The sequence below is a fragment of the Pacificibacter marinus genome, assembly GCF_900109555.1.
GTDB lineage: Bacteria > Pseudomonadota > Alphaproteobacteria > Rhodobacterales > Rhodobacteraceae > Celeribacter > Celeribacter marinus_C.
Genome location: NZ_FNZV01000004.1, coordinates 1 through 113,759, shown reverse-complemented (window position 1 = coordinate 113,759; position 113,759 = coordinate 1). Strand labels below are relative to the sequence as shown.

Annotated in this window: 115 protein-coding genes, 6 tRNA genes and 1 other RNA gene (1 of these 122 running past the window's edge); 54 read left to right on the top strand and 68 right to left on the bottom strand. The window is 52.5% G+C overall.

Annotated features, from left to right (window positions below; translation table 11 throughout):
- Positions 1-1,374, top strand: the 3' portion of a protein-coding gene (locus BM025_RS07080; RefSeq protein ID WP_211753573.1) for a hypothetical protein. Its footprint begins 183 nt before the window's first position; the window shows 1,374 of its 1,557 coding nt (coding positions 184-1,557); its start codon lies beyond the left edge, outside the window; it ends in the stop codon at positions 1,372-1,374.
- Positions 1,375-1,882: 508 nt separating this feature from the next.
- Here the strand turns inward: BM025_RS07080 and BM025_RS07075 are convergent.
- Positions 1,883-1,959 (bottom strand) — tRNA-His (locus BM025_RS07075).
- Between the two features lie 182 nt (positions 1,960-2,141).
- Here BM025_RS07075 and BM025_RS07070 point away from each other — a divergent pair.
- The gene (locus tag BM025_RS07070; RefSeq protein WP_085849097.1) at positions 2,142-2,330 is read left to right on the top strand and encodes a DUF6324 family protein; all 189 of its coding nucleotides are present in this window, start codon (positions 2,142-2,144) and stop codon (positions 2,328-2,330) included.
- Positions 2,331-2,641: 311 nt separating this feature from the next.
- Positions 2,642-3,064, top strand: coding sequence for an SRPBCC family protein (locus tag BM025_RS07065; protein WP_085849213.1), 423 nt, complete (start codon positions 2,642-2,644; stop codon positions 3,062-3,064).
- A gap of 304 nt (positions 3,065-3,368) precedes the next feature.
- Here the strand turns inward: BM025_RS07065 and BM025_RS07060 are convergent, their stop codons facing one another.
- The 4 genes from BM025_RS07060 to BM025_RS07045 all read right to left on the bottom strand — a co-directional run bounded on the left by BM025_RS07060 (position 3,369) and on the right by BM025_RS07045 (position 5,448).
- The gene (locus tag BM025_RS07060) at positions 3,369-3,704 is read right to left on the bottom strand and encodes a hypothetical protein (RefSeq protein ID WP_085849098.1); all 336 of its coding nucleotides are present in this window, start codon (positions 3,702-3,704) and stop codon (positions 3,369-3,371) included.
- Positions 3,705-3,808: 104 nt separating this feature from the next.
- Positions 3,809-4,294 (bottom strand): transcription antitermination factor NusB, encoded by a 486-nt coding sequence (gene nusB / locus BM025_RS07055; protein WP_085849099.1) that lies wholly within the window; start codon positions 4,292-4,294, stop codon positions 3,809-3,811.
- Positions 4,291-4,833, bottom strand: a complete 543-nt coding sequence (locus BM025_RS07050; RefSeq protein ID WP_085849100.1) for a 6,7-dimethyl-8-ribityllumazine synthase — start codon at positions 4,831-4,833, stop codon at positions 4,291-4,293. The genes nusB and BM025_RS07050 overlap by 4 nt, the downstream gene beginning before the upstream one ends.
- Before the next feature lie 3 nt (positions 4,834-4,836).
- Positions 4,837-5,448 carry a riboflavin synthase gene (locus BM025_RS07045; protein ID WP_085849101.1) on the bottom strand — a complete coding sequence of 204 codons (612 nt, stop codon included), beginning with the start codon at positions 5,446-5,448 and terminating at the stop codon, positions 4,837-4,839.
- 223 nt (positions 5,449-5,671) lie between these two features.
- Between BM025_RS07045 and BM025_RS07040 the strand changes: the two genes are divergently transcribed.
- The 3 genes from BM025_RS07040 to BM025_RS07030 all read left to right on the top strand — a co-directional run bounded on the left by BM025_RS07040 (position 5,672) and on the right by BM025_RS07030 (position 10,266).
- Positions 5,672-6,964: a capsule biosynthesis protein gene (locus tag BM025_RS07040; protein ID WP_085849102.1), complete on the top strand. Its 1,293-nt coding sequence runs from the start codon at positions 5,672-5,674 to the stop codon at positions 6,962-6,964.
- 178 nt (positions 6,965-7,142) lie between these two features.
- Positions 7,143-8,273 (top strand): polysaccharide biosynthesis/export family protein, encoded by a 1,131-nt coding sequence (locus BM025_RS07035; RefSeq protein WP_244515525.1) that lies wholly within the window; start codon positions 7,143-7,145, stop codon positions 8,271-8,273.
- Between the two features lie 7 nt (positions 8,274-8,280).
- Positions 8,281-10,266: a capsular polysaccharide biosynthesis protein gene (locus BM025_RS07030; RefSeq protein WP_085849104.1), complete on the top strand. Its 1,986-nt coding sequence runs from the start codon at positions 8,281-8,283 to the stop codon at positions 10,264-10,266.
- Between the two features lies 1 nt (position 10,267).
- Here BM025_RS07030 and ribD read toward each other — a convergent pair whose 3' ends face one another.
- The 5 genes from ribD to BM025_RS07005 form a co-directional block, all read right to left on the bottom strand.
- A complete protein-coding gene (gene ribD, locus BM025_RS07025; RefSeq protein ID WP_085849105.1) occupies positions 10,268-11,356 on the bottom strand; it encodes a bifunctional diaminohydroxyphosphoribosylaminopyrimidine deaminase/5-amino-6-(5-phosphoribosylamino)uracil reductase RibD in 1,089 nt (362 codons plus the stop codon).
- A gap of 5 nt (positions 11,357-11,361) precedes the next feature.
- The gene (gene nrdR / locus BM025_RS07020) at positions 11,362-11,829 is read right to left on the bottom strand and encodes a transcriptional regulator NrdR (protein WP_085849106.1); all 468 of its coding nucleotides are present in this window, start codon (positions 11,827-11,829) and stop codon (positions 11,362-11,364) included.
- Between the two features lie 145 nt (positions 11,830-11,974).
- Positions 11,975-12,394: a secondary thiamine-phosphate synthase enzyme YjbQ gene (locus BM025_RS07015; protein WP_085849107.1), complete on the bottom strand. Its 420-nt coding sequence runs from the start codon at positions 12,392-12,394 to the stop codon at positions 11,975-11,977.
- Between the two features lie 54 nt (positions 12,395-12,448).
- Complete coding sequence (locus BM025_RS07010; protein ID WP_085849108.1) at positions 12,449-12,958, bottom strand: hypothetical protein; 510 nt, start codon at positions 12,956-12,958, stop codon at positions 12,449-12,451.
- A gap of 39 nt (positions 12,959-12,997) precedes the next feature.
- Entirely contained in the window at positions 12,998-13,399 is a 402-nt protein-coding gene (locus tag BM025_RS07005) for a winged helix-turn-helix transcriptional regulator (RefSeq protein WP_085849109.1), read from the bottom strand.
- 106 nt (positions 13,400-13,505) lie between these two features.
- Between BM025_RS07005 and BM025_RS07000 the strand changes: the two genes are divergently transcribed.
- On the top strand, positions 13,506-14,372 hold the full coding sequence (locus BM025_RS07000) for an SDR family oxidoreductase (protein ID WP_085849110.1): 867 nt from the start codon (positions 13,506-13,508) through the stop codon (positions 14,370-14,372).
- 89 nt (positions 14,373-14,461) lie between these two features.
- Here the strand turns inward: BM025_RS07000 and BM025_RS06995 are convergent, their stop codons facing one another.
- A complete protein-coding gene (locus BM025_RS06995; protein ID WP_085849111.1) occupies positions 14,462-14,734 on the bottom strand; it encodes an HlyU family transcriptional regulator in 273 nt (90 codons plus the stop codon).
- A 222-nt stretch (positions 14,735-14,956) separates the two neighbouring features.
- Here BM025_RS06995 and BM025_RS19135 point away from each other — a divergent pair, with 222 nt between their 5' ends.
- On the top strand, positions 14,957-15,133 hold the full coding sequence (locus BM025_RS19135; protein WP_170842140.1) for a hypothetical protein: 177 nt from the start codon (positions 14,957-14,959) through the stop codon (positions 15,131-15,133).
- Positions 15,134-15,169: 36 nt separating this feature from the next.
- Here the strand turns inward: BM025_RS19135 and rpoD are convergent, their stop codons facing one another.
- Both rpoD and dnaG read right to left on the bottom strand, forming a co-directional pair.
- A complete protein-coding gene (gene rpoD / locus BM025_RS06990; RefSeq protein ID WP_085849112.1) occupies positions 15,170-17,182 on the bottom strand; it encodes an RNA polymerase sigma factor RpoD in 2,013 nt (670 codons plus the stop codon).
- 185 nt (positions 17,183-17,367) lie between these two features.
- A complete protein-coding gene (gene dnaG, locus BM025_RS06985) occupies positions 17,368-19,548 on the bottom strand; it encodes a DNA primase (RefSeq protein ID WP_085849113.1) in 2,181 nt (726 codons plus the stop codon).
- Between dnaG and BM025_RS06980 the strand changes: the two genes are divergently transcribed.
- The 4 genes from BM025_RS06980 to BM025_RS06965 all read left to right on the top strand — a co-directional run bounded on the left by BM025_RS06980 (position 19,547) and on the right by BM025_RS06965 (position 22,939).
- Positions 19,547-19,738, top strand: a complete 192-nt coding sequence (locus BM025_RS06980) for a hypothetical protein (RefSeq protein ID WP_085849114.1) — start codon at positions 19,547-19,549, stop codon at positions 19,736-19,738. The genes dnaG and BM025_RS06980 overlap by 2 nt on opposite strands.
- Before the next feature lie 342 nt (positions 19,739-20,080).
- On the top strand, positions 20,081-21,814 hold the full coding sequence (locus tag BM025_RS06975) for a pilus assembly protein TadG-related protein (protein WP_085849115.1): 1,734 nt from the start codon (positions 20,081-20,083) through the stop codon (positions 21,812-21,814).
- Positions 21,811-22,353: a TadE/TadG family type IV pilus assembly protein gene (locus BM025_RS06970; RefSeq protein ID WP_085849116.1), complete on the top strand. Its 543-nt coding sequence runs from the start codon at positions 21,811-21,813 to the stop codon at positions 22,351-22,353. Before BM025_RS06975 ends, BM025_RS06970 begins: the two co-directional genes overlap by 4 nt.
- Before the next feature lie 19 nt (positions 22,354-22,372).
- Entirely contained in the window at positions 22,373-22,939 is a 567-nt protein-coding gene (locus BM025_RS06965; protein WP_170842139.1) for a TadE/TadG family type IV pilus assembly protein, read from the top strand.
- Positions 22,940-23,013: 74 nt separating this feature from the next.
- Here BM025_RS06965 and BM025_RS06960 read toward each other — a convergent pair whose 3' ends face one another.
- Complete coding sequence (locus BM025_RS06960) at positions 23,014-23,544, bottom strand: hypothetical protein (protein ID WP_085849118.1); 531 nt, start codon at positions 23,542-23,544, stop codon at positions 23,014-23,016.
- A gap of 188 nt (positions 23,545-23,732) precedes the next feature.
- Between BM025_RS06960 and BM025_RS06955 the strand changes: the two genes are divergently transcribed.
- From BM025_RS06955 to BM025_RS06925, 7 genes are all read left to right on the top strand, one after another.
- Positions 23,733-24,107 carry a hypothetical protein gene (locus tag BM025_RS06955; RefSeq protein WP_085849119.1) on the top strand — a complete coding sequence of 125 codons (375 nt, stop codon included), beginning with the start codon at positions 23,733-23,735 and terminating at the stop codon, positions 24,105-24,107.
- 158 nt (positions 24,108-24,265) lie between these two features.
- Complete coding sequence (locus BM025_RS06950) at positions 24,266-25,576, top strand: homoserine dehydrogenase (protein ID WP_085849120.1); 1,311 nt, start codon at positions 24,266-24,268, stop codon at positions 25,574-25,576.
- Positions 25,577-25,580: 4 nt separating this feature from the next.
- On the top strand, positions 25,581-26,267 hold the full coding sequence (locus BM025_RS06945) for a DUF6962 family protein (protein WP_085849121.1): 687 nt from the start codon (positions 25,581-25,583) through the stop codon (positions 26,265-26,267).
- Positions 26,268-26,464: 197 nt separating this feature from the next.
- Complete coding sequence (gene glpX, locus BM025_RS06940; protein ID WP_085849122.1) at positions 26,465-27,427, top strand: class II fructose-bisphosphatase; 963 nt, start codon at positions 26,465-26,467, stop codon at positions 27,425-27,427.
- A gap of 128 nt (positions 27,428-27,555) precedes the next feature.
- Entirely contained in the window at positions 27,556-29,298 is a 1,743-nt protein-coding gene (gene recJ, locus BM025_RS06935; protein WP_085849123.1) for a single-stranded-DNA-specific exonuclease RecJ, read from the top strand.
- Between the two features lie 103 nt (positions 29,299-29,401).
- Positions 29,402-29,476, top strand: a tRNA-Glu gene (locus BM025_RS06930).
- A gap of 211 nt (positions 29,477-29,687) precedes the next feature.
- A tRNA-Glu gene (locus BM025_RS06925) sits at positions 29,688-29,762 on the top strand.
- Positions 29,763-29,952: 190 nt separating this feature from the next.
- On the opposite strand, the gene BM025_RS06920 is transcribed toward BM025_RS06925, so the two are convergent.
- The 4 genes from BM025_RS06920 to BM025_RS06905 all read right to left on the bottom strand — a co-directional run bounded on the left by BM025_RS06920 (position 29,953) and on the right by BM025_RS06905 (position 32,683).
- On the bottom strand, positions 29,953-30,963 hold the full coding sequence (locus tag BM025_RS06920; protein WP_244515523.1) for a GGDEF domain-containing protein: 1,011 nt from the start codon (positions 30,961-30,963) through the stop codon (positions 29,953-29,955).
- Between the two features lie 15 nt (positions 30,964-30,978).
- Positions 30,979-31,569, bottom strand: coding sequence for a heme NO-binding domain-containing protein (locus tag BM025_RS06915; RefSeq protein WP_085849125.1), 591 nt, complete (start codon positions 31,567-31,569; stop codon positions 30,979-30,981).
- A gap of 140 nt (positions 31,570-31,709) precedes the next feature.
- Positions 31,710-32,414, bottom strand: coding sequence for an HAD family hydrolase (locus tag BM025_RS06910; protein WP_085849126.1), 705 nt, complete (start codon positions 32,412-32,414; stop codon positions 31,710-31,712).
- Positions 32,405-32,683, bottom strand: coding sequence for a DUF3572 domain-containing protein (locus BM025_RS06905; RefSeq protein WP_085849127.1), 279 nt, complete (start codon positions 32,681-32,683; stop codon positions 32,405-32,407). Before BM025_RS06905 ends, BM025_RS06910 begins: the two co-directional genes overlap by 10 nt.
- 122 nt (positions 32,684-32,805) lie before the next feature.
- Between BM025_RS06905 and BM025_RS06900 the strand changes: the two genes are divergently transcribed.
- Positions 32,806-34,182 carry a diguanylate cyclase gene (locus BM025_RS06900; RefSeq protein WP_085849128.1) on the top strand — a complete coding sequence of 459 codons (1,377 nt, stop codon included), beginning with the start codon at positions 32,806-32,808 and terminating at the stop codon, positions 34,180-34,182.
- A 38-nt stretch (positions 34,183-34,220) separates the two neighbouring features.
- Here the strand turns inward: BM025_RS06900 and BM025_RS06895 are convergent, their stop codons facing one another.
- The 4 genes from BM025_RS06895 to BM025_RS06880 all read right to left on the bottom strand — a co-directional run bounded on the left by BM025_RS06895 (position 34,221) and on the right by BM025_RS06880 (position 36,509).
- Positions 34,221-34,778 carry a periplasmic heavy metal sensor gene (locus BM025_RS06895; RefSeq protein WP_170842138.1) on the bottom strand — a complete coding sequence of 186 codons (558 nt, stop codon included), beginning with the start codon at positions 34,776-34,778 and terminating at the stop codon, positions 34,221-34,223.
- A 4-nt stretch (positions 34,779-34,782) separates the two neighbouring features.
- The gene (locus tag BM025_RS06890) at positions 34,783-35,232 is read right to left on the bottom strand and encodes a hypothetical protein (RefSeq protein ID WP_085849130.1); all 450 of its coding nucleotides are present in this window, start codon (positions 35,230-35,232) and stop codon (positions 34,783-34,785) included.
- On the bottom strand, positions 35,219-35,809 hold the full coding sequence (locus tag BM025_RS06885) for an RNA polymerase sigma factor (protein ID WP_085849131.1): 591 nt from the start codon (positions 35,807-35,809) through the stop codon (positions 35,219-35,221). Before BM025_RS06885 ends, BM025_RS06890 begins: the two co-directional genes overlap by 14 nt.
- 157 nt (positions 35,810-35,966) lie before the next feature.
- The gene (locus tag BM025_RS06880; RefSeq protein WP_244515521.1) at positions 35,967-36,509 is read right to left on the bottom strand and encodes an EF-hand domain-containing protein; all 543 of its coding nucleotides are present in this window, start codon (positions 36,507-36,509) and stop codon (positions 35,967-35,969) included.
- A 308-nt stretch (positions 36,510-36,817) separates the two neighbouring features.
- Here BM025_RS06880 and BM025_RS06875 point away from each other — a divergent pair, with 308 nt between their 5' ends.
- The 3 genes from BM025_RS06875 (at position 36,818) to BM025_RS06865 (ending at position 40,232) form a co-directional block, all read left to right on the top strand.
- The gene (locus BM025_RS06875) at positions 36,818-37,222 is read left to right on the top strand and encodes a DUF983 domain-containing protein (RefSeq protein ID WP_085849215.1); all 405 of its coding nucleotides are present in this window, start codon (positions 36,818-36,820) and stop codon (positions 37,220-37,222) included.
- 204 nt (positions 37,223-37,426) lie between these two features.
- Positions 37,427-39,382, top strand: coding sequence for a DNA topoisomerase IV subunit B (gene parE, locus BM025_RS06870; RefSeq protein ID WP_085849132.1), 1,956 nt, complete (start codon positions 37,427-37,429; stop codon positions 39,380-39,382).
- Between the two features lie 46 nt (positions 39,383-39,428).
- The gene (locus tag BM025_RS06865; protein ID WP_085849133.1) at positions 39,429-40,232 is read left to right on the top strand and encodes a TIR domain-containing protein; all 804 of its coding nucleotides are present in this window, start codon (positions 39,429-39,431) and stop codon (positions 40,230-40,232) included.
- A 221-nt stretch (positions 40,233-40,453) separates the two neighbouring features.
- On the opposite strand, the gene BM025_RS06860 is transcribed toward BM025_RS06865, so the two are convergent.
- From BM025_RS06860 to proS, 4 genes are all read right to left on the bottom strand, one after another.
- Positions 40,454-41,137, bottom strand: a complete 684-nt coding sequence (locus BM025_RS06860) for an ABC transporter ATP-binding protein (RefSeq protein WP_085849134.1) — start codon at positions 41,135-41,137, stop codon at positions 40,454-40,456.
- Positions 41,130-42,377, bottom strand: coding sequence for a lipoprotein-releasing ABC transporter permease subunit (locus BM025_RS06855; RefSeq protein WP_244515545.1), 1,248 nt, complete (start codon positions 42,375-42,377; stop codon positions 41,130-41,132). Before BM025_RS06855 ends, BM025_RS06860 begins: the two co-directional genes overlap by 8 nt.
- Before the next feature lie 213 nt (positions 42,378-42,590).
- A complete protein-coding gene (locus BM025_RS06850) occupies positions 42,591-43,091 on the bottom strand; it encodes a DUF2937 family protein (RefSeq protein WP_085849135.1) in 501 nt (166 codons plus the stop codon).
- A 165-nt stretch (positions 43,092-43,256) separates the two neighbouring features.
- Positions 43,257-44,594 carry a proline--tRNA ligase gene (proS, locus tag BM025_RS06845; protein ID WP_085849136.1) on the bottom strand — a complete coding sequence of 446 codons (1,338 nt, stop codon included), beginning with the start codon at positions 44,592-44,594 and terminating at the stop codon, positions 43,257-43,259.
- Between the two features lie 285 nt (positions 44,595-44,879).
- Between proS and BM025_RS06840 the strand changes: the two genes are divergently transcribed.
- From BM025_RS06840 to BM025_RS06825, 4 genes are all read left to right on the top strand, one after another.
- Positions 44,880-46,019 carry an AI-2E family transporter gene (locus tag BM025_RS06840; protein ID WP_085849217.1) on the top strand — a complete coding sequence of 380 codons (1,140 nt, stop codon included), beginning with the start codon at positions 44,880-44,882 and terminating at the stop codon, positions 46,017-46,019.
- Between the two features lie 3 nt (positions 46,020-46,022).
- Positions 46,023-46,727 (top strand): P-loop NTPase family protein, encoded by a 705-nt coding sequence (locus BM025_RS06835; protein ID WP_085849137.1) that lies wholly within the window; start codon positions 46,023-46,025, stop codon positions 46,725-46,727.
- Between the two features lie 27 nt (positions 46,728-46,754).
- On the top strand, positions 46,755-48,932 hold the full coding sequence (locus BM025_RS06830; protein WP_085849218.1) for an RNA degradosome polyphosphate kinase: 2,178 nt from the start codon (positions 46,755-46,757) through the stop codon (positions 48,930-48,932).
- Positions 48,933-49,045: 113 nt separating this feature from the next.
- The gene (locus BM025_RS06825; RefSeq protein ID WP_085849138.1) at positions 49,046-50,608 is read left to right on the top strand and encodes a Ppx/GppA family phosphatase; all 1,563 of its coding nucleotides are present in this window, start codon (positions 49,046-49,048) and stop codon (positions 50,606-50,608) included.
- Between the two features lie 26 nt (positions 50,609-50,634).
- Here BM025_RS06825 and BM025_RS06820 read toward each other — a convergent pair whose 3' ends face one another.
- The 4 genes from BM025_RS06820 to BM025_RS06805 form a co-directional block, all read right to left on the bottom strand.
- On the bottom strand, positions 50,635-51,672 hold the full coding sequence (locus tag BM025_RS06820; RefSeq protein ID WP_085849139.1) for an endonuclease/exonuclease/phosphatase family protein: 1,038 nt from the start codon (positions 51,670-51,672) through the stop codon (positions 50,635-50,637).
- On the bottom strand, positions 51,672-52,355 hold the full coding sequence (locus tag BM025_RS06815; protein ID WP_085849140.1) for a molecular chaperone DjiA: 684 nt from the start codon (positions 52,353-52,355) through the stop codon (positions 51,672-51,674). Before BM025_RS06815 ends, BM025_RS06820 begins: the two co-directional genes overlap by 1 nt.
- 81 nt (positions 52,356-52,436) lie before the next feature.
- Positions 52,437-52,928 (bottom strand): GNAT family N-acetyltransferase, encoded by a 492-nt coding sequence (locus BM025_RS06810; RefSeq protein WP_085849141.1) that lies wholly within the window; start codon positions 52,926-52,928, stop codon positions 52,437-52,439.
- The gene (locus BM025_RS06805; RefSeq protein WP_085849142.1) at positions 52,925-53,545 is read right to left on the bottom strand and encodes a VOC family protein; all 621 of its coding nucleotides are present in this window, start codon (positions 53,543-53,545) and stop codon (positions 52,925-52,927) included. The genes BM025_RS06810 and BM025_RS06805 overlap by 4 nt, the downstream gene beginning before the upstream one ends.
- Before the next feature lie 155 nt (positions 53,546-53,700).
- Here BM025_RS06805 and BM025_RS06800 point away from each other — a divergent pair, with 155 nt between their 5' ends.
- Complete coding sequence (locus BM025_RS06800) at positions 53,701-54,234, top strand: Na+/H+ antiporter NhaA (protein WP_085849143.1); 534 nt, start codon at positions 53,701-53,703, stop codon at positions 54,232-54,234.
- 94 nt (positions 54,235-54,328) lie between these two features.
- Here BM025_RS06800 and scpA read toward each other — a convergent pair whose 3' ends face one another.
- On the bottom strand, positions 54,329-56,464 hold the full coding sequence (gene scpA, locus BM025_RS06795; RefSeq protein WP_085849144.1) for a methylmalonyl-CoA mutase: 2,136 nt from the start codon (positions 56,462-56,464) through the stop codon (positions 54,329-54,331).
- Between the two features lie 108 nt (positions 56,465-56,572).
- On the opposite strand from scpA, the gene BM025_RS06790 reads away from it, so the two are divergent.
- Complete coding sequence (locus BM025_RS06790; RefSeq protein WP_085849145.1) at positions 56,573-57,031, top strand: DUF4174 domain-containing protein; 459 nt, start codon at positions 56,573-56,575, stop codon at positions 57,029-57,031.
- A gap of 59 nt (positions 57,032-57,090) precedes the next feature.
- Here BM025_RS06790 and BM025_RS06785 read toward each other — a convergent pair whose 3' ends face one another.
- The 7 genes from BM025_RS06785 to BM025_RS06750 all read right to left on the bottom strand — a co-directional run bounded on the left by BM025_RS06785 (position 57,091) and on the right by BM025_RS06750 (position 62,800).
- Positions 57,091-59,088, bottom strand: coding sequence for an acetyl-CoA carboxylase biotin carboxylase subunit (locus tag BM025_RS06785; protein ID WP_085849219.1), 1,998 nt, complete (start codon positions 59,086-59,088; stop codon positions 57,091-57,093).
- 179 nt (positions 59,089-59,267) lie between these two features.
- Positions 59,268-59,468 (bottom strand): hypothetical protein, encoded by a 201-nt coding sequence (locus tag BM025_RS06780; protein WP_085849220.1) that lies wholly within the window; start codon positions 59,466-59,468, stop codon positions 59,268-59,270.
- 351 nt (positions 59,469-59,819) lie between these two features.
- Positions 59,820-60,215 carry a hypothetical protein gene (locus tag BM025_RS06770; protein WP_085849221.1) on the bottom strand — a complete coding sequence of 132 codons (396 nt, stop codon included), beginning with the start codon at positions 60,213-60,215 and terminating at the stop codon, positions 59,820-59,822.
- A 19-nt stretch (positions 60,216-60,234) separates the two neighbouring features.
- Positions 60,235-60,417 (bottom strand): hypothetical protein, encoded by a 183-nt coding sequence (locus tag BM025_RS06765; RefSeq protein WP_139204552.1) that lies wholly within the window; start codon positions 60,415-60,417, stop codon positions 60,235-60,237.
- 44 nt (positions 60,418-60,461) lie between these two features.
- On the bottom strand, positions 60,462-60,884 hold the full coding sequence (locus BM025_RS06760; protein WP_085849148.1) for a DUF6497 family protein: 423 nt from the start codon (positions 60,882-60,884) through the stop codon (positions 60,462-60,464).
- Positions 60,884-61,246: a hypothetical protein gene (locus tag BM025_RS06755; protein WP_085849149.1), complete on the bottom strand. Its 363-nt coding sequence runs from the start codon at positions 61,244-61,246 to the stop codon at positions 60,884-60,886. Before BM025_RS06755 ends, BM025_RS06760 begins: the two co-directional genes overlap by 1 nt.
- Positions 61,247-61,267: 21 nt before the next feature.
- Positions 61,268-62,800 carry an acyl-CoA carboxylase subunit beta gene (locus BM025_RS06750; RefSeq protein WP_085849150.1) on the bottom strand — a complete coding sequence of 511 codons (1,533 nt, stop codon included), beginning with the start codon at positions 62,798-62,800 and terminating at the stop codon, positions 61,268-61,270.
- 228 nt (positions 62,801-63,028) lie between these two features.
- Here BM025_RS06750 and BM025_RS06745 point away from each other — a divergent pair, with 228 nt between their 5' ends.
- Together BM025_RS06745 and BM025_RS06740 are read left to right on the top strand one after the other, a co-directional pair.
- Positions 63,029-64,234: a multidrug effflux MFS transporter gene (locus tag BM025_RS06745; RefSeq protein WP_306455984.1), complete on the top strand. Its 1,206-nt coding sequence runs from the start codon at positions 63,029-63,031 to the stop codon at positions 64,232-64,234.
- A gap of 121 nt (positions 64,235-64,355) precedes the next feature.
- Positions 64,356-65,753 (top strand): helix-turn-helix domain-containing protein, encoded by a 1,398-nt coding sequence (locus BM025_RS06740; RefSeq protein WP_085849152.1) that lies wholly within the window; start codon positions 64,356-64,358, stop codon positions 65,751-65,753.
- 78 nt (positions 65,754-65,831) lie between these two features.
- On the opposite strand, the gene BM025_RS06735 is transcribed toward BM025_RS06740, so the two are convergent.
- The 12 genes from BM025_RS06735 to mgtE all read right to left on the bottom strand — a co-directional run bounded on the left by BM025_RS06735 (position 65,832) and on the right by mgtE (position 75,125).
- Positions 65,832-65,908: transfer RNA gene (locus BM025_RS06735), tRNA-Asp, on the bottom strand.
- Positions 65,909-65,967: 59 nt separating this feature from the next.
- Positions 65,968-66,044: transfer RNA gene (locus BM025_RS06730), tRNA-Asp, on the bottom strand.
- 311 nt (positions 66,045-66,355) lie between these two features.
- A tRNA-Val gene (locus BM025_RS06725) sits at positions 66,356-66,431 on the bottom strand.
- Positions 66,432-66,559: 128 nt separating this feature from the next.
- Positions 66,560-67,261, bottom strand: a complete 702-nt coding sequence (locus BM025_RS06720) for a thermonuclease family protein (RefSeq protein ID WP_244515519.1) — start codon at positions 67,259-67,261, stop codon at positions 66,560-66,562.
- Between the two features lie 158 nt (positions 67,262-67,419).
- A complete protein-coding gene (locus BM025_RS06715; RefSeq protein WP_085849153.1) occupies positions 67,420-67,662 on the bottom strand; it encodes an HP1242/YdcH family protein in 243 nt (80 codons plus the stop codon).
- Between the two features lie 89 nt (positions 67,663-67,751).
- Complete coding sequence (locus BM025_RS06710; protein ID WP_085849154.1) at positions 67,752-68,639, bottom strand: DMT family transporter; 888 nt, start codon at positions 68,637-68,639, stop codon at positions 67,752-67,754.
- Between the two features lie 30 nt (positions 68,640-68,669).
- Positions 68,670-69,290 (bottom strand): LysE/ArgO family amino acid transporter, encoded by a 621-nt coding sequence (locus BM025_RS06705; RefSeq protein ID WP_085849155.1) that lies wholly within the window; start codon positions 69,288-69,290, stop codon positions 68,670-68,672.
- Positions 69,291-69,458: 168 nt separating this feature from the next.
- Entirely contained in the window at positions 69,459-70,208 is a 750-nt protein-coding gene (locus BM025_RS06700) for a YebC/PmpR family DNA-binding transcriptional regulator (protein ID WP_085849156.1), read from the bottom strand.
- 111 nt (positions 70,209-70,319) lie between these two features.
- Complete coding sequence (locus tag BM025_RS06695; RefSeq protein ID WP_085849157.1) at positions 70,320-72,101, bottom strand: SLC13 family permease; 1,782 nt, start codon at positions 72,099-72,101, stop codon at positions 70,320-70,322.
- Positions 72,102-72,233: 132 nt separating this feature from the next.
- Positions 72,234-73,046, bottom strand: coding sequence for a TIGR00282 family metallophosphoesterase (locus tag BM025_RS06690; protein ID WP_085849158.1), 813 nt, complete (start codon positions 73,044-73,046; stop codon positions 72,234-72,236).
- A 70-nt stretch (positions 73,047-73,116) separates the two neighbouring features.
- Positions 73,117-73,686, bottom strand: a complete 570-nt coding sequence (locus tag BM025_RS06685; protein WP_085849159.1) for a 5-formyltetrahydrofolate cyclo-ligase — start codon at positions 73,684-73,686, stop codon at positions 73,117-73,119.
- Positions 73,687-73,733: 47 nt separating this feature from the next.
- Positions 73,734-75,125, bottom strand: coding sequence for a magnesium transporter (gene mgtE / locus BM025_RS06680; protein WP_085849160.1), 1,392 nt, complete (start codon positions 75,123-75,125; stop codon positions 73,734-73,736).
- A 133-nt stretch (positions 75,126-75,258) separates the two neighbouring features.
- Here mgtE and guaD point away from each other — a divergent pair, with 133 nt between their 5' ends.
- A complete protein-coding gene (gene guaD, locus BM025_RS06675; protein ID WP_085849161.1) occupies positions 75,259-76,575 on the top strand; it encodes a guanine deaminase in 1,317 nt (438 codons plus the stop codon).
- Between the two features lie 83 nt (positions 76,576-76,658).
- Here guaD and BM025_RS06670 read toward each other — a convergent pair whose 3' ends face one another.
- From BM025_RS06670 to BM025_RS06660, 3 genes are all read right to left on the bottom strand, one after another.
- Positions 76,659-78,002 carry an 8-oxoguanine deaminase gene (locus tag BM025_RS06670; protein WP_085849162.1) on the bottom strand — a complete coding sequence of 448 codons (1,344 nt, stop codon included), beginning with the start codon at positions 78,000-78,002 and terminating at the stop codon, positions 76,659-76,661.
- A gap of 101 nt (positions 78,003-78,103) precedes the next feature.
- Complete coding sequence (locus BM025_RS06665) at positions 78,104-78,913, bottom strand: inositol monophosphatase family protein (RefSeq protein ID WP_085849163.1); 810 nt, start codon at positions 78,911-78,913, stop codon at positions 78,104-78,106.
- A gap of 270 nt (positions 78,914-79,183) precedes the next feature.
- Positions 79,184-79,558, bottom strand: coding sequence for a helix-turn-helix domain-containing protein (locus BM025_RS06660; RefSeq protein ID WP_085849164.1), 375 nt, complete (start codon positions 79,556-79,558; stop codon positions 79,184-79,186).
- Positions 79,559-79,935: 377 nt separating this feature from the next.
- Between BM025_RS06660 and BM025_RS06655 the strand changes: the two genes are divergently transcribed.
- Positions 79,936-80,910: an NADPH:quinone oxidoreductase family protein gene (locus tag BM025_RS06655; protein WP_085849165.1), complete on the top strand. Its 975-nt coding sequence runs from the start codon at positions 79,936-79,938 to the stop codon at positions 80,908-80,910.
- Between the two features lie 9 nt (positions 80,911-80,919).
- On the opposite strand, the gene BM025_RS06650 is transcribed toward BM025_RS06655, so the two are convergent.
- Positions 80,920-81,801: a LysR family transcriptional regulator gene (locus BM025_RS06650; protein WP_085849223.1), complete on the bottom strand. Its 882-nt coding sequence runs from the start codon at positions 81,799-81,801 to the stop codon at positions 80,920-80,922.
- Between the two features lie 119 nt (positions 81,802-81,920).
- Here BM025_RS06650 and BM025_RS06645 point away from each other — a divergent pair, with 119 nt between their 5' ends.
- On the top strand, positions 81,921-82,142 hold the full coding sequence (locus BM025_RS06645; RefSeq protein WP_085849166.1) for a DUF1127 domain-containing protein: 222 nt from the start codon (positions 81,921-81,923) through the stop codon (positions 82,140-82,142).
- 204 nt (positions 82,143-82,346) lie between these two features.
- Positions 82,347-83,087, top strand: a complete 741-nt coding sequence (locus tag BM025_RS06640; RefSeq protein WP_085849167.1) for a Bax inhibitor-1/YccA family protein — start codon at positions 82,347-82,349, stop codon at positions 83,085-83,087.
- A gap of 81 nt (positions 83,088-83,168) precedes the next feature.
- On the opposite strand, the gene BM025_RS06635 is transcribed toward BM025_RS06640, so the two are convergent.
- The 9 genes from BM025_RS06635 to gatC all read right to left on the bottom strand — a co-directional run bounded on the left by BM025_RS06635 (position 83,169) and on the right by gatC (position 91,180).
- Entirely contained in the window at positions 83,169-83,750 is a 582-nt protein-coding gene (locus BM025_RS06635) for a GNAT family N-acetyltransferase (RefSeq protein ID WP_085849168.1), read from the bottom strand.
- Positions 83,751-83,880: 130 nt separating this feature from the next.
- A complete protein-coding gene (gene rpmG, locus BM025_RS06630; RefSeq protein WP_085849169.1) occupies positions 83,881-84,048 on the bottom strand; it encodes a 50S ribosomal protein L33 in 168 nt (55 codons plus the stop codon).
- A gap of 315 nt (positions 84,049-84,363) precedes the next feature.
- The gene (locus BM025_RS06625) at positions 84,364-85,074 is read right to left on the bottom strand and encodes a DUF533 domain-containing protein (protein WP_085849170.1); all 711 of its coding nucleotides are present in this window, start codon (positions 85,072-85,074) and stop codon (positions 84,364-84,366) included.
- A 248-nt stretch (positions 85,075-85,322) separates the two neighbouring features.
- Positions 85,323-87,182 (bottom strand): heavy metal translocating P-type ATPase, encoded by a 1,860-nt coding sequence (locus tag BM025_RS06615; RefSeq protein ID WP_085849172.1) that lies wholly within the window; start codon positions 87,180-87,182, stop codon positions 85,323-85,325.
- Positions 87,183-87,510: 328 nt separating this feature from the next.
- Positions 87,511-87,928: RNase P RNA component class A (gene rnpB / locus BM025_RS06610), an RNA gene on the bottom strand.
- Positions 87,929-87,940: 12 nt separating this feature from the next.
- On the bottom strand, positions 87,941-88,642 hold the full coding sequence (locus BM025_RS06605; RefSeq protein WP_085849173.1) for an N-acetylmuramoyl-L-alanine amidase: 702 nt from the start codon (positions 88,640-88,642) through the stop codon (positions 87,941-87,943).
- A gap of 6 nt (positions 88,643-88,648) precedes the next feature.
- A complete protein-coding gene (locus tag BM025_RS06600; protein ID WP_085849174.1) occupies positions 88,649-89,371 on the bottom strand; it encodes a hypothetical protein in 723 nt (240 codons plus the stop codon).
- Positions 89,372-89,405: 34 nt separating this feature from the next.
- Positions 89,406-90,887, bottom strand: a complete 1,482-nt coding sequence (gene gatA / locus BM025_RS06595; RefSeq protein WP_085849175.1) for an Asp-tRNA(Asn)/Glu-tRNA(Gln) amidotransferase subunit GatA — start codon at positions 90,885-90,887, stop codon at positions 89,406-89,408.
- Between the two features lie 5 nt (positions 90,888-90,892).
- Positions 90,893-91,180, bottom strand: coding sequence for an Asp-tRNA(Asn)/Glu-tRNA(Gln) amidotransferase subunit GatC (gatC, locus tag BM025_RS06590; RefSeq protein WP_085849176.1), 288 nt, complete (start codon positions 91,178-91,180; stop codon positions 90,893-90,895).
- 300 nt (positions 91,181-91,480) lie between these two features.
- Between gatC and BM025_RS06585 the strand changes: the two genes are divergently transcribed.
- Together BM025_RS06585 and BM025_RS06580 are read left to right on the top strand one after the other, a co-directional pair.
- On the top strand, positions 91,481-91,849 hold the full coding sequence (locus tag BM025_RS06585) for a hypothetical protein (RefSeq protein WP_085849177.1): 369 nt from the start codon (positions 91,481-91,483) through the stop codon (positions 91,847-91,849).
- Entirely contained in the window at positions 91,846-92,040 is a 195-nt protein-coding gene (locus tag BM025_RS06580) for a helix-turn-helix transcriptional regulator (protein WP_085849178.1), read from the top strand. The genes BM025_RS06585 and BM025_RS06580 overlap by 4 nt, the downstream gene beginning before the upstream one ends.
- A gap of 92 nt (positions 92,041-92,132) precedes the next feature.
- On the opposite strand, the gene BM025_RS06575 is transcribed toward BM025_RS06580, so the two are convergent.
- Positions 92,133-92,588 carry a nucleoside deaminase gene (locus tag BM025_RS06575; RefSeq protein ID WP_085849179.1) on the bottom strand — a complete coding sequence of 152 codons (456 nt, stop codon included), beginning with the start codon at positions 92,586-92,588 and terminating at the stop codon, positions 92,133-92,135.
- A gap of 102 nt (positions 92,589-92,690) precedes the next feature.
- On the opposite strand from BM025_RS06575, the gene BM025_RS06570 reads away from it, so the two are divergent.
- The 9 genes from BM025_RS06570 to dtd all read left to right on the top strand — a co-directional run bounded on the left by BM025_RS06570 (position 92,691) and on the right by dtd (position 101,476).
- On the top strand, positions 92,691-94,079 hold the full coding sequence (locus tag BM025_RS06570) for a pseudouridine synthase (RefSeq protein WP_085849180.1): 1,389 nt from the start codon (positions 92,691-92,693) through the stop codon (positions 94,077-94,079).
- A gap of 242 nt (positions 94,080-94,321) precedes the next feature.
- Positions 94,322-95,209 (top strand): 5-bromo-4-chloroindolyl phosphate hydrolysis family protein, encoded by an 888-nt coding sequence (locus BM025_RS06565; protein ID WP_085849181.1) that lies wholly within the window; start codon positions 94,322-94,324, stop codon positions 95,207-95,209.
- Between the two features lie 27 nt (positions 95,210-95,236).
- Positions 95,237-96,427 (top strand): toxic anion resistance protein, encoded by a 1,191-nt coding sequence (locus BM025_RS06560; protein WP_085849182.1) that lies wholly within the window; start codon positions 95,237-95,239, stop codon positions 96,425-96,427.
- A gap of 1 nt (position 96,428) precedes the next feature.
- Positions 96,429-97,400 (top strand): DUF2927 domain-containing protein, encoded by a 972-nt coding sequence (locus BM025_RS06555; RefSeq protein WP_085849183.1) that lies wholly within the window; start codon positions 96,429-96,431, stop codon positions 97,398-97,400.
- 18 nt (positions 97,401-97,418) lie between these two features.
- Positions 97,419-98,519 (top strand): SPFH domain-containing protein, encoded by a 1,101-nt coding sequence (locus tag BM025_RS06550; RefSeq protein WP_085849184.1) that lies wholly within the window; start codon positions 97,419-97,421, stop codon positions 98,517-98,519.
- Positions 98,520-98,543: 24 nt separating this feature from the next.
- Complete coding sequence (locus tag BM025_RS06545; protein WP_085849185.1) at positions 98,544-98,924, top strand: hypothetical protein; 381 nt, start codon at positions 98,544-98,546, stop codon at positions 98,922-98,924.
- Complete coding sequence (locus tag BM025_RS06540; protein ID WP_085849186.1) at positions 98,914-100,026, top strand: TFIIB-type zinc ribbon-containing protein; 1,113 nt, start codon at positions 98,914-98,916, stop codon at positions 100,024-100,026. Before BM025_RS06545 ends, BM025_RS06540 begins: the two co-directional genes overlap by 11 nt.
- An 86-nt stretch (positions 100,027-100,112) precedes the next feature.
- On the top strand, positions 100,113-101,033 hold the full coding sequence (locus BM025_RS06535) for a carbohydrate kinase family protein (protein WP_085849187.1): 921 nt from the start codon (positions 100,113-100,115) through the stop codon (positions 101,031-101,033).
- Positions 101,034-101,035: 2 nt separating this feature from the next.
- Positions 101,036-101,476 (top strand): D-aminoacyl-tRNA deacylase, encoded by a 441-nt coding sequence (dtd, locus tag BM025_RS06530; protein ID WP_085849188.1) that lies wholly within the window; start codon positions 101,036-101,038, stop codon positions 101,474-101,476.
- Between the two features lie 80 nt (positions 101,477-101,556).
- Here dtd and BM025_RS06525 read toward each other — a convergent pair whose 3' ends face one another.
- Both BM025_RS06525 and BM025_RS06520 read right to left on the bottom strand, forming a co-directional pair.
- Complete coding sequence (locus tag BM025_RS06525; RefSeq protein ID WP_085849189.1) at positions 101,557-102,195, bottom strand: ChrR family anti-sigma-E factor; 639 nt, start codon at positions 102,193-102,195, stop codon at positions 101,557-101,559.
- Between the two features lie 2 nt (positions 102,196-102,197).
- Positions 102,198-102,764 (bottom strand): sigma-70 family RNA polymerase sigma factor, encoded by a 567-nt coding sequence (locus BM025_RS06520; protein ID WP_244515543.1) that lies wholly within the window; start codon positions 102,762-102,764, stop codon positions 102,198-102,200.
- 205 nt (positions 102,765-102,969) lie between these two features.
- Here BM025_RS06520 and BM025_RS06515 point away from each other — a divergent pair, with 205 nt between their 5' ends.
- From BM025_RS06515 to BM025_RS06480, 8 genes are all read left to right on the top strand, one after another.
- The gene (locus BM025_RS06515; protein WP_085849190.1) at positions 102,970-104,250 is read left to right on the top strand and encodes an NAD(P)/FAD-dependent oxidoreductase; all 1,281 of its coding nucleotides are present in this window, start codon (positions 102,970-102,972) and stop codon (positions 104,248-104,250) included.
- Positions 104,247-105,026, top strand: coding sequence for a DUF1365 domain-containing protein (locus BM025_RS06510; protein WP_085849191.1), 780 nt, complete (start codon positions 104,247-104,249; stop codon positions 105,024-105,026). The genes BM025_RS06515 and BM025_RS06510 overlap by 4 nt, the downstream gene beginning before the upstream one ends.
- Complete coding sequence (locus tag BM025_RS06505) at positions 105,023-105,751, top strand: SDR family NAD(P)-dependent oxidoreductase (protein WP_085849192.1); 729 nt, start codon at positions 105,023-105,025, stop codon at positions 105,749-105,751. The genes BM025_RS06510 and BM025_RS06505 overlap by 4 nt, the downstream gene beginning before the upstream one ends.
- 91 nt (positions 105,752-105,842) lie before the next feature.
- Positions 105,843-106,331, top strand: coding sequence for a tRNA (adenosine(37)-N6)-threonylcarbamoyltransferase complex ATPase subunit type 1 TsaE (gene tsaE / locus BM025_RS06500; protein ID WP_170842137.1), 489 nt, complete (start codon positions 105,843-105,845; stop codon positions 106,329-106,331).
- Positions 106,324-106,935: a hypothetical protein gene (locus BM025_RS06495; protein ID WP_085849194.1), complete on the top strand. Its 612-nt coding sequence runs from the start codon at positions 106,324-106,326 to the stop codon at positions 106,933-106,935. The genes tsaE and BM025_RS06495 overlap by 8 nt, the downstream gene beginning before the upstream one ends.
- A complete protein-coding gene (locus tag BM025_RS06490; RefSeq protein ID WP_085849195.1) occupies positions 106,932-107,546 on the top strand; it encodes an L-threonylcarbamoyladenylate synthase in 615 nt (204 codons plus the stop codon). Before BM025_RS06495 ends, BM025_RS06490 begins: the two co-directional genes overlap by 4 nt.
- Positions 107,539-108,531, top strand: a complete 993-nt coding sequence (gene tsaD, locus BM025_RS06485) for a tRNA (adenosine(37)-N6)-threonylcarbamoyltransferase complex transferase subunit TsaD (protein ID WP_085849196.1) — start codon at positions 107,539-107,541, stop codon at positions 108,529-108,531. The genes BM025_RS06490 and tsaD overlap by 8 nt, the downstream gene beginning before the upstream one ends.
- Positions 108,532-108,740: 209 nt before the next feature.
- On the top strand, positions 108,741-110,939 hold the full coding sequence (locus tag BM025_RS06480) for an NADP-dependent isocitrate dehydrogenase (protein ID WP_085849197.1): 2,199 nt from the start codon (positions 108,741-108,743) through the stop codon (positions 110,937-110,939).
- Between the two features lie 219 nt (positions 110,940-111,158).
- On the opposite strand, the gene BM025_RS06475 is transcribed toward BM025_RS06480, so the two are convergent.
- Together BM025_RS06475 and BM025_RS19365 are read right to left on the bottom strand one after the other, a co-directional pair.
- Complete coding sequence (locus BM025_RS06475; protein WP_085849198.1) at positions 111,159-113,216, bottom strand: DEAD/DEAH box helicase; 2,058 nt, start codon at positions 113,214-113,216, stop codon at positions 111,159-111,161.
- 358 nt (positions 113,217-113,574) lie between these two features.
- On the bottom strand, positions 113,575-113,759 hold a 185-nt coding region (locus BM025_RS19365; RefSeq protein WP_139204551.1), incomplete at its 5' end, for a response regulator.

The following is a 113,759-nucleotide window of genomic DNA, read 5'->3' as shown; positions in this document are numbered from 1 at the left end:
GAATATACATTCGGTTTGGTCCCTAATTCGGCCGTAGATATTTTATGGATGCTACTAGGTACAGGCTTAGATCCAGTCGATTTCTCGCGATATACGATGGTTTTTTACTGTGTTTTTTTGATTGCATCGACGATGTTCTTATCTCGCGTTTTACACGGAAGATGGAGTGTCTGGCCAGCGACGTCTGCGCTGATCTGTTTCAATGCGTGCTTTTTTTGGGGATTTCAAAACTTTATCGTTTCAGTTCCATTTGCAATCCTGAGTCTCGCCATTTGGTTATGGTCAGAAAAGCTTTCTACGACGCAACGTGTACTTCTTTTTGCGCCCATCGCATTCACACTTTACCTGCTACATTTCTTCGCATTCGCGATCTTGGCCATAGCTATTTTTGGGCGTGAGATTCAAAGAATTGTTGAAGCAGGAAAAGCTTGGAAGGGTATGTTCTTGCGTGCCCTATTACTTTCCGCTCCTTTTGCTGTCCCTATCGCATGGTTAGCTTTCGATATACTGTTCGGTCCAGAAAGCCCCGCAGGATCATACACAGCATTCGGCAGTCTCTCTGAGCGCCTTGATGTGTTGCAATCAGCCGTAATTGGAACAGACCTGAGCCTTCCCATGGCTCTGACTGTCACAGCAAGCGTCACACTTGGATTGTTTGTCATCCTTGCCTTTGCCATGTGCTCAGATTCAATATTCGGCGGGCTGGCTATTGCACCTCAGATGCGTGGATCATTGCTAATATTATGCATCTTCGCGCTGATAATGCCAACTTGGCTCAACGGAGTGGCCTTTGTACACATCAGGTTTCCTTTTGTTATCGTTGCATTGTTTTTTTCAGCAACACAATGGCGAGATATATCACGAAGAAACGCAACTTTTATTTTCATCACCGTCGCCGCACTTTTGGTCGGGCGCAGCGTTGCTCTTGATGATTATGCCGATAAACACTCCAAGCAGGTAGAAGATTTCATCACCTTGATTCAAGACGTACCATCAGGTGAAAGGTTGGTATCAGTAACACTCGGACAGGATGCAAGCGACAGGCAGCTTTGGCATATCGGGGCCTATGCCGTGACATATCGCGATGTCTTTATTCCAACGCTATTTCAAGGAGTACACGCTCTGAAAGTAAAGCCAGAATGGGCGAAATATGCATCTCCAGCAATCGCGGCATTACCCATGTCTACCTTCTTCAAAGATTGGAAAGAAGGCTCCGTTCCTATGGCCTTAGAATACACTCAAAATTGGAACGAAAAATACACATATTTAATGTTAATGGGTTCCCCTGATAGCACATTCGAAGACATGCCAGAGCTTGATGAAATTGCGACACGTGGTCTGTTCACCTTGTTCAAGATTACAACCCAACAATAAATCTAATACGTTTTGCTTCGATCAAGCTATGAAGTGCGCCGCATGCATTGGGGCTGGATATCTCAGCTTAGGATGCGCATTTCGGTTTTGATTGATTGTGGCTGCAATAGTGGCGGGGCAACGCCTGCCCTTGCTCACGCAACCTGAGAAAATTGCGACCAAGCGCTTGGGTGAGTTCACGGGCACATAAATTGACGCAAATAAAGCTTTGATGGGCTGATCATGAATCGCAGCATGCGTTGCAAAAGTGGGAAGAACGAACCCTCATTGCTGAGTTTCTTGCGGTGAAAGGCTGCACTGAGCATCAAATCATGGCTGTGATGTCACACAGCGAACCGAGTACATCTGCAATTTATACGAAAGGCCCAGAGCGCCGAGCTTTGGCCGCAGCAGCAATAAACTCGATCAAGGAATTCGAGTGGTGAATACCATTGTGGACCACGGGGCAGACCAATAATATCCACAATCCGAATGTTACAGATATAATACAATATGTTGAGGGTATGGATGGTACCACCTCCTGGTCTCGAACCAGGGACCTCCTGATCCACAATCAGGCGCTCTAACCAACTGAGCTAAGGCGGCACACTGCGGGTGATTTACGGAAGGCGCGGGGTGAATGCAAGAGCAAGATTGCGCAATTTGGTGATTTTTTTTATCCAACCCCAAAGCCATGTTTGGCGCCCTGCCCCATGCCGCCCAAAGCGTCCCCTTGCACAGTGATTGAATTGGGCTTATTTCAACGAGCAATCCAAAGGGGAAAAATCATGAGCATCAATAAAGAGAGCGACGTCGAGGCAAACATCCAGATTGGCCCAACCACTCTTGGCATGGTTCGTATCTATATCGAAGGTGAAGGTCTTGAGATTCCTATGGATTTCGAACCAGAAGAAGCCGAAGAAATTGCCGAAGAAATTCGCGCCGCGGCGGCACAAGCCCGCGCTTTGGCCAAATAAACAGGCCTTTACGGTGTAAAATTTTGCACCAAGGTTCTGACGTGATCAATGTTCAGTTTACCCGCGCTATCTTGGGCCATAAACTGAACAAACGCCCCAGAAATCTATAAAAACCGACAGGGCGATGTTGCTGGGGACTGTGGACAGGCGCACAAAGTACATAGAGTGCTTGACCCCATACGCAGTTCGCCCCATGCCTTTTGGGGCACATCACATCGACACACACAGCTCTGCCACACGATATGTCTGGCCTGCGCTGTGGCGGTCTGATCCCTGTTCAGACCACAAACACACCGCCCAAAGGACACATCATGACCGACAACACGCTTCGTAAATCCATTTATGTCAAAGCTTCGCGCGCACAGGTTTGGGATTTTCTCACCCAGCCCGCACAGATGAAAACATGGTTTCACGCCCCCAAAGCACCGCTTGCACTGGGCGAGCATTTTGAATTGTTTAGCACAGACTCAGATGAAAAATTGATCTGGGGCCGTGTGCGTGATTTTTCCGAAGCTGAGCGTCTGGAACATACCTTTAGTGTTCCTGACATGGATGGCGAAAAATCCAAGGTGATTTGGACCCTGAAAGACGCAGAACCAGGAACACGCGTATCCTTGGTGCATTCAGGCTTGCCACGCGGCGCGCAAAAATTCGATTTGCTGTTGGCGTTGGATAAAGGCTGGGACGCGCATATCGCTGATCTGCGCACGCAATTGATCGCGTTGACAGACTGAGCTTTACACAAAGCATCCCCTTGCAAGACCCGCCCTGACGCACTACCTGTGTCAGTGGCGGGATCTGCTCGGTCCGTACACATGGGCGCAAGACTCCGGTGGCCTTACGCAACCGTACGGGAGCTGGCTCTGTTAGGACCCTGGTTCTATTACCTGGCACCCACCTGATATAATCAGGCTTCGGGAGCATACGCGCTGCTACGGCTGCTGCGGTCCCCCGCCACTTTCCCTAACTTGCTAGATTTTAAGAAAAACGCCGCCTGAGGCCACGTCATGCAGCGCAGGGACGCTCGTTCGTATTCGATTAAAGCTGGCGTTTGCTTTGCACTGGCACTGACACGGGCGCAGGGACCAACGCTGGCACAGCTTTGTGCTCTGTAACCGCGCTACGTTTGCCGCCCTGTCCGTCATCGTCATCGCGTTCAGCCATGCCCATGATGCGGATCGCAAATTGCACACCAGAAAATACGATCCCATTGGCAAACCACAAAACGACAACCGCAAGAATCCCAATGTCGGAATGAGTCACCAGATGCCACAGATTGGCAACGTTAAGCGCCAAAAGTACACCGACGAAAGCGGCTGAGATCGCAAAACCGATCAAGACTTGAGTGATATAAAGACGCACTAGTTTGGGCATGAGACATTCCTTTAAAAAGGCTATTACATGCAAAAAGGGTAGGCTTTTGGCCCACCCCATTCAATTTCGCATAATGTCGCGGTGCGCGCTTGGCGCAACGCTGATTAAAAAGCGTCAGGGCGTGCTTCGCGGGCCATGTGATCCAAAACAGCGTTGACGAACTTTGACTCTTTACCTTCAGGGTAAAACGCTTTGGCCACGTCAACAAATTCGTTGATCACAACTTTGGGCGGGGTGCGTGTGGAAATCAACTCACCGCCAGCCGCGCGAAACAAAGCCCGCAAGGTGCTGTCGATGCGCCCAATCGGCCATTTCGCCACCAAAGCACGGTCTGTCATTTGGTCAATCTTGACCTGATCATTCACGGCAATCTCGGTGATCTCGTGAAACAGGTCAGCGTTGCCATCGATGAACAGCCCCTCTTCTTCGGTCTCAAGGCCAAAGAAATGGTCATAAAACTGACGGCGCACTTTATCCACGGTCATGTCCGAGGCTTCCATCTGAAACAGCGCTTGCACTGCATAGAGGCGCGCGGCAGATTTCATGTCGCGCTTTGAAGGTGGCTTTAGATGTGCGTGGTCGTCGGTCATGCGATATTCGGTCCCGTGTTTTTGCCAGCAAGGCGGATCGCGCCGGTATGAAAGCCAACGCCCTTGTTCGGACGAGCCCATTTGCGGGAAAGTGCGACAAGATGCAAGGCCGCAGCGGCCGCTTGGCTGCCTTTATTGTCGCCTTTTGCCTCTGAGCGCGCAATCGCCTGCGATTTTGTGTCTACAGCCAGTATTCCATTGCCGATGCACAGTCCAGACAAGCCCATCATTTGTAACGCATGGGACGAATCATGTGAGGCCGTATCGAACAACGTTGTTTCCCCCCGCACAAGACAGCCCAGCGCCACATAGCCATCGAAATTTGACATGCGTTCTGCGATCGCAATGGCAGTTGGCACTTCGCCAACGCTCGGCATTTCGACCAGATCATAGGTCACACCCGCCACATCAAGCGTTTCTTGCGCCCCCCTGAGCAGCCCGTCAGAAATATCTTTGAAATAGGGCGCGACAACGATCAACAGTTTCACTGGTTCATCAAAGCTTGGCAGATCTAAAATATGTGGTGAGGTGTCAATCATGGTCTATTTACCCCAATCTTGCAGCCGCGCCACATAGCGGGCCAGCGTGTCGATTTCGAGATTGATTTTATCCCCAACCTGCGCGCGCCCCCAGATTGTGACCTCTTGCGTGTGCGGAATGACGTTGATGCCAAACTCACAGCCATTCACTTCGTTCACCGTCAAAGAGGTGCCATTCAAAGACACTGAGCCTTTAGGCGCAATAAATTTGGCCAAAGCTTCGGGGGCCCGAAATGTCAGGCGCGTGCTGTCGCCTTCATCGCGTTGGCCAATCAACTCTGCAACACCATCCACGTGACCAGACACGATGTGCCCGCCCAACTCATCGCCCAGCTTTAAAGCGCGCTCTAAATTCAGTGGCGCGCCGACAGTCCAATCGCCAATGTTGGTCAGATCAACGCTTTCCGCAGAGATTTGCACATCAAACCAGTTTTGCGGCACGTCTTTCCACGAACGCCCCAAAGCGATCACCGTCAAACACACACCATTGCAAGCGATAGAGGCACCAATATCAATGCCATCCACATCATAGGCGCAACCGATCCGCACCCGCAGATCGCCCTCTTGTTTCACATCAAGCACGGTGCCGATGTCAGTGATGATGCCTGTAAACATGATGTCTCTCCGAATTGGGTCTGCGCAACTCAGCCCGATGATTTATTTGTCCTAGATCTATCCCTGCCCCAATGCGCTTTCAAGCCCACAGCACAGCTAACTCACAAGGCTCTGTTGTATTTACTTGTTTACGTTGTTTCCGTTAAGTCACAAATACGCCTAATTTATTCTGCATTAGACATCACCTAACAAAGACAGCATTTCGAAATCATTTCACAGGCCTATGACACACCCCGATTCAAACACCCGCGTTTTTCTTTTGCTCCAGGGGCCCCATGGGCCTTTTTTCTGGTCGCTTGGGAAAATGCTGAATGCCGCGGGGGCAAAAACATGGCGTGTGGGGTTTAATGCAGGGGATCGCGCTTTTTGGTTCGCCTCAAGCAGTTTCATTCCGTTTACAGACAAACCCGAAGACTGGCCGACAGTTTTCGACGATTTGATCACACAAAAAGGGGTCACGGACATCGTGCTTTACGGCGACACACGCCCGATGCATGCCTCTGCAATTGCTCGTGCCAAAGAATTAAACCTGACTATACATGTGTTCGAAGAAGGCTACCTGCGCCCCTTTTGGTGCACCTATGAGCGCGATGGATCAAACGGAAATTCTGATTTGATGTCCCTCACAGTCAACGACATGCGTGTGGCCTTAGCCAACACAGACCACGACAATATCGAAGCACCCGCCCATTGGGGCGATATGAGACAACACATCTTTTACGGCGCCGTGTATCATTGGTTTGTGATGTTTCGGAACGGCGCATTCAAACATTTTCGCCGCCACCGTGAGCTGACCGTGTTTCAAGAGTTTTGGTTGTACTTCAAGCGATTGGCAATGATGCCAAGCCATTATTTACACCGCGCTTGGTCCACACGGCGTGTCAAAAATGGTGGCTATCCCTATCATATCGCCCTGCTTCAACTGGAACACGACACCAGTTTCCAAGTACATTCGCCCTATGAAACCATGCCCGAATTCATAGCCGATGTGATCAAAGGCTTTACCAGCGGCGCGCCGCAGCACCACCATTTGGTGTTTAAGGCGCACCCGTTGGAAACAGGTCGTCGCAATCTGAAATCCGAGGTCCGCCGCATTGCTAAAGAACACGGCGTGCAAGCCCGTGTGCATTATGTCCGCGGCGGGAAATTGGCACAATTGCTCAACTTTGCCCGCTCGGCAGTGACCGTCAATTCCACCGCAGGACAACAGGTTTTACGGCGCGGCTTGCCGGTCAAAGTCATTGGAACTGCAGTGTATGACAAGTCAGAATTTGTCTCGCACCAGCCGCTTGATGAATTCTTCAAACAGGCCACGCGCCCTGACAAACAAGCCTATGGAATCTACCGCCAGTTCTTGTTGGAAACCAGCCAAGTGCCCGGCGGCTACTATTCTGCTGCAGGGCGGCATCAACTTTTGCGCCTTGTTGTGGATATGATGCTGGCCCCCGAAACGCCCTATGAGGCGCTCATCACAGGCAAAGCCCCGCCGCGTCAACCGCTGCAAACGGGAAAATGACCACAACATCTGGATACACTTTTAAGATGTGCCACACTCCCTGCGCCCAAGCTGCGCCCCTGCAACACATTATGATGTCTATGCGCTGTAAAAACGCTGGCGCTAGATTTTTCTCACTACCTTCAGTATGATGATTGAAAAAAGACAGGCAGCCCAACGGCTCAGAGGAGACCGAGCAGTGAAATTTTTAACATCGCGCACCCTGCGTGCCACAGCGGTATTTTGCGTCGTTGCAAGCCTTGCCGCTTGCGGACTGCCCCGTTCAGGCCCGAACAAAAAAGAAATCTACTCAGGATCCGTTCTTGAAGATGGCGATTCTTTCGTCGTCTCTGTGACTGATCGTGTGAACGCTGCAATTGGGGTGACACCCTCCCTTGGGTTCTCATCCGACTTCACCAATGCGGGCTCCATCGGGTCTGACACGATCCAAGCCGGCGATGTATTGTCTTTGACCATTTGGGAAAACGTCGATGATGGCCTTTTGGCCGGCCAAGGCGCCAACGCAACAATCCTAAGCGAAGTCCAAGTTGACGGTGCTGGCTTTATTTTCGTGCCTTATGCAGGTCGGGTCAAAGCCTCAGGCAACAGCCCAGAGGCCATCCGCCGCATCATCACAGAAAAGCTCGACACACAAACCCCTGATCCACAAGTCATGGTCACCCGCGCCGCAGGCGACGGGGCCACCGTTTCCATTACAGGTAAAATCAACGGCCAAGGTGTTTACGCGATTGAGCGCCCAACTCGGACCCTAACAGCCATGCTTGCGCGTGCAGGCGGCGTTGCTGTCGAGCCCTCATTGGCGCAAGTTAAAGTGATCCGTGCTGGCAAAACAGGGTCTGTTTGGTTCGAAGACTTGTTTGAAAACGCCCGCTATGACATCGCGCTGCGCAATGGCGATCGTATTTTGGTCGAAGCGGATCAGCGTTCCTTTACAGCTCTCGGGGCCACAGGCGCGCAAAACCGCGTTGCCTTTGAAACCCGCACCCTGTCCGCACTCGAAGCCATTGCACAAGTCGGCGGGCTGCAAACCCATACAGCCGACCCAACCGGTGTGTTTGTCTTGCGCAACGAAAGCGAAGAAATTGCCGAGCAAGTTATGGGGCGAGATGATCTCATCGGCACTCAGCGCCTTATCTATGTGCTCAACCTGACAGAACCCAACGGCCTGTTTTTGGCCCGCGATTTCTTGATCCGAGATGGCGACACCGTTTACGTCACCGAAGCGCCGTTTGTTCAGTGGACCAAAACCCTGCAGGCCATCACTGGTACTGCTGGCACCGCAGACAGCCTGCGCGATCTCAGCAACTGAGTGCAGCATGCACAACAATATGCCTAAAAAATCCGCCCGCGCCCATGCGCCTGGGCGGATTTTACTATCCGACCCCGCCATTGCGCGCATTCCTAAAATCAAACAGGTTTTAACCGCCGCAGGCTGGACGCCTCACCGCAAAACACCCCAGCACGATGATGCCGTAGCAAGGCCCGCAACAGCCTCCGCACAAGATGCCAAAGCAGCATGGATCGGCGCAGGCTTTATCCCGGATCAACCCTGCCCCCAACTCAAACGCCCTGCCCCTTTGGGTCTTGCCATTGATACCCGTGGGCCCATTCATGACGCGGCACAGCCAAGCGATCTGGAAATGATCCTCGCCACAATGCCTTTGGATGATGCCGCAATTTTAACGCGCGCACATAAGGTGGCGGATCGACTGCCTTTGTTGAAATTGTGCAAGTTACCAGCCCTGAGTGCAGGCATAGAGACAGCAAATGTTCCTTTTGTGCTGGTTTTGGATCAACCTCAATCAGATCCAACACTCCCCCCCGCGCCTTTAGCAACCGACCAAATGCGCGAAATGTTAGTGCTGGCCCATGAGGCCCACCCCCATGCACAGATCGTTGTATTTTCCCCAAACCGTGATGAAAGCGGGCCATTGACAGGCCACTTCGATGGCGCAGATAGCTCGCCAAACGTACGTCTATTCACAGAGCCAGCAAACCCTTGGGCACTGCTCGAATATGCAACCGCCGTTTATACATTGTCCTCACCACTTGGGTTTGAAGCCATTCTCGCGGGGCACAAACCCCATGTGTTTGGAACGCCGTGGTATGCGGGCTGGGGCCTAACGCAAGACCAAAACCCGATTGCGCGACGCGGTCGCCACCTGACCCGTGCGCAATTGGTGGCAGGTGCTTTGTTCCATTATTGCCAATGGTTTGACCCGCAACACAAAACGCTATGGTCCGTCGAAGATGCCCTGTCATTAGCACAGGCGCGCCAACGCGCTGTGGTCGAAGATAAAAACGGCTATGTCGCATCCCATATTTTGCGGTGGAAACGCTCACATATTCGGCGATATTTTGGCCAAACGGCAATGACATTCAACGATGATCCCGATGTGATCGCACGCGAAACACAATTGGGTCGCGCCCATATGACTTGGGGTGCAAAATCAAAAGCACCTCTACACATTGAAGATGGATTTTTGCGGTCCCGTGGTCTTGGCGCGGCCTTGGTGCGCCCGATATCGTTGATCATCGATGATTGCGGCTTGTATTTTGATCCCACACATCCCTCGCGACTTGAGACCCAAATCGCAGAGCGCGCACAGATGCCCGACCATGCAACAGCGCGTATTGAGGCTTTGATTGCGCGTCTCATCGCGGCGAAATTAAGCAAATACAATGTTGGGGATGGTTGCCCTCCTTTGCCCAATGGTTATAAAATTCTGGTCGCAGGACAGGTCGAAGATGATGCCTCAATCCAACTTGGGGCAGGTAAAGTTCGCACGAACCTTGCACTGCTGAAAGCGGCACGCGCGGCCAATCCCGATGCCATTTTGGTGTTTAAACCTCATCCAGATGTAGAGGCAGGGCTACGGCGCGGCAAGGTGACGAATGCCCATGAAATTGCCGATATCGTGGCCCAGGATGCTGATCCTATTGCCCTGATTGACGCTTGCGATTCCGTTTGGACCATGACGTCTTTGATCGGGTTCGAAGCACTTCTGCGCGACAAACCCGTCACCTGTACAGGCGCGCCGTTTTATGCCGGTTGGGGGCTAACGACGGATTTGGGCGATACGCCAGAGCGGCGCGTAGCACGGCCCAGTATGCTCGGCCTCGCCCATGCTGTGCTTATCGATTATCCACGCTATTTCGACCCTGATACAGGCGCCGCAATATCGGTGGAAATGGCAGTGGATTTACTTGCAACAACGCCAAATGGCCGAAGCCAATTGGCACAAAGCGCGTTGGCAAAGCTGCGTCAGTTTCGGGCGCGATTTTTAGGGCTTGATCGTTAACCTACAAACGATCCCAAGCGGTTAGCACATCAGGACCTAAAATTTCGGTCGCTACCGCTTTGTAGCGCTGCGCCTGTGCAAGACGTATCAAACCAAGCGTTCCAAGCCCTGGAATACCATCTGATCCGATCCCAAGACCTGCTGAAAACACCGAAACTTTATCGGCCAAATTTGCCCGTAACAGTGAGGCAGCTAAAGCGCCTCCGCCTTCGCAGAACACGCGAGTAAGACCCTGCTCACCAAGCAATTCAAGCACCCCCACCGGGTCCAACTGCCCAGCGACGACAGGTGCCTCGATCAGTTTTGCACCGAGATCAATCCACACTTTACGCAGGTAAGGATCCGCTGTCGGCCCGTGCACCAACCAAACAGGTACATCCTGCGCAGTGCGCGCCAGATTGCCCGTCAACGGCACATCTAGCCCGCGTGACAACACCACACGCACCGGCTGGCGTTCAATGCCCAATCCCCGCACCGTAAGGCTTGGATCATCAGCGCGCGCTGTGCCGCCCCCCACCATAACTGCGTCATGCGCGGCCCGCATCGCATGGACACGACGGCGTGCTTGGGGGCCTGTAATCCACTGACTTTCGCCTGTTGCCGTGGCAATACGCCCGTCCCAAGATGTCGCCAATTTCAAGGTCACCATAGGGCGGCCTGCCGTGATACGTGTCAAAAAACCGATTTGTGCCGCGCGCGCCTCATCCGCGCACACTCCGGTCGTGACCTCAATTCCAGCGGCACGTAGCATATCAAAACCGCGCCCGCTCACGCGCATATCAGGATCTTCTAAAGCGACAACAACACGCGCTATGCCAGCCTCAATCAAAGCCTGTGCACAGGGCGGTGTTTTACCCGTATGTGCGCAAGGTTCCAACGTCACATAAGCCACTGCGCCTTTGGCCAGATCACCGGCCTGCGCGAGAGCCATTGTTTCTGCGTGGGGGCGTCCGCCATCTTGGGTCCAGCCCCGCCCGATGACGCGATCATTTTTAACAATCACACAGCCCACCGCGGGATTGGGCCAAGTACGCCCAAGACCACGCGCCCCTAATGAGAGCGCGTGGTGCATGTAGTCGATGTCGGACATGAAATTTACTCGTCTGTCTTGAGTTCTGGCCGCAACTCACTGACAAACTTGTCAAAATCATCAGCAGCTTGGAAGTTTTTGTACACGGACGCAAAGCGCACATATGCCACGGTATCAATCCGCGCGAGGCTTTCCATAACAATCTCGCCGATGCTTTTCGACGGAATATCTGTTTCGCCCATGCTTTCCAAACGCCGCACAATCCCAGAGATCATTTGGTCCAAACGCTCTGGTTCGATCGGGCGTTTTTGAGTGGCAATGCGCAAAGAGCGCTCAAGCTTATCGCGGTCAAAATCTTCGCGACGGCCATTGGTTTTCACAACAACCAGATCACGCAATTGCACGCGCTCATAAGTGGTGAAGCGCCCCCCGCATGCCGAACAAAAACGGCGGCGGCGAATGGCGGCATGATCCTCGGCTGGACGGCTATCTTTGACTTGTGTATCTACGTTTCCGCAAAACGGACAGCGCATGGGCGTCCCCTTTTCTATGTTTACTGCCTCATCGTGTAGGATCTTTGCCCCACTTATCCACAGGCACTATAGGCAGCATAGCACAGGTTGGGTAGGTGGAAAATCATACACTAGATGTAGACCCGCAATGCGTTGCTAAAGAGACTCAGCGTAGCAACCCCAAGACCTGCCGCACATGTGACCGGGTCCGATGTTCGAAAAGGTAAAGCCCTTGCCATGTTCCCAAACACATTCGACCTGAAATGACAGGAATTGTGAGTGTTGTTGGCAGCATTGCTGACTTTATATGAGCGGGCATATCGTCTGGACCCTCATAGGTGTGGGTCAGATATGCCATACTTGGGTTTGTGGTAGGCGGCACCAAACGGTTAAAATACGCTTGCAAATCATCTTGCACTTCGGGGTCTGCATTTTCTTGGATCAACAAACTGGCAGAGGTATGTTGCACAATCAATGTCAGCGCAGCTTCCAATGGTCCCTCGCGTGCCACCCATGCTCCAACTTGATTTGTAAACTCGTACAGGCCTGCCCCATGCGTTGTGATCTCAAACATTTGATGGCTCATGTGCTGCACTCCGTTAGCCTTAGTTTAGCGTATCTGCATGCGCCCTTTTTCGGATCACTCACAGGGGCCAGCCCGCAGCACGTCACTGGTATCAGTGCGACAATAGCCCGCCTCAAGCATGGTCATCGTTAAAGTGTCCAACTCAAAAAGCCCCCCACCTGCATCGGTATCATTACAGGTCAGCCTTGCCAGAGTTTGCTCTTTACGCTTCACCTCAAGCTCTGCAGTGAGCGTCTGATCAAACTTATCAAATGACGTGTAAAACGCATAAGAAAATTGTCCATTGGGGACTGAAACGGTTTCCCAAATTGAGCGCCCAATGCCATTCCATGGCTGCATTGTAATCTCATCAAAGCTGCGCGCGATCTCAAGTTCAGGCGCAGCTTTGGGACCAAACCGATAAGTGACACTTTGATCATCAGGGGTCATGCACAACTCGACTTGTTTGGCCCCAAAAGAGCACGAAAACACATCAATCTGGTTGCCTGCGCATATCGCAAAAGCGGGTGTGACGCTTCCAATTATCACGGCGCACACGGCAGCAAATTTGATCACAGTCATCATTTTGTTGTCCTATCATTGGCAAAATATATGGCGCGCTGCCTACAAACGCGCGGCCTGTTCATCATAGGCTTTGCGGGCGGTTTGGACAGCTGGCATTTGCGCCTCAGCCCACCCAACAAGCCCAAGCAAAGGTGTCATTAAAGATTGCCCCATGTCAGTGAGACTATAGGCAACGCTTGGCGGCTTGGTGTCGAAAACTTGACGTTTGACCATGCCATCACGTTCCAAATCGCGCAGGGTTTGCGTCAACATCCGTTTGGAAATATCCGGTAAAGCGCGCCCCAAAGCATTGAAACGCTGGGCCCCATTTTGCAATTCAAACAAAATCAACACCGTCCATTTTGCACCCACATGATCCAGCACAGAGCGCACGGGGCAATTGTTCAAATCAAAGCCCATGGCCTCCCATTCGTCACGTTTACTCAGTTTCAGATCTTGCATGTGGTTCCCTTAATGTTCCCTGGGTACAAAAAGATACCTCCTTACGTGCGTCAAATTCGGTCTCTATATGAGACCTATACCCGATTTCAGACCATAGGAAAAGACCATGACCAAATATCTCGTGACTGGCGCTGCAGGCCAACTCGGTCAACTCGTTGTCGACCAGCTGACCACACGCGTTGACAAAGACGACATCATCGCATTGGTGCGCAAACCTGAACAAGCCGATGCCTTTGCCGCCAAAGGCATCGCGACACGCATGGGCGATTACACAGACAGCGCAAGTTTAGAAACAGCGCTCACTGGCGTGGATCGTGTTTTGCTGATTTCGTCCAATGACATGACCCCAGGCGCACGTGAAGTACACCACGGCAATGTCATCAACGCTGCGAAAAAAGCGGGTGTTGGCTTTATCGCTTACACGTCGTTGTTGAACGCGAAAGACAACCCCATGCACTTGGGCAATGACCATCGCGCGACCGAGGATATATTGGCCAACAGTGGCGTGGCGCACACGATTTTGCGCAATGGCTGGTACACTGAAAACTTTGGAATGGGGCTTGCTCAAGCTCTTGAAACAGGACAGCATTTTGGCGCATCCGGTGACGGAAAATATTCAACAGCCGCCCGTGCAGATTACGCCGAAGCCGCAGCCGTTGTTTTGGCCGGCGGTCACGATGGTCAGATTTTAGAACTGGCAGGTGACGATGCTTTTACACTCACAGATTTAGCGAAAACCATTTCTGATGCATCAGGCAAAAACGTCGCTTATGTCGACATGCCAGTTGAGGCCTTTGGCGAAGCGTTGAAAAGCGCAGGCGTACCAGAAGGTTTTGTGATGTTCATGAAAGACATCGACGGTAACGCCGCCAAAGGTGCGCTGTTCAACGATGACAAAGTGTTGTCCGCCCTCATAGGCCGACCAACAACACCATATGCCGAGACACTTCAGGCTATGGTCGCGCAAAGCTAATTTGTGTTTTTTAACATACGAAAAGGCGCTCTTTGGGGCGCCTTTTTTGTCAGAACTTGCCAGATGCAAGAACTAGCACCGATGATATTTTAACCAAAAACGCCGTCACCCATTTGATCTATGAACACCTTGGCCTTGTTGACGCTGGCTTGGCTGGCCTCTTCTTCAGTCGTCAAGGTATCCACACGCATCAGGTTATGGACCTTTACCTCGCCCGCGATCTCTTTCTCAATCCGCGCAGCAATACGGTAAACCCCATTGGCATGCACGGGTTCAGGAAAAATCAGAAAGCCTTTGTAGAGCTCTGGTTCAATATCTTTGACTTTAGATTTGCCGCCGAAGAGTTTTGAGAGAAGGGACATGTGGGGTGCCTCGTGTCGTTTTGGTTTAAGGGAGTGTGGCGTGACTGGGGGCTGAGGGCAAGGTTGAGGTGAAGCAAACGTTTTCGCATCTACCAATTTGATGAGTATTAGGATCTCAGCATCAAGAGCGGCGTTGAGAGCGTACCTTCGCCGCAACACGCACAGTTTGTATGCTTGTATGACCCAAGCCGGCAATCCTGCCGACCATATAAGGAGATAAATATGTTTTGTTTAGAAATCAACGTAAGTGGCTTGCGCACCAATCAACTGCCAAAGGCTGGTGATGAATTCGGCACCCCTCTTGGCATGGGCTTAGTCCATGAATGCCAAATCAAGTACAAGGGACGTCCTAATGACACCTGTAAACCTGAAAGCATGATAATTTGGTGGACGATCTGAAACAAAAATGCCGCCTAATAGGGCGGCATTTTCTAATTACTGATCCAAGAAGCTCCGCAACTTGCGAGACCGACTTGGGTGCTTCAGCTTCCGCAAAGCCTTCGCCTCGATCTGACGAATACGTTCGCGGGTCACGCTGAACTGTTGGCCCACTTCTTCCAAAGTGTGGTCAGTGTTCATGCCGATGCCAAACCGCATCCGCAGCACGCGTTCTTCGCGGGGGGTAAGAGACGCCAGAACCCGTGTGGTGGTTTCTTTGAGGTTTTCCTGAATGGCGGAATCCAAAGGCAGGATCGCATTCTTGTCCTCGATGAAATCGCCGAGTTGTGAATCTTCTTCGTCGCCAATTGGTGTTTCGAGCGAGATAGGCTCTTTGGCGATCTTCATCACTTTGCGCACTTTTTCCAAAGGCATTTGCAGTTTGGCTGCCAATTCCTCAGGTGTCGGTTCGCGGCCAATTTCGTGCAACATCTGACGACCCGTGCGCACAAGTTTGTTGATCGTCTCGATCATGTGCACAGGAATACGGATGGTGCGCGCTTGGTCAGCGATAGAGCGCGTGATAGCTTGGCGAATCCACCATGTAGCGTAAGTCGAGAATTTGTACCCACGACGGTATTCAAATTTATCGACTGCCTTCATCAGGCCAATGTTACCCTCTTGGATAAGATCAAGGAACTGAAGACCACGGTTTGTGTATTTTTTGGCGATGGAAATCACGAGACGCAAGTTGGCCTCGACCATTTCTTTTTTCGCCTGACGCGCTTCTTTTTCGCCTTTTTGAACCTGAGACACGATGCGGCGGAATTCGGGAATATCAACACCAACGTACTGACCAACAGTGGCCATTTCGCCGCGCAACTCTTCGATTTTCGGCGTAAAGCGTTCAACCAGCATCTGCCAACCGCGTCCAGCTTTTTCACCCATACGGTCCAACCAAGACGGGTCAAGTTCACGACCGCGGTAGGCATCGACGAATTCTTTACGGTTGATCCGCGCTTGGTCAGCGAGTTTCACCATATTGGAATCGATCGACATAATACGACGGTTGATGCCGTAAAGTTGGTCAATCAGCGCTTCGATACGGTTGTTGTGCAGGTGAAGCGAGTTCACCAAAACAACGATTTCAGAACGCAACGTTTGGTATTCGGCCTCATTGGCCTTCGAAAAAGACCCGTCTTCGTTCAAGGTCGCGGACATACGCAAATCTTGCATTTCGGACAGACGCGCAAAGTCGTTAGAGATGTTGGACAGAACTTCCAAAACCATCGGCTTGAGCGCGGCTTCCATCGCGGCCAAGGACATGTTTGCCTGTTCGTCTTCGTCATCATCGTCATCATCGTCATTGGCAATAGGATTGCCATCGGCATCCAACTCAGGCATCGCCGCTTTGGCAGCCGCAGCTTTGGCAGCCGCAGCAGCGGTCGCAGTTGATGCAGGCACAGAGCCCAAACCAGAAACAACAGTGTCTTCTTCGTCGCCATCAAGACCCGTGCCAAACGTGGCCTCAAGATCAATAACGTCGCGCAAAAGAATGTCTTCGGTCAAAAGCTCGTCATGCCAGATCGTGATCGCTTGGAACGTCAAAGGGCTTTCGCACAAACCAGCAATCATCGTGTTGCGGCCTGCTTCGATCCGTTTGGCAATCGCAATTTCGCCCTCACGTGACAGCAACTCAACAGAGCCCATCTCGCGCAGGTACATGCGCACCGGATCATCGGTACGATCAAGCTTTTCGGTTTCAGAGCTGGCCAGCGTTAAATCGCGATTGGAATCAGCTTTGACAAGATCACCGCTGGCGGCGACCTCTTCTTCTTCTTCATCCTCGATGATGTTGATGCCCATTTCGGACAGCATAGACATCACGTCTTCGATTTGCTCTGAGCTGACCTGATCAGGCGGCAGCACTTTGTTGAGCTGATCGTAGGTGATGTAGCCTTTTTCACGGGCCTCCGCGATCATCTTCTTGACCGCCGCTTGGCTCATATCGAGACCAACGTCCTGTTCAGAGACATCAGTTTTTTGATCGTCGTTGTCCTTAGCGGCCATCCGGCACTCCTCATCCGAAATCGTTTCCTGCGAATCACCCACAATATATAGGGCGAATCATTGGCTTTACGAATCATGTCATGCGAATCGTTGATTCGCCACCCGTTTACCCATATTTCCTTAATCCGACATGCACCAGTGGGCGACGCACGCAGATGTCACTGTTACGCAACACACATATAGCCCTATTTGGCCCCGCCCTGCGTCCCCTTTGAGATCGACAGGCTGGCAATAAGATCATCAAAGGCACGGCGCTCGTCGCGTTTCATTTCAGCCCCATTGGCACCGATATCGTATTCTGCGCGATCCTCGGCCTCAGCCTTGGTCGCTTTGTTGCGCGCCTCGGCAGCCTGCGCCAATCGCCATGTGACGTTCTCATCATCTGCCGCCACCATATCCAAAATGCCATCATTCAATTCTGCGGAATATCCGCGGCGCGCTTTGATTTTAGCCAATTCTTCGGCCAAACACATTTGCGCCATTTCAATATCTGGCCGTTTAACCGGCGGCGTAATTTGAACATGGGGATGGGCCATCAGCCGATCAAGGGCGGGGGCTCCACAATTGTCCAAGACCTTGTCCCACAAAGCTTGCGGCGCCTTTTCATCCGCATGGGTGAGCAACGCATGCAACAGGTTGGCGTGGTCTTGATCGGCTGGATGCAGCGCCTCTAATTGGGATTCAAATTCAAGCGTGATGCCTGGATTGCGTAGAGCTGTGGCCAAAATCACGGCTTCGCGCAAAAAATCCACATAAGCGTCATCTGTGGAATTGATGACCGAAGATTTCGTTGTCGGCGCAGGCACGGCAGGCAGTTTGAACGACTTGGTTCTGGGGTCCCACTCGCGTTTGGGACGTGCTTCATAGTCGCCTTTACGCTTAAAGCTGGACTGACCGCCACCGGATGAATCGCGCCCAGCGCCGCTGTCATATCGATCATCATACCCACCACTATAACCGCCAGCATAACCATCACCGGCATCTGCATAGCTGTCCCCAGCATTTGACGAGGGCGCGAAATCCAGAGGCATTGCGAAAGGATCACTCATCCCGGCCCCCGTCGAGGATTCGCTTTGCGTGCGGTTGGATTTGAACAATTCAAAGCGCATGTCTTTGAGAATTTCACCATAATGGCGCTTCAAAGAGCGGTCTTTGATTGGGGTGATGGCATCGCGCAGCGCCTTATCAAGCATCGCGCGGCGTTCAGGACTGTCGAATATTTTGCCTTCCGTTTCTCGCTGCCACAGCAATGCGACCATCGGCACTGCCGCTTCAAGCACACTGCGCATACCAGCGCGGCCCTCGGCTTTGATCAAATCATCGGGATCTTTGCCCTCGGGCATGATTGCAAAGCGCAGTGATTTTCCGGCCTCAAGCAAAGGCATCGCCAAATCGATCACCCGCATGGCGGCCCGCAAACCGGCTTTGTCACCATCCAACGCGATCACAGGTTCAGGGTGCATCCGCCACATCAACTGCAATTGGCGTTCTGTCACCGCCGTGCCAAGCGGCGCGACGGTTGCTTCAAAACCAGCCTCGGACAAAGCAATCACATCCATATAGCCTTCGGCCACCACAAGGGTTTGCCCTTTGCCACAGGCTGTGCGCGCGCTGCCATGGTTGTAAAGGGCAGCACCTTTGTCGAACAAAAGCCGCTCAGGACCGTTCAAATATTTTGCCCGCGCATTCGGGTCCATCGACCGACCGCCAAAAGAAATAGCGCGGCCACGCGCATCACGAATGGGGAAAATAATGCGGTCACGGTAAAAATCATACGCGCCGCGCCCATCATCAGGCTTGGCAGCAACGCCAGCCTCAATGGCCATTTCTTCAGAAACGCCGTTGTCTTTGAGATGCGCCAGCAAAGCATTTCCGTTTGGCGCATAACCAATTTCAAAACGGTCCCGCGTCTCTTGCGCCATTCCGCGCGCATCCAGATAATCACGCGCAGAACTGCCGCTGGTTTGCGATAAGCTCATACGAAAAAACCGCACGGCAGCTTCGGTCACTTCAGCCAGTTCACTACGTCTGTCTGACTTTTGCTGCGCAACAGGATCGCGGGCTGGCATCGGCATACCAACTTCACCCGCAAGAATTTCGACAGCCTCCATGAAACTGGCGTTTTCCGTTTCGCGAATGAATGAAATCGCATCGCCTTTCGCATGACACCCAAAGCAATAGTAAAAGCCTTGCTTGTCGTCGACATGAAAGGACGCTGATTTTTCTTGGTGAAAGGGGCATGGCGCCCACATGTCGCCTTTGCCCTGATTGGATTTGCGCGCATCCCACATAACTTTTCGCCCGACCACTTGGGTCAGGGAACTTCGCGCGCGCAGCTCATCAAGGAATCCGGGAGGTAATGACATGGCGCAATTATCTGCATGTGCGCGCGCAGAGTCCAGCGCCTGTCAGCAAGGATTTTACTTTGATGTCACGTTCGGCGCACGTCAAACCAAAGTCGCCTTGGGTATGCCCCTAAAATACCGACTGTATCGTGCATTTCAGGTGCATGTAGCGCGCGCCAAAGAAAACAAGCGCCACATACATGTTGGTTAACACCCGCCTATTTGCCCCTGTAGCCCCACCTAAGATTCGATACCCGATTCGCAATTATTCCAGACCCGTTTCAACGGCGCGGCACTCAAACGGCAGCACTGTGGCACGACCATGGCTGCCACATCAGTTTGTGGTGGCAATATGTCGAAATACCTGCAAAAAATCACACAACAGCACCCAAATCACCGCTTACGTTCGCAAAGCCGCAACTGGAATGTGTTTCATTTTACTTTGTTAACCCTTTGAGCAATATTGACGTGTCGGTGTTGGCCTTAAGCAAGCCGTTATAAACAACGACAAAGATTGGGGGCGCCACTGTGAACAATACGTGTTGGTGCAATAATGTTTGGTACGATCCTAAACGCTCGAAATTTAGCGCCCAAAGCGCGCGCCACCAAAGCACTTGAACAGTGCAAGGCTGGACTGACAAAAACCAAATCAATCGCACGTCTTTACACACGTGACGATGACGGATCTTTGTTGATTTTTGGCCTGTTCACATTTGTGATTGTGATGCTCCTTGCCGGTATCGGCCTAGACGTAGTGCGTCACGAAACGCTTCGAACACAGTTACAAAGCACAACCGACCGCGCAGTCTTGGCCGCAGCCAACGTAGAAGGCGGCTCAACCGAAGAAGACGCCAAAGTCATCGTAAGAGACTATTTTGCCAAAGCGGGTCTGTCTGAATATCTCGACGACGTTCAGGTCACCGGTGGCGGATTTAACGGCGGGCGCAAAGTCAGAGCCGTGGTCAAAGCTACAATCCCAACCTATTTTATGAAATTTTCTGGCATCAACACCCTTGAGTTGACGGGCGTAGGCGCGGCCCAACAAAGCATAGCGGACCTGGAAATCGCTCTGGTGCTCGACGTTTCGGGATCTATGAGCTCAAACAGTAGGCTAAGAAACCTAGCCACAGCAGGCAAACAATTCGCCGAAACAGTCTTTGGCAATTCACAACCTGGCAGAATTGCGGTTTCGGTTGTGCCCTATTCCACTCAGGTGAACGTTGGTCCGACAATTTTGTCCCAAGTGAACCTGAATGACGCCCACCCGAACACTGCAGACGATTCACATTGCTTAAACTTCTCAGACGCCGATTTCTATGAGGCAGATATGGAACTGCCCAACAAAAGCGCCTCAGGCATTCCCGCAAATCCCAGTGCCAAATATTACGCACAAACGGCGGACACAGACCCATGGTATAATTACAGCAGCACGCCCTACATAAAGACGTGCTTGACGAAAAGTTACGCACGCGTCTTGCCCTATTCAACAAGTCTGGAATCTGTCAAATCCAAGATTGAAAGCTTAGAAGCCGAAGGCAGTACTTCTATTGAAATCGGTGTGAAATGGGGCGCGGCTTTGCTTGCGCCAGCATCAACAAGCTTTACTCAAGCCTTGATCGCAACTGGCGAAATCGATGCTGAAAACGCCATTCGTCCCAAAGAATTTTCTGCTAAAACACTTAAAGTGATGGTGGTGATGAGTGACGGTGAAAACACCGATCAAGACGTCATCCGTGCGCCCTATCGGTCTGGAGAATCAGATATCTACATCAACGATTCGAATGGCGATATATGGTTTCCTCAAACGCAAACAACCTGTTGGTATACGAATTCGAATTCCGGATGGGGATGGGGATGGGGAAAGAAAAAAGAAGTATGCGAAACAACGAACCAATACTACAAAACGCGCACAGGCCAGACTTCATCATCCCCATATGGTCGCCCTATGCTATGGCAGGAAGTCTGGGCCAACTTCACCGTCAGCAGACATGCCGACTTGCGCGAAGATTTGGGGGGGGACAGCTCTTACACATGGGAAAATCGCACGCTTGATACCATTAACAGCAACACCAAAGACACGCGCCTCGAAAACATTTGCAATGCTGCGAAAAAAGACGACGATATTTTGATTTTTACCATCGCATTTGAAGCGTCCTACAATGGTAAAGCGGCCTTGAAATCCTGTGCTTCATCTGACGCGCATTACTACAATGCCAACGGCATCGATATCACTGACACCTTCGCTGCGGTGGCCTCTAAAATCACCGAATTGAGACTGGTGGAATGATCTTTTTCAAACGCCTCATGCGCCTTACTAAGCGGTATAGAAAGACAGATGATGGCAGCGCGAATCTTGAGTTCACGTTGCTGTTTCCATTCTTTATTTACATCATTTTGGGTGGGGCTGAAATTGGCTATTACACCGTCTCATCGACCATGCTGAGCCGAGGTTTAGACATTGCGATGCGGGACGTTCGACTGGGGCATATGGATAACGTGACCGTGGGCACACTCAAAACAGCGGTGTGTGGCTACGCCACTTATGTCGACAATTGCGAAAGCAATATCCACATCGCGTTGGAACCCGTTACAGCCAAAAACTTTACGCCCCCTTCGAACTACGCTGAGTGCCTTGATCGCAGCAATAATGGTGCGCAACCCGCTACAGAATTTAAAACTGGGGCGGGCAATGAACTGATGTTGGTACGGGCCTGTGTTATTGTGGATCCGATGTTCCCAACCACATGGTTGGGCGCACAGATGCAAAAAACACCGGGGTCTGGTTACGCGATTGTGGCAACCAGTGGTTTTGTCAATGAACCGTAATATTGAAAGGACGCGCATAATGAAAATGCATCGCACCCATCCACGCCGCGCGATCTGCGCATTGCGCCGCTTCAATGCCTCTCAATCCGGTTCAATGTCTGTCGAAGCCGTGCTTGTCGCGCCTTTGCTTTTGTTTGGCATCATGTTCGTGCTCACGTTCTTCTCGGCCTTTCAACAAAAAGGCACAGCGAATAAAGCAGCTTACACCGTGGCCGATTATATTTCGCGCCAAACAGATGCAGTGGATGCTGATTTTATTGATGGCATGGCGGATATCTACGGATTTTTGAACAACCAAGGAAACAAAAAGATGCGCGTGTCATCTGTGATGTGGTCAGAGTCCCGTGGCGGAAAATACGTTTTACAATGGTCCCACGCTGCCGATGACGCCGATGCTTTGACCTCATCCACCCTGTCAGAAATCGAGTCGCTCTTACCCATTATGAGCGCTGGCACGACTGTTCTTGTGGTTGAGGCCACCACCAGGTGGACCCCTATTTTCAGCGTTGGATTGGATGTCTTGAATTTCAAAGATATCGTCATCACCAAACCACGCTTTGCCACACAGGTGATATTTGACGATTAAACTGCGCGCCCCTTTAGCTATGTAAACTAAGGTACTTGACCTGTGCCGCGCAGTCCTAAGTCATCTGTCGCGCCTCAATCAAGACGGCCATTGTGCGTCACGCGCGCAGACAACACATCAGCCATCGCCTTGCCAGCACCTGCAGATGTCACACCGCCAACCCCGATACGGCGCCCAATGCGCCACCACAGTCCGGGGGCCCATGCGCGTGGTGCTTTGTTCTTGAGAACAATCACAAATCCATTTGACGGCTTAAACGCAAAAGGTCCACGCTGCACGTGATCGATATCTTCAATACGGCACAAAACTCGGCCGGTTTCTTCGCGAATATCCTCTGGCGTCAGCAAAATATCACACTCTGTTGACGTCCAAACCCGGTACGCCGCATAGCTTGCAGCAAGCCCGACGGTGATCAAAAACACTTTGCCGATCAACACAGCCGGCGGACTTGTAAACATGATCCAAAAGTGGATCAGCCCCAAAGCCCCCAAAACGCCAACAGCAGACAGACGCCGCCCCAACGTTGCGGGCAAATTGAACACCCGTGTATCAACCTGCTCTTGCGCGGGGCCAGCCCCAGGATCAGTGTCAAATTGGTCAGTCATTCAGGCTCTCCTCGCCAAGTGTGCCGCGCAAATGCGTTTCACGTGCCTACCCCGCGCACGCCTTACAAGAAAGCGAAAACCTGCTGTCAGACCATTTCAAAGGGCTGCAATCGCGTTTGACACATTGCCCCGCCCTGCCCCGCAAGATAGGATTGCGCTGATTTTATCCGCCACGGACCCTGCCCCACATGCGTCTTGCTGCCTTTTCATCTGCCGCGCCCCGCGCGCACAGCCCCCAAACATCCACAGCTTTGCGGTGGATGCGCGCAAGCGTGGTGGTTGCGCTGTGTTTGCACCTTGGCGCATGCAGCACTCCGCCGGATTTCCAAGCGCGCTCTGTACCAATCGACAACACAGCCCCTTGGCCCACCTTACTCAACTCAAAACAGTTGACCCAAATAACCACATCCGCGACATCCGCAACGTCGACTGTTGCGGACAGCACTGGCACATTGCCTGCCCGCGTTGCCGCACTGCGTGCCCGCGCCGCACGCCTAAGTCCCCCAGTGCTAGATGAAGCCGCACGTGAACGCTTGCGCGCCGCCAGCGCACGCCAAAACTAAACGTCAAAACCAAACACTTTGGCATCGCCCAGCGCCGGCGTATCAATCCGCCCCTAAATCTAGCGCACACCAATCACCACACCCCGCGCATTCAGTTGCACCGCGCCAAAGAAGGCGCTAACAGATATGCAGATAATTTTTAGATTTTGGAGCCCCCCATGCCCGCAAACACACACGCCAAAGCCCCCCTTCGTCTTGGAATTGCAGGGCTCGGCACCGTTGGTATGGGCGTGATCAAAATCGTTCAGGAAAAAGCCGATCTTTTAGCCTTGCGCGCAGGCCGCCCTGTGGAAATCGTCGCAGTTTCAGCCCGCTCCAAAGGCAAAGATCGCGGCTATGATATATCAGGCTACGCATGGGAAGACGATCCAGTCAAACTCGCGCAGCGCGATGACGTTGATGTGTTTGTCGAACTCATGGGCGGCTCTGATGGCCCCGCGAAAGCTGCAACACAAGCAGCCCTTGAACTCGGCAAAGATGTGGTCACCGCCAACAAAGCTCTTTTGGCCCATCATGGTCAAGCTTTGGCCGAAACCGCCGAAAGCCACGGCGCTGTGCTGCGCTTTGAGGCCGCCGTCGCAGGTGGTATTCCCGTGATGAAAGCTCTAACCGAAGGGTTGGCTGGCAACGGCATCACCCGCGTGATTGGCGTGATGAACGGCACTTGCAACTACATTTTGACCCGCATGGAAGCAACAGGCCAAGGTTACAACGCGCTGTTCGATGAATGTGCGCGTTTGGGCTATCTTGAAGCCGATCCGCAGCTTGATGTCGGTGGCATTGATGCGGGGCACAAACTATCCCTTTTGGCCTCTGTCGCCTTTGGCACAAAAGTCAATTTCGACGCAGTTGAATTGGAAGGCATCGAGCGCATTACCAATCAAGATATCGCTCATGCTGCCGATATGGGGTATAAAATCAAACTCTTAGGCGTCACACAAATGACAGATCGCGGTCTAGAGCAGCGCATGACGCCTTGCCTTGTCCCAGACACATCGCCACTGGGTCAGTTGGATGGTGGCACCAATATGGTGGTGCTTGAAGGCGACGAAGTTGGGCAAATTGTTTTGCGCGGTGCGGGCGCAGGCATGGGGCCAACCGCCTCTGCTGTGATGTCCGATATCATGGACATCGCCCGCGATATTCGCCTGACCACCTTTGGCCAGCCTGCAAACACATTGATCGCGGCCACACCCGTAATGGACGCAACTCCAGCGCCATATTATTTGCGTTTGGAATTGATCGACAAACCCGGCGTCTTGGCAAAAGTCACCAGCGCGCTTGGCGATGCAGGCGTATCGATCGACCGGATGCGCCAATATGGCCAAGACGATGACGCCGATGTTGCGCCCGTTTTGATCGTCACAGACCCCGCTCCGCGCGCTGCCTTGGATGAAGCTATTGAAGCTATGGTAGGCACAGATGTTTTGATCTCGCCCCCCGTCGCCATCCGCATCGAAAAAGTGTAACTCTATGGATTGGGGCGCGCCGGTCGACATCTACTGCGAACGCATTTCAACCGCGTTTTGGAGTGAGCCGTTCAACGCCCTGTCCAACATCAGCTTTGTCTTGGCAGCACTTGTAACGCTGTACACCCTGCGTCAATTGCAACGCCAAACTGGACGCAAACCGACCTCTATGGACATAGCGCTCACCCTGCTGTGTGCTGGCATTGGGGTTGGATCATTTTTGTTTCACACCTTTGCCAACCGCTGGTCTGAATGGGCTGACACACTGCCGATTTGGAGCTTTGTTGGGCTATACCTATTCGCCACACTTACCCAAGATCCTGCAAAATCCAAACGGTTCAAAGCCATCACAGGCACGCTGATTGCGGCAAGTGTTGCGGGCATCTTACTGCTCTCGGCCAATGGCGAAGCGAGCGACACCAATGCGATTGACCCGCTCAATGGCTCTGGTCAGTACGCGCCCGCCTTGCTGGCTTTGATCGTCGTGGCGGGGCTGACATGGCGCAAAAAACACCCGCAGCGCGGCTACTTTATCGCTGCCACGATCACCTTTGCCCTGTCCCTAACCTTGCGCACCGTTGACATCAGCCTGTGTCCAAGCTGGCCAATTGGCACGCATTTTCTTTGGCATCTCAGCAACGGCGTGATGCTGGGCCTCTTGCTACAAGCCTATGTGCGCCGCCCGCACTAAGCGCCGCAGCACCGTTTTCGACCATCACAAAAATGAAGTCCGCGGAGCCAAATCGCTTTGAAAAGCGCGGCTCTAGATTCGTTAGCGCAAACACATTAATTGTTAGCGCACACATGCATCTGACTGTCTTGTTCGTGTGATTAAGATGTGGTTCTCAAGGCGCAAACGCTCACTTTGGGCCGCAAAAGGATCACACCATGTCAAAAAACACACCCGAATTTCACGACCGCATGCTGTCTTTGGGTCTCGCCCGCGTGACAGAAGCCGCAGCCATTGCCTCGGCCGATTGGGTTGGGCACGGCGATGAAAAAGCAGCCGACCAAGCCGCCGTCAACGCCATGCGCGAACAGTTGAACAAACTCGATATCGCAGGCGTTGTTGTCATCGGCGAGGGCGAGCGCGACGAGGCCCCAATGCTCTACATCGGCGAAAAGGTCGGATCGGGCACAGGCCCCGCCGTGGACATCGCGCTTGACCCACTTGAGGGCACAACCTTGACCGCCAAAGACATGCCAAATGCGCTGACCGTGGTCGCTATGGCCCCGCGCGGTACATTGTTGCACGCGCCAGATGTCTACATGGACAAACTCGCAATCGGTCCAGGGTACGCCAAAGATGTCGTGTCTCTCGATATGGCCCCAACCGAGCGCGTCAATGCTCTGGCCAAAGCCAAAGGTGTGTCGCCCAAAGACATCACCCTATGCGTGTTGGAACGCCCCCGTCACGAGGCCATGGTCGATGAACTGCGCGCGACAGGCGCTGCGATCCGCCTGATCACCGATGGCGATGTCGCTGGCGTGATCCATTGCGCCGAAGCGTCCACTGGCATCGATATGTACATGGGCTCTGGTGGCGCGCCCGAAGGCGTCTTGGCGGCCTCGGCGTTGAAATGTATGGGCGGGCAAATGTGGGGCAAGCTGTTGTTTCGCAACGATGACGAACGCGGCCGCGCCACCAAAGCGGGCATCACCGACTTTGACCGCATCTATGCACGCGATGAATTGGTCACCGGCGATGTGATTTTTGCAGCCTCGGGTGTCACCGATGGTTCTATCGTCAAAGGAATCGTGCGTGCGCCGACATCCTTGACCATTGAGACCATTTTGATGCGTTCAAAAACTGGCTCTGTGCGCCGCATGAGCTACACAAACCCCGTCTAATCCCCTGCCGATGCAGACATAGAAAAGCCTATAAACGGGCCGCCCTCATCACAACAGGTGGCCCGTTTGCGCATCTGGCACGCGCCCAATGGCATTGCAACCGCGCGCCCATGCGGGCATTAAAGGGCATGAGTGATTTTTTAGATGTTTCCGCCTCTTTGACCCAGCGCCGCTGGGTTGGCCCCTCGCCCGAAAATGACCGCTTGGCCGAAGCCATGGCGCAGCAAACAGCACTGCCATTGCCCCTGTGCCAAACGCTGGTGCGCCGTGGCGTCACCGTGGAAGACGCCGAAGCATTTTTGACCCCAGCCCTCAAAGATTTGTTGCCAGATCCGATGGTACTCAAAGATATGCAGCCCGCTGCAGAACGGTTCATCAAGGCCGTCAAAGCCCGTGAAAAAATCGCGGTGTTTGCCGATTATGATGTGGATGGGGCAACGTCCGCCGCGTTGTTGATCACATGGTTGCGCGACATGGGCCACGTCGCCACGCTTTATATCCCAGACCGCATTGATGAAGGCTACGGCCCCAATGAACCCGCGATGGAAGCCCTCGCGCGCGATCACGATCTTATCGTCTGCGTCGATTGTGGCACGCTGTCTCACGGACCGATTGCGGCTGCGAAAGGTGCTGATGTGATCGTACTTGATCACCACCTTGGCGGCGAAACCTTGCCCGATTGTGTCGCTGTGGTGAACCCGAACCGCCAAGATGAAACGGGCGATCTGGCACATCTATGTGCGGCGGGCGTCGTGTTTTTGATGTTGGTTGATGTGAACCGCCGTTTGCGCGCCGATGATATACGTGGGCCAAATTTGATGCGCTACCTCGATTTGGTCGCACTTGGCACCGTCGCAGATGTCGCGCCGCTGATTGGCGTGAACCGCGCGCTTGTGCGACAGGGCTTGCGGGTTATGGCCGATCGCGAGCGCGTTGGTTTGCGTAAACTGGCAGATATTTCGCGCATGGACACCGCCCCCACGTCTTACAGTCTGGGATTTCTGCTCGGCCCGCGCATCAACGCAGGCGGACGCATCGGCGCTGCGGATTTAGGCGCACGCCTGTTGTCTACAACGGATGAAACCGAGGCACAGATGCTGGCCGAACGATTGGATTATCTCAACACCGAACGCCGCGAAATCGAAGCCACCGTGCGCGCAGGCGCTTTGGATCAAGCCGCTGAACGCGGCCTTGACGGGCCACTTGTTTGGGCCGCAGCCGATGGATGGCATCCGGGCGTGGTTGGCATCGTGGCCTCGCGCCTGAAAGAATCCACCAATCGCCCCGCCGTTGTCATCGGTTTTGATGGAGATGAGGGCAAAGGCTCTGGTCGCTCGATATCGGGTGTCGATTTGGGCGCAAGCATTCAACGCTTGGCCGCAGAGGGGCTTTTGGTCAAAGGCGGCGGACACAAGATGGCAGCAGGCCTGACTGTGATGCGTGACAAACTAGAGCCTGCGATGGCGCGCTTGTCTGAGCTTTTGGAAAAACAAGGCGCTGGTGATGCTGGCCCAGCCGATCTGAAACTTGATTCCCTGTTGATGCCCGGTGCGGCCACTGTCGAATTGATCGCCAAGATTGAGGCCGCTGGTCCTTATGGGGCCTCCGCCGCAGCGCCGCGCTTTGCATTTCCATCATGCATGATTCATTTCGCCAAACGTGTGGGCGAAAGCCACCTCAAGGTGACGTTTTCTGACGGGCAAGGCCCGCGCTTGGATGCGATTTGTTTTGGGGCGTTTGACACAAAACTTGGCCCTGCGCTTGAAAGTCATGGCGGCAAACGGTTTCACATGGCGGGACGTTTGGAAATCAACACTTGGGGCGGGCGTCAATCGGTGCAATTGCGCCTTGAAGACGCGGCAGAGGCCTAATTCGGACAGGCACGCGTCGCATTCAAAAAAAATCACCTATCAGCGCGATTTATCTCTTGCGCCATGGGCGAGGCTCGCATAAATACCCGCTCACGCCAAGTGTGGTCCCTTCGTCTATCGGTTAGGACGCCAGGTTTTCAACCTGGAAAGAGGGGTTCAATTCCCCTAGGGACTGCCATGGCGGACTTTCCTTCATATATCGTTTGTGGACCAATTTAACGCAAATTCAGTATCTTCTGTTTGCGTTAAAATTATTGACGTCTGTCATTTACAAATCAGCATTCAATTGCAGATCAATGAGAGAAAATAAAACATTTACGACAATTTTAGGCCATAGCCCCCTTGCGCTTTCGGCTCAGCTGCCCTAAATACCGCCACACACCAATTGCGGTCCCTTCGTCTATCGGTTAGGACGCCAGGTTTTCAACCTGGAAAGAGGGGTTCAATTCCCCTAGGGACTGCCATTGGTGTAAATTCTCCCTCTCATAAAATATATCTTGCACGTTAAACCAGATTACTTTGCGGTATCTCGCATGGTCTACGCTCATTTGCGCCAGCCACACGTTGCACAGTCCGTCACCTAATAGTCAGGACTTGCCTGATGTCTGTGATCTAAAGCGGAACATGCACATGTTTTACATCAAACACTTGGGCCTAACGTCGCTCGGCCACACGGGGCAGATCAGACATATCGTCCAAGGCCATTCCAGATGTAAACATGTTCGCGCGAGCACGCCCTTCGTGTTTAGAGGCATACAGCGCTGTATCTGCGTCTTGCACCATCTGATCGACATCAATCGTCTCATATAAGTCGGTGATTGTGACCCCGATAGATCCCGAAATACGGCACACGGCCCCATTAAAGGGAATGGGGATTTCCAGCTGGGAAATGATGCGCTGTGCAACCTTCATCAACTGATCTTGGTTGGTCATCTTGTGAAAAACCAAGATGAATTCATCCCCCCCTACACGCGCCACCAAGTCTTCACTCCGCGTTTCTTCCACCAAAAGATTGGCAACACGTTGCAACACAGTGTCCCCCGCAGCATGACCGTGCGTGTCGTTCACGTCTTTGAAATAATCCAAATCGAGGTGCATCAATGCGAACGGACTGTGACTGCGGATCATGCGCTCAAGGACGTGATCCATAGCGCGGCGGTTTTTAAGCCCCGTCAGCGTGTCGGTAAAGGCCTGTTCTTCGGCGGCCACCTTGGCCCCCTGAAGACGCGCGTTGAGCTGTTTGGTTTCTTCCATAACGGCAGTTTTCGCTTCAACCAGATACAGCATTTCGATGGTTAAATCCGTCGGAGCAAAATCCCCCGCTGTCAGCCGATAGTCACGCACAGCCTCGACCACGGAAATGCCGAACGACAGGTTCACCAACAAACCAGCGCCTTTGTGCATTGGGGTTGCGACCCCCTTTAGCCGCGTCTGTATGCCCGCCTTAAAGGTCAAATATAACTTTTTATCGATGGGCAAAATCATATCGCCTTTGTCACGCCCATCATCGCGCAAATCGAACACATCTAAAAACCGTGCCCCCAGCAGCTGCGCCTCAGGGCGTAATTTCCGCAAGGTTGGTCCTATACCGCAAATACGACCAGCCTCATCCACCACCACATGCATCGGCATCAACAAATCAAGTGAGGTTTTGTTTAATTGCATACTCTGATCCATACTTTAGCCAACACGTGCAGACAGATCAAAACTGCGCCCCTCGGCAAAAGATTCTTCTAACAGCTGAATATTGATGATCTCTTCACCGGAATCGCGCCATCCTTGGTGCTCCAAAAACACAAGCGCCCCGTAGTCATCCGCCATAGCGCGCATCACGCCGACCATCACATACCCAAACCCCGGCATCGAATGCAGACATATCAGCGTGTGCGTACCATCAAGGTTCTCAAAAAATTCAAGTTCCGGCACCTCAAGGTCGGGCAAAGCCAACCGAGAACGTCCTTCAATTTCATTCAGCGAAAACATGAAATCTTTGTAGTCATCCCCCCCAAATCGCAGCAATCGACGAATCGCTTCAACATTGGGGTGAGACACCAAATATGTGCCCAAATCTTCTAGCAAAGCATCAACAGGTTTCGACAAATTACGCGCAGCAGTGCTCAACAGATTGCTTGTCAACGCATCCTGATAACTCAGCATTGCCTCAAAATTATCGAACCCAAAGTCAGCTTGTTCCGCAATGTCAGCCCAAATTTTTGGACCATACGTATCACGAAGAAAACATTGGATTGCGCGATTTATCATCCCGTGCATAAGCAAAGGGCCCTCATACTTGTACAAGTAAGAGAATAGCCCCGTGACCTTAATAAAATACCAATATGCCCAGTTCACGCTCGATTTACGTCGAACTTCAACACTGACATTACCCTAAACTCACAGAGCAATTTCGGTGGTCAGGATAGCTTGGCAAACAACCCAGCAAGTTCTGTGATGTCTTGCACAACCCAATCCGCGAAAGGCGTCAAATCCGCCCGATCAGCCGTGCCAGTCAACACGCCAACCACCTGCATGCCTGCCTCACGCCCCGCCGTCAGATCATGCAAACTGTCGCCCACCATAAGCGTATGTTCCGGTGCCACCCCAAGCGCCAATGCAGCCGCCACACAACCATCCGGCGCAGGTTTGCCACCAAAGCCGCTGTCATAGCCAATCACCACATCAAATGCAGCGCGCACACTGGCTTGGTCCAAATGCTCGATAGCAACCGCTTCAAAATCATTGGTCACAAGGCCCAGTTTGCGCCCCGGCCCTGCAATCGTGGTTAAGGTTTGTTGCAAATCACCGATATGAGCCAAAGGCACGCTGCCCTTGTTTGGCATCAACCCGTCAACAATGTCTTGGACACTCATGTGCCGCAAAATTGGTACCAGCGCTTCGGCCATATCATGCGGCGTGCCCGCAACAGCCAAGCTTTCCGTCTTAAATATCTGTTGCACCATATCGATGCCAAGCACGCGCCCCGCCTCGGCCGTCAGTGCCGCGTCGCCCTGAGCGAGGCGTTCAATCGCCGTCACAGCCCATGGGCCCCATGTCTTTTGAAAATCAAAAAGCGTTCCATCTTTGTCGAACAAAACCGCCTGTATCAAACTTAAGTCCAATGTACTTGCTCCCCACCTGGCATCGCTTGGCGCGCGCGCGACAGATCATATGGGTCCAGCCCAAGTGTGGTCGCGCAATCGTTAACCCACTCATCATTCATGGTTACGAAATCTAAAACAGCTGTCAGCAACTCAGGTTCGCCAGCTCGGGCACGCAAATCTTGTTCTCCAAGACCAGTGGAGCCAAGAAAAACAGGCAAAAGCTCTTCGTTTCCCACAAGCCAAACCAGCACTTTAAGCGCGAGTGTTTCGGCGGTTTCTTGCTGCATCTGTGGACAACTCCCCTTGGGTCGAAACCCTTTATTAACCAATAAAGCCCATTTTAGGACCAAGTTTTTAACGAACATTCAGTCGCAATGCATACCGCATACCATAGAAATTCGAGGGCACAATGGCAGGACGGATCCTCATCGTGGACAATGTCCCGACAAACCGAATTATTTTGAAAGTGAAACTTTCATCTGCCTATTATGATGTGATCCAAGCCACCTGTGGCAAAGACGCATTGGACCGCGCCCGCGACAGTGATCCCGAAATCATTATCCTTGATACGGATCTTGGCGACATGACCGCGCATGACGCTTGTGCGCACCTCAAAGCGGACCCTGCCACGCGTCATATCCCTGTGCTCATCGCCACGCCCCCCGGCGACACCGAGGCCAAAATAGCGGCACTCAAAGCGGGGGCTGATGAATTTTTGGCCAAGCCGATTGACGAATTGGCACTAACGGCTCGTGTGCGCGCCTTGATGCGGGCACGTGCCACAACGGACGAACTGCGCCGACGCGATGAAACCGCGCGGTCTTTGGGCTTTGCAGAAGCACCGTCGAGCTTTGCTGCCTTGGGCAAGATCGTTCTGATCGGGCGCAGCGCCGAAGATGCTATGACATGGCGCGCAGGTCTGCGGGGTTTGGTGATGGACGAAATAGAAATCATTCAAGCCGATAAAGTGCTTGAAGCGATTGCCAAAAATAACGTGGCCGATCTGTATGTGATTTCCAGTGACATTTTGGGCAAGACCAATGGGCTGCGTTTGCTTTCAGACATTCGGGCGCGGCCGCACACGCGCTCTGCTGGCATTGTGGTTGTTCATGGTCCGCAAGACCGTAAAGAAGCGGTGATGGCGCTTGATCTGGGGGCCAACGACATCATCACACGCGGCGCGGATCCCGAAGAATTGGCTTTGCGCCTGCGATCACAAATGCGCCGCAAAAAAGAAGCCGATGTACTGCGAAATTCCGTCGATGAAGGGCTTCGTTTGGCGATGATTGACCCTTTAACAGGGCTCTATAATCGCCGCTACGCCTTGCCATATATTGCGCAAGTGTCGCAAAAATCCATTCTACTGGAGCAGAATTTCGCACTGATGTTGATCGACTTAGATCGCTTCAAACTGGTCAATGACACCTACGGCCACGCTGTGGGCGACCAAGTGCTCACCGAAGTGGCAAAGCGCATGCGGGATAATTTGCGTGGCATTGATCTTGTCGCGCGTTTTGGTGGCGAAGAGTTTTTGATCTGTATGCCGATGACCACTTTGGTTGAGGCACGCACAGCCGCCGAACGCCTGCGGTCGGTGATTTTCAACACGCCAGTGGCCGTTGCTTCAGATGGCACATCTGTGTCCATTTCCGCGTCGATCGGCCTGTCCATGGGCGGGCAAACCGGTGAAACGATCGAGATGCTTTTACAAATTTCAGACCGCGCCCTTTATGATGCGAAAGCCGAAGGACGCAATCAAGTGACCCTCGGCTCTCACGCGGCCTAAACGCCACGTTTTCTATAAGTAATGCTTACCAAAACGGACTAAGGCTTCGGCGGGCGTCCATCGTCACGCGACTTGTCGCGCCGTGGCGGACGCTGCAACGCCTGATCCAAACGCACCGCATAGGCAGCGCGCGCCTCTGGTGTCATCGCGGCGATATGATCTGTAATCACGTCAGCCCCAATTTTTTGCAGTTCGGCCAAATCATCGAGCTGCATCAACATCTGCGATTTCAGCGTCTGAACATCAAAAGGATCCGCCTTTATCGTGTCAAGAATGGCCTCGAATTTGGCCTGCGCGGCATTGTGCGCCTTATCAGGACGCCCCGCTTTGCCAATGAAAGCACGCCCAATCATACGACGTTCAGGCGCTTCCAAGGCAGCCACATAAGGGCCAAAACCAAAATCACGCGACTGCATCGCCCGCGCCCGCACATCGCTGTCATGATAACCGCCACGCAACGTAGCGCCCGCGACCAACCCGACGATGGCCAAGTTCACCCCCAAAGACGCGATCAAAATCCAACGCATGCGCCGCGATTTTGACGATGATTTTGGGTCGGGCTTGGACTGTGGTGTTTGCGTTTTTATATCGCTCATAATCTTACCCTTCCGCCGCAAGGTCGTAAAAACTTGGAACCAAGTCATCCAGAGCGTAGCTGGCTGATTGTGTGGTTGTTTGTGTCGTATCGCTGACTTCGGCACTCGACCATGACCCCGACGCAAGCTGCGTCACCGTCGTGGGTGCGCCCAGACCAACGGCCAATCCCATGACCGTGGCCGTCGCCAGCCCCGCGCCACCGCGCCAACCGCCGACCAAATCCAACACAGACGTGATCCACGATCCGCGCTGTGGTGCGACCTCGGGTGGGGCAGACTGTGCCCACGCCGGCAATCCTGCGCCCATCGCGTCTTGTTGTGCATCTGCATCGGCCAAAACCCGCGCCATAAAGGCGTCTGAAAGCGGCACAGTGTCAGCCTGCACCACATCTCGCGCCTGTGCGAACAGAGCGTCTAGGTCAGCATCTTTGATAAAATTATCACGCTGTGTCATCTTCAAACCCCAAAATTTCGCGCTGATCAGCCAATGCTTTGGCCAGCGCCCGTTTGCCCCGTGCAGTCAAACTTTCGACCGCCTCGACGCCTATATCTAAAACCTGTGCAATCTCAGGGTTTGAAAACCCTTCAATATGACGCAGAATGACCGCTTCTTTTTGCCGCTCGGGCAAGGTGTTCAGCGCGCGGTCCAGCGCATCCACCCTTTGTTTGTGCATCAAAACAGCCTCTTGCGAGGGCTTGCCGTCCTCAGGCTCTGCGATGTCATCCAAAGCCGCCCCGCGTTTTTTACGCAAACGATCCGTGCACAAATTGGTCACAACACGGTAAAGCCAAGTTGTGACTTTTGCCTCGCCTGTGCGCCACTCAGGGGCGATTTTCCACAAACGCATCATCGCATCTTGGGCGACATCTTCGGCCTCGGCGCGATCTTTAAGCAACCTTGCGGCATAGCCAATCACCCGTGGGGCATGGCGCTGCATCAAAACGCGCGCAGCGGTACGATCACCATTGCCATAAGCAATCAGCAACGCGTCGTCTGAGGCATCATCTTGTACATCTAAAGGCATATTCATCACCCGTTAGACGTAACTTGCGTTGGTGTCGGCGTCCATGCTCTCAAGTCCTGTTTGTGCATATTTTAGGGCCTTTGCGCGCAGCGCGCCTGTATTTTAAATGTGGCGGGGCGCGCAAAACGCCCCAGCCTTTGATATTATGTGGTCACAAACCGACTTATTTGTCGTGTTTGTCGCGACCACCTTTGCCGTGCTCACCTTTGCCATGACCACGTGGGCCAGCAGCGTTCATTTCGTCTTCAGACAATGCACCATCGCCATCAGTATCCATGCGCTCAAAAGGTGTTTTGCGCATTTCGCCGCTCATTTCGTCAAGTGACAATTCGCCATCGCCATCCGCATCCATTTTGGCAATCATACGTTCGGTGCCTTTGGTCATGCGTTCTTGTTGTTTCGCGGCGTGGTGAGCTGCCATTTCTGCGGCAGACACTGTGCCACTGCCGTCTGCATCAAGCTCGGCAAAACGTGCAGCTTTAAAAGCATCCATTTCAGCTTGGGTCACTTTGCCGTCGCCGTCCGTATCAAGCGTCGCGAAATCAGGGCGCGCTTCATCGCGGCCCATATCGCCACCCATGCGCTCATGTTGGCCGGATTTACCCATGCCTTTGCCTTCGCCCTTGCTGTCATGAGCAAAGCCCGCAACAGTTGAACCAAGAACAGCGATCAGAGCGACAGCAGAGATTACAGAAGTCCGTTTCATAGTATTAAGTCCTTTGTTTGGTCTCATGCGCGGTGCGAATGTCGTTGGTGCAGCGCGCTTATGATAGTAAAACGGGCCCCACGCCGTATTCCGTCGCGCAGGCACAAAAAAAATCAAACGGGTGAAAATATGCAGACTGTATAAAGGCAAAACTTGCGCGACATCCGGACGCAAGGACAATGCATCCTCTATTTCGTAACACTGTGGTTCTTATAATGATGCCACGTGCACAGCGTACACAGACTTAAAAGGCGAGACGCATGACAGATACTGCTCTTGATGACGTGACAGATATGCCTGCGGTGGCGATGTCCCCCGCAAATCAGCCGGCAGAGCGCGAGATGAAACCAGCGTTGTTGCGCGGGTGGAAAAGGCGCTGCCCGTCTTGTGGCAATGGTCCGATGCTTAAGGGCTATTTGAAAGTGCGCAATGAATGCCCTGTGTGCGGCGAAGCGTTTCATCATCACCGCGCGGATGACGGCCCCCCCTATTTGACCATTTTGATTGTGGGTCACTTGATGGCCCCATTGATGGGCTGGGTCTATATGGAATATCGACCTGATCCATTGGTGATGCTTGCGATCTTTGCCACAGGCACAGTGGCGCTGTCTTTGTATCTTTTGCCGCGTTTCAAAGGCATGATCGTGGCCTTTCAATGGGCCAAGCGCATGGGCGGGTTTGGCGCGTCTCAAAGTGCCAAACCCAAACTTTAGCAGCTAGGCGTAGCGCTGTTTCAAGCGCCGCACGTCATAAAGCCAACTCAGGACAGCAAAGGGTCGCACGTGATGTGACCCTTTTGTTTGTGCGTATTTATGCACGGTCTTTCATGTGTCACCCGCAGCATCTTGCGGTTTGTGCGCTTGAATGGTCTACTCCTATCCCAAAGCGAGCACAGATAAGAATCGAGCGAAAAGCCAATGTCAGACGATCTTCTCACAGGGTCTTCCCCCACTTACGACGCCTCCTCCATTGAAGTGCTTGAGGGCCTTGAGCCTGTGCGCAAACGCCCCGGTATGTATATCGGCGGTACGGATGAACGCGCCTTACACCACCTTGTGGCCGAGATTTTGGACAACTCGATGGACGAAGCCGTCGCGGGTCACGCCAATCGCATCGAGATGACATTACACGCTGATCATTCCGTCACCATCACCGACAACGGGCGTGGCATTCCTATCGATCCGCACCCCAAGTTTCCGGGCAAATCCGCTCTGGAAGTCATCTTGTGTACGCTGCACGCTGGCGGCAAATTTTCGGGCGATGCCTATGCCACCTCTGGCGGTCTGCACGGGGTTGGCTCTTCGGTTGTGAACGCTCTGTCTGACAGTCTGATCGTACAAGTCGCTAAAAACAAAGAACTTTACGAACAACGATTCTCGCGCGGCATCCCTCTTGGCCCCGTTGAAAAGATCGGCTCCGCCCCCAACAAACGCGGCACATTCGTCACATTCCACGCGGACGAACAAATCTTTGGCAAACACCGCTTTAAACCCAAACGCCTGTTCACTCTTGCCCGCTCAAAAGCCTTCCTCTTTTCAGGCGTCGAAATCCGCTGGAAATCCGAAATCGATGACGGCGAAACACCCGTCCAAGCCACCTTTCACTTCCCCGGTGGCCTCGCGGACTACCTCAAAGAAACCCTCGGCAAATCCATGACCTACGCCGAAGCGCCTTTCGCGGGCACCGTCGAATTCCAACCGCGCTTTGGCGTTCCGGGCAAAGTCGAATGGGCCGTCAATTGGACCCCCTCACGCGATGGCTTCATCCAATCCTACTGTAACACCGTGCCAACCCCCGAAGGCGGCACTCATGAGGGCGGCTTTTGGTCCGCCATTCTCAAAGGTATCCGTGCCTATGGCGACCTTGTGGGCAATAAAAAATCCAAAGACATCACCCGTGACGATCTGATCACGGGCGGCTGTGCTTTGGTGTCCTGTTTCATCCGCGAACCCGAATTTGTCGGCCAAACCAAAGACCGCCTTGCCACCGCTGACGCCGCGCGTCTGGTGGAAAACGCTGTGCGCGATCACTTTGACAACTGGCTGGCCGCTGATACCAAATCCGCTGGCGCTATCCTTGATTTCCTTGTGCTGCGCTCAGAAGAACGTCTGCGCCGCCGCCAAGAAAAAGAAACCCAGCGCAAAACAGCCACCAAAAAACTGCGCCTTCCGGGCAAGCTGACCGATTGCACCGCCAAAAATCGCGAAAACACCGAACTGTTTATCGTCGAGGGCGATTCCGCTGGCGGCTCGGCCAAAGGCGCGCGCAAACGTGAAACCCAAGCGCTTTTGCCCCTCAAAGGTAAAATCCTAAACGTGCTGGGCGCTGCCTCGAACAAGCTGAACACAAACCAAGAAATCAACGATATTTGCGAAGCCTTGGGCGTTCAAATGGGCACGCGATTCAACGTCGAAGACCTGCGCTACGATAAAATCATCATCATGACCGATGCGGATGTCGATGGCGCACACATCGCCGCTTTGCTGATGACATTCTTCTTTACCCAAATGCGGCCCTTGATTGACCAAGGTCACCTCTATCTGGCCTGCCCGCCGCTCTACCGCCTGACCCAAGGGGCCAAACGTTTGTATGTGACGGATGATGCGGAAAAAGACATCTGGATGGACAAAGGCCTTGGCGGCAAAGGCAAAATTGACGTGCAGCGGTTCAAAGGGCTTGGCGAAATGGATGCCAAGGATTTGAAAGAAACCACCATGGACCCCAAAACGCGGAAATTGATCCGCGTGACCATCGACGAAAATGTCCCCGGCGAAACCGGTGATCTGGTCGAGCGTCTCATGGGCAAAAAACCAGAACTGCGGTTCCAATATATTCAAGAGCACGCGCAGTATGTCGAGGAGCTCGACGTTTGATTTTCATGCAAGCAGGCTTGCGTGAACTATTTTAAAGGAAAAATTTATGACGACTGTTTTTATCAGCTGGAGCGGCGAAACCAGCAGAGAGATTGCAGAGGAAATCCGTGAATGGATTCCGTCAGTTCTGCAATTTGCTAAACCCTATTTTACACCGAACGATATTGAGAAAGGGGCTAAGTGGGCAACTGAGATTTCCAGTAAGCTATCTGACGCAAATACTGGAATAATTTGTTTGACTAAGGACAACTATGAAAAGCCTTGGATTCTATTCGAAGCAGGTGCCTTGTCCAAAGATTTGGATAAATCAAAAGTGTGTCCTGTACTTTTCGGAATGGAAGACACCGATTTGTCAGGGCCGCTATCGTCTCTACAAGCAACGGCATTCAAAAAGACCGACTTTAAGAAGCTGATGGTCTCAATTAATGATACCGGCGGCGACAACAAACTAAGTCCAGAAACACTTAACAGAGTTTTTGAAATGTGGTGGCCACAGCTAGACAGCAAAATCACGTCCATTCTCTCGAAAGAACGCAAATCCAGTGGCGAAATTCGCCCTGACAGAGATATTCTTGAAGAGATTTTATCGCTATCACGCAGCAATGCCCGAAGCGGTAGAGATATCGATAGTAAGACAAATGTTCCAGCAGGATTCGTTAGAGACTTGCTAGATGAGCTTGATGTCGCAATAGAAAGAAATGTGGAAATTGCAGATGATAAATTGCAGAGCAAATTTGGTAAAATTCTCGCTTTAACAAAATACCTAGCACATCACAGTGATGCACCAAGAGACATGCTGTCTAGAATCGATAAAATGGAACAACGCAATGATAGCTTCATTCCGTTCTAAGTACCGCACCCCAAGCGCCTGACCCTAGGGGGGCGACATAGGCGCCCTCCCGTGGGGAGGGTCAGGCGCGACAAACAGGCTTTGGCCTGTTTGTCATTAGGCTCTGCAAACACGCAACGCCCTCTGCCGCAACCTTTTTTCACCCCAACATCTTGTGTCCGACAAATGCCATACGCTTGCCATACCAAAAGCCGACGTGGTGCAGACGGTATTCTGACAGCTTATGTCGCGGGCACCAAAACGCCATTGTCCAGCCGCAAAACGCGGTCCATTTTGCCCGCCAACTCCATATTATGCGTGGCGATCAAAGCGGCCAGACCCTCGTCGCGTGCCACCTTCATCAGCGCTTCAAACACACGGTCAGACGTTGCAGGATCAAGGTTCCCCGTCGGCTCATCCGCCAACAATAACGCGGGGCGATTGGCCAACGCACGGCAAAACGCCACCCGTTGTTGTTCCCCCCCCGACATCGCCGCCGGTCGGTGGTCCGCGCGGGCTTCAACCCCGACAGATGTCAATAGTTTCAACGCTCTAGCTTCGGCATCGCGTTGCGACACCCCGTTGGCCAGTTGCGGCAAAACGATGTTTTCCAACGCAGAAAACTCAGGCAGCAAGTGGTGGAATTGATAGATAAATCCCACCTGCCCACGGCGCATCGCGGTGCGCGCAGTGTCGTCCAATCCCGTCACATCCGTCCCGTCGATCACAACGCGGCCAGAGCGCGCAGTGTCCAACATGCCAGCGATGTGCAAAAGCGTCGATTTCCCCGCGCCAGAAGGCGCAACAAGCGCGACGACTTCGCCCTTTTTGACCGTTAAATCAACGCCGTTGAGCACCTGAACTTCATTCGGTTTGCCCGCGTTGTAGTGTTTTGTAACGCCCTGTAATTCCAGCATATTACTCATAGCGCAGTGCCTCCACAGGGTTCATCCGCGCCGCTTTGCGGGCAGGGAAAATGGTCACGATAAACGACAGGCCAAGCGACAAAGATACGGCTTTTAGCACATCAACCAACCGCAATTCGGCTGGCAGGGCATAAATGCCGCGAATAGACGGGTCCCACGCGCCACCGCCGTTCAAATAGTTAACGAACGACATGATGTTGTCGATGTACATCGCAAACAGCGCGCCAAGCGCCACGCCAAACACCGTGCCGACAATGCCAGTGAAAGCGCCGCAGATAAAAAACACCCTCATAACAGAGCCTTGGGTCAGTCCGATGGTGCGTAAAATGCCAATATCGCGGCCTTTGTTTTTGACCAACATGATAAGACCAGAGATGATATTCAGCGTAGCCACGGTGACCAAAATGGCCAAAATGACGAACATCACGTTGTCCTCAATATCCAAAGCACGCAAAAAAGATCCCGAAGCATCCCGCCAAGTCCACACCATGCCACGGTCCCCCACGGCCGTGAGCAGATGCATAGCTATATCATCGACTTTTTCAGGATGTTCGATCATGACTTCGATTTCATCGGCAGCGCCCTGCCTGTTAAAGTACTTTTGCGCCTCAGAGAAAGTTAGGTAAGCTCTTGTTTTATCAATGTCATACCGTCCAGCAGTGAAAACATAGACAACCTCATAAGAAGACACCCGCGGCGAGGTTCCAAAAGCGGTTTTGGCTCCTTCAGGAGAGATCAATTTAATCTTGTCACCGACAGCCACACCCAATTCGCGCGCGACGCCTGATCCGATCGCAATGCCATCAGAAAACCGCGAAATATCGCCCCAAGCTTCATCAGGGTTTTGGCCCACACGCGGGATGGTTAACAGGTCATCATAGGAAATGCCGTAGACATCGACGGCCGCGTTCGAACCGCGAAAAGACCCCATGACTTGTCCGCGCACCAAAGGTGCAGCGCGTGTCACACCAGGCACCGCACGCAATGCATCGGCCCACACGTCGAAGTCTTTGATTTCGCGTGATGTATCGCCATCCTCAACATAGATAGAAGAATAGACGGTGACATGAGCGTTGGAGCCTAGGATCGTGTCGACGAATTCATTGCGAAATCCGGCGCGCACAGCGAGTGTGATGATGAGAGCCGCCACAGCAAGTGTGATACCGATCAGCGAAATCCACGTCATCGTGGATACTCCGCCCTCTTCGCGCCTCGCGCGTAGATATCGCCAAGCGATCATCCATTCGAACCGCGAAAATGGTGCAGTTGAAACACTCTTACTTTGATCCACGGGGCATCCTCTGAGGCCAATTTCTATCTGGCAGACCATGTTGGTTGCAGCACAAAAGGTCAAGATATCCAGCGGATTGCTCGGCAGAGACACGCCCAGATGCAGCCTGCCTTAAACGGAGAATACCCGCTGAATGAAGTGCTTGTTGAGATTGAGCGTTTCTCAGTTGAATTTGGGCCGACGACGCCGAAACGGCCAAAGCATGAAATGCAAAACTGCAGCGATTCCGCCCCAGCCGATCAAAAAACCACCTGCCGCAGAAATTCCACCCTCAACCGTTAAGGGCAAAGCAGGTTGAAAATCGGTATATGTGGCAGAAACCAAATTCACATCTCGCAAACGATGCGGCATGGAAATGCGTTCCAATGGTGAGGCATCAGACAGGCGCTGCAAATCACCAGACAAACGCGCGTGACGAGCAATAGTAGCACGCATATCGCGCCGCCGATTGTCCATAAACACCGAACCGCCCATTGAGGCCAAAGCCTCAACTCGGGTCATATCGGCCTTGTTCGCGGAGTTATCAAAATCGCCAATCACCACAGACAGCGCATCGACCTGCCCGCCCAGACGCTGCATGTATTGTTGAGTGAATTCAGGAAACTGAGATACAATCGCTGCGCCGAACATACCGCCGACAAGCGTGAGTGTTTTGATGATCATGCTCTGCCTCTGAGCTTATATATTTTTAATCACGCTAACGGGATTCGTGCCTCAAATGCAAATACTGAGAGCTTGGCACATTAAAGCAGCAGATTTCAGCGTAAAATAAAGACAAAACGCCCCACAAAACTGCAGGGCGTTTTCATAAGACTAAAGGATAAACTCTTAAAGGTTGGTGTAGATTTTCACTATTTTCTGAATGGCCATCTCTGGTGTCATTTCCTCAGATTCACCTGTACGGCGTGACGTGACTTCTACAACACCGTTTTTCAGTCCACGAGGCCCAACAGTGATGCGCCAAGGCAAACCGATCAGATCCATCGTCGCAAATTTACCACCAGCGCGCTCTTTGCGGTCATCATACAAAGGATCAAGACCCAGTGCTTGAAACGATTTATACAGTGCCTCACAGGCCCCATCCGCTTCGTCATCGCCTTGTTTCAAGTTGACGATGCCAACATGGAACGGCGTAACGCCTTCGGGCCAAATGATGCCATTCTCGTCATGGTTTGCTTCAATAAGCGCACCAAGCAAACGCGACACGCCAATGCCGTGTGACCCCATGTGAACGGGGGTCTTTTTACCATCTTGGCCGACAACTTCTGCGCCCATGCTTTCAGAGTACTTAGTACCAAAGTAGAAAATCTGACCGACTTCGATACCGCGCGCTGTCATTTGGCGTTCTTGAGGCACCTTCGCAAATTCAGCCGCGTCATGTGTCTCATCGGTACGGGCATAAAGCGATGTGAATTCTTCCATCACACCACGACAATCATCAACGTTGTACGGGTCTATATCGCGATTGCCGAGTTTAATGTCGGTGACGTTTTTGTCGTAGAAAACCTCGGATTCGCCAGTATCAGCCAGCACCAAGAATTCATGTGTGTCATCCCCGCCAATCGGACCGGAATCTGCGCGCATGGGAATGGCCTGCAACCCCATACGCTCGTATGTGCGCAGGTAAGACACAAGATGGCGATTGTAAGAGTGCATCGCATCTTCTTTAGTTAAATCAAAATTGTAGCCATCTTTCATTAAGAATTCACGGCCACGCATCACGCCAAAACGAGGACGCACTTCGTCGCGGAATTTCCATTGAATGTGGTAAAGTGTCAGCGGCAAATCTTTGTACGATCCAACATGCGCGCGGAAAATATCAGTGATCATTTCTTCATTGGTCGGACCGTACAACATGTCACGGCCATGGCGATCAGAGATACGCAGCATTTCATCGCCATACGCATCATAACGTCCACTTTCGCGCCACAGATCTGCAGATTGCAAAGTCGGCATCAAAAGCGGGATATGCCCAACGCGTTGCTGTTCTTCATGTACGATATTTTCGACATTTTTAAGAACTTTATAGCCCAAAGGCAGCCACGAATAGATACCCGCAGATTGTTGACGGATCATCCCCGCACGCAACATCAAGCGGTGCGAAGCGATCTGCGCATCCGCAGGTGTTTCTTTAAGAACGGGCAAAAAATAACGGCTTAGGCGCATGGAACTGCCTCTAGAATTGAGTGAATTTCATACGGTCTATGCGATCCTCTTCGCGCAGACAAGTCGTCGCCTTTCATTGCAAGCCAACTTAAACGCTCTTTAAGTCTATGAGGGTAAAGTCACTATCACACGCAATCGTGCCTCCTGACTGCGATGATGCGGCGTATTCCTGTCAAAATGCGCTGTTTCTCACATAAATGGCCGACAATAAATGACGATGCCAAGCTACAGGGCTTGAATATGACCGAATACGGGGTGATATGTAGGAAAACATGGAGATGTATGTTGGCCTTACCCGTACGAGATCAAGTTAAATACTGGAGTCTTGCAAGCGTCGGCGTTCTTGGCGTTATTTGGGTTCTGGGTGACGTAATGCTGCCTTTTATCTTGGCGATGGCAGTTGCTTACATGCTTGACCCTGTGGCCGATAGGTTAGAGTCCTTTGGGCTTTCGCGCGTCTTGGCCACCGTTGTAATCACTGCCTCAGCCGCGTTTGTATTCATCTTGATCGCCCTGCTGGTTGTGCCAACGCTGAGCAGGCAAGCCACAGATTTGGTTGCCTCAGTACCACAGTTCATTGAGGATTTCCAAAAACTCCTGACCGCAAGATTTCCTGAGATTTTAGACGATAAAAGCCAGCTGCATCAATCATTGCTGCAAATCGGCGAAACAATTCAGTCGCGTGGCGGTGAACTGTTATCGACCGCTATCGCATCGGTTATGAGTATTTTTAACGTGATGATGGTGCTGTTTTTGGTCCCCGTGATCACATTTTATCTGTTGCTAGATTGGGATCATATGGTCGCAGAAGTTGACGAACTTTTGCCGCGTGACCATGCTCCCGTTTTGCGCCGTCTTGCGCGGGAAATCGACCAAACGCTCGCGTCGTTCATTCGCGGTCAAGGCACTGTGTGCTTGATTTTAGGCGTGTTCTACGCCGCAGCATTGATGTTGGCGGGGCTAAAATTTGGTTTGGTCACGGGTGCCATCGCAGGCGCTCTGACCTTTATCCCCTATGTTGGCGCGCTTGTTGGCGGCGTTTTGTCCATCGGGCTCGCGTTGTTTCAGTTTTGGGGCGGTACAGAAGTCATCGACGGGCAAACTGTCACCGAGGCCACAGATTGGGTGCGCATCGGATTGGTGGTCGGTATTTTTGCGCTCGGGCAATTTTTCGAAGGCAATATTCTGACCCCAAAACTGGTCGGATCGTCTATCGGGCTTCATCCCGTTTGGCTCATCTTTTCTTTGACTGCCTTTGGCACATTATTCGGCTTTGTCGGCATGCTTATCGCCGTTCCTGTAGCCGCGGCAATTGGTGTTGTCACTCGATTTGCAATCGAACAATATCAAGACAGCAGGCTTTACACTGGGATCAATGCAGACGACCAAGACGCCACGCAATCTGACGTGAGCGGGCACCCCTAAAGCATGACTGAGCAACTGACTTTCGATCTTCCCGTCCGTGAAGCCCTGCAGCGGGAAGCCTTTTTTGTCTCGCCCTCTAACGCCATTGCTTTGGCGACATTGGACAGAGCAGACATGTGGCCCAACAATAAATTGGTGCTCACCGGACCACGCGGATCGGGGAAAACCCACATGGCGCATGTTTGGGCCGTGGACTGCAATGCCGTGATTATCGGAGTTGATGAACTGGCTGACGCCGATATTCCCATGCTAGCCAGCCTCAAACACGTTGTTGTCGAAGATGCCGATTGTATAGCCACGCTCAATGACCCAACAGCGACCGAAGCTGCGCTGTTTCACCTGCACAACCTGACATTGGCCGAAGGTGGGCATCTATTGGTCACCGCCAGCACGCCCCCCAATCAATGGACGCTGAGCCTGCCTGATCTTGCTTCGCGCATGCAAGGCACGTCTGTCGCAAAAATCGATCCGCCAGATGATGCGCTTTTATCTGCTATGTTGCTCAAACAATTTGACGACAGGCAATTGGCGATTTCTTATCCGCTCATTCCATATTTGGTCAAACGCATGGAGCGTTCAACAGACAATGTCCGCAGCATTGTTGAGATACTAGATGCCGCCGCCCTGCGCGAAGGCAAGCCGATTTCACGCAGCTTTGCCGCGCAAGTTCTGGACAATATGCCGTTGAGCGCGCAGGATAAAATCTAGTTCCCTCATACTGGTATGCCCCGCGTCATGACATCGACAGACTTCCTAACAGCCCCCTTTCCCGCTCCCATCGAACTGCCTGCGGAATGCCTTGATAGCCCGAAACGGTTTTTCAATCGGGAACTCAGCTGGCTTGGGTTCAATTGGCGCGTTTTGGGAGAAGCGCAAAACCCACGTGTGCCACTTTTAGAACGCTTGCGGTTTGTGTCTATTTCTGCGGCCAATTTGGATGAATTTTACACGGTGCGGGTCGCGGGACTGCGTGAGTTGGCGAAAGCCGGCAATACCACACCCGCTTCAGACGGACGTTCCCCAGCAGAACAACTGCTTTTGATTTCAAAGGATGCGCGTGATTTAATGTCAGCGCAACTCACAGCATGGGAAGAAATTCGGGACGAAATGGGTGGCCAAGGCATATCTATTTTGACACCCGACGACTTATCGGCTGACGACATGACACACCTGCGGGATGTCTTTTTAACACAAGTTTTTCCTGTGCTGTCTCCTTTGGCTATCGACCCTGCACACCCTTTTCCGTTCGTGCCGAACACGGGGTTTGTACTGGCGCTGCAAATGACGCGCGACAAAGACAAACGCCCACTTCAAGCCCTGCTGCCCATCCCCGCGTTGATTGATCGATTTGTGCGTCTGCCAGAAACAACTGAGACGCCGGACCGCTTTTTGCCACTCGAAGACTTGTTACTGATCTACATCCGCAACCTGTTCCCTGGCTACACTGCCGAAGGATCTTGCACCTTTCGCGTGCTGCGAGACAGTGATCTTGAGGTCGAAGAAGAGGCCGAAGATCTTGTACGTGAGTTTGAAACCGCCCTGAAACGACGTAGGCGCGGCGAAGTCGTGCGACTTAAAATTTCTCAAAATGCCCCAAGTGCCTTGCGTGCAGTAATAAAAGAACAGCTTGGCGTTAGCGAAGATGAAGTCATCGAAGTGCCTGGAATGCTTGGCCTAGCGGACCTCAGCGGGCTGGTATTGGACAGTCGCCGTGATCTGCAATGGCCGCAATATACCCCGCGCGTGCCCGAGCGTGTGCAAGATCACGAAGGCGATATGTTCGCTGCGATCAAGCAAAAAGACATCCTGATGCACCATCCTTATGAGACATTCGATCTGGTGATCCGCTTTTTAGCGCAGGCCGCGAATGACCCCAATGTTGTGGCAATCAAACAGACTTTGTACCGCACATCGCATGACAGCCCTATTGTATCGGCCCTGTGTGAGGCCGCTGAAAATGGCAAGATGGTCACCGCATTGGTCGAATTGAAAGCCCGCTTTGACGAGGCCGCAAACATTCGCCAATCGCGCCGTTTGGAACGCTCTGGTGTGCATGTGGTCTATGGGTTCACCAACTACAAAACCCATGCAAAAATATCGACGGTTGTCCGCCGCGAGGGTGAAAAGCTTGTGACCTATACTCACTTTGGCACAGGCAACTATCACCCGATCACAGCGCGCATCTATACCGACTTGAGCTTTTTCACCTGCGATGACGCTTTGGGACGCGATGCCACAAAAGTATTCAATTATATTGGCGGCTATGCACCGCCAGAGGGGCTCGAAAACCTCTCTATTTCGCCCCATACGTTGAAAACCGACCTGCTAAAAGGCATCCAGCGCGAAGCCGCGTTTGCCGCAGATGGCAAGCCCGCAGAGATTTGGGCCAAAATGAATTCATTGGTGGAACCCGAAGTGATCGACGCGCTTTACAGCGCCAGTCAGGCGGGAGTGAAAATCAATCTCGTGATCCGTGGCATTTGTGGATTGCGCCCTGGGGTGAAAGGACTGTCTGAAAACATCCGCGTCAAATCAATTGTCGGGCGTTTTTTAGAGCATTCGCGCATCGTCTGTTTTGGCAATGGCAAAGGCTTGCCCTCTAAAAAAGCACGGGTTTATATGTCATCTGCTGACTGGATGGGGCGCAATCTCAATCGTCGTGTTGAAACGTTGGTTGAAATTACGAACCCCACGGTCAAGGCCCAAATCGTGCAACAAATCATGGCTGCCAACATGGCTGATGTGGCGCAAAGTTGGATTTTGGCCGGCGACGGCACATGGGAACGCCCCAGCTTACCGGATGGCGAAACGCCCTTTTCCTGCCATCGTTTTTTTATGGAACACCCGTCTTTGTCTGGACGTGGCTCAGCTGGCGTCAAAGATGTTCCTGCGCTCACCCATAAAGATATTTAACCTTGATCCACAGTCACCAGTTGCGCAACACTCAAACAAGTTTAAACCTTTGCACCAAGTGACAGCACAGCTAAAAAGTTGGTGATCCGCGCCAAAGCCACAGGGAAAACACGTTGCCTATATCCAATACAGAGCAAACCCAGACAACCACTCAAAACGAATGGGGGGTTTTTGGGCGGCCGCTTTTTCTAGATAAAGATGCCCGTGCCTTGTCGCGTGTTGGTGTGGTTGATGTCGGTTCAAACTCGGTGCGTATGGTTGTGTTCGATGGCGCCGCGCGCAGCCCTGCATATTTCTACAACGAAAAAATTCTGTGTGGTCTCGGGGCAGGATTGCGTGAAACAGGGTGCTTGAACCCAAAAGGCAAAGAGCGCGCCCTTTCGGCCATCAAACGATTTCAAAAGCTCGCACAAGGGATGGGTATTCCGCCCCTGACAGCCGTTGCAACGGCAGCAATGCGAGAGGCACAGGACGGTCCTGCATTTCGCGAGGAAATATTGCAGGAAACCGGCCTGAGCCTTTGGGTTATTGACGGCGAAGAAGAAGCCCGCCTGTCCGCCCAAGGCGTTTTGCTGGGGTGGCCCGATGCCAAAGGCATGATTTGCGACATTGGCGGATCGTCAATGGAACTGGCAGTCGTAGGCAACGGAACCGTGGGTAAGCGCCTCACATCGCCACTTGGGCCGCTCAAACTTCAAGGGCTCAAAGGTGGGCGCAAGGGGATCAAAGAGCACATTAAACCAGTAATGGCTGGTCTGGCCGAAACTATGGGCACAGATCACAAACGTATTTATCTAGTCGGCGGGTCATGGCGCGCGATTGCACGGATCGACATGGAGCGTCGCGGCTATCCCCTACATGTGCTGCACGAATATCGCATGTCAGTGCGCGATGTCAGCAAAACGATTGCCTATATCCACGACAATCCATTGGAAGACATTCGCAGCAAAACAGGCACCTCGTCTGCACGGATGGCTTTGGTGCCCATAGCCTCGGAAGTGCTGCGCCAAATGGTGCGCACGTTTAAGCCCAAAGAGATTTGCATCTCGTCTTATGGCATCCGCGAAGGCATGTTGTATGAACAAATGCCCCAAGCCATCCGGGAACGTGATCCACTGATTGAAGCCTGCCGCTTTGCCGAGCATAAAGATGCGCGTCTGCCAGGGGTTGGCAAACGTCTGCACCGATTTATCGAGCCTATCTTTAGGGCGCGTGAGTATGAGAAAATGCGCCTGATCCGTGCCGCTTGCTTGCTGCATGATGTGACATGGCGCGCGCATCCTGATTACCGTGCAGAGGTGTGTTTCGACAACGCGACGCGTGCCAATTTAGGCGGCTTGACCCACAAAGAACGCGTTTTTCTAGGACTTGCCTTGTTGCACCGCTACAAAAACTCGCGCGAAGGCACAAGCTTTGCACCGCTGATTGACATGCTATCAGAACAAGAAATTCAAAACGCCGAAGTATTGGGGAAAGCCATGCGATTTGGGGCTATGATCGCCGTAGATGCACCCGACGAGATGGCCGAAATGCGGTTTTTCCCCAAGAAAAAAGAACTCATCTTAACGCTTAAACCCGAAGCAGAAGATTTGTTTGGCGAAGTCACCGAAGCACGATTTATGTCGCTTGCAAACGCACTTGGCGCAAAGACTGAAGTCAGACACGCCAAAAAGTAGCCCCCAACAAGCACCTGTGCTGCGCTCTATAAATCTAAATCTACAGTCACAGGGAAATGATCCGAGGCGCGTAGTAAAGCTTCACGCAAAGGGACGGTGTCGTAGCATTCTGCATCTTCAAACGGGTGCCAAATTCGCCATTTGCCCTTAGGGGCTAAATCTTGTGACACCATCACATAATCCAAAAGCGCCGACAGATAGCGTTTCTCATGGCGCACATAGAACCGCGATGACGTAGGTGTGGCGCTGGCACGGGGGGCGATGGCCATACGTGCGTGCGGGTCAAACAAGCGCTGATCAGCGGATGTCCCGCCTGTGCCCTCGCCTATCACGATCTCAATACCTGAACGGCCAAACAATCGTTCATATTCATCCAGCCCCGGCCCATCATTGAAATCGCCCAAAACGATCACAGGCTCGCCTGCGATCAGATGCTGTTCAATGCGCTGACGCAACCATATGCATTGTGCCACTTGCTTGCGGCGATTTTCGATGGCAATCCGAATTTCATGATCACGATTGCGCGCCCCATAAGGCGCTTTCGATTTGATGTGAACGCCGATCATCCGAAAAGAAAACCCTGTTTCTCGCAGTTCCATATGCAACTCAAGTGGGGGTTTGGAAAAGCGGACGGGATCGCCGCTCATGTCTGTATCAAGATCAAGATGGTACACGGAATCAAACGCTGGCGGCGCGCCACCTAGCGCAACAGTGACGCTGCCTTTTGGGTCATGTTTGGCACGCAAAACCAATGGATCATACAGCAATGCAATCTCTTGCTGCGTATCGTTGATAAATCCAGTCTCTACCGCGCGTGCACGGATACCGGCAAAATCCGCAAACTGTTCAAGCGCTGTCACGGTATCACGGCGGCGCGATGTATCTGGCGCCTCAATCACCATCACGGCATCGGCCTCTAATGCGTTGAACACAAAAGACAACGCTTCAATCTGCGCACGGCGCGTCACATCACGCCGCGCAGACCAGTCGTCGTCTAACTGCAAGCGACCTTTTTCGTCAAACAACGCATCGAACCATTCCACATTATATGTGGCAATGCGCATCAGCTGGCGCGCTCAAGTGCGATGTTATCCCAAGCGGTGTTGATTTCCGCCAGCCGTTTGGTGGCCATGTGCACCGCCTCTTTGGGCACCCCCCGCGCGATCATTTTGTCTGGGTGTGTTTCTCGCACAAGCGCGCGGTAGGCAGACTTGATATCAGCCAGATCCATTGCTGGTTCAACGCCCAAAATATCATAGGGATCACGCTGCGCATCCGGCACAAACCGTGCGCGTATGGTGCTAAATTTACGGTCACTGATTTCGAAAATATCGGCGACGCGCTGTAAAAACACATCTTCGTTTGGGTGATACTCCCCATCAGCCAATGCGATGTGAAACAGACCATCCAACAAATCCAATAGCGGCTCGCAATTGTCGCCATACATGGCTTTGACGCGCTTTGCGTAATCTTCAAACCCTGCAACATCTTGGCGGGCCATATTGAAAACACGACCAGCTGCAACTTCGTCTTCGGGGGAAATATGAAACACTTCGCGAAAGGCGGTGACTTCGTCGCGGGTCACCAGTCCATCAGCTTTGGCCATTTTAGCCCCAAGTCCAATGACTGCGATTGCAAAGCCGACACGCCGTTCAGGTTCTGATCTCAAAAGATCAAAAACCGAAGACAGACTTTCCCCAGAACGTAACGCAGCGAGAGCGTCTAATATGCGGTACCAAATTGACATAATCACACCTTAAACGAGGGATGTGTCAGTGTCAGGTCACAAACACATGATGTGCGACACCATCGTCAGTCACACCCGTTTTTATAAGAATTTTTGCATAAACAAAGCGTCCAGCCAGCGGTCGAATTTATAGCCAGACTGCGGAATGCGCCCGACTTCCTTGTAGCCAAGTGCCTGATGAAACGCGATCGAGGCCGTGTTATCCCCATCAATCACACCGATCATAGATTTATGGCCAGCCTCGCGGGCGTGCTCTTCGATAGTGATCAACAAAATGCGCCCAAAGCCACGCCCTTGGGCTGCATCGCTCAGGTACACCGAGTGTTCCATCGTGTAGCGATAGCCGTTGTTGTTCGAGCGAAATTGCTCGTAGGTGGCATACCCAACCACAACGCCGTCCACTTCGGCGACATAAAATGCGCGCCCCTCATTTAGACGTGCTGTGATCAAGTCCGCCCATTGCTCAACGCTGCGCTCTATTGAGGAAAATGACGCCGTAGACCCGTCGATTACGGGTTTCATAATGGCCTTAATGGCCGCCGCGTCTGCTGGTGTTGCTGTGCGAAGTGTCATGCGATCCAAATCTCCCCAGATGCCGATCCGATTTCCGCCTGTAAAGACGCCTGTGCGCCTTCGCCGATAGAAACATGTTCCATAGCTTGCACGAAAGGTGCAAGGGCTGCGCGCAATTCTGTTGCGTTTGGATGCGTTAATTTCAAGCGACGCAAGCGTAAATCACGGTGCGTCAATGCCGGTGCAGGGTGTTTGGATTGCCATTCGATCAAGGTGGGAAAGCAACCGTCAAACAAAGGTTTGCCATCTTCAGGCACCAGCATGCGCCATGCGTACTCACCCCGTTCAAAAGACATAATCCGCCCAACCGTGGCAGGGGCGCGCTCCCATGCTTCCTCAAGATCATCGCAGCGCACGACCCAGTTCGACAGCTTGGGTGGCCCACCAAAATTGTCCAAATCGAACCAACGCGCGTGTGGCAACTTTGGTGCAGCAGGGTCGATTGCGATAACTTCGAAATAGGCATCTTTGTCCAACGCCACGAGATGATTGTGCGTGCCCATCAGGTCATGCACACCGCGCTTTTCGAATGGCACATCCAAGAGCCCCTCAACCCAGAGCCGCCCCTGGTCGAGGTTCGACGCACAAACCACCAAATGATCGAGAAAATAGGGCATAGTTCACCAAAAGTTGTAGTCTTATATTGAAAGAGTCAGGAACGAACCCATTTCTCTATATGTTGAACATCTAATTATGGAAAGAAAAGCACAAAATGCTCCTAAGATGACTAGAAAACTTTTTCGATAGTGAGGCCTCAGGCGGCATCATTCTAATGTTTTCAGCCACCGCAGCGATGATGGTGGCAAGAGTCCCAACATCGCTCAAAGTATTTTTACCAACACTGGCGATCTTGGATGACCTTGTGCGGTGTCATCACAGCCTTTTCATCCCAATGAAAGACAAGTGGGGCAAATCCACACTGCACTCATTAGAGCACGCATTGTCGCCTTACGTCTTGTTCGGCATCGTGCCTATTTTTGCTTTTGCCAACGCAGGCGTTGTGTTTGAAAGCATAACATTTTCCAACCTGTTTGATCCGTTGCCCTTGGGCGTTGCCGCAGGTCTGATTTTAGGCAAACAAATAGGTGTCTTTGGCATGACTTCGATTTTGGTCAAAACAGGCGTGGCGCGCAAACCATTTGGCGCGGGTCATATGACTGATAGGGTGCATGACAGCTTTGCGTCACCTTCCAACGCCAAAAGCCAATTCGCATCAGATGCCATAAATTACCCTAAAAGTTCAAAATGGCTGGTTGTACAAGCGCGATCCCCGTGCCCCAAAAATCCAACAGAAAAGGAAATCTAAATCGCACCTCTTCGATTGGACAGGTGTGCAAGATTGATACGTCCAACATGTCATTTCATATCGGGTTCATCACTCACGTTTCACCGATGGGCAATCATGATTTGTTAGGGCTTGATCCAATCAATTCCAAGATTTCACGCGCAGCGTTTGGGATATTGGTCCCCGGGCCAAAAATCGCTTTGACGCCAGCCTCTTTCAAAAAGGCGTAGTCTTGCTGCGGGATCACCCCACCACAAATCACGATAATATCGCCCGCGCCTTGGGCTTTCAGTTCATCAATCAGTTTCGGCGCAAGGGTTTTGTGCCCCGCGGCTTGCGATGAAATACCAACGATGTGTACGTCATTGTCGATGGCATCCTGCGCGGCTTCAGCAGGGGTTTGAAACAGCGGACCAACATCAACGTCGAACCCTATATCGGCGAAAGCTGTGGCAATGACTTTGGCCCCACGGTCATGACCATCTTGGCCCATTTTCACCACCAACATACGCGGGCGGCGGCCTTCGGCTTCTGCAAAAGTTTCAACGTCTTTTTGGATCTGCGCAAAGCCTGCGTCGCCTTCATAAGCGGCACCATAGACGCCCGCTAAAGTTTTGACCTCGGCGCGGTGTCGCCCGAATGATTTTTCCATCGCCATTGAAATTTCTCCCACTGTGGCACGAGCACGAGCCGCTTCTACGGCCAATGCCAATAGATTGCCTTTGCCAGATTGCGCAGCGGCCTCAAGATCAGCCAAAGTTTCAGCCATTAACGCCTCATCGCGCGTGGCACGGATTTGCTTAAGTCGTGCAACTTGGCTCGCGCGCACGGCCACATTGTCTACATCCAAAATATCGATCGGGTCTTCGTTATCTTTGCGGTACTTGTTAACGCCCACGATCACCTCGGTCCCGCGATCAATCAATGCTTGTCGTTTGGCCGCAGATTCCTCGATGCGCAGTTTCGGCATACCGGTATTGACTGCTTTGGTCATGCCGCCCATGGTCTCGACCTCTTCCATCAATTCCCAAGCTTTGTCTGCCAATTCCGCAGTCAAGCTTTCGACGTAATACGATCCCGCCAGCGGATCGACGACATTGGTGATGCCTGTCTCTTCTTGCAAAATTAGTTGCGTGTTACGCGCAATGCGGGCTGAAAATTCTGTTGGCAAAGCAATGGCTTCATCCAATGCGTTGGTGTGCAGACTTTGCGTGCCGCCCAAAGCCGCCGACATCGCCTCATATGCGGTGCGGATCACGTTATTATAGGGGTCTTGTTCTTGCAAAGACACGCCAGAGGTTTGGCAGTGTGTGCGCAACATCTTGGACTTTTCCAACTTTGGATCGAATTCATCCATCACCCGCGTCCATAGCAAACGCGCGGCCCTCAGTTTGGCGGCTTCCATAAAAAAGTTCATGCCGATGGCGAAAAAGAACGACAAACGTGGCGCGAATTTATCGACATCCATGCCCGCTTTGATCGCTGTGCGCACGTATTCGCGCCCATCCGCTAAAGTGAATGCAAGTTCTTGCACCAAGTTCGCGCCAGCTTCTTGCATGTGATAGCCAGAGATCGAAATCGAGTTGAATTTCGGCATCTCATTGGCCGTGTATTCGATGATATCCGCGATGATCCGCATCGATGGTTCGGGTGGATAAATATACGTGTTGCGCACCATAAATTCTTTGAGAATATCGTTCTGGATGGTGCCCGCCAGCAGGGCTTTATCATGCCCCTGCTCTTCGCCCGTCACAATGAAACTCGCCAAAATTGGGATCACAGCGCCGTTCATCGTCATCGATACCGACACTTTGTCTAGCGGGATGCCATCGAACAGGATTTTCATATCCTCAACGCTGTCAATCGCCACGCCAGCTTTGCCGACATCGCCCTCGACACGCGGATGATCACTGTCGTACCCACGGTGCGTTGCCAAATCGAAAGCGACAGAGACACCTTGTTGGCCTGCATCTAGCGCTTTGCGGTAAAAGGCATTCGATTCTTCCGCCGTTGAAAACCCAGCATATTGACGGATGGTCCAAGGGCGCCCCGCATACATCGTCGCTTTGACGCCACGCGTAAAGGGCGCTTGCCCCGGCGTATTACCAAGATGCGGCAAATCTTTGATGTCACCTTCATCATACAGCGGTTTGACTTTGATACCTTCAAGCGTATCCCATTCAAGGCTTTCAACAGGTTTGCCGCGAAGCTCTTTGCCTGCAAGTTCAGTCCAGAGTTTTCGATCAGTCATGCGAGTTCCTTTCACACGGTGCGCTGCGGGGCCATCGCAGTAAAACACCTGTTGGATTCCTTGGTAAATCCTGCACAAGCCCCTATATAGAAAAGGACCGGAGGATCGATGAAACACATATTTCTCAGCGCTCTAAGCGCAATTTCTATCATGTTTGCGCCCGCAAGCTTTGCACAAGACGCTGCGACGGTTGAACTGGGGCAAAATGCGTCAGGTATAGACTTGGCAGATTTTAAATGGACAAACCGCGTACTGGTCGTTTTTGCAGACAACCCGCTTGATCTGAATTTTGTCAGACAAATGAATTTGTTGACTGATCGTCCAGAACTGCTGACTGAACGCGATGTTGTGGTGTTGACTGATACCGATCCCGATACACTGAGCCCTGTCCGCAAAACCTTGCGACCGCGTGGATTTTCGCTTGTGGTTGTGGACAAAAATGGCGCTGTGATGTTTCGCAAACCCGACCCTTGGGATCTGCGCGAGATCACCCGTGCCATCGACAAAACTCCGCTGCGCCAGCAAGAAATCAAAGCCGCCAAAGACGCCGCACAAGCTGCACGATAAAGCGCAAAGTGCGCGGCGTTTCGGTCAATACTTTGAGGTGCAGTCAACAGCGTCATGGGTTATTCAAACTCCATAATCACTTCGTCAACGGCGAGACTATCGCCTGCGACCGCATTGATTTTACTCACCACAGCTTTGCGTTCAGCGCGCAGAATGTTTTCCATTTTCATCGCCTCGACCGTACATAAGGTTTGACCCTCTTGGACCTCGTCCCCAACAGCAACATCGACTTTGACGATCAACCCTGGCATGGGGCAAAGCAGCAATTTCGATGTGTCAGGTGGCAACTTTTCAAGCATGTATTTAGACAGCTCAGCCGCACGCGGACTGCGTACAAAGACTTTAAGGTCAGCCCCACGATTGCGGATTTGAAATCCCCCAGCCACCTTACCAACTTTCAATGTGATCGGAACATCATCGACGCGCACAACGGCCAAAGTTTGCCCCGGCACCCATTCGCTTTCAATGCGCAGAGTTTGGCCATTCAGCGTGACGTTTGAGCCCGTTTTATCGGCATCAATGCGCACAGGGAAATCTTGGCCGGCAATCTGCACAACCCAATCAGCACCCACTTTTCGCTCGTGATTGTCCATACGGCCCGAAATGCGGGACCGCCGAATTTCGGACACGCGGTACATGGCAGCACAAGACGCAGCTATTTTATTCAGCTGCGCGTCACTGAGCACAGCGCCTTCAAATCCTTCGGGGTATTCTTCTTCGATAAATGCAGTGGTGATATTGCCCGAAACAAAACGCGGATGATCCATTACGGCAGATAAAAATGGCAAGTTGTGCCCAATACCTTCGATTTCAAACGCGTCCAATGCGTCGCTCATATGCGCGATGGCCGCATCCCGCGTTGGCCCCCACGTGCACAGTTTGGCGATCATCGGATCGTAGTACATCGAAATTTCACCACCTTCAAAAACGCCTGTGTCATTACGCACAACGCAAGTGTCAGAGACGCTTTCGGCTGGCGGGCGGTATTTGGTCAAACGGCCGATTGAAGGCAGAAAATTACGGTAAGGATCTTCGGCGTACAGACGGCTTTCCATCGCCCAGCCATTCATCTGCACATCGTCTTGTTTGATTGATAACGCTTCACCATTTGCGATGCGGATCATTTGTTCGACCAGATCAATACCCGTGATCATCTCGGTCACAGGGTGCTCGACCTGCAAGCGCGTGTTCATTTCAAGGAAATAGAAATTACGGTCGCCATCAACGATGAATTCCACAGTACCGGCCGAGGTGTAATCCACAGCCTGCGCCAGTGCGACGGCTTGCTCACCCATGGCTTTGCGCGTTGCTGCATCCAAGAATGGGCTCGGAGCCTCTTCGATGACTTTTTGATTGCGGCGCTGAATCGAACACTCACGTTCGTGCAGGTAAATGCCATTGCCATGACTGTCACAGAGCACCTGAATTTCAATATGGCGCGGTTGAGTGACGAATTTCTCAATGAAAATACGGTCATCGCCGAATGACGACGCGGCCTCATTTTTCGACGATTGAAAGCCTTCGCGCGCCTCGTCATCATTATAGGCCACACGCATACCTTTGCCACCGCCGCCGGCAGAGGCTTTGATCATCACCGGATAACCAACCTCATTCGAGATTTTGACGGCTTCATCGGCGTCCTCAATTAAGCCCATATACCCGGGAACAGTGCTAACGCCGGCTTCTTGCGCCAGCTTTTTAGAGGTGATTTTATCGCCCATAGCCTCGATCGCGCCCACAGGCGGACCGACAAAAGCAACACCTTCGGCCTGTAAAGCTTCGGCAAACTTAGAATTTTCAGACAAAAATCCGTACCCAGGATGCACGGCTTGCGCCCCTGTTTGGCGGATCGCATCCATGACCTTATCGATTACGATATAGGATTGATTGGCTGGCGCAGGTCCGATGTGGACAGCTTCATCCGCCATCTTCACATGCAGCGCATTTTTGTCCGCATCCGAATAAATAGCGACCGTTTTGATCCCCATTTTCTGAGCGGTTTTTATCACACGACAGGCAATCTCGCCTCGGTTGGCGATCAGTATCTTATCAAACATGTGCTCTCCCTTTCTGTCCTCATATCGCCGTGCCAACACGTTGCCCATGCGGCGCGCGAAAGTGTCTAAATCATGCGCATGAAAAAAGGCTTCCGAGCGGGCCAGCTCGAAAACCTTTATTTTCACGATGTCCAAACACGCAAATCTGCACGCTTGAAGCTATAAATGTGACTGCAGTGTTAGTTACACAAACGCACGTCGTCGCAAAGCGCGCCAGCTGCGGCCCCTGCGATTGCACCGGTTGTGGCGCTGCCGCCTGTTGTGTCTGCAATGAGCGCCCCAGCAAGGCCGCCTGCAATCGCGCGCTCAGAGTCATTGTCCATGCAACCAGCAAGGGCTGTGACAGACACGAGGGCGAGTGTGATAAATGATTTACGCATGATTTTACCGCTCTTTGTTGAAGAATATTTTTTATCAGCTTGCCCCATAAAGACCGCTGAGAAAAGTAAAATCTAAACAAAATAGCAGTGTCGGCGAAAGACGGCGCATAGCACGCCTGCAGTCGCTGAGACTTGAAAAAAAAGCAAGGATTGCAATCTGTTGTAGCAATCCTTGCCAGAGGGGAAGGGACGCGAGAACGCGCGAGAACAAGGCATTCAACATTCGGGGATCCTTGTTCACGTGTATCGTGAAACCCAATTGCCGCACACACAAGCCCCCGCGCAAACGCCCCGCCAAAACTGGCGTGCCTTTGCCCATTGGGGCTGAGTGAAAGCGACAATCCGCGCATCTTACCTGTCATCCTCATCGTTCTCAGCGTCATCTTCAAACGGATCATCGGCCACGAACAATTCGGGAAATGTCACTTGCGCGATTTTTACGTTGATTTTTATCAACGCCTCATAAGACGCAGGATCGAAGTTATCAGGATCAGCTGGCACAACTTCGCGCCCCCAAAACCATGACAACCGCCCTGCATCCAAATTGCCGCGTTCAAAAGGCTCTTCGCCAAAGTAATTCCAAAGCGTCGTGATAAAGGCCGTATCAACCCGTTTGTCGACGGATTTGCGATCTTTGAAGCGCTCAAGGGCTTTGATCGGCGTCACACCTTTGGGATTGGCGCGGCGGATGGTGAATTGAAAATCTGATCCGGGGAACCGGCTTGGGAACCCTTTGTGTTTGGGCATGTAATCTTTGGGTGGCATGTTATGCGTTCTCCTGCGGTCTGCGCGCGATCGGGTCGATCGTGACCACGGCGCTGGCGGCCAATATAGTCACGCCCACCGTGGTGCGTGCCTTGATTTGACTTGCGAGGAAATATCTTTTGTCGGTGTCATTGAACAGAGCATATTTGCAGGCAAAGGCAGTCATTATTTGCAAAATACGCATGAAAACCTGCTGAAAAATATGCGATGAAGGCAGATGTGATCGCATCAGAACGCCTCCCATTCGCATATGTCACCAGAAGGGCGGTAGGCTTCGAACACTTGTGTCACGTCTGCTTCAGTAGAAGCAAACTCAACGGCGCGGTCAGACATTGAGATAACAATCATCGATGGAACAGGTCCCGCAAGACGCGGCAAGGCATAGGTGTCACACAGATACGCCATATCAGCCTCAAGCTGCTCATAGCCCAGATCGGCCAGCTTTTGCGGCAACTGGGGCGCAACAAACCGAAACCGCGCCGTCAGTCCCATGGCAGGGCGATCCAATAAGCTTTCAAAAAACTGAACCGGTTGGCCGGATGGCACTGTGATGGGCGCAAGCGTTTTGGGAACGATGTCCGCCTGTGCTGCCAACCCCGTTCCATTCAAAACTGTGCAAATCAATGCAGTGGTAAATGCAGGATACCGCATCACGTTACCCTTTGCGCACTGCGCATCCAACGCGCGCGGCGCTCTGGGCACTCAAGAACATCAGACACCAGCGCGATGGACCGCAATTTGGGGAACTGGCCCGACACAGACCCGCCCGCAGTAATCTCAAGATCATCCCCCACGACACGCAACTGCACCACGGGCGCAAACCCGCGCAAAGATTGCAGCGCGCGCCACATATCTTGACGCACTTGCGTTGCAACCCGACCTTTGCGCAGAGCCGCGCCACCTGAAATTACGGTTTTTGCCGCAAAATCAAAGCGCGCAGGCAGGCGACGCGTCAGTGTCAGCCCGTCGGCCTCGCGCAGCATATGCCAGTGTTGATGTTTCGACTTTCCCATGATGTCCTCACAAATCCCGATCTACAAAGGGATATTGTCGTGTTTCTTCCACGGGTTTTCGAGCTTTTTATTGCGCAAAGATGCAAAAGCCCGCGCGACACGTTTGCGGGTCGACCGAGGCTGGATCACCTCGTCGATAAATCCGCGCTCTGCCGCCACAAATGGATTGGCAAAACGGTCTTCATAATCTGCGGTGTGGGCTGCAATTTTAGTCGCATCCCCAAGATCGCCACGGTGAATAATTTCGGTCGCGCCCTTTGCCCCCATCACCGCGATTTCCGCCGTGGGCCATGCGTAATTGAAATCACCGCGCAGGTGTTTCGAGGCCATCACATCATACGCGCCACCGTAAGCTTTGCGTGTGATTACAGTGACTTTGGGAACCGTGGCTTCGCCGTAAGCAAACAAAAGTTTCGCTCCGTGTTTGATCACGCCACCGTATTCTTGGCTTGTGCCAGGCAAGAACCCAGGCACATCAACAAGCGTCAAAACGGGGATTTCAAAGGCATCACAAAAGCGCACAAACCGCGCGGCCTTTTTAGAGCTGTCGATATCCAAACACCCTGCCAGCACCATGGGCTGGTTGGCCACAACGCCAACTGTTTGCCCTTCGAGACGCGCAAAACCTGTGATAATATTTTTGGCATGTTCAGCTTGGATTTCGTAAAAGTCGCCTTCATCAACGACCTTATGGATCACTTCCTTCATGTCATAAGGCGTGTTTGCATTGTCGGGAATGATCGTATCAAGCGACACGTCAATGCGGTCTGGCGCATCAAAGAACGGGCGCACGGGGGCTTTTTCACGATTGTTGAGCGGCAAAAAATCCACCAAACGGCGCACTTCGGTCAGGGTTTCCACGTCATTTTCAAACGCGCCATCCGCGACCGATGATTTTTTGGTATGTGTGGATGCGCCACCAAGTTCCTCTGCCGTCACCACTTCGTTGGTCACGGTTTTGACCACGTCAGGCCCCGTGACAAACATGTAAGACGTGTCTTTAACCATAAAGATAAAGTCGGTCATCGCGGGTGAATACACCGCGCCGCCCGCGCACGGCCCCATGATGACAGAGATTTGCGGCACCACGCCAGACGCCATGATATTTCGCTGAAACACTTCTGCATAACCTGCGAGCGATGCAACGCCTTCTTGAATGCGTGCGCCACCAGAATCATTAATGCCAATGACGGGCGCGCCGTTTTGCATCGCCATATCCATAATTTTACAGATTTTCTCTGCGTGTGCTTCGGACAAAGATCCGCCAAACACTGTAAAATCTTGAGAAAAGACATAGACCATACGGCCATTGATAGTCCCCCAGCCCGTGATCACCCCGTCGCCCGCTGGCTTGGATTGCTCCATAGCAAAATCAGTGCAGCGGTGAGTTTTGAACATATCGAACTCTTCAAAGCTGCCATCGTCCAACAACAACTCAACACGCTCACGTGCTGTAAGTTTGCCCTTGGCATGCTGTGCATCAATGCGACGTTGGCCTCCGCCCAAACGGGCATCTGAGCGGCGATCATGAAGTTCTTGGATAATATCTTTCACAGGGTGGCTCCTCTTCGGGTCGCCTTACCTTAGCCTTGCAAACCGTATGCTCAAAGCAAAGTTTGGCAGATTTGCAAAGGATGCAAACAATGCCCAACGTTAATTGCAAAGTCGCAAACCATACAGACCCTCAACGGTGCTCCAAACTCTACAAAGCCCTGTGCAAAAACGCGCCACGATTGCGATAGACTTAGCCTTAGACGAAGCTATTGTTCACAAATGACAAAAATGCCCAAAATACGCTTTTTAGACCGTACGACACCGCCCCATATTCTCACGCTTGTTTTAATGGCTGGGATTTCGGCCATGGCGATGAACGTCTTTTTACCAGCGCTGCCTGAAATGACCGATTACTTCGGCACAAACTATAAATACATGCAGCTTTCTGTGGGTGTCTTTATGGGGATGAACGCTATTTTGCAGCTGATCGTCGGCCCTATGTCGGATCGGTTTGGGCGACGTCCCGTGGCACTTGCGGGGGTTCTTTTGTTCATCCTTGCATCCTATGCGGCCATGCAAACCACCACTATTCAAACCTTTCTCATCATGCGCGCTGCCCAAGCAGGCATCGTCACAGCGATGGTTTTGTCCCGTGCTGTGGTGCGCGATATATACCCCGGTGATATGGCCGCAACCATGATGGCCTATGTGACGATGGGCATGTCGCTCGTGCCCATGGTATCGCCCACATTTGGCGGTTTTTTGACCTTGGCCTTTGGCTGGCAAAGTACCTTTTGGCTTATGTTTTCATGTGGTGTAGCGCTCTTTATCTTGGTGTATTTCGATATGGGCGAAACAGCCCCTGCATCCAGCGGATCTTTTTTTCAAATGATCAAAGGCTTTCCAGACCTCTTGTCATCACAGCGTTTTATGGGATATGCCCTGTGTTCAGCTTTTGCTTCTGGCGCATTTTTCGCCTTTATAGGGGGCGCGCCGTTTGTAGGCGTTCAGATATTTCACATCTCTGAAGCAGCCCTCGGCATGGGCATCGGCGCCCCTGCCATTGGGTATTTCTTTGGGAATTTTCTATCCGCACGCTATTCAAGACGCATTGGCATGAACAACATGTGCCTGATTGGGACCCTCTTTACATTTGCGGGCATCGCCCTGTGCGCGCTTTTCATCGTCACGGGTCAAATCACTGTTTTTTGGTTCTTTACCTTGTTGATTCCACTCGGGTTTGGCAATGGTTTGACCATCCCCAATGCAGTCACAGGATCAATGTCAGTGCGCCCTAAACTCACAGGAACCGCAGCGGGGCTTGGCGGGGCGATGATGATTGGCGGCGGCGCAGCACTGTCAGCTGCCGCAGGATCTGTCATGTCCGAAGAACATGGCGCCCTGCCTTTGATTTTGATCATGATGGCCGTGTCTTTTGTCAGTATTCTTTGCATTCTATGGGTCATGCGCCGCGAGCGCGCCCTCAACGCGTAGGACATACAAACACACTTTGAGTGCCAAACAGTCGCAGGAGGCGGGCCGCAAAACGGCTTGCGCAAAATGTTTGCAAAGGCGATGCTGAACATACGCAAAAATGCAAATCGTGTGAGGCTCCATGGCACAGCAAAAACTCTACGCCGGCGCGAAACTCCGCGAAACACGCACGCGTTTGGGCTTAACCCAACGTGTTTTTGCCGAAAAGCTTGGCGTGTCACTGCCCTATCTCAACCAGATGGAAAACAACAATCGCCCTGTATCGACAGGTGTGGTTTTGGCGCTGGCGCAAGAGTTTGGGTTCGATGTGACCCAACTGTCAACAGGCGACGCGGAACGCATGGTGACGGACATGCGCGAAGCCTTGGCAGACCCTGTGTTCGCCGATGGCGCACCGCCTCTGGCAGACTTGCGATTGGCCGCCAGCAACGCCCCTGCGCTTGCCCGAGCCTTTCTCAAACTGCACAGCGCCTACAGGCAGGGCACCGAACGTCTGGCCTCTCTGGACGAAGCCCTTGGACGTGATGAAAGCCCTGCCCGCCCATCTCCATGGGAAGAGGTCCGTGACTTTTTTCACTACTGTGACAATTACATTGATTCGATAGACCGTGCGGCAGAGCATTTTGCAGCGCCAAATGGCACCGCCCGCGACGCCACGGTGGCCGCAATTGAAACACTCAAGACGTTGGGAATTCACGTGCGGTATAATTCCAGCAACGTCCGTGAATTTGACAAAGAGCGCGGGATTTTGTCGGTCTGCGCCCGCACATCGCGCGCGACGCAAAGCTTTCAAATCCTGCATCAACTGGCCCTGCTTACGCAGCATGATTTACTTGAGGCCACGCTGGATTTGGCACGGTTTCACACCGAAGACGCACGAAAAATCGCAAGGATCGGCTTGGCCAATTACTTCGCTGGGGCCGCTTTGCTGCCCTATACCGCGTTCTGGACGGCCGCGCGCGAGATGCGTCACGATTTAGAAATGCTCAGCGATCAGTTTGGGGCCTCAATCGAACAAGTCGCCCACCGCCTGTCCACCTTGCAACGTTCAGGGGCCAAGGGCATTCCGTTTTATTTTGTACGCGTCGATCAAGCAGGCACCATCACCAAAAGGCATTCATCAACTCGGTTGCAATTTGCGCGCTATGGCGGCGCATGCCCGCTGTGGAATGTGCATCAAGCCTTTGAAACACCCGGACGATTTATTCGCCAACTGGCCGAAACGCCGGATGGGGTGCGATACCTATCGATTGCCCGCGACGTGTCAAAATCTGGCGGCTCATTCCATGCGCCCGTGCGCCGTTATGCGATTGGGTTGGGCTGCGAGATCAATCATGCCGCTGATTTGGTCTACGCCGATGATTTGGATGTGAAAAAACCAAGCGCCTATGAGCCGATCGGGATTTCGTGCCGTATTTGCGAGCGCGCGACCTGTCATCAACGCTCAGTCCCGCCACTGGAACGCGCATTAACGATTGACCCCAACAGACGTGGCACCCTGCCCTACGCGATAGAATAATCGCACAGGTTATGGAATAAAACGGCAATAGAAATTGCGCGCTGTAAGCACCACTATTCAAATTTGTAAGAAGAAAAGTGGCGCGGTTGACGGGACTCGAACCCGCGACCCCCGGCGTGACAGGCCGGTACTCTAACCAACTGAGCTACAACCGCGCATTGCCTTTCGGCTATTTCCTGCCTCACTTCGAGGCGTCCCGATGGACGAGGTAGCGTGGCGCGGTTGACGGGACTCGAACCCGCGACCCCCGGCGTGACAGGCCGGTACTCTAACCAACTGAGCTACAACCGCTCGCTACCATTCAGTCGTTTCCTTCTGAACGTTGGGGCGTTCTATGGCCGCACGGCTTGCGCGTCAAGCGCCATATGCACGAAATGTGAGTTCGCTGGCAAAAAAAATTACGCCGGCAAAGCGGATGTCATAAATCACCCCCAAAACACACAATAGAGGCTTGAATTCGACTTGGCGTCTTTAGTCTAACGCAAGAGAATTGTGAGGTGTGAGGCGTAGAATGCTGGCTTGGTACACCCTAGCCCAGCTCAATATCATGTCGCGTCGATGACAGGTAAACCTGTCGGATGTATCTTGATATTGATTTGAAATGGTGGGTCGTGAGAGGCTCGAACTCCCGACATCTTCGGTGTAAACGAAGCGCTCTACCAACTGAGCTAACGACCCGGTGCAGGCGATTTAGCGGATGCTGACAGTGGGTACAAGAGGCTTTATGCGATTTTTGTGAACTTCTTTGTTCAAGACCAATATCAAATGCAGAGACTTACCCAAATCGCATGGAGAGATAGAAAATTTCAACTGCGCGCGGCACGCCATCCAGCGGCCCGTGCCTCAGCTTCGGAACAAAACCAATGTTCCCCTTTGTTAGTGTTGATGCGGGTGCCATCATACCAACGCGACCCTGGAACATGAAACAAGCGGCCAGATTGGGAAATATTGCCCTTGATTGCACACCCCTTGACTGGCGCGACACCCCTTGAAGCCTGTTGGCTTTGCTGCCCCGCACGTTTATCTGCGCGATAGTCAGACGGTGTTTGAACGCCAGAGCGCCACATTCCCGTTGCCAAACGACGCGCTTGGGCTTCATCGGCGATATAATCGGTTGAGTATTTGGCATAAGCAAAGGCCGCGCCTTTTGCGACCATTGCAGCATTGATGTCGATTTGGTACACATAACAAGCAGCCACAATGCGGCTATAGCGATCAATGTCTTTTTGCACACAGTTCACCGTTTCAGATGCCAGTCGTTCCAGCGCAGCCTTAGACCACTGACCGCAACTCCAGACTGCTCCATGCGTATCTGTGCAGGTCTGTGAGACCTCTGGCGCATCAATGCCGTGCAGTCGAATGCGCACAGCGCCAAGTGCCAATGTATCGCCATCAATCACACGCGCCTGCCCTGTAAAATGCGGCGCATCATTGTCTATACTGCTTTTGGAGACTTGACGTGCCTGCACCGCCTCAACGCCGCCAGAGCGCACGTTTGGAAAAGCCACACTGAGCCCCAGCACGGCTGAGAAAGCCGCAACATATTGTATAATACCCCACTTCACGCCTCATCATACGGGGTAAAACAAGAACATACACAAGGGGCACGTCACCTTACGGTTAACGTGCCCACAAGTAATTGAACCAGACAGTTCCGGCAGTGCGTTTAAGCTGCCGCAGTTAGCATTTGGTACAGTTCATCTTTCAATGCCATACGGCTTTTGCGAAGCTCAGCTTGTGCCAAATCATCCATAGGCTCGACATCAGTTTCTGCACGATGCACTTGGCGATTCAATGCGTGGTATTCTTCCAGCAAACGCGCAAAATGCGTATCTGACATTTTCATCGCAGATATTTTATCGGCAAGCTCGGGAAAGTCGGCTGACAATTCATGTGGTGTATTGGACATAGTGCGTCTCCTATCTATGCGTTTCCTTAGCTTGAGTGTGTTTGATTTCACGAACCATGGCTTTGACACGGATCAACAGATTGCGTCTTTTAAGATGCTATTTTTGCACGACGCTTGGCGCGCATCTCGCGCATGGTGATATAAGTCACAGACCCCATGATCATCGCTCCGCCAAGCATGACAAACCCGTCAAAGCCTTCGCCAAACAAAGCAGCCCCAAGTATCATCGCCCAGACCAACTGCAAGAAAGACACCGGTTGAACGATAGATTGCGGCGCGCAAGCAAACGCCCGCGTCATGCAATAATGGGCCACAGTGGCGAAAAAAGCGGTCAAAAAGATCAAAAGCACCTGCATTGATGTGGGCGTTTGCCAAACCGCGATCGCGAAAGGTGCCAAGATCAATGGCACAACAGTCGACAGCGCAAACACCACGACCGTAGCAGGCACCCGTTTGGACATGGCATTGGCGCAAAGATAACTACCCGCAAAGGCGACTGCGGCGAAAATCATCGCAACATGCCCCGGATCAATAGGGCGCAGACCGGGGCGCAAAATCACCAAACCACCAATCACGGCCAACCCAAGCGCAAGGATCCGTGGCAGCGCTATTTTTTCATTGAAAAAGACCACAGCCCCAAGGGTCACATAGACGGGATTCATAAAATTCATCGCGGTCACTTCGGCCATAGGAATGCGCGTCATCGCATAGAACCAAAGCCCCATAGCAACCGCATGAACCACACCACGCCCAAGCGACAACCAAACGATTGCCCGCGTCAGCCGCACGCGGCGCACGGCCCCTAGCATTGGAATCAAGAACACCAACCCCAATAAGAATCGCATGAAAGCGACCTGCGCGATGGGAAGCCCTGTACCGATGATTTTAACGGTGACATTGACCAAAACGAAACAAATGGTCGTCACTACCATCCACAAAACGCCTGCTAATGGTTTAGAAATCGATGTGTCTGTCATTTTGAACTCTTTACAGCCTCTCGCCGTATCTCACGCCGAAAAAACCAATGTGGCAGCGATGGCCCACATGATGAAGCAAATCAAAACATCAAGGCAGCGCCAAGCAATCTCTTTTGCAAAGATCGGCGCCAAAAAGCGAGCACCATATCCCAGCGTCGCAAAGAATGAAACCGATGCCAAAACCGCACCAAGTGCAAAAGACCCGCGTGTGGACCCAAATTCTGTTGAAATCGCCCCGAGCAACACCACGGTGTCCAAATAAACATGCGGGTTCAGCCATGTCAGAATTAAGCATGTCATGATAGCGGCAAAGACCGATTGGGCTTTATCGCCTTCGCCAGACAGAGTTTGCCCCCCGCGTATGGCAGAGCGCAAAGCAAGCCCTCCATAGACGATCAAAAATACAGCCCCGCCCCAGCGCATGACAGGCAAAAATGCTGGCATAATCGTGGTGATCCAAGCCGAAGCAAAAATGCCCGTGCAAATCAAAATGGCATCCGACAAAGCGCACACCAGCACGACGGGCAAAACATGCGTTCGTCGCAATCCTTGCCGCAAAACAAAGGCATTTTGCGATCCGATTGCCACGATCAATGACAGCCCAGTCAGCGCGCCCGTTATGGCCGTTGCAAGTGAAAATCCATCAAACATTCTTGTCCTTACAACTCAGCACAGAGTGCATCAAGATTTTGCAAAACATGGCTAACGCTCAAAACACACATAACTCTCACGCCATGAAAAAAGCCCCGCCTAACTTGGCGGAGCTCATATCAGTTTGGTGCAAGCCAAGTTTCGGTTTTGGCCTGCAGCACCATGTGACTATTCGTCTGAAAATTGCGCCATAACGTCATCTGAGGCTTCAAAGTTTGTGGTGACAGTTTGCACGTCATCATCATCTTCCAAAGCATCGACAAGCTTCATCAACTTTTCCAGACCATCCAGATCAAGTTCTGTCTGAATATTTGGCAGCCAAATCAATTTGGTACTTTCAGATTCACCGAGCTCAGCTTCCAAAGCAGTGGAAACTTCGTTGAGATCTGTATCCAAACACGTGATCTGATGTCCGTCTTCTGTGGTTTCGCAATCTTCTGCGCCCGCCTCGATGGCGGCCATCATCACGGTGTCAGCATCGCCAACTTCAAGCGTGTATGAGATCGACCCTTTGCGGTCGAACATGAACCCAACAGACCCTGTTTCACCCAAGTTACCGCCGTTTTTGGAAAACGTAGACCGTACAGTAGATGCGGTGCGATTGCGGTTGTCTGTCATCGTTTCCACAATCACAGCCACACCATTGGGACCGTAGCCTTCGTAGCGAATTTCGTCGTAGTTTTCCGCATCGCCGCCGATGGCTTTTTTGATCGCGCGATCAATCACATCTTTTGGCACAGAGACTGATTTCGCCTCTTTCACAGCCATGCGCAAACGCGGGTTTTTATCTGGATCGGGATCGCCCATTTTCGCCGCAACGGTGATTTCCTTGGCGAGTTTGGAAAAGAGTTTCGAACGCAATTTATCCTGACGACCTTTACGGTGTTGGATATTTGCCCATTTTGAGTGGCCTGCCATGAGGAGCCTTTCGCAACTAGAATTTCAGCTTTGCCCACGTATAGGCGATGCGGGCCTGTGCCTGCAAGGCCAGCCAATCGAATGAACGCGCCAAACCAACCAGTTGCTAAATTAAAGTGGCCACAAAAATGGAATAACCGCCGATGACAAAAGCCCGATGGAAATATTAAGCGGGATACCGACCTTCATATAATCAGTGAACTTATACCCCCCCGGCCCATAAACCATCGTGTTGGTTTGATAGCCAATCGGCGTGGCAAAAGATGCAGATGCAGCGACCATCACAGCCACAACAAGTCCACGTGGATCAAGCCCCATTTGATGCCCAAGCGCGATGGCAATCGGAGTGACCACAACAGCCACAGCATTGTTGGACACAAGTTCGGTTAAAACGGATGTCATCAAATAGATTGACCAGATCACAAAGAAGATCGGCAATCCATCAAGCAACGGCGCGATCCACCCCACGATCATAGCAACAGCGCCAGAAGCCTGCAGCGATGCTCCGACAGCCAGCATCGAAAAAATCAAAGTCAGCAGTCGGGTGTCAACAAAGGAAAAGGCTTCTTCGGCGTCAATACAGCGCGTGACCAGAACCACCGCGACGGAAACGACAGACAGCATCAAAATCGGCGCGACGCCAAAGGCGGCTAAAATCACGATGGAAAACATCGCGATCAGCGCAATCGGTGCATGTGATCTGTGATACGCGCGCTCGGTCGGCTTTGACACGTCGCCCATATCCATATCCGCAGCAAGGCGTTGAATGTCGGCAGGCGCGCCCTCAATCAGCAATGTGTCACCGACCCGCACGACCAAATCATTGATCTTTTGGCCCAAGTTTTGGTTGCGTCGATGAACAGCCAAAACATAAATCCCGTACCGCCGCCGCAGACGCATGGACACCAGTGAACGGCCAACCATTTTGCATCCGGGCGTGATCAGCGTTTCCACGGTCGTCGTTTCGACTGCCGACACTTGGTTCACACGTTTGAGAGACTTATCCCGCTGAAGACTTAAGAGCTCGGATATTTGCGACCGCAACACGATGCGATCCCCAACCTCAAGCGCGACGCTTTCAAGGGCATGGCGCAGTGACGTGTCGCCGCGCACCACATCGATCAACCGCACACCTTCGCGCTTGAACAGTTGAACATCCAAAACTTCGCGCCCGATCAAGTTGCTGTCAGGAGGCACAATCGCTTCGGTGAAAAACTTCATTTTGCCCCGTGAGCCGCTCAGCATATTGGCCAAGCTGTCCCGTTCAGGCAGCAGATGCCTACCGATGAAATACAAATAGGCCATCCCCCAAACGACAATGATCGCCCCAAGAATTGAGACCTCAAAAATCGAAAAAGGTTCCATGCCTTGGGCACGCGCCACACCATCAACCAAGAGGTTTGTCGAGGTCCCGATCAACGTCATCGTGCCCCCCATGATCGCGGCATAGGACAACGGGATCAAAAGCTTAGACGCCGAAATACCAATCTTTGAACTGAGCTGAACAAAGACAGGAATCATCACGACCACGACGGGGGTGTTGGCCACGAATGCGGACAAGACGACAACCACAGCCAAGAGCATTCCAATGGACAACGACGGGTGCTTTTCGGCTGAACGCCCCGCAAGGCGCGTGAACCATTCAAGCCCACCGGTGCGCACCAAAGCGCCCATCACGATAAACATCGCGGCAATGGTCCAAGGCGCGGGGTTTGCCAGAACAGCCAGGCCAGCATCATAGGGCAAAATCCCCAAGACCATCATCAAAGCGGCTCCTGTTAAGGCGACCACTTCAGTCGGGAAAACCTCGCGCACAAACAGCACGAACATGAACCCGACCACCACCAAAGACACAATTGCTTGTGTCATCGGTTCAAAATGAAAAATCTCCATGCCACCTCAACGACTTGATAAAGACTGCGCGTATAATGGACGCGGAGACACGCCCTCCACAAGCTGCAAAATGCATGTAGAGGGTTCAAAGTCATCTTTGAGGTTTCATTGTGCGAAAACAATGCCGTGCGATTAAGGCTGACTTTGTTCCAAACGGCCGCCATGGCGGATTTGTTTGACCCGTGTGGCAAGGCCCGTGCGGTCATCTGTTTCCACGTAAACGCCAGACAGGGTTGCTTCACCTTTTGCAGGTTCAAACCGCCCCTTTGACATGCCTGTGATAAAGCGACGCAGCGGTTCTGCTTTGTCCATACCAATCACAGAATTATAGTCGCCGCACATGCCAGCGTCGGTCAAATAGGCCGTGCCAGCGGGCAAAATTTGTGCATCTCCGGTACAAACATGGGTGTGCGTGCCGACAACGACTGACGCCTTGCCATCGCAAAAATGCCCCATCGCCATTTTTTCAGATGTGGCTTCGCAATGTACATCAATCAACGCAGCTTGGATTTGTCCGCCCAGTTTGTGACGATTGAACACATCGTCTAATGCAGAAAATGGGTCATCAAAGGCGCGCTTCATGAACACTTGCCCCAAAACCTGCGCCACCAAAATGCGACGACCGCGCGCGTCTTCAAAGATGCGCACGCCACGTCCCGGCGCCGTTTTGGCAAAGTTAATCGGGCGAATGATCCGCGTCTCAGTTTCGCAAAACTGCATCATGTCTTTTTGATCAAACGCGTGATCGCCGAGGGTCAAACAATCAATGCCAGCTTCAAGCAAAAGCTTGGCGTGGTCCGCAGACAAGCCCATGCCATTGGTGCAGTTTTCACCGTTCACCACAACAAAATCGAGCTTCCAGTCTTGACGCAAACTGGGCAGCCGTTGGATCACCGCATCGCGCCCTGCGCGACCGACGATATCGCCGAGAAATAGAATTTTCATGCGACTGGCTTATCCGCCCTTGGCGTGCAAATGCAAGCCCCGCACGCCCCCAAATGAGCGCGTAAGTTACCTAGAGCGTGAAAACTTCGGCTTCGGTCACAATAGCATCCAAAGGCACGTCAAACTGTGTCACTGGAAAATCAGACATTTCCTGCCCGCTATAAGCGAATCCAACTGCAAACACGTCTTGGGTCTCACGTAATTTGGCCAAAGTGCGATCATAAAATCCGCCACCATACCCAAGCCGATGCCCCGCACGATTGAAGGCCACAAGCGGCACAATCAACACATCAGGGACGACTGGCTTTGACACTTTCGGCACCTGAGCCCCATATGCTCCGGCGACCATCTGGGCCTTTGGGGTCCATGTATCAAACCGAAGCGGAGTTGCCTTTGCCTCGACCACAGGCACAGCAACAGGGCCTTGTTTCGATAAAAAATGCATCGCAGGCAGAGGGTCAATTTCGGATTTAATCGGCATATATCCAGCAATAACTTTGCCGAAATAGGGGGTTAAAAATCCAGTCAACAAAGCGCCAGCTTGTGCGGCACGCTCTTGGTCGCGTAGATGCGCAATGCCCCGTTGTTCAAGCGCGCGCTTGCGGGCAATGGCTTTTAAATCAACACTCACATCTACCAAATCAACGCCCCTGACATTTTAGTCCCGAAATTTCGGCTCACAATATTTTACAATAAAAATGTAGCGGCAAGCCCCAAGAACGCGAAAAATCCCACAATGTCGGTCACAGTGGTCACGAATGCGCCAGACGCCAAAGCGGGATCGACGCCGATCCGTTCCAACACAACAGGCACGCCAATGCCTGCCAACCCAGCGACGACCAAATTGATTACCATAGCGGTAGAAATCACCAAGCCAAGCGCCGGAGAGCCGAACCAAATCATGCCAACGGCGCCCATGATCACGGCAAAAATCAAACCATTAACCAACCCCACAAGCACCTCGCGCCGGATCACCCGCCACACGTTTGCACCGGTCAAATCGCGTGTGGCAATCGCGCGCACAGCCACGGTAAGCGCCTGCGTACCCGCGTTACCCCCCATGGATGCCACGATGGGCATCAAAACAGCCAAAGCCACCAGTGCTGTAATTGTGGCCTCAAATTGGGCGATAACCAACGACGCCATGATCGCCGTCATCAAGTTCACCGCCAACCAAGGCAGGCGTTGCTTTACGGTCTCAGACACGCGGTCAGACAAAGTTCCATCGCCAACACCCGCAAGGCGCATGATGTCTTCTTCGTGTTCTTCATCAAGCACATTCATCGCGTCATCGATGGTGATCACACCGATCACACGGCCGTCGTCATCGACCACAGGCGCGGAAATCATATGGTATTGGTTGAACGCATAAGCGACGTCAGATTCGCTTTCATCGACGCGAAAAGTCCGAAATCCCGGTTCCAAAATATCGCGCAACAACTGGGAACGCGGCGCGCCCAAAATCTTGCCAAGTGTCACGTGACCGATGGGATGCATCAGTGGATTTGTAATCACCATGTGGTAGAAATCTTCGGGTAGACCTTCGGTTTCGCGCATAAAATCAATTGCTTCACCTACATTCCAGTGCTCAGGCCCCATCACCACTTCGCGCTGCATCAAACGGCCCGCGGAAAATTCAGGGTAGGACAAAGACTGTTCGACAACGACACGGTCAGCATCTTCGAGCGAGGCCAAGATCGCTTCTTTCGCGTCATCTTCGAGATCTTCAATCAGATCAACAACATCGTCAGATTCGAGATCACGCACAGCCTCGGCCAAAACTTCGGGCCGCATAAGCGCGATAACTTCTTCGCGGATACCGTCATCCACCTCGGACAGGATTTCACCGTCCAGCTCGCGCCCGTAAAGTTCGACAAGCCTGCGCCGATCAAAGGCGTTGACCTGCTCCAAAAGGTCGGCGATGTCAGCCGCGTGCAGCGGTTCCATCAAGTCGATCAGTTTAGCTTGGTCCTGCGTTTCTACGGCAAAGAGAATCGCAGAGATAACCCTAGGACTTAAGACATAACCATCTTCGTCCTGCGTTTCGTTCTGTTCTTGCTGTGCGAATTCTTCAACCATACTGTGCTCACGGACCTTAAGTTGCCTCTTTTGCAAACACTACGGCACCAAGAGATCAAGAAACAGGGGCTAGATCGATTTACCTTCGAAATTCCTCGTTCTAGGTTAGCGTAATATTTTTTTGGAGTTTGCCATGTCACGCCCTCTCGGATCAAAAGTCACGCAAGACAGCATCATATCGGGTCAGATTGTCACGTATCATGGCGATCCATTTACCTTGCCTGCCGAACAAGCCGTGACAGCACAAAAAAGCGCCATTTTGATTAAAAATGGACTGATTGCGCAAATTGCCCCGCTCAGCACCCTGCGCCGCACCGCGCCGCACGCCACCGTACACGATCATGGGGACGCGTTGATCAGCCCCGGCTTTATTGACGCTCATGCACATTATCCGCAAACGGGCATCATCGCCTCTTGGGGCAAACGATTAATTGACTGGCTGAACACCTACACATTCCCCGAAGAACAGCGTTTTGCAGATACCGCCTATGCCCGCGAGATTGCAAACTTGTATCTGGATTTTTTGCTGTCTCATGGCACCACAACGGTTGCGTCCTTTTGCACGATTCATCCTGAATCTGTGGATGCGCTGTTTAAAGCCGCTCAAACGCGCGGAATGCGCATTGTTGCAGGCAAAACCTGTATGGACCGAGACACAGCCCCCCAGGGTCTGCGTGACACAGCACAAACTGCTTATGACCAGTCCAAAGCTTTGTTGAACAAATGGCACGGTAAAGGCCGCGCAACATATGCCATCACGCCGCGATTTTCGCCCACCTCAACCCCTGAGCAACTCGAAGCGCTTGGTGCGCTTTGGGCCGAAAACCCAAGCTGTTTAATGCAAACTCATCTAAGCGAACAGACCGATGAAATCGCATGGGTAAAGTCATTTTATCCCAACGCGCGCGATTATCTGGACACCTATGAAACATATGGATTGATTGGCAAAGGCGCTTTGTTTGGCCATGCTATTCACTTGGAGCCACGCGAAATTGCGCGCCTGCAAGACACTGGCAGCTCGCTCATACATTGCCCAACCTCAAACACATTTATTGGATCAGGCTTGTTCAATATGGCGGCACGTAAAGCAGATGGTTTACGCGTTGGTTTGGCTACGGACACTGGCGGTGGGTCCAGTTTTTCAATGTTGCGGACCATGGCAGCGAGCTATGAAATAGGTCAGCTGACAGGCACAGCATTGCACCCAGCGCAGTTGTTGTGGTTGGCCACAAAAGGGTCCGCCGAGGCACTGCATATGGGCGCACAGATCGGCAGCATTGCGGTCGGGATGGAAGCGGATTTGACAGTCATTGATTTGGCATCCACACCTGAAATCGCGCAGCGTAGCGCAAGAGCCCAAACCATTTGGGAATCCGTATTTCCCACCATCATGATGGGCGATGATCGTGCTATTTCAAAAACCTATGTGATGGGCATCCCTGTGGCGTAATCGCTTGTGTGTCGCTATTTCACGTGACCACGTTGCACACGCGTCAAAAACGATAGCCAAACACTATGACACACAACATCGATCTAGCGCCCCATAAGGCCCTGTACCAACATTGATTGCTGATCCAGAACCCGCCTTATATCCAGCGTCGCAAGCCAGCCGTCTTTGATGATCTGATTGCCCTCGACAAAGAGATGCTTGACCTGCGTTGGACCTGCCAAAAGCAGCGCAGCAGGATCCCAACTGCCCGAAGATTCAATGTCAGAGACATCCCAAAGGGCAATATCGGCCCGCATACCCACAGCGATTTGTCCAACATCATCACGACCCAGCACTTGCGCCCCGCCGCGCGTCGCGATCTCCAGGGCCTCACGTGGACTCATTTTGTCAGCCCCGTTCATCACACGTTGCAACAACATGGCTTGGCGCGCCTCTGACACCAGATTACCGGCATCGTTGGACGCTGATCCATCGACCCCAAGCCCCACATTGACCCCGGCATCCCGCATCGCGCGCACAGGAGCGATGCCAGACCCAAGACGACAATTTGAACATGGGCAATGAGCCACACCTGTGCCTGTTTGGGCAAATAATTCGATTTCGGACACATCCAGTTTGACACAATGCGCGTGCCACACATCAGGGCCCACCCAGCCCAAATCTTGGGCGTATTGCCCCGGACGACAGCCGAACTTTTCTAAGGAATAGGCCACATCTTCATCGTTTTCGGCCAAATGCGTATGCATCATCACGCCTTTATCGCGCGCTAAAAGTGCCGCGTTGCGCATCAAATCTCGGCTGACGGAAAAGGGCGAACATGGCGCAACACCAATGCGGATCATCGCACCGGGATTTGGGTCATGAAATGCATCAATCACGCGGATGCAATCATCTAGAATATCGTCTTCGCGCTCGACCAAACTGTCAGGCGGCAAACCTCCATCGCTTTCACCAATACTCATCGCGCCACGTGTGGCATGCAGGCGAATGCCGACTTGTTTGGCGGCATCAATGGTGTCTTCTAACCGCGATCCATTGGGGTAAAGGTACAAATGATCTGAGGTCAGTGAGCATCCCGAAAAGGCCAATTCCGCCAGTCCCACCATGGCAGAGGTGCGCATGTGATCCGGCGTGAACTGCGCCCAAATCGGGTAAAGTTGCTGCAACCAACCAAAAAGCAAAGCGTTTTGCGCCTCGGGCACAGCGCGTGTCAGCGTCTGAAACAAATGGTGGTGCGTGTTCACCAAACCAGGTGTCACAACGCAGCCACGCCCATCGATGATTTGCGCATCGTCATCATACAAAAGCGTACCGACAGCTTCGATCACGCCATTGCGGACCAAAATATCACCGCCTTTGATCTCGCGCCGTGCGTCATCCATCGTCACAACGACATCTGCGCCACGAATAATGAAACAAGGATGCATTTTAAGCCCTTTCAGATCGTAAAGTTATAGCGCCTCACATCGTTGGTGACTGGCCTTGTTGATTGCCCGGCCCTGTTGGTGACGGACCTTTAAAAGACAGGTCAGTGATCGCCAAGCAATGCCAAAGCTTCGTCCAGCAGAGCTTTTGATCCTGCGGCTATAATGCGCCCGCCTTTTTGCGCTGAATTACCCTGCCAATCGGTGACCACGCCACCGGCAGCTTCGATCACGCCGATGGGACCCAAAACGTCATAGGGCTGCAAACCAGCTTCGATCACCAAATCGATTTGCCCTGCAGCCAAAAGCGCGTAGGCATAACAATCCATCCCGTATCGCGTCAATTTACACTTGGATGCAACGGCCTCAAAACCTTTGCGGTCTTGCGGCGTGCCGACTTCTGGGAAGGTCGTGAAAATGATTGCATCGCTCAACGCAACGCCGCGCCGTGCCGCCAAAGGCCTGTCTCCATGCGGCCCTGTCAGCTCTGCTATCCCAAAGCCGCCAAAGAATCTTTCGCCAATATAAGGTTGATCGATCACACCGACATGCACCCGTGTCTCGTCACGGCAAGCGATCAAAACACCCCATGTGGGCGTGCCAGAAATAAATCCACGCGTCCCATCAATAGGATCAAGCACCCAAGTCAAACCCGAAGTGCCCTTGGTCGGGCCAAATTCTTCGCCGTGAATGGCATCATCAGGACGCATTTTGGCAATAACCGCGCGCATGGCTTGTTCTGCCCCCCGATCCGCAACTGTGACGGGATCAAACCCTGCTTCCAGTTTGGATTCGGTGTTTAGAGATGTGCCACGAAAATAGCTGAGCGTTATCTCGCGTGCGACATCTGCTGCAGCATTGGCTGTTGCGATGATGTCTTGCTGCTGGTGTGCATCAATGTTTGCCTGTGTCATTTTAGATCACGCCCCTTGCGTTCGGCCTGCGCGGGATCGACATCTGGCGCCGGAATGAGCAGCGATGCGGCGACGCGCCCACGCTTATCTCTTGCGGTAAAGTGTCAGGTGATCTGCGTCAAGACGCTTGGGACAAACAAAGACTGAAGCTTGAGATGCAAAGGGGCTATTAAAAACGCGAAGGTCCCGCAGCCAGTGAAGGCATCGGGACCATTGCAAAAAACTACATTTACCAACAGACAGCGCCACGCGGGCGCAAATGTCATAATACTAGGCGACGTCAGACAAAACACGCGCCAATTCAAACAAGCGGCGGCGTTGATTTTCTGGGATTGAATAATAGGAACGGACCAATTCAAGAGCTTCTTTATCAGCAAGAAGATCTGCAGGAACAGATTCATTTACAGCCGACACATCGGTTGTCGCAGCATCAACGCCATCAAAGAAAAAGGCAACGGGCACACCGAGCGCTTCGGAAATATCCCAAAGGCGAGACGCAGAAACGCGGTTCATACCTGTTTCGTACTTTTGGATTTGTTGAAACTTAATGCCCACCTTTTCGGCAAGCTGTTGTTGTGTCATTCCAACCATCCAACGACGATGTCGAACGCGTTTTCCTACATGTACATCCACCGGATGTTTCATATTAACTGCTCCTTACTGGGGGCACAGAATAACCTATGCGTGTGTAGCAAATTTTGACCGAGTTGACTCGAGTCTCAACCTGTCTTTTTGGATAGGCCCGAACGAACAAAATTCATGTGATTGATATTTAATAATAATTTATAATTATACGAAAAAATAATAATTCCCGAGCGCCTAAAAATCGATTTTATTATTAAACCTTAGCGCGAGTACATTTGCAATTTGCATTTTGCGAACCCTATTATCGAAAATACGTTTACTTTACGTAACATAATTTTCAGATAACGTAACAGGATTTTCAAAAAAAATAGCGGAATTTCCCCCCTGCGACGATTTCGATGATTCACTTGTTTTGTAATTTAAGTCTATAAACCGACATGCCACATATCATTTCAGCAGTCCAAGTCACCGATTTCTCAAAGCCGCCGCAACTTGCGCACGTCGCCCTTGATCCCCCAACTCAAGACCAAGTGCAAATCTGCGTGCGAGCCTGTGGGTTGAATTTTGCCGATCTCTTGATGTGCAAAGGCACCTATCAAGACACCCCCAAGCTGCCCTTTACACTCGGGCTTGAAATGGCTGGTGATATTGTTGCACTCGGAAAGAATGCTCCGCGCCATCTGAGCAAAGGCATGCGCGTCGCCGTCTTTGCAGGGCAAGGCGGGCTGGCAACAAAAGCAAATGTACCCGCGCAGCGCTGCATCCCCCTGCCAGACGCTTTGACTTTTGAGAATGCCACCGCTTTGCAGATCGCCTATGGCACATCACATATGGCGCTGGCCCATAAGGCGCGCTTGCAAAGTGGTGAACGGCTTGTTGTGACGGGGGCTGCGGGCGGCGTGGGATTGACGGCTGTGGAACTGGGCAAACTGATGGGCGCAGAAGTGATCGCGGTGGCACGCGGCGCATCAAAACTTGCCGTAGCCCGCAGCGCTGGGGCCGACCATTTGATCGATGCAGATGACCCTGATCTGCGCGATAAAATCAAAGCGCTTGGTGGCGCTGATGTGGTCTATGACGCCGTGGGGGGCACATTGTTCGAGGCATGCTTTCGGGCGACCAATCCTGATGGGCGCGTTCTTTTGATCGGCTTTGCGGGAGGGGATCTGCCCAAGCTGAAACCCAACCACATGCTGGTGAAAAACATCTCGGTGATTGGTTTTTATTGGGGAGCTTATTTCAACTTTGCGCCAGATGTTGTGACGCAATCCTTAACACAGATTTTCGATTGGGCCGCTCAGGGCAAAATAACGCCACATATTTCCAACCGCTTGCCGTTGGAACAAGCAACCGATGGGCTAAGCCTATTGTCCAATCGCACGGCGACAGGAAAAGTGATCATCACGCTTTAGGTCCACGCCCTATTGTGCAGCCAATTCCCGCGCGCTGACCCGCATTTCATAAGAGCTGCGCAACAAAGCGCACAATGCGTCAATCGCTTTGCCTTGTGTGGCATCCTTGCGATACATATTGACCTTTTTCGACTGAAGCTCTGGCAAAGCGCCCCCGTGCTGAATGGGTTCAGATTGCGGTGGCGTCGATCCAACAAGCATCGCATGCACAGCAAGATCGGCAGACACGGACGCCTCAATCGTGCGCGACTGATCGCTTTCAATCGCCATCTGCCACGGAATGCCGCTTTCATCCAAGGCCTGCTGCACAGGCTTTCGGAAGAGACATTTATGTTCAAAGGCCAGACGCAGCGGCCGATGCCGCCAAGCAGCCCCGCCAATCGCACCGATCCACACCATCGGCAGTTCCACAACTGTTTCACCACCAGGATCTAATCCGTCTTCTGTGGTCATAATCAAATCCGCTTCGCCACGTTCCAGCATCTCTTTCAGCTTGATCGTATAAGACGACACAAGATTGACGCGCATCCGAGGAAAAGACGCATTGAACTGATGTAGCACCTGCGGAATGGATGGGTAGACAATGTCATGGGGCACGCCCAAAACGATCTCGCCTTCGAATTCTTGCGCTGTGAGCCGTCCGAACACTTCGTCATTAAGGTCAAGCATCCGGCGCGCATATGACAAAAGCTGCTCGCCATTGGCAGTCAACGCGATGGTGCGTGCAGAGCGATCGAGTAATTTCAGATCAAGACTTTCTTCAAGGCGCTTGAGTTGCATCGAGACGGCAGATTGCGTGAGATTCAAAAAACCTGCGGCGCGCGTCACACCACCGCAATCTGCGACAGCTACAAAAGACCGCAACGCCGTCATATCCAAATTTCTCGCCATATCAAACTCCGTGATGCTTTGCCCAACAATCATTCATTTTACTTATGTCGCATGATCGCCGAAACATATCAACATGAATGATACATAGACGCCGACACTTCACATATAGGAAACAACCCATGCTTACATTGACGCTGCAGCGCGCTTCGCGTGCCCGCCCTGCCCGCCCTGCCCTCTCTTTGCTCTCTCGCTTTATTCAAGCACGAGCAGTGACGCGTCAACGCAAAGCCTTGGCTGAACTTGACGACACTTTGCTGGCAGATATTGGCCTCTCACGCTTTGATGCCCTAAAAGAATCCGCGCGCCCCGCGTGGGATGCGCCACAGCACTGGATGAAGTAATCTGCCCAACTCCACTTGATTGGTCTCATTGTCCCCGAACCATCAAGATCAAGACCGCGCCCTGCTTGAGTGCGGTCTTTTTGTATTTGGATATTCAATTTTGCCTCATTTGAGACTTGAAAACGAACACAATCACCCCAATATTGATTTGGAAACCAAGTAAACCGCTTGGCAAAAGAATTTAAGTCGCACAGGAGACAGTCGATGGCTGACTACAGAACGATGAATGCAGGCACACACGCAGGCTCATCTGCTCAAATTGATGCGGGTCTTCGCACCCACATGAACAAAGTTTACGGCACAATGTCCGTGGGCCTTTTGCTTACAGCTTTGGTGGCATGGGCCGTCGGGTCAAATGACGCGCTTTTGTCTTTGTTTCGTGACCCTGCCACACTGAAACCCAATATCCTTGGTTACGTTGCAATGTTTGCACCACTTGGCATGATTTTTGCCTTTGGCGCTGCGATCAACCGCTTGTCCGCCGCTGGCGCGCAACTGTTCTTTTACGTGTACGCAGCGCTGTTTGGCCTGTCTATCAGCTACATCTTTGCTGCCTACACAGGTGTTTCAATCACGCAAACATTCCTTGTGACCGCGATTTCATTCGCTGGCCTTTCGATCTTTGGCTACACCACACAAAAGAACCTGTCCGGCATGGGCACGTTTTTGATGATGGGCCTGATCGGCTTGCTCGTTGCGATGGTCGTCAACATGTTCTTGGGGTCCGGCGTTTTGAGCTTTGCGATCTCTGCAATTGGCGTTTTGATTTTTGCGGGCCTCACAGCCTATGACACACAAAAAATCAAAAACGACTACCTAGCCCACGCACATGCGATGGACTCTGAATGGTTGGCGAAATCCGCGATCATGGGCGCGTTGAGCCTCTACCTCGACTTTATCAACATGTTCATGTTCTTGCTGAGCTTCCTTGGCAATCGCGACTGATCACAAAAGACTTCATACTCAAACGAAAAGGCCAGTCTTAGGACTGGCCTTTTTTGTGGGCATATCTTCAAAATTTGTCGCTTAAGTCAACGCCATCTGCATCTGAATTGCTGGAAAATACAGACCGGGCTCAAGGGTCAATTCAACCTCGCCCGTCGCTTCAAACCCCAAATTTTCATAAAACAGTTCCGCAGCAAGCGTCGACAAGCAGAACATTTTAGACACCCCTTGTGCACAGGCATGTTTCAAAGCATGCGCCACAAGCAGCGACCCAACGCCGCTGCGCACCATGTCAGGCAAGACCGCAAAACGGCGCATGTGACCATTTTCACGTGGCCCAACACCGCCAAAAGGCGTGGCTTGCGACCATCCACCGGCCCCGATTAAAACACCTCCAGCGTCTGCAACAAAATAAGACCCGCCAGACAATAGGCTGGGCGCAGTGCGCATCATCCGCGGCAAAGCACGCGCCAAAATGTCATCATGGTACACGGGCGTCAAAAGTGCGCCGTAGCTTTTTGCAATCAACGTATCAATCGCTGCGGCATCACTTGGCGCCGCGGTGCGCACTTCAAAAGGTGGTAACACTTGTGCCGTATCAAAGTCATCAACATTACTTAAATCTAAATCGTCTCTCAGCGGGGTCTCGTTCAATAGACACATGGGTCTAGGTCTCCTATGTCACGCTCTATACGCGTGGCTTCGGGGAGGTCCGCTGGGGTTATCTAAAAAGAAAAACCGCGCGAACCCTGATGGTTTGCGCGGTTTTTGCATTTTGTCGTTCAAATCAGGCTTACTTGATTTTGCCTTCTTTGTACTCAACATGCTTGCGCACAACTGGGTCGTACTTTTTCATGACCATTTTTTCGGTCATAGTACGCGCGTTTTTCTTGGTCACATAAAAGTGGCCCGTGTCCGCAGTTGAGTTCAGACGGATTTTGATTGTGGTTGGCTTAGCCATTTTAAAGTCTCCAGTCTTACGTCCAACGGGTCAGTCGGGCACTTACGCGTGACACCCCGTGAAATCTCTTGAAGCCTGCCTTTTAAAGCGTTGCTGAGCCGAGTCAATGGCTTTGCAGTAAAAAAGCAAGCGAGGCCACCATGGCCCTAAATTATGACACATCGGCCGATCAAATCGACCAATACATCGCTCTTGCGCGTCCTATGCCATAGATTCGCATGGGCAACCAGAGGGATAAACGCGCAAAGGGAAACAAATTAAAGGCCCCAGTGCAAAACACCAAGGCCCAGAACAATTTTCATAAAGCAGCGCGATTTAAAGCGCTGGCTTGCCCATAGCCTGATGGATTTCCGTTTGCTGGACAGCATCCAATTGCAACGCAGCGGCCAACGCCTTGAGAAAGTTTTGCTCAGCGGCTGTATCCACAGAGATCGCCATCAAAGCTGCCGCGTAAATCTTGCCCTTGGTGTCCTCAGTCGCATCTTTAGCCAAAGCCACAGGATCAACAGGCGCATCCAATTCAGCTTGCACAAAATCAATTTCTTCCTGCGAAGCATCTGTCAGGTGATCCAAGATTTTTGTGCGCTCTTCGGCGTCAATTTCGCCATCAGACTTGGCCGCCATGATCATGGCGCGGATCATCAGTTTGGCATTGTCTTCTGCTGCCTGCCCAACAGGCGTGCCCTGTGTCACAGAGGCAAACATATCAGACAATCCGCCCGCCCCTGCAGTTGCCGCGCCGCCCATTGCCGCGAACAAAGACCCAAGGCCCGCCTCTGTCGCTTCAGACGCATCTGCCGCCTGCCCGCCAAAAGTGCCCATCATCTTGCGAATGGCATCAGCGCCCCCGGGGACACCGAATTTCTCAGCCATCTGACCCATTTGATCAGCCATGCCGCCCTCGTCGCCTGCTTTGCGCATAGCATCCCGCACGCCGTCCATGCCGCCCATTTTGCGGACCTTGGCAACGCCTTTTGCAGCAGCAAAACCGACAGCCAAAGTGGCCAATGTTTTCACGAAACTCATATGGATATCCCCCGTTTAAATAACTGTTGGTCTAAATATGGGGGTGATTTGATTGAATTCCAAGCGTTTGGACCACTTAAGGGGACCGATTTGCAATTTGACACCGCTAATATCCAACCACCAATATCAGCTGCGCAAACTATGTTGCCGCTCGTAGTGGGTCAGCACATCTTTTTTTAGTCTGAGCATAATTGTCCCAAAACGGACATAAGATTGGAAAACAGTGCGCCGGAAAAATGACTGCCGTGCTATTCCTGTCCTGCCATTTCGTCATGAGGCACGATCCACAGGGCGCGCAACGCATTCAAAATGACGGCCACGTCGATCGCCTCTTGCAGCAGCGCCCCCTGAACTGGTGTCAGGTATCCCAAGGCCGCAGCGATCATGCCCGCTACCGACAAACTGATCCCCGCGACGACGCTTTCCATGGCGATATGCCTTGCGCGGCGCGCTATTTCGATACCGGAACCAAGACGGTCAATCCGGTCCACCAACAGCACCACATCTGCGGCTTCGGCCGAGGCGGCCGCACCACGTGCGCCCATAGCAACGCCCACATCTGCAGCGGCAAGTGCCGGCGCATCGTTCACACCATCACCGACCATCATCACCGGACCATTTTTGCATTCAGTCAGCACCAGCAAAACTTTTTGATCGGGCGTCAACTCCGCTCTGATCCCATCAAGTCCAAGCCCCTCGGTCACGTGCTCTGCCACCTCAGCACGGTCGCCAGTCGCCAATAAGATGCGCGCAATTCCTTCGCGGCGCAGTCTGGCAAGCATGGCGCTGATGCCCTTGCGTAGAGGATCGGCCATAACCAGATACCCCGCCATTTGGCCATCGACCGCCACAGCGACAAGAACAGATCCTGGCGCACCGACTGGGTGGTCACCCGAAGCGCGTCCAACACGCTGCGCCACAAAGTCATCACCGCCGACGATCACTTTGTGCCCATCAACGTTGCCAACGACCCCCTCACCAGGGATTTCAACAACCTCCGAAGGCACGGACAACACAAGATCACGCGCTTTTGCCGCCGCGACGATAGCCTGCGCGACGGGGTGTTTTGACGCCTGATCAAGCGCCGCAGCAAAGTGCAGGATCTCGTCTTTATCCATGTCATCGTGACTGTCTATCAAGACAATCTGCGGTCGCCCATCCGTCAGGGTGCCAGTCTTGTCGAGAATAAGTGTCCGAATTCGCGCCATCGCCTCAAGCGGCCCTGCGCCCTTTATCAAAACGCCGAAATGCGCCGCACGAGAAAGCCCCGCAACCAGAGCGACCGGTACAGCCAAAATCAAAGGACAGGGCGTCGCCACGACCAAAACCGCCACAGCACGGATAGGATCGCCCGTAAACCACCATGCGGCAAAGGCAATCGCGACAGTCACGGCCAGAAAACCCAACGACCAGCGATCAGCCAACCGCGCCATCGGTGCCTTTGAATGCTGAGCTTCCTCGACCAGACGCACAATGCCAGCATAGGTGCTTTCCTTGGCACAGCGCGTCGCGGTCAATTCAAACGGTTCGCCTGCGTTGGTCGATCCGCTCATGGCATCTGCCCCGCGGGATAAGCGCACTGGCAGCGATTCACCGGTCAGGGCCGAGGTGTCGACAAAGGCAACATCTGACGAAACCGAGCCATCCACAGGAACAACATCACCCTGTCGGATCAGCAATAGATCACCCAGCTCGATGTCATCCAGCGGCACCTCTTCAAGGCCACCGTTTCTGTGCAGAGTTGCGGTTCGGGGCACACGCGACAACAGGTCGTGCATCTCGCGGCGGGCGCGACCCTCGGCAAAGCTTTCAAGAAAGGTTCCACCCGAATACATCACAGCGACGACGATTGCCGCCAGCGTTTCACCGAACGTAAGTGCCGCGGTCATCGACAGCGCTGCAACTATATCTAACCCGACCTCGCCCCGCCAAAGGCTACGCAAAATCTCAACCAAAAGAGCCACCAGCACGGGAACAACCCCGATAAACCAAGCAATGCCCGCAACGTCGTCTCTACCTGCGAAATAAAAAGCTATACCCGACAAGAGGCCCGCGACCGGAAACAACAGCAGAGCTGTCTTCAACCTGTTCGTACTTGTCTGTTGCATACTGTTCAATTTCCCTTGGCAAAGTATATCGCTACAGGATTTTAGCAAAAAGACATCCACCTGCTATGCCCCAGATTCTGTCCCAATCATCGCGCAATAAAAAGAGGGCGTCGAGGGGTTCTTTCGGCTTCAAATTGAACCGTGCAGCTGGCTGAAATTTGGGACTGATGGCAACGCGGGGGCAATGAAAATGCCAACGGCCCTCTCAGACAATACGTCCCCAAAGGCCTGATATGCGAGTTAGCCAAGCCATACTCGGAGCAGTCGCCCGCCAGCTTAGCGAGAGACCAAATAAGGCCTATTCGCAGGTTACAGATGTTAATAAAATATGCACGGATGGCCTATAAGCCGGATTTTGTCTGGGGTTGCCCCCTCGATGACCATTCCTCTAGGCGCATTGTTACCAATACGCTCAAGCTGCCAACCCGGGTCTCTCGGGCTTGAACCTCCCTATGATCACTCTGCGCGAACGCAGTGCCTCACACGAAACCCCTATTTGGCATTGCTCCCAGTGGGGCTTGCCGTGCCGCTTGCGTTGCCGCTCGCGCGGTGGGCTCTTACTCCACCGTTTCACCCTTACCCCAGCGTGCGCTTGCGCGCGCGTAGGGCGGTCTGTTCTCTGTGGCGCTGTCCCTAGGGTTGCCCCCGCCGGGCGTTACCCGGCACTGTTGTTCAATGGAGTCCGGACTTTCCTCGCGTCCCAGTACGCTTGCGCGCCCAGAACCCGCGGTCATCCAGCCATCCGTGCGGTTTGGGACTTAGGCTGTGAAAGCTTCGCGGTCAACGGGAAAGCGCGCAGCAATATCTATCGCAATCGCCATATCGATGCTGTCTAAGGGCCCTGAATGTCGTGGACGAAACCTGTCGCGAAATGCACTAAGCGCAGATGCGAGCGTACAAGTCTCAACACTATACCCAAAAGCCGTCAAAGCCTGAACAAATACTTGAGGGTCAGGTGAGACGCCTTGTTTCGACTTGGGCCAAATACTCAACCCCTGCAACGCCAAGCGCCGCCAATCAAAACGGGGACCCGGATCTATTTTACGGCTGGGCGCCATATCGGAATGGCCTATCACCCGTTCGGGTGCGATGGCGTGGCGTTTGATGATATCGCGCAGCAAATTTTCCAAAGCATCCATCTGCGCCGCAGCAAAAGGTGCAGAGCCGGAATTGGCCAGTTCTATTCCGATGGAGCGCGAATTCACATCAACGACATCGCCCCACTGCCCAGCGCCGGCGTGCCATGCGCGGTCAGATTCATCGACCATACGCACAATTTTGCCATGACAGTCGATCAAATAATGAGCTGAAACTTCAAACGCAGGATCACACAAACGCGCCAAAGCTTCATCAGCCGACCGCATCGCAGTGTAGTGAAGCACCACCAAATCCGGCACGGCACCGCCCTTGCGTACGCCAAAGTTTGGCGAAGCATGGGAGTGGCATGTCAGATCAGTCATGTGTGTTTAATTGCTGCGTGACGCCAAACGGAAAGGCCGCGGATCCCAAGAACACGCGAAACCATCGCCATCGGGGTCCATGCCTTTGACATTACGCTGCGGTCCACCACCCGCCAAAAACGCGTCTTGCGCCAAGTCTGGTGACGGATATTTGGCGCAACTGCGCTCGGCACGCGCTTGGGCACCGACGGTCAAACGCGAATAGATTGGTTGGCCAACGGAATTTGTGGTCGACAAAGCAAACTCAACCAATGACGTGCCAGAGCCAGAGGGGCGCGCGGGCACCGACGTTGGTTCGACCACTTCATAGGCTTGACGATTGGCCGCCACACGGGCTGCATCTTCGGCGATAGAACGCTCTGATGTGACAGCTGAAAAATCGTTTTCCGCTGAGATACCGATGCCGTTTTCTACAGTGCCAGCAAGAGCAACATCTGCGCCCTGTTCCAGCTGTCCTGTGGGATCAGCCGGCGCGCCAGATGCACGTCCGATAGCTGCCATGGCGTCTTCGGCAATATCATCGCCCGATGTGGCGCCCATTTCGGATGAAATAGCCATAGGCCGTGCTGCAGTACCACCTTCTCCAGATGCAATAAGCTCTGCTTCGCGGCTCGCTTGATAGTCTGAATAAGACCCAAACCCGACTCCAGCACCGCTGTTTGGCACAGGCGGATCACAGGCGGCCAAAGCAGCCAAAGATATCACAGCAAAAGCGGCACGGCGCATCATGCGTCTCCCGAAAAGTTGAATGTTACGCGTAGAGTTACCACCATTTGCCTGGCTTGGAAACAAAGCCTGCCGATTGCTCAAGACTATGAGCAATATTTAGCAGATCGCCTTCTTCCCATGGACGCCCAATCAACTGCAGCCCCAATGGCAAGCCGGTAGAAGACAGCCCTGTTGGCACAGAAATACCAGGCAAGCCCGCCAAGTTCAGCGTCACAGTGAACACATCATTGAGATACATTTCAACAGGGTCTTTACCCGTCACTTCGCCGATACCAAACGCGGCAGATGGCGTGGTCGGGGCCAAAATCGCGTCGACACCCGTGGCAAACACCTGTTCGAAATCGCGCTTGATCAAAGTGCGCACTTTGCGAGCGCGGTTGTAATAGGCGTCGTAGAAACCAGCGGACAGCACATAGGTGCCGATCATGATACGGCGCTGAACTTCGCGACCAAATCCTTCGGCGCGGGTTTTTTCGTACATGTCATCAATGCCATCGCCCGCACCAATTTTCGCACGGTGACCGTAGCGCACACCATCATAGCGTGCGAGGTTTGATGAGGCCTCAGCAGGAGCAATCACATAGTAAGCAGGCAAAGCGTATTGCGTATGCGGCAAGGTCACATCGACCACCTCAGCGCCAGCATCGCGCAGCATCGCCGCGCCATCGTCCCACAATTTTGCGATTTCGTCTGGGATGCCATCAATACGGTATTCTTTGGGGATGCCGATCTTTTTGCCTTTGATATCACCCGTGATCATTGCCTCGAAATCAGGCACAGCGAGATCAGCTGAGGTGCTGTCTTTCGCGTCATGACCCGCCATGGCTTCCAGCATAATCGCCGCATCACGCACGGTTTTGGTCATCGGGCCAGCTTGATCTAAAGACGACGCATAGGCGACAACGCCCCAGCGTGAACAGCGCCCATATGTCGGCTTGATGCCCACAGTGCCAGTGAAAGCCGCGGGTTGACGGATTGATCCGCCAGTATCTGTACCAGTCGCAGCCAAACACAAATCAGCAGCAACAGCCGCAGCCGACCCACCGGATGACCCACCGGGGGTCAAATCGCGATCATCGACTTTCCAAGGATTGATCGCAGGGCCGTACACAGAATTTTCATTCGACGACCCCATCGCGAATTCATCCATGTTGAGCTTGCCCAACATCACAGCGCCAGCGCCAAACAGCTTGCTTGTGATCGTGCTTTCATACTCAGGCTTAAATCCGTCCAAAATATAGGACGCCGCTTGCGTTGGCTGGCCTTTTGTTGCGAAAACGTCTTTCACGCCAATCGGCAGACCACACATGTTTGGTGCGTCCCCCGCAGCAATACGAGCGTCTGCGGCTTTCGCCTGTTCGCGCGCTTGTTCAGATGTATCGTGGACAAATGCGTTCAATTTTCCCGCACCCGAAATAGACGTCAGGCAGGCCTCGGTCAAATCAGATGAGGTAAAGTCACCCTTGCGCAAACCATCGCGCGCAGCTGCCAATGTCAGTGTGTTCAGATCAGTCATTGTGTTTACTCCACCACTTTGGGCACGGCAAAAAAGCCTTCGCGTGCATCTGGGGCGTTTTTCAAAATTTTGGCTTGCTGGTTACCATCGGTGACCTCATCCACACGGCGCTTCAAACGCTGCGGCGTCACAGAGGTCATCGGCTCAACGCCCTCGACATCCACTTCGGTCAGCTGTTCGATAAAGCCCAAAACAGCGTTAAAGTCTTGCGCCAATTCAGGAAGCGCATCTTCTTCAACCCGAATGCGTGCAAGCGATGCAACGCGGCGTGCGGTATCAATGTCGATCGACATAGGGCAACTCCGTTATCTCATTTGCGCGTACAACGAAGCACGCGGCCAAATCCATTTGTATTGGCTTTATCGCGCCCCGCGCCCCGCATCAAGCATATGGCGAGACAAAGTTGATTGATGCGTGTGTTTTGGGAAGAGTATCAAACACCATACAGGCAAACCCAAGGCTCAAAAGACACCCCAAGTCCTGCCGCCCCCCCCTGCCGAGGGTGGTAAGCAATCATCGCATCATGTAAAGCACGCTTGACACAACGGCAAAATCGCACAAATGTAAAGTTAGCTTTACAAAAAGGGTGCAAAATGCGCGGGATGATTTCTTTAGCAATCGGATTTATTGTCTACATCGCAATGCTGTTTCTTTCTCAAAAACTGTTCGCAGGTGGGATTGAAAGCAAAGCAGCGCGCATACTGGTCACTCTAATTCCGATGCTGCCCGTTGTATTCATTTGCGGCGTTGTGATTCGAAGCATCCGTCATTTGGACGAGATGCAGCGCAAACTGCAATTCGAAGCAATCGCTTTGGCATTCGTCGGAACCGCACTGATTACGTTCGGCTACGGATTCTTAGAAGATGAAGGGTTCCCCAAGCTCACAATGTTTGTCGTATGGCCCCTCATGGCAACTCTGTGGGTGATCGGTGTTATGCTCGGGCGGCTACGCTTTAGATGAAAAACCGCATCCAAGAATTGCGCCAACACAAAAAATGGTCACAAGCTGATCTTGCAGCCCAGCTGAATGTGTCGCGCCAAACTGTCAACGCGTTGGAACGGGGGCGCTACGACCCCAGTCTTCCGCTTGCTTTCAGCATTGCGCGTCTTTTCGACCAGACGATCGAAGATATCTTTCAGCCCGATCGGTAGAAATGCAGCCCGTCACAATACTAAACAGCACCAAAGACATAGTCCACCCACTTAGATACCGCTCAGGCCACATCAAAGATCGGCGTCAAACTTTATACGCCCCGCTTGGCTGCGAAAAATGCTTTGAGCAACGCCTCAGACGGCTGCGCAGAAATCCCATCGTAAACTTCGGGAGCGTGGTGACATTGTGCGTGGGTAAACACACGCGGCCCCTGAGCAACACCACCCGATTTCGCGTCCCCTGCCCCGTAATACAACCGTGCGATGCGTGCATTTGAAATGGCGGCGGCGCACATCGGGCATGGCTCCAACGTGACGTATAAATCATATCCGGTCAGGCGCTCTTGGTCTAAAGTGGCACAGGCCGCGCGAATGGCAACCATTTCGGCGTGGGCTGTCGGATCATTCCATTCACGCGTACGATTGCCCGCGCGTGCAACAACATCGCCCGCCTTAGACACGATCACAGCGCCCACAGGCACCTCGCCGCGCAGGCCTGCCTCTTTGGCCTCGGCCAATGCGATATCCATGTAAGATCGAAAGTTCATGCGCTTTTACTGACGCGGAATCACGCCCAAGACAAGCATATGTAAGAGAATGACATATTTTGCCCCCTTCCCAAGGGCTCAAACCCCAGCTATGGCAAGGCTATGACACGCGATTCCGATAAAAAACCCGCACGCGGCGCAAAATCTGGCGCTCCCTCCTTTGTTTCCAAAAGCAAAGGCTCCCGTAGCCATGGATCGACAGAGGGCAAAACTTACAAAAAGCCCCCCACAAATCCATACGCCAAGAAAGGCGCGCCAGCCCAAGGGCCTGCAAAAGGCCCCGAGGCCGCAGAAGATGGCACACGCCCCGGCGACCGGATCGCGAAGGTTCTGGCCCGCGCAGGCGTTGCCTCGCGCCGCGATTGCGAGGTTATCATCGAAGAAGGCCGCGTGACCGTGAATGGTCGCAAAGTTGTCTCGCCCGCTTTGAACGTTTTGCCCAAAGACCGCATCACCGTTGACGGGCAAGCCATCGGCGAGCCTGAGCCCCCACGTTTGTGGCTGTATCACAAGCCACTCGGCCTCGTGACAACCGAAAAAGACGAACTCGACCGCCCGACCGTATTTCAAAACCTACCAGCTGGTCTGCCACGTGTTTTGTCTGTTGGCCGTCTCGATTTGAATTCCGAAGGTTTGCTGCTGCTCACCAATGATGGCGAATTGAAACGCAAGCTTGAACTGCCAGATACTGGCTGGTTGCGCAAATACCGTGTCCGCGTCAAAGGATCACCGTCCGAAGCCCTGCTGGACCAACTGCGCAAAGGCATCACCATCGACGGCGAAGATTTCCAACCGATGGAAGCCGTGTTTGACCGCCAACAAGGCGCAAACGCTTGGCTGACAATCGGCATCCGCGAAGGTCGCAACCGCGAGGTGCGCCGCGCGATGGAACACATCGGCGTGGTGGTGAACCGTTTGATGCGCATTTCTTACGGACCGTTCCGTTTGGGCACAATTCGCCCCGGACAAGCCGAAGAAGTCAAAGCCCGCGTGCTGCGCGATCAGCTTGGCATCGACCCTTTTGCGTCTGACATCGAACACCCATCAGAGCCACGTGAACCCCGCCGCCAAGTCAGCCGTGGCGGCAAACCTGGTGGCCCACGCAAAGAAAGCTTTGGCCGCTCAGATTCGCGTGACCGCGATGATCGCGGACCTAAAGGCGGTGGGTTTAAACCACGTGGCGACCGTGATGATCGTGGGCCAAAAGACCGTGACTTCAAACCACGTGGCGACCGCGACGATCGTGATTTCAAATCACGCGGTCCCAAAAGCGACGGGTTTAAACCACGCGGAGATCGTGACGATCGCGCCCCACGCGGCGAAGGCTACAAAGGCAAATCAGGCGACCGAGATGGCAAACCCGCGTTCAAATCCGCAGGCTTTAAATCACGCGGCACTGCCGATGGAGGCCGCGCCAAGGGCTTTAAATCTCACGGCGACGGCAAACCATCAAGTGGGCCACGTGGTGGTGGCGGTAAAAAGCGCGATTGATCGACGCCCATAAGAAACGCGAGGGGGAGCATCGATATAAGCTTCCCCGCGCTTACCCCTTTCAAGCGCGTCAATTGTTTCCTATATCTTAAGGCAAGGCCCTTTTGGGCAAAGCGGGTATATCACCGCAAAGGTATGGAGTGACTGCGATATGAGTGCCAAAAGCGCCCAAAAACTTGCCTACTATCTGCTGGTTGCACTGACCTTTTACGCCACCCTTGGTATATAAGGCGAACAAGTACATGGCAAAACGGTACGGTTCAAAGTACTCCCCCGAGACTTCAGATAGCGCAAAAAAAACGTCGAGCACCCCAGCAGCCCGTCCTTTTGATGGTAAAAAACCGTCTCGTGTTGGCGCGCGCTCTAACCTTTTATTCTACGCAGCTCTGCCTTTAGCGTGGAAGGCTTTTGATGCGGATCCTATCGTAATGGCGCAGTACATCGTAGCGTTGGGACTGTTGGTCGGGGCTGCTTGGTTGACCCGCGAAGGGTTAAGAGCCGAAGAAGCATATGACGCCCGCAAAGTGGCGCGGCGCCCTGCGATCCCGCGCAAGATATTTGCGTCCGTGTTGACCGGTCTCGGTCTGGGGCTTGTTGGCATAGTCGGATGGGGTCCAGTTGAGGCTGTGATCTTTGCCGTGCTCGGCGCTGGGTTGCACAGCTTTTCCTTTGGCATCGATCCTTTGAAACACAAAGGCATGGAAGGGGTCGACACATTTCAGCAAGATCGTGTTGCCAAGGCCGTGACCGAGGCTGAACGCCACCTGACATCCATGCGTGAGGCGCTTGAACGCATCAACGACCGCGAAGCACAAAACCGTCTTGACCAATTCACCAAAACTGCCCGCGCGATGTTTCGCACTGTTGAAGAAGATCCACGCGATCTGACGGCAGCGCGCAAGTATCTGGGCGTTTATTTGCTTGGCGCCCGCGATGCGACGATCAAATTTGCAGACATTTGGGCGCGCAGCCGCAATACTGAAGCGCGCACGTCCTATTTGGCTCTCTTGCACGACCTTGAGAGCAACTTCACAGCACGCAATAAAGCGTTACTTTTAGACAATAAAGTCGATCTTGATATCGAAATCGATGTGCTTCGCGACCGTTTGGCCCGCGAAGGTATAAAGTAAATCATAGGGTTATCTCAGGGGGATCTCATGTCCGACATCACGCGCCAAAAGGCTGAAGCCACATTAAAAGACGTCGAAGCGGTCACAGCCGTTGTTTTGCCAGAACCCGCAAGTGACTTGATTGTGCTTGAGGCAGCAGAGCCCGCACAAGCAGATTCCATTCGCAGCGCGATGGCCGAGATCGACATGAGTGACACGAATTCCATCGTGCGTTTTGGCTCAGGCGCACAGGCCGAGTTACAAGAAATTTCCCAAGCGATGCTCGCCGATGTGCGCAACAAAGATGTTGGCCCAGCGGGCGACAGCTTGCGATCCATCGTGTCCACCATTCGCGGGTTTTCCGTGTCGGAACTGGATGTGCGCCGCGACCGTTCATGGTGGGAAAAGCTTTTGGGCCGCGCGGCACCGATGGCAAAATTCGTGGCGCGTTTTGAAACGGTTCAAAGCCAAATCGACGACATCACAGACAACCTTTTGTCGCACGAACATACTCTGCTTAAAGACATTAAATCGCTCGACATTCTGTATGATCGCACTTTGACGTTTTACAACGAATTGGGCATCTACATCACGGCTGGCGAAGAAAAACTCAAAGAACTCGACGGTGTGACTATCCCTGCCAAAGAAGCGGAAGTTACCGCAGCGTCTGAGAGTGATCAGATTATGAAAGCGCAAGAGTTGCGTGATCTGCGCGCAGCACGGGACGATCTGGAACGTCGTGTGCATGATCTAAAACTCACACGCCAAGTGACCATGCAGTCCTTGCCCTCGATCCGTCTGGTGCAAGAGAACGATAAATCACTTGTCACCAAAATCAATTCAACTTTGGTCAACACTGTGCCGTTGTGGGAAACACAATTGGCTCAGGCCGTCACCATTCAACGCTCTTCCGAGGCTGCATATGCCGTACGCGAAGCGAATGATCTGACAAATGAACTGCTCACATCAAACGCCAAAAATCTGCGCGATGCCAACAAAGTGGTGCGCCAAGAAATGGAACGTGGCGTGTTCGATATTGAGGCCGTGAAAACTGCCAATGCCGATCTGATCGCAACGATCCAAGAAAGTCTACAGATTGCAGATGACGGCAAGGCCAAACGCGCCGCAGCCGAAGCTGATTTGAAGCAAATGGAAGCTGATTTGCGCGACACGCTTGCGTCAGCCAAAGCCAAACGCACGGGCACCGGCGACACTGCTGGCACAGCAGTGTCAGGCTAATATGACACAAGGGGACATCGCATACGGCCGACACAGTATTTGCGCAATACTAGTGGCATGCGCAGCTTTAACAGGTTGCGTCGCGCCTGCGGTGTCCCCTATTCCACAACCACGTCCAAACATTCAAACAGCACCGAGCACGGTGCAAACGCCCATCGATCGCGTGCCCTCGGCGCAAAGCCGCGCGATGGCCGATTATTATGCCAAAGTACAATCAGATTTGTTGCGCAATGATTTGTTGCGCACAGATTCAGGCAGCACTGATGCGCCCTTTTCCACACACCAATTGGCCAGAAATTTTGATGCAATCGCGCTAAACGACGAATATACGACCATCGGTGGCGCTTTTGTGGCGCGCACCACGCCCTCATCCTTGCACCGCTGGACAGAACCCGTGCGCATTGGATTGGAATTCGGGGCCAGTATCCCTGACATCCAGCGCGCCAAAGATCGCAAGACAGTCACGGACCTCACCGAACGGCTTGCGCGCGCCAGCGGCCATTCCATCACGCTGTCTTCACGCCCCAACTTTCACGTTTTGGTGTTGAACGAAGATGAACGCCAAAGCATTGGACCACGCCTTGAGCAACTGATCCCAGGCATTGGACAAGCGGCCATCAAGTCTGTCGAAAACATGCCTAGATCAAGCTATTGCTTGGTCATCGCCTCTGATCCGGCAGACAATGGTGCGTATCGCCAAGCTGTGGCAATCATTCGCGGCGAACACCCAGATTTGATGCGCAAATCATGTTTCCACGAAGAAATCGCGCAGGGACTTGGCCTTGCCAATGACACCCCGCGCGCGCGCCCATCTATTTTCAACGACGACGAAGAATTTGCGCTTTTGACACCACACGACGAACTGCTTTTACGCATTCTGTATGACCCGCGTTTACATACAGGCATGCCCCCTGAAATAGCCCGCCCCATTTCCGCGCAAATCGCGCGTGAGATCATGGGCGATAACAACTGACAGCCAAAGGAGACCCCGATGGGTATTTTCGATTTTCTAACGGGTGAATTTATTGACGTCATCCACTGGACAGACGACACCCGCGACACGATGGTGTGGCGCTTTGAACGTGAAGATCATGAGATCAAATACGGTGCAAAGTTGACGGTTCGCGAGGGACAAGCTGCTGTTTTCGTTCACGAAGGTCAATTGGCGGATGTATTCCCCCCCGGCCTTTATATGTTAGAGACCAACAACATGCCCGTGTTGACAACACTCAATCACTGGGATCATGGGTTTAAATCTCCGTTCAAATCCGAAGTGTATTACGTCAACACGACACGCTTTGCGGACCTGAAATGGGGCACAAAAAACCCCATCATGTGTCGCGATCCTGAATTCGGCCCAGTGCGCATTCGCGCTTACGGCACCTACACGGTAAAAGTATCAAATCCTGCGTTGTTTTTGACCGAAATCGTCGGCACGGACGGCGAATTTACGATGGATGAGATCTCATACCAAATCCGCAACATCATCGTGCAAGCCTTTTCGCGCATCGTCGCCTCTAGCGGCATCCCTGTGCTCGATATGGCCGCCAATACCGATGGCTTGGGCAAACTTGTTGCGACTGAGATTTCCAAGGTCGTGGCAGAATACGGTCTTGTAATACCTGAGTTCTACATCGAAAATATCAGCCTGCCCGAAGCAGTTGAGGCCGCACTCGACAAACGCACCTCAATGGGCATCGTTGGCAATCTCGACAACTACATGAAATTCAACGCAGCCGAAGGCATGGGCGCTGAAAACTCTGCAATGGCAGCATCTATGGGTGCGGGCATGGGAGCAGGGCTTGGCATGAGTATGGCAACGCAAGCAGGCCCATGGGGCCCACGCCCTACGACAGCTGTCCAAGCGCCACCGCCCCCACCCGTTGAACACGTTTGGCATATCGCCGTAAATGGCGAAACCAAGGGGCCGTTTTCCAAAGCAGAAATGGGACAAATGGCAGCCAAAGGCACGTTGTCGCGCGCAACATTCGTCTGGACCCCAGGTCAAGATGGCTGGCTTGAAGCCGACGATGTGATTGAGTTGTCACAACTGTTTTCAGTGGCCCCACCACCCCCGCCACCAGGCGCTTAAATTTCAATCGTTGGATTAGAGAGCATGCCACCGAAAGTGATCCGCAAAGCCGAAGGCCGCGCTCGCCATGAGGCGCGCGCCGAAGACATCGCGCTCGCGCTGATGGGCGTTGGCCCTTTGCCCTGTGATATGTTCGCGGTCGATGCCACATGGGAACGTGGCACTGAGGTGCCTGCAGCGGGGCGTTCTGCAATTGTCAAAATTTTCGAAGACCTCACAGCGCCAGACACAATCACCGTGGATCAGGTCGTATCACATGGCAAAGCCGCGTCTGTATCTGGGCGCCTCACGCGTGGCACGCAGTCACGGATTTTTTGCCACGTGATCCGTCACACCAATGAAACGGCCACCAAAATCGCTCAAGTCGTCAGCTTTGAGCATTCAGGGGGGCGCAATGGCATATAGCGATGGACAAGCTCATGATGTTGCTCTCGAAAACCACAGATTTCCTTGCACGACATGCGGTGCGGATATGCGGTTTTCACCAGACCAAAGTCAACTGGTTTGCGATCATTGCGGTGCCTCTGAGGTGTTGGAAATCGGGGGCGCAACAGGACCGCATGAACTAGATTATCTCAGCGCGATCCAAGACCTGTTACCGCAGCAAGACATCGAAGAAACCCGTATATCGGAGTGCCCAAACTGTGGGGCACATGTGGAATTCGACGCCGAAGTACATGCCACGGATTGTCCGTTTTGCGCCACACCTGTGGTCACTGACACGGGCCTTCATCGCCAGATTAAACCACGTGGATTGCTGCCATTCGCACTCAGTGAACCCTCTGCCCACGATGCGATGAATGATTGGCTAGGCGGGTTGTGGTTTGCCCCGAACGGATTGAAAGAATACGCCCGCAAAGGACGTAAACTTTCAGGTATCTACGTGCCCTACTGGACCTTTGATGCCGATACAAAATCACAGTATTCTGGGATGCGTGGCGACGATTATTATGTCACCAAAACTGTGACACGGAATGGGAAAACCCAACAAGTTCGCGAACGTCGCACCAAATGGCGCAACAAATCTGGACGTGTCGCACGATTTTTTGATGATGTTTTGGTGCTGGCGTCAACGTCATTACCACGCAAATATACCGAAGGTTTAGAACCTTGGGATCTGCAAGCGATGGAACCTTATGTACCTGATTATATTGCAGGGTTTCGGGCAGAGAGTTACACAGTCGAGATTGAAGATGGGTTCAGAACTGCACGTGGCTATATGGACAACGTTATCTTGCGGGACGTGAAATTTGACATCGGTGGTGACCGCCAGCGCGTGCATGACGTGCAAACACAGATTTCAAACGTGACCTTTAAACATGTTTTACTGCCCGTGTGGATGGCCGCCTATAAATACCGTGGCAAAACGTATCGCTTTGTCGTCAACGGACGCAGTGGGCGTGTGCAAGGCGAGCGCCCTTGGTCTCGGTGGAAAATTGCTTTTGCAATCCTTGCGGGTGTCCTCATTGCCGGTGCAGTCGGCTATATTGCCTCTGAATATCAGTGATTTTGGTTGCAGGTTTGCGCAGATAATACTTGCCCCGATAGCGCTAACGGCCCTAAAACCCAAGCGACCCAATAAGGAAATGCGCCATGATCCTGTGTGCCGGAGAAGCTCTAATCGATATGTTGCCCCGTGAATCTACGCTGGGCGAAGATGCCTATGCCCCTCATGCAGGCGGCGCGGTGTTTAATACGGCGATTGCATTGGGCCGACTTGGCGCAGGCCCCGCGTTTTATTCGGGGTTATCAAATGATTTCTTTGGGGAATTGTTGAAATCCAAACTTGCCGAAAGTGGTGTGGACGCATCTTTGGTTGTGACCAAGGATCGCCCTTGCACAGTTGCTTTTGTCAAATTGGTCGATGGCCATGCTACCTATGCGTTTTACGATGAAAACACTGCGGGCCGCATGCTGACACCAGCCGATTTGCCTGTCCTACCAGACACTATTGAGGCGCTGTTTTTTGGCGGTATTTCATTGCCTGTGGAACCTTGCGGCGAAGTCTATGAAGCGCTTTGTGCGCGCGAGGCTGCGACCCGCGTGATCATGATGGACCCAAATATTCGGCCCTCTTTTATCAAAGACGAGGCGCGGTATCGTGCGCGTATGGACCACATGTTGTCGCTTTGTGATATCGTCAAAGTGTCTGACGAAGACCTTTTGTGGATTATGGGCGATGGCGATATTGAACAGCATATTCAAACACTTTTGACCCAAGGGCCAAGCCTTGTTTGTTTGACCGAAGGCTCTGAGGGCGTGCGCGGTTTTACCAAAAACGGTATCGTACAAGTCGCCGCCACCAAGGTCGACGTGGCCGACACCGTTGGCGCAGGTGACACGTTTAACGCTGGGCTGTTGGCATCACTGCAAGACAGCGGGAAACTGACCAAGGCGGCACTCAAAGACTTGGATGACGACACGCTGCGCGCAGCACTGGCCATGGGATCAAAAGCGGCATCAATTACCGTATCCCGCGCCGGGGCAAATCCACCTTGGGCGCATGAGATGTAATCATGCGCGCCCTAGTTCAACGAGTTTTAGAAGTCAGCGTTAAAGTAGATGGCAACGTGGTTGGGTCTTGCGATCAGGGTCTGTTGGTCTTGATCTGCGCCATGCGTGGTGACACCGATGCACAAGCGCAAAAACTGGCGATCAAACTGTCAAAACTCCGTATTTTCGAAGACGGCGCTGGTAAAATGAACCTATCGGTGCGCGACATCGGTGGGTCAGCTTTGGTTGTCAGCCAGTTCACCTTGGCCGCAGAAACCAAAGGCAATCGCCCTGGATTTTCAAATGCCGCCGATCCTGAAACTGGCAAAGAGCTTTACCAAGCGTTTACCGACCACCTGGCAAACACAGGCGTCCCTGTTCAAACTGGGATTTTTGGCGCTGATATGAAAGTCAGTCTTATCAATGATGGCCCTGTAACCATTTGGATAGATACTGATAATTAGTCAGTCATATTAATATGATACTCAACAAAAAGGCACGCATAGCGCGCGCCTTTTGGAACAGGTAATTGACTGAATACAGGTTAAATCTGGAACAACGGCTGTAAAAGCCGTGGCATGAAAGAACTAAATTTCAACGGCGCATCCGTGGCCGCCAAGCAAATGCAGGGCATGCCTTGTTCTGCGATTGGTGTGTGCTCAAGATCGTCATCTGCCACCTCAAGATCACCTCGTCCAAACCGCCCCGTTTCATCGGTAAACGCGCCTTGTAAAACCAAGGTCAACTCAAGCCCGCCATGGGTGTGATCCGGCACGGCAAACCCAGGTGCGATGTGCAACAAACGCACAGATCCCGCTTTGCCAGCTTCCAAAATACACTGTTTTGCGCCAGGACCAAGCGAACGCCAACGTGGTGGTTTGTCGCCCAGCGCCTCAACAACAGGAGCCGGATAAGTTGGATTTCCGTGCGGGCGCGCGGGCTCAGCCAGAAATGGATCATCCAAATGACCTAGCACACGATCGCGCAAATCATCTGACACCGAGATCGGTTCAAAATCGTGCAGCAACGCACCGCCAACAGTTTCATGGGCGGCCAAATTGGCGCGGCACTCTTCGCAAATTGACACGTGCGCCGCGACAACCATCGCAAATGGGCGCGCCAAAGAGCCAGCAACATAAGACGCCAGAAGCGCGTCAGGAATATGATGAGCGATGTCAGTCATGTTTACCGCTCTCCTTTCATCTCAAACCGCAAACGCTCTAAACCAAGGCGAATGCGGGATTTAATCGTGCCAAGCGGAAGACCCGTTTCGGCTTGGATTTCACTGTGGGTCAATTCACCCAAATAAGCTTTTTGCACCAAATCGCGTTGATCGGGTGTGAGACGTGCAATCGCGCTGCGCAATTTCTGCACCTCTTGTTCGATGCCTAAAACCTGTTCGCCATCGATGTCCGTGCTTTCGGGCATAGCCAAGTCTTCGGGCATGGGTCGGCGTTCTTTGCGGATCACATCAATTTGACGGTTGCGGGCGATTTGAAAAATCCAGCCCGACACCTCAGCACGCTCAGGGTTAAAAGACGACGCTTTGCGCCAGACAGATAGCATGACGTCTTGGATCACATCGTCGGCTTGCGCCGCACCAAATCCGTTTTTCATCAACATCCCGCGCAAGCGTGGGGCGAAATGATCAAACAAACTGGCAAATGCAGTGCGATCACGAGCATCGCGTACCTTGAGCATCCATTCCGTTTGCTCAGAAAAAGATGTCGCCTGTCCTAAAGTCACTGACATCCTTTCAAGGATCGTCTTGCCCCCACTTGGGGGCGTTCGCTTGAGGCGCGCAGTCACGGCGCGCTGTGAAATATGTCGTTCTTTAACCATCATACAGGTCTTACGCACAGCGTCGAGTTGTGGATCACAAATAGATTCAGTGACTTTCATTTTGATCTATTTGTCGCCGTGCCACGTAGACAAGATAATCAACACAGGAAACGCTATGTCATTTGATATCCCTCCCCGCGCCCGCAAACGCATCGCTATTATTGGGTCTGGCATATCAGGGCTAGCCAGTGCTTATCTGATGTCGCCCGAGCATGACGTAACCGTGTTTGAATCAGAGCCGCGATTGGGTGGCCATGCCCGCACCTTGATGGCAGGCAAAAGCGGCGATCAACCTGTTGATACCGGTTTTATTGTCTTCAATTACGCCAATTATCCAAACCTCACGGCGATGTTTGATGCGCTCAATGTACCTGTGATCAAATCGGACATGAGCTTTGGTGCAACCATCAATGGCGGCGCGGTTGAATACGGATTGCAGGGACTTGGAGCGCTGTTTGGGCAAAAATCCAACATCGCACGTCCAGCCTTTTTACGCATGGTCCGTGATATTTTCAAATTCAACCAAACGGCCCAAGCCCACGTCACTGATGAGACCACAACCATCGGGGCGTTGGTGCAAGACTTGCAGCTTGGGGATTGGTTCATTCAATACTATTTGATGCCGATTTGCGGGGCTATTTGGTCAACGCCACCCAGTGAAATTCGCAATTATCCTGCTGCGTCTTTGCTGCGGTTCTTTCGCAATCATGCGCTATTGTCCGCCACGGGGCAGCACCAATGGTACACGGTCAAGGGCGGTTCTATCGAGTATATAAAGCGACTTGAGACCCATCTAACACTTATGGGCTGCACATTCAGACTTGGCACCCCTGTGGCCGCTGTGACCCGCGATGCTTTTGGGGTGACGATTAAAACCCAATGCGGCACGCAAGATCATTTTGATCAGGTGGTGTTTGCATGTCACTCGGATCAAGCGCTGAAACTGCTGGCCAAACCAACTCTGACAGAGCACAAAGCCCTGTCTGATTTGCGCTATCAAGCCAATCGTGTGACCCTACACAGCGACCCATCGCAAATGCCCAAACGCCGCGCCTGTTGGTCGTCATGGGTTTATAAATCTGACGCCGTAGGTCAAGAGCAAGCTCTTGGCGTCACCTATTGGATGAACAAATTGCAAGCCATTGATGAAAACGATCCTTTGTTTGTCACGCTCAATGCCGCAACGCCAATTGATGAAGCAAAAATATATGATGAAACAACGCTCTATCACCCAGTTTTTGACAATGCCGCGTTGAATGCACAGCAGACCATTCAATCGATCAATGGCGACAATCGCACTTGGTTCGCGGGTGCATATTTGCGCAATGGATTTCACGAAGACGGGTTCCATTCCGCCGTGCAGGTCGCTGAAAAAATGGACCGTGTTCTGGTATGATCAGACCAACCCCCAGCATAGAACACATCATAGGGCACACAACCCATGCGCGGCGCGGGGCCATCAAAAATGCGTTTCGGTATGGTGTTGATTTTGTGCTTTTGGATTTGGAAAATACGCCCAAACGCATCCCATTTTTGTTTTCGCGCAATCGTTTTAATCTGGCCTCAATCTATGACCGTGACCATGGCGGGCCGTTGAAAAACGGAAGCGGGCAAGATTGGGCACGTGCAATTTTTGCAGATTCAGGATTGCAAAATCCTCGCATTGCGCTGCTCACCCAACCCCGTTTTTGTGGTTACGGGTTTAACCCTGTCAGCTTTTGGCTGGCATGGCGCGATACCGATTTAGTCGCTATAATTGCAGAAGTGTCTACGCCTTTTGGCGACCGCCATTCTTATTTGTGTACCAAAGACGACCTGAGTGCGATCACCAAAACAGATCAAATCACGACCCCCAAAGCATTACATGTCTCTCCCTTTCAAAAGGTCGCAGGCCAGTACAATTTCACCTTTGACATCGCGTCCGACAAGATCTCCATCCGCATTTTTCATGGCAACAATGACGATGGCGTCATAGCAACGTTAAGCGGCCCACGTGTGTCATTGACCAATCGTTCTTTGTTACACGCAGCCCTACGGCGCCCGTTTGGGGCCCTGCGCACAATGGCATTGATCCATTGGCAAGCGATTGTTCTAAAAGCAAAAGGGGCCACATACAGACGACGCCCTGCCCCACCCTCTCATACTTTGACCAAATCTGGAGACAAAAAATGACTGACCCAATACGCGGGAAAACGTGGTGGATTGTCGGGGCTTCCGAAGGACTTGGGGCCGCTTTGGCACAGGCATTGGATGCACGTGGTGCCACCTTAATATTATCTGCGCGTTCGCAACATAAACTCGACACGCTCGCCCAAACACTCAGCGCTGCGACCGTTGTGCAAATGGATGTCACCGATATTCACAGCGTTGCCAATGCCGCAAAACAAACACAGCACGCGGATGCGATGCTGTACTGCGTGGGCACTTATGAGCCAACAAATGCCAAGGATTGGGATTCCGAAATCGTAGAACAAATGATCGACACTAATTTCACGGGTGCGGCACGTGTGCTGGCCCATGTCGTGCCCAACCTTGTCGCACGCGGGTCAGGCAATATCATGTTGATCGGATCTTTGTCGGGCTACCGCGGCTTGCCCGATGCCATAGGATATTCGGCCTCCAAAGCCGCCCTCATGCATTTAGCTGAAAACCTGTTTATTGATCTCAAGGGCTCTGGCGTCACCGTTCAAATCGCCAATCCGGGCTTTATCAAAACCCGGCTCACAGCGAAAAACGATTTCAACATGCCGCAAATCATGACGCCCAAGGTCGCTGCGCATCATGTGATCCGCGCCATAGACAGTCAACGGTTTGAAACTGCGTTTCCGCGCCCCTTTGCTTGGGTATTCAAGTGGGGACGCTACGTCCCCCGCAGCCTGTTCAACCGCTTGTTTTAATCGCGCACCTCACAACACGCAGTCCACCATGGACCTTTGGGTGCATTTCGCCTAAATCCCCTTGAAACACTTTGATTCAAAGGACACCAGCGTGGCCGCATCCGCTCCAATATCTGTGACTCTGCAAGCTGAAAGCGAAGCGCAGACAACGCGCATTGCAACCGCGCTTGCGACGCATTTGCAAGCAGGCGACGCCGTGATGCTGGATGGAACTTTGGCTGCAGGTAAGACCTTTTTCATTCGCGCGTTGGTCAAAGCTTTGGGCAGCGATGAAGATGTCACCAGCCCGACCTATACCATCGCCAATATTTACGAGACGCCCCGCGCCCCAGTGCTGCATGTGGATGCCTACAGATTGGAAAATTCAAAAGAATTCTATAATCTAGGGCTAGACGATTATTTTGAAACTGGCATCTGTTTAATCGAATGGGGCCAACGTATTGATGGATTTTTCGAAGCGCCATTGCAGATCGACATTGGCTTTGGCGCCTCAGATCAGACGCGAACATTTACACTCAGCGCGCAAAGCCCACGGTGGCATCCTGTGTTAAAAACGCTTGGAACCTTGTTCAATGACTAAGCTCACCTTTTTACTGCAAACGTCAAACGGTGTGCCTGTGATGGGTTTGGCAAAAAACGACACCGTTATTTTTGACAGCGCCAGCGATGCGACCCTTTTAGGGTCACGCGACTACAGATCTGTATTGCAAACAGGTTTGCGCAGCATCGGTGCAGAGTTAAATGAGCTGACAGAAATATTCGTCGACATCGGTCCCGGCGGCCTCGGCATCACCCGCACAGGTGTCGCTTTTGCCAACGGGTTGGGGTTTGCTTTGGACATACCAACTATTGGTTTACCCGCCTTTGATTTGCTGGGCACACAGCTGGCGGATCAAACCGATGACCCCGTAGTGATTATACGTAAAGCGGCCAATCCCTTTGTGCATTTTGGTATTTTCAAAGCTGGAAAACTTGCACATTACGAACATTGTGAACGTGAAATTGCCGTCAAACATATCCAAAGATTAGACAAATACGCGATTGCAGGTAACGTGGACATTGAAGGCATAGACGCGCCCGAGGTCAATGCCGCAACGATTAAGACGATGCTTAAAGTGGCCAAGAGACACGCCATACCCGACACAAATGCACGCGCTTATCCGATTGTTGAGGCGCTATCATGAGCACCGCATCGCAATCTTTAGATCACGCAAAGTCCACTTTGATCGCCGGCGGTGTCGTGTTGCTGGCAACCGATACAGTGCTTGGCCTTGTGGCTTTACCAAGTCATGCGAACGCTGTGGACAAGGTCTTTGACCTCAAAAAACGCCCCCGTGCAAAAAACTTGCCGATCATGATTGCCAATGCCGATCAACTTGTCGCGCTGGGGGGAAAGTTAACACCAACAGCGACGGCTCTGCTCTGCAGTGACTATATGCCGGGGCCGCTGACTATTGCGGTTGAATTGGATTTAGATGCTACACCTGATTGGCTTTCTGGGCGCGATGAATGTGCTGTTCGTATTCCCGATGATGCCTTTCTCCTCAGCCTATTGACTGATTTAGGGCCCCTTTTGGTCACATCGGCCAACTTATCTGGCCAAGATACGCCACCAACAACCGCACAAGCGCTGATGCATCTAAATGGCGCGCCGAACTATGTGATTCATGGATCAGCCAAATCCCAAATCCCATCCAGCCTCGTCAATTGTCGCGCCCACCCCGCAAAAATTGAACGTGTCGGCGCCGTAAGTGCGGCGGTGTTACAAGCAATTTTGGAGCGTTCTGATGCGTAAATATGTGCTTGGAATCGAAACCTCTTGCGACGATACATCTGTCGCGATTGTGGCTCAAGATGGCAGCGTGCTGGCGATTAAAACCGTCTCGCAATACGAAGTTCACCAAGCCTTTGGCGGTGTCTACCCCGAGCTGGCATCGCGCGCACATTTGGAAGCTATTTTACCTACGATTCAAAATGTTATGAACGAGGCAAACGTATCGCCTGATGACCTAAAAGCCATTGGTGTCACACGCGGGCCCGGATTGATTGGATCATTGTTGATTGGCCTATCCACAGCGCAAGCCCTGTCTATGGGGTGGGGCGTGCCCGTGTATGGTATCAACCATTTACGCGGCCACATGCGCTCTGTCGATTTAGAAGAACAGCGCACCCAATACCCCGCAGTTGTGATGTTGGTGTCTGGCGGGCACACGCTTGTGGCGCATTTAAGTGACCCATGGAGCTATCGTTTGCTCGGCACCACACGCGACGATTCTGTTGGTGAAAGCTATGATAAAGTCGCGCGCATGCTGGGTCTTGGAATGCCGGGTGGTCCGGCCATTGATGCAGCAGCAAAGCGTGGCACGCCTGTGTTGCGCCTGCCCCGTCCGATGAAAAATGAAGGCTATGAATTTTCATTCTCTGGGCTGAAATCCTCAGTCGCACGCCATATTGAAAAACATCCAGAGGTAAGCGTTGATGACATGTCGGCCTCTTTCGTGGCGGCTTGTCTGGATGTGCTGATCGCTAAAGCAGAGCGCGCTGTGATTGAATGCCAGCCGAAATCTTTGATCATCGTTGGCGGTGTCGCGGCATCGCCTCAACTGCGCGATGGTATGGCCAAGTTGACGCAAGACCACGGTATATCGCTGTGCTTGCCACCGATCAAATGGGCCACGGACAATGGTGCCATGATCGGTTTGGCGACGTGGGATTACATCGAAAAAGGCATTAAGCCCGATTTAATTCCCAAACCGAACCTTAGTCTTGAAACGCCATGATCGCTGCATGCTTGGTTTCGCGTAGGAATTTAACGCATTTTTTGATTTTCCAGACATAAAGATTCCCCTCTGTATACCGTTGCACACATTGACTTGCGCAGCCGTCTGATTTACCTCAAAGCCAACAGTGCGGAACGGAGGCCGTGGATGCCCTACGAGCTTCTCCCGCGCAGGTATTTGACCGATCAAATCGCGAAAGAGACCACAGCATGGCCAATCAGACCCCTGACATTATCTACACAATTGTTGACGAAGCGCCTGAGCTTGCACGCCACTCGCTTTTGCCAATCATCCGCTCTTTTGCAAGCGCGGCCGACATCAATGTTGAAACCCGCGACATCTCTCTCGCGGGACGCATTTTGTCACTGTTCCCTGATCTGTTGACCGAAGAGCAACGCGTGTCTGATGACCTAGCTGAACTTGGAAAATTGGTAAAAACACCCGACGCAAACGTAATCAAATTGCCAAACGTTTCCGCGTCAGTCCCCCAGCTCACAGATGCCATCGCGGAATTGCAAGGCAAAGGCTACACAATCCCCGACTACCCAGAAGCCCCTGTCACGGATGCCGAAAAAGCCATTCGCGCCAAATACGACACTGTCAAAGGCTCTGCGGTGAATCCCGTTTTGCGTGAAGGTAACTCTGATCGTCGTTCTGCCAAAGCTGTAAAAGCCTATGCAATGGCCAATCCACATTCCATGGGCAAATGGACAGCGAATTCCAAAACCCATGTTGCGTCAATGTCTGGCAATGATTTCTACGCCAATGAAAAATCCGCAACCATTACGGCCGCGCAAGCGGGTGGTGCTAAAATCGTTTTCACCGCAACTGACGGCACACAAACAGTTCTCAAAGACGGTTTGACATACCTTGAAGGTGAAATCGTTGACGCGACATTCCTGTCGGCTGCTGCTTTGCGCGAATTCATTAAAGCTGAAATCGCCTCAATGGAAGACGGCGTTTTGTTCTCTGTCCACCTCAAAGCAACCATGATGAAGGTGTCTGACCCCATCATCTTTGGTCACTTTGTGTCTGTCTTTATCGAAGATTTCTTGGCCAAACACGGCGAGACAGTCAAAGCGCTTGGGTTTAACCCTAACGCTGGCCTTGGAGATCTTGAAGAACGCATCGCGGGCAACGCCGCACTTGAAGCTGATCTCAAAGCAGCCCTCGCGGGCAAACCCGACATGTACATGGTCAACTCAGACAAGGGCATCACTAACTTGCACGTGTCCTCTGACGTGATCATCGATGCATCCATGCCTGCCGTGATCCGCGCTGGCGGCATCGGTTGGGGCCCAGACGGCAAAGCCGCAGACACCAAATGCTGCATCCCTGACAACTGCTATGCGACCATCTACGACGAGACCATCAACTACTTCAAAGAAAACGGCGCATTGGACGTGACATCATGTGGCGCGGTGTCCAACGTTGGCTTGATGGCGCAAAAAGCCGAAGAATACGGTTCGCACCCAACAACCTTTGAAATCCCATCTGCTGGGACTGTCGAAATTGTTTTGGCGAACGGCGATGTGTTGCATTCTCACTCTGTTGAGGCTGGCGATATCTGGCGTTCTTCCACTGCGAAAAAAGCGCCTATTCTTGACTGGATCAAAACCGGTATTGAGCGTTTCGACGCTGTTGGTACTGCCGCATTCTGGTTGGATGCCAACCGTGCACATGACGCAGAATTGATCAAATACGTTGAGGCTGCGCTCAAAGCCGCTGGCAAAGATATTCCGATCATGGCGCCCCGTGAAGCGACGCGTTTCTCATGGGCTGAAATGACCAAAGGCAAAGATGTTGTGACCATCTCTGGCAACGTTTTACGCGATTACTTGACCGACCTGTTCCCAATTTTGGAACTTGGGACATCAGCGAAAATGCTGTCTATCGTGAAATTGATGAACGGTGGTGGCTTGTTCGAAACTGGTGCTGGCGGCTCTGCTCCAAAGCACGTTGAACAACTGGTCGCTGAAAACCACCTACGTTGGGACAGCCTTGGCGAATTCTGTGCCTTGGGTGAAAGCTTCAACTTCCTCGCAGGAGCCAAAGACAAACCCAAAGCGGCAGTTTTGGGCCAAGCCGTTGAAGACGCAACAGTCAAACTCTTGCTTGAAAACAAATCGCCCGAGCGCAAAGTCGGCCAAAATGACAACCGCTCTTCACACTACTGGTTCGCACGGTACTGGGCAGAAAGCTTGGCAAACCAAGACGTAGATACAGACATCAAAGCGCACTTTGCAGATGTTGCTGATAAACTGTCCGCCAATGAAGCGACAATCTTGAACGAGCTAAAAGTAGATGAAGGCAAACCAGCCGACATGGATGGCTACTACAAATCAGATGTCGTCAAAACATCAGCTATCATGCGCCCATCTGCAACGCTGAACGCCATCATCGGTTAAGCTGTTTACGCGAGAACCGTTTAGGGAGCCTTCGGGCTCCCTTTTTTATGGGCGATTGAGATATATGGGTGGGTGAAATAAACACAAAACCACCCTTTGTATATACATATAACAACATCTCGCACCCTAGCCCGATCCCTGCCACAAACATCGTTATCGACATACAAAAAGCCGAGCATTTGACTGCTCGGCTTTTCTATTCAGATCAGCGCAGGCGTTTTAGCCTTTGCGTTTTGGCGTCGCGGCACCGCCTTTGGGCTTGCCGTATTTCGCGGCAGGTTTTCCACCAGATGGCTTACCCGCATAGGGCTTACCGCCTGGCTTACCAGCGCCTGCAGGTTTCTTGCTGTAAACGCGTTTGGACGTGTCACCAGCACCGGCAGCGAATGGTTTTTTCTCATATGGCTTTTTGTCACCATCTGGTTTGCTACGTGGCTTTTTCGCCTTGTCGCTCACAGCACCATCACGTGTTGGATCTTCAAACTTTTTCTTAAACGGTTTTTTCTCGTATGGCTTTTTATCGCCATCGCCGCCTTTGCCGTATGGCTTTTTATCACCATACTCTTTTTTTTCATACGGCTTCTTGTCGCCATAGGATTTCTTTTCATATGGTTTTTTATCGCCATAAGATTTTTTATCGCCGTAGGTTTTTTTCTCATACGGTTTCTTGCCACCACCCGAACGATCGCCACCCAAATCAGGCATTGTCGCCAAGCGCGTCGCTTTAACGTTCTCTTCCAAAACACCATTATCAAGCGCGGCTTCAAAACCGTCTGCAGCAGCTTCTTTCAACTCAACAAAGCTCTGCGTGTCGCGAATACGGATCGCGCCGATAGATGTTTTATCGATATTCCCGGCACGACAAACCAGCGGCAAAAGCCAACGTGGCTCGGCACGATCATCACGACCAACTGACAAAGAAAACCACACCGATTTGCCAAAATCTTCACGTGCAGCGCGCTCTGGACGCTCACCAGGTTTAGGTGCCGGACCAAGTTCCTCAGGTGCAGATACACCCGCACGGTAAAGCCGCAGGTACGCCGCTGCGATTTTTTCAGGTGTGTGTGTTTCTAGCATTTTAGCAGCGAACTCTGCCTCTTGCTCTGAAGGCTCCGCCGTCAAAGCTGGATCGCTCAACAGCTTTTCTTCATCTTTAGCCAAGATCATCTCAGCGCTTGGCGCCTCGACCCATTCTGCTGTCAATTTGGCCCACCCCAGCAAACGCGTAGCTTTGGACTTCATTTTTGGGGGAACGATAAGAGCAGAAATCCCTTTGCGCCCTGCGCGCCCCGTGCGACCAGAACGGTGCAACAATGTTTCGGCATTTGTCGGCAATTCAGCGTGGATCACCAATTCCAAGTTCGGTAAATCGATCCCGCGCGCAGCAACATCTGTGGCCACACAAACACGTGCACGACCATCGCGCATCGCTTGCAATGCATGGCTGCGTTCCGCTTGGCTTAACTCACCAGACAGGCAAACGACGGAAAAACCACGGTTGGCAAAGCGCGCAGTCAAACGCGCAACAGACGCCCGCGTGTTAGCAAACACGATAGCGTTTTCCGCATCGTGGTAACGCAACATATTGATGATCGCGTTCTCTTCGTCACGTGCAGACACAGACAGCGCTTGGTAGGAAATGTCAGCGTGCTGTTTCGCGCCAGCCGCAGTGTTCACACGCACAGCATCGCGTTGGTATTGCTTGGCCAGCTTGGCGATCATTGCAGGCACAGTAGCCGAGAACATCAATGTGCGGCGTTCTTTTGGCGCCTCGCCTAGCATGAATTCCAAATCTTCGCGGAAGCCAAGATCAAGCATCTCATCGGCTTCATCCAAAATAATCGCACGCAGGCCGGACATATCCAGTGACCCACGTTGAATGTGATCGCGCAAACGCCCCGGCGTACCGACAACAATATGTGCACCACGTTCAAGCGTGCGGCGTTCATCACGGTAATCCATACCACCGACACAAGACGCGAGTTTCGCACCAGCTTTGGCATACAGCCATTCAAGTTCGCGTTTCACTTGGAAGGCCAGTTCACGTGTCGGTGCGATGACCAAAGCCATCGGCGCTTCGGCGCGATCAAAACGTTCTGCATCACCCAAAAGAGTATGCGCGATCGCCAAACCGAAACCGACAGTTTTACCCGAGCCCGTTTGCGCCGAGACCAAAAGATCCGCGTCTTGCAACGCAGGGTCATTCACCGCCTCTTGGACTGGTGTGAGGGTGTCATAGCCGCGCTCGGCAAGGGCGTCGGAAAGGGCTGTAATCATGGGTAATGCATGTCCGTATTGGGCAATCGCCGCGTTCGCGGAAAGACCGGAGGTAAGAAAGATGCTCTGATAAGGCAACAAACTGCGATTGTATAGGGGCAATGCACGTCAAATGGTTAACGCCGCCCTATATTAGGCGCTTTAAGCGCAATGTTGCGCAAACAAAGTTAACCACAACCTTGCATTGGACACGATGACACAGCGGAATAAGGCGCAATGCAAGACTTTTTTACCACATCACTGAAACTTTTATCTGCTGAGCGCCATGTTCAGCCCTTTAATTGACTACCCTGCGCCAGGGAAGGCCTTTACGCATTCAAGTCACAAAACTACGAAATATTTCAGCCTTTTTCACACTCTATTCCATAGGATATTCACAGAGTCTCCAAAACACATTTAAAGCGCTCAAAGCATCCAGCATTTGTTCTTTTTGCACTGGCTTTATGATATAGCCGGCCACATTGAAATTATGGGCGTTAACGATATCATCTGGATGATCAGACGTTGTGAGGATAAACACCGGCGTCGAAGACAGCCGACTAT

What these genes read in the sequence shown, in the direction of transcription:
- BM025_RS06800 (WP_085849143.1), top strand. Translation starts at nt 53,701, where the DNA reads ATGTTTTCAGCCACCGCAGCGATGATGGTGGCAAGAGTCCCAACATCG.
- BM025_RS06570 (WP_085849180.1), top strand. Translation starts at nt 92,691, where the DNA reads ATGACACGCGATTCCGATAAAAAACCCGCACGCGGCGCAAAATCTGGC.
- BM025_RS06885 (WP_085849131.1), bottom strand. Translation starts at nt 35,809, where the DNA reads ATGAATATGCCTTTAGATGTACAAGATGATGCCTCAGACGACGCGTTG.
- BM025_RS06585 (WP_085849177.1), top strand. Translation starts at nt 91,481, where the DNA reads ATGCGCGGGATGATTTCTTTAGCAATCGGATTTATTGTCTACATCGCA.
- BM025_RS06755 (WP_085849149.1), bottom strand. Translation starts at nt 61,246, where the DNA reads ATGGGAAAGTCGAAACATCAACACTGGCATATGCTGCGCGAGGCCGAC.
- BM025_RS07015 (WP_085849107.1), bottom strand. Translation starts at nt 12,394, where the DNA reads ATGAGCCATCAAATGTTTGAGATCACAACGCATGGGGCAGGCCTGTAC.
- BM025_RS07005 (WP_085849109.1), bottom strand. Translation starts at nt 13,399, where the DNA reads ATGCAAGATCTGAAACTGAGTAAACGTGACGAATGGGAGGCCATGGGC.
- BM025_RS06995 (WP_085849111.1), bottom strand. Translation starts at nt 14,734, where the DNA reads ATGTCCCTTCTCTCAAAACTCTTCGGCGGCAAATCTAAAGTCAAAGAT.
- BM025_RS06645 (WP_085849166.1), top strand. Translation starts at nt 81,921, where the DNA reads ATGCTTACATTGACGCTGCAGCGCGCTTCGCGTGCCCGCCCTGCCCGC.
- BM025_RS06650 (WP_085849223.1), bottom strand. Translation starts at nt 81,801, where the DNA reads ATGGCGAGAAATTTGGATATGACGGCGTTGCGGTCTTTTGTAGCTGTC.
- BM025_RS07030 (WP_085849104.1), top strand. Translation starts at nt 8,281, where the DNA reads ATGCACAACAATATGCCTAAAAAATCCGCCCGCGCCCATGCGCCTGGG.
- BM025_RS06600 (WP_085849174.1), bottom strand. Translation starts at nt 89,371, where the DNA reads ATGATGCGCCGTGCCGCTTTTGCTGTGATATCTTTGGCTGCTTTGGCC.
- BM025_RS06535 (WP_085849187.1), top strand. Translation starts at nt 100,113, where the DNA reads ATGATCCTGTGTGCCGGAGAAGCTCTAATCGATATGTTGCCCCGTGAA.
- guaD (WP_085849161.1), top strand. Translation starts at nt 75,259, where the DNA reads ATGTCACGCCCTCTCGGATCAAAAGTCACGCAAGACAGCATCATATCG.
- BM025_RS07065 (WP_085849213.1), top strand. Translation starts at nt 2,642, where the DNA reads ATGACCGACAACACGCTTCGTAAATCCATTTATGTCAAAGCTTCGCGC.
- BM025_RS06545 (WP_085849185.1), top strand. Translation starts at nt 98,544, where the DNA reads ATGCCACCGAAAGTGATCCGCAAAGCCGAAGGCCGCGCTCGCCATGAG.
- nusB (WP_085849099.1), bottom strand. Translation starts at nt 4,294, where the DNA reads ATGACCGACGACCACGCACATCTAAAGCCACCTTCAAAGCGCGACATG.
- BM025_RS06510 (WP_085849191.1), top strand. Translation starts at nt 104,247, where the DNA reads ATGATCAGACCAACCCCCAGCATAGAACACATCATAGGGCACACAACC.
- BM025_RS06770 (WP_085849221.1), bottom strand. Translation starts at nt 60,215, where the DNA reads ATGCCCAAACACAAAGGGTTCCCAAGCCGGTTCCCCGGATCAGATTTT.
- BM025_RS06660 (WP_085849164.1), bottom strand. Translation starts at nt 79,558, where the DNA reads ATGAAACATCCGGTGGATGTACATGTAGGAAAACGCGTTCGACATCGT.
- BM025_RS06710 (WP_085849154.1), bottom strand. Translation starts at nt 68,639, where the DNA reads ATGACAGACACATCGATTTCTAAACCATTAGCAGGCGTTTTGTGGATG.
- nrdR (WP_085849106.1), bottom strand. Translation starts at nt 11,829, where the DNA reads ATGCGCTGTCCGTTTTGCGGAAACGTAGATACACAAGTCAAAGATAGC.
- BM025_RS06490 (WP_085849195.1), top strand. Translation starts at nt 106,932, where the DNA reads ATGAGCACCGCATCGCAATCTTTAGATCACGCAAAGTCCACTTTGATC.
- BM025_RS06980 (WP_085849114.1), top strand. Translation starts at nt 19,547, where the DNA reads ATGGCGCAATTATCTGCATGTGCGCGCGCAGAGTCCAGCGCCTGTCAG.
- BM025_RS06890 (WP_085849130.1), bottom strand. Translation starts at nt 35,232, where the DNA reads ATGACACAGCGTGATAATTTTATCAAAGATGCTGACCTAGACGCTCTG.
- BM025_RS06785 (WP_085849219.1), bottom strand. Translation starts at nt 59,088, where the DNA reads ATGTTTGATAAGATACTGATCGCCAACCGAGGCGAGATTGCCTGTCGT.
- BM025_RS06515 (WP_085849190.1), top strand. Translation starts at nt 102,970, where the DNA reads ATGTCATTTGATATCCCTCCCCGCGCCCGCAAACGCATCGCTATTATT.
- BM025_RS06480 (WP_085849197.1), top strand. Translation starts at nt 108,741, where the DNA reads ATGGCCAATCAGACCCCTGACATTATCTACACAATTGTTGACGAAGCG.
- BM025_RS06670 (WP_085849162.1), bottom strand. Translation starts at nt 78,002, where the DNA reads ATGCATCCTTGTTTCATTATTCGTGGCGCAGATGTCGTTGTGACGATG.
- BM025_RS06945 (WP_085849121.1), top strand. Translation starts at nt 25,581, where the DNA reads ATGGATTGGGGCGCGCCGGTCGACATCTACTGCGAACGCATTTCAACC.
- BM025_RS06540 (WP_085849186.1), top strand. Translation starts at nt 98,914, where the DNA reads ATGGCATATAGCGATGGACAAGCTCATGATGTTGCTCTCGAAAACCAC.
- BM025_RS06745 (WP_306455984.1), top strand. Translation starts at nt 63,029, where the DNA reads ATGCCCAAAATACGCTTTTTAGACCGTACGACACCGCCCCATATTCTC.
- BM025_RS06615 (WP_085849172.1), bottom strand. Translation starts at nt 87,182, where the DNA reads ATGCAACAGACAAGTACGAACAGGTTGAAGACAGCTCTGCTGTTGTTT.
- BM025_RS06780 (WP_085849220.1), bottom strand. Translation starts at nt 59,468, where the DNA reads ATGCGTAAATCATTTATCACACTCGCCCTCGTGTCTGTCACAGCCCTT.
- BM025_RS06820 (WP_085849139.1), bottom strand. Translation starts at nt 51,672, where the DNA reads ATGCGCATTGCCACATATAATGTGGAATGGTTCGATGCGTTGTTTGAC.
- BM025_RS06850 (WP_085849135.1), bottom strand. Translation starts at nt 43,091, where the DNA reads ATGATCATCAAAACACTCACGCTTGTCGGCGGTATGTTCGGCGCAGCG.
- BM025_RS06740 (WP_085849152.1), top strand. Translation starts at nt 64,356, where the DNA reads ATGGCACAGCAAAAACTCTACGCCGGCGCGAAACTCCGCGAAACACGC.
- BM025_RS07040 (WP_085849102.1), top strand. Translation starts at nt 5,672, where the DNA reads ATGACACACCCCGATTCAAACACCCGCGTTTTTCTTTTGCTCCAGGGG.
- glpX (WP_085849122.1), top strand. Translation starts at nt 26,465, where the DNA reads ATGTCAAAAAACACACCCGAATTTCACGACCGCATGCTGTCTTTGGGT.
- BM025_RS06950 (WP_085849120.1), top strand. Translation starts at nt 24,266, where the DNA reads ATGCCCGCAAACACACACGCCAAAGCCCCCCTTCGTCTTGGAATTGCA.
- BM025_RS07000 (WP_085849110.1), top strand. Translation starts at nt 13,506, where the DNA reads ATGACCAAATATCTCGTGACTGGCGCTGCAGGCCAACTCGGTCAACTC.
- BM025_RS06575 (WP_085849179.1), bottom strand. Translation starts at nt 92,588, where the DNA reads ATGAACTTTCGATCTTACATGGATATCGCATTGGCCGAGGCCAAAGAG.
- BM025_RS06565 (WP_085849181.1), top strand. Translation starts at nt 94,322, where the DNA reads ATGGCAAAACGGTACGGTTCAAAGTACTCCCCCGAGACTTCAGATAGC.
- BM025_RS06975 (WP_085849115.1), top strand. Translation starts at nt 20,081, where the DNA reads ATGTTTGGTACGATCCTAAACGCTCGAAATTTAGCGCCCAAAGCGCGC.
- BM025_RS06790 (WP_085849145.1), top strand. Translation starts at nt 56,573, where the DNA reads ATGAAACACATATTTCTCAGCGCTCTAAGCGCAATTTCTATCATGTTT.
- gatA (WP_085849175.1), bottom strand. Translation starts at nt 90,887, where the DNA reads ATGACTGATCTGAACACACTGACATTGGCAGCTGCGCGCGATGGTTTG.
- rpoD (WP_085849112.1), bottom strand. Translation starts at nt 17,182, where the DNA reads ATGGCCGCTAAGGACAACGACGATCAAAAAACTGATGTCTCTGAACAG.
- BM025_RS06810 (WP_085849141.1), bottom strand. Translation starts at nt 52,928, where the DNA reads ATGACACTTCGCACAGCAACACCAGCAGACGCGGCGGCCATTAAGGCC.
- BM025_RS06915 (WP_085849125.1), bottom strand. Translation starts at nt 31,569, where the DNA reads ATGCACGGGATGATAAATCGCGCAATCCAATGTTTTCTTCGTGATACG.
- dnaG (WP_085849113.1), bottom strand. Translation starts at nt 19,548, where the DNA reads ATGTCATTACCTCCCGGATTCCTTGATGAGCTGCGCGCGCGAAGTTCC.
- scpA (WP_085849144.1), bottom strand. Translation starts at nt 56,464, where the DNA reads ATGACTGATCGAAAACTCTGGACTGAACTTGCAGGCAAAGAGCTTCGC.
- BM025_RS06555 (WP_085849183.1), top strand. Translation starts at nt 96,429, where the DNA reads ATGACACAAGGGGACATCGCATACGGCCGACACAGTATTTGCGCAATA.
- BM025_RS06550 (WP_085849184.1), top strand. Translation starts at nt 97,419, where the DNA reads ATGGGTATTTTCGATTTTCTAACGGGTGAATTTATTGACGTCATCCAC.
- BM025_RS06965 (WP_170842139.1), top strand. Translation starts at nt 22,373, where the DNA reads ATGAAAATGCATCGCACCCATCCACGCCGCGCGATCTGCGCATTGCGC.
- BM025_RS06860 (WP_085849134.1), bottom strand. Translation starts at nt 41,137, where the DNA reads ATGAGTAATATGCTGGAATTACAGGGCGTTACAAAACACTACAACGCG.
- BM025_RS06505 (WP_085849192.1), top strand. Translation starts at nt 105,023, where the DNA reads ATGACTGACCCAATACGCGGGAAAACGTGGTGGATTGTCGGGGCTTCC.
- recJ (WP_085849123.1), top strand. Translation starts at nt 27,556, where the DNA reads ATGAGTGATTTTTTAGATGTTTCCGCCTCTTTGACCCAGCGCCGCTGG.
- rpmG (WP_085849169.1), bottom strand. Translation starts at nt 84,048, where the DNA reads ATGGCTAAGCCAACCACAATCAAAATCCGTCTGAACTCAACTGCGGAC.
- BM025_RS07010 (WP_085849108.1), bottom strand. Translation starts at nt 12,958, where the DNA reads ATGATGACTGTGATCAAATTTGCTGCCGTGTGCGCCGTGATAATTGGA.
- BM025_RS06705 (WP_085849155.1), bottom strand. Translation starts at nt 69,290, where the DNA reads ATGTTTGATGGATTTTCACTTGCAACGGCCATAACGGGCGCGCTGACT.
- BM025_RS06655 (WP_085849165.1), top strand. Translation starts at nt 79,936, where the DNA reads ATGCCACATATCATTTCAGCAGTCCAAGTCACCGATTTCTCAAAGCCG.
- BM025_RS06830 (WP_085849218.1), top strand. Translation starts at nt 46,755, where the DNA reads ATGACATCGACAGACTTCCTAACAGCCCCCTTTCCCGCTCCCATCGAA.
- BM025_RS06695 (WP_085849157.1), bottom strand. Translation starts at nt 72,101, where the DNA reads ATGGAGATTTTTCATTTTGAACCGATGACACAAGCAATTGTGTCTTTG.
- BM025_RS06475 (WP_085849198.1), bottom strand. Translation starts at nt 113,216, where the DNA reads ATGATTACAGCCCTTTCCGACGCCCTTGCCGAGCGCGGCTATGACACC.
- BM025_RS06880 (WP_244515521.1), bottom strand. Translation starts at nt 36,509, where the DNA reads ATGAAACGGACTTCTGTAATCTCTGCTGTCGCTCTGATCGCTGTTCTT.
- BM025_RS06700 (WP_085849156.1), bottom strand. Translation starts at nt 70,208, where the DNA reads ATGGCAGGCCACTCAAAATGGGCAAATATCCAACACCGTAAAGGTCGT.
- BM025_RS06665 (WP_085849163.1), bottom strand. Translation starts at nt 78,913, where the DNA reads ATGACACAGGCAAACATTGATGCACACCAGCAGCAAGACATCATCGCA.
- BM025_RS06920 (WP_244515523.1), bottom strand. Translation starts at nt 30,963, where the DNA reads ATGCAATTAAACAAAACCTCACTTGATTTGTTGATGCCGATGCATGTG.
- BM025_RS06640 (WP_085849167.1), top strand. Translation starts at nt 82,347, where the DNA reads ATGGCTGACTACAGAACGATGAATGCAGGCACACACGCAGGCTCATCT.
- BM025_RS06805 (WP_085849142.1), bottom strand. Translation starts at nt 53,545, where the DNA reads ATGCCCTATTTTCTCGATCATTTGGTGGTTTGTGCGTCGAACCTCGAC.
- BM025_RS06895 (WP_170842138.1), bottom strand. Translation starts at nt 34,778, where the DNA reads ATGAGCGATATAAAAACGCAAACACCACAGTCCAAGCCCGACCCAAAA.
- proS (WP_085849136.1), bottom strand. Translation starts at nt 44,594, where the DNA reads ATGCGCCTAAGCCGTTATTTTTTGCCCGTTCTTAAAGAAACACCTGCG.
- BM025_RS07060 (WP_085849098.1), bottom strand. Translation starts at nt 3,704, where the DNA reads ATGCCCAAACTAGTGCGTCTTTATATCACTCAAGTCTTGATCGGTTTT.
- BM025_RS07045 (WP_085849101.1), bottom strand. Translation starts at nt 5,448, where the DNA reads ATGTTTACAGGCATCATCACTGACATCGGCACCGTGCTTGATGTGAAA.
- BM025_RS06690 (WP_085849158.1), bottom strand. Translation starts at nt 73,046, where the DNA reads ATGAAAATTCTATTTCTCGGCGATATCGTCGGTCGCGCAGGGCGCGAT.
- BM025_RS07070 (WP_085849097.1), top strand. Translation starts at nt 2,142, where the DNA reads ATGAGCATCAATAAAGAGAGCGACGTCGAGGCAAACATCCAGATTGGC.
- BM025_RS06815 (WP_085849140.1), bottom strand. Translation starts at nt 52,355, where the DNA reads ATGTCAATTTGGTACCGCATATTAGACGCTCTCGCTGCGTTACGTTCT.
- tsaD (WP_085849196.1), top strand. Translation starts at nt 107,539, where the DNA reads ATGCGTAAATATGTGCTTGGAATCGAAACCTCTTGCGACGATACATCT.
- parE (WP_085849132.1), top strand. Translation starts at nt 37,427, where the DNA reads ATGTCAGACGATCTTCTCACAGGGTCTTCCCCCACTTACGACGCCTCC.
- BM025_RS19135 (WP_170842140.1), top strand. Translation starts at nt 14,957, where the DNA reads ATGTTTTGTTTAGAAATCAACGTAAGTGGCTTGCGCACCAATCAACTG.
- BM025_RS06625 (WP_085849170.1), bottom strand. Translation starts at nt 85,074, where the DNA reads ATGAGTTTCGTGAAAACATTGGCCACTTTGGCTGTCGGTTTTGCTGCT.
- BM025_RS06520 (WP_244515543.1), bottom strand. Translation starts at nt 102,764, where the DNA reads ATGTCAGTGACTTTAGGACAGGCGACATCTTTTTCTGAGCAAACGGAA.
- BM025_RS06605 (WP_085849173.1), bottom strand. Translation starts at nt 88,642, where the DNA reads ATGACTGATCTGACATGCCACTCCCATGCTTCGCCAAACTTTGGCGTA.
- BM025_RS06960 (WP_085849118.1), bottom strand. Translation starts at nt 23,544, where the DNA reads ATGACTGACCAATTTGACACTGATCCTGGGGCTGGCCCCGCGCAAGAG.
- ribD (WP_085849105.1), bottom strand. Translation starts at nt 11,356, where the DNA reads ATGTCCGACATCGACTACATGCACCACGCGCTCTCATTAGGGGCGCGT.
- BM025_RS06495 (WP_085849194.1), top strand. Translation starts at nt 106,324, where the DNA reads ATGACTAAGCTCACCTTTTTACTGCAAACGTCAAACGGTGTGCCTGTG.
- gatC (WP_085849176.1), bottom strand. Translation starts at nt 91,180, where the DNA reads ATGTCGATCGACATTGATACCGCACGCCGCGTTGCATCGCTTGCACGC.
- BM025_RS06835 (WP_085849137.1), top strand. Translation starts at nt 46,023, where the DNA reads ATGACTGAGCAACTGACTTTCGATCTTCCCGTCCGTGAAGCCCTGCAG.
- BM025_RS06635 (WP_085849168.1), bottom strand. Translation starts at nt 83,750, where the DNA reads ATGTGTCTATTGAACGAGACCCCGCTGAGAGACGATTTAGATTTAAGT.
- BM025_RS06525 (WP_085849189.1), bottom strand. Translation starts at nt 102,195, where the DNA reads ATGACTGACATCGCTCATCATATTCCTGACGCGCTTCTGGCGTCTTAT.
- BM025_RS06970 (WP_085849116.1), top strand. Translation starts at nt 21,811, where the DNA reads ATGATCTTTTTCAAACGCCTCATGCGCCTTACTAAGCGGTATAGAAAG.
- BM025_RS07050 (WP_085849100.1), bottom strand. Translation starts at nt 4,833, where the DNA reads ATGATTGACACCTCACCACATATTTTAGATCTGCCAAGCTTTGATGAA.
- BM025_RS06715 (WP_085849153.1), bottom strand. Translation starts at nt 67,662, where the DNA reads ATGTCCAATACACCACATGAATTGTCAGCCGACTTTCCCGAGCTTGCC.
- dtd (WP_085849188.1), top strand. Translation starts at nt 101,036, where the DNA reads ATGCGCGCCCTAGTTCAACGAGTTTTAGAAGTCAGCGTTAAAGTAGAT.
- BM025_RS06955 (WP_085849119.1), top strand. Translation starts at nt 23,733, where the DNA reads ATGCGTCTTGCTGCCTTTTCATCTGCCGCGCCCCGCGCGCACAGCCCC.
- BM025_RS06765 (WP_139204552.1), bottom strand. Translation starts at nt 60,417, where the DNA reads ATGCGTATTTTGCAAATAATGACTGCCTTTGCCTGCAAATATGCTCTG.
- BM025_RS06900 (WP_085849128.1), top strand. Translation starts at nt 32,806, where the DNA reads ATGGCAGGACGGATCCTCATCGTGGACAATGTCCCGACAAACCGAATT.
- BM025_RS06905 (WP_085849127.1), bottom strand. Translation starts at nt 32,683, where the DNA reads ATGCAGCAAGAAACCGCCGAAACACTCGCGCTTAAAGTGCTGGTTTGG.
- BM025_RS06865 (WP_085849133.1), top strand. Translation starts at nt 39,429, where the DNA reads ATGACGACTGTTTTTATCAGCTGGAGCGGCGAAACCAGCAGAGAGATT.
- BM025_RS06760 (WP_085849148.1), bottom strand. Translation starts at nt 60,884, where the DNA reads ATGCGGTATCCTGCATTTACCACTGCATTGATTTGCACAGTTTTGAAT.
- BM025_RS06855 (WP_244515545.1), bottom strand. Translation starts at nt 42,377, where the DNA reads ATGATCGCTTGGCGATATCTACGCGCGAGGCGCGAAGAGGGCGGAGTA.
- mgtE (WP_085849160.1), bottom strand. Translation starts at nt 75,125, where the DNA reads ATGGTTGAAGAATTCGCACAGCAAGAACAGAACGAAACGCAGGACGAA.
- BM025_RS06875 (WP_085849215.1), top strand. Translation starts at nt 36,818, where the DNA reads ATGTCCCCCGCAAATCAGCCGGCAGAGCGCGAGATGAAACCAGCGTTG.
- BM025_RS06580 (WP_085849178.1), top strand. Translation starts at nt 91,846, where the DNA reads ATGAAAAACCGCATCCAAGAATTGCGCCAACACAAAAAATGGTCACAA.
- BM025_RS06560 (WP_085849182.1), top strand. Translation starts at nt 95,237, where the DNA reads ATGTCCGACATCACGCGCCAAAAGGCTGAAGCCACATTAAAAGACGTC.